This window comes from Streptomyces sp. NPDC006332 (assembly GCF_040612855.1).
Taxonomy (GTDB): Bacteria; Actinomycetota; Actinomycetes; order Streptomycetales; family Streptomycetaceae; genus Streptomyces.
Map to the genome: position 1 here is coordinate 1 of NZ_JBEXRA010000026.1, position 115,343 is coordinate 115,343.

Here is a 115,343-nt window from a genome sequence, read left to right on the forward strand (position 1 = left end):
GCGGGTGACGGTCGTCGTCTCGCGGCACGGCGCGATCGAGGTGCTCACGCCCGGCGGAGTGGTGCTGCGCCGGGATCTGCCACCGCGCTGGTGGGCCCGCCCACCGTGCTCAGTGGTTGCGTGGGAAGCCCAGGTCCACGCCCGACGGGGCGTCGGCCGGGTCCGGCCAGCGGGTGGTGACGACCTTGCCGCGGGTGTAGAAGTGCGTGCCGTCGTTGCCGTAGATGTGGTGGTCGCCGAAGAGCGAGTCCTTCCAGCCACCGAAGGAGTGGTAGCCGACCGGGACCGGGATCGGGACGTTCACGCCGACCATGCCGGCCTCGACCTCCAGCTGGAAGCGGCGGGCCGCGCCGCCGTCCCGGGTGAAGATCGCGGTGCCGTTGCCGAACGGCGAGGCGTTGATGAGGGCGATGCCCTCGTCGTAGGTGTCGACGCGCAGCACGGTCAGCACCGGACCGAAGATCTCGTCCTGGTAGGCCTTCGCGCTGGTCGGCACCTTGTCGAGCAGCGAGATGCCGATCCAGTGGCCGTCCTCGAAGCCGTCCACCGTGAAGCCGGTGCCGTCGAGCACGACCTCGGCGCCCTCGGCCGCCGCACCCTCGACGTACGACGCCACCTTGTCGCGGTGGACCTTCGTGATCAGCGGGCCCATCTCGGAGGTCGGGTCGTTGCCGGGACCGATCTTGATCTTCTCGGCGCGCTCGCGGATCTTCTCCACCAGTTCGTCGCCGATCGCGCCGACCGCGACCACGGCCGAGATCGCCATGCAGCGCTCGCCCGCGGAGCCGTAGGCCGCGCTCACCGCGGCGTCCGCGGCCGCGTCCAGGTCGGCGTCCGGCAGCACCAGCATGTGGTTCTTGGCGCCGCCCAGCGCCTGCACCCGCTTGTGGTTCGCGGAGGCGGTGGTGTGGATGTAGCGGGCGATCGGGGTCGAGCCGACGAAGGACACGGCCTTGACGTCGGGGTGCTCCAGAAGCCGGTCGACGGCCACCTTGTCACCGTGCACGACGTTGAAGACGCCGTCGGGCAGACCGGCCTCCGACAGCAGCTCGGCGATCTTCAGGCTCGCCGACGGGTCCTTCTCGCTCGGCTTCAGCACGAAGGTGTTGCCGCACGCGATGGCGATCGGGAACATCCACATCGGGACCATCGCCGGGAAGTTGAACGGCGTGATGCCGGCGACGACACCGAGCGGCTGGCGGATGGACGACACGTCCACCCTGCTGGCCACCTCGGTCGACAGCTCGCCCTTCAGCTGCACGGTGATCCCGCACGCCAGGTCCACGATCTCCAGACCGCGGGCCACCTCGCCCAGCGCGTCACTGTGCACCTTGCCGTGCTCGGCGGTGATCAGCTCGGCGATCGCGTCCCGGTTCGCGTCCAGCAGCGCGCGGAACTTGAACATGATCGTGGCCCGCTTGGCCAGCGAGGACTGGCCCCAGCTGACGTAGGCGTCCTTGGCGGCGGCCACGGCCGCGTCCACCTCGTCGACGGTCGCGAACGCGACCTTGGTGGTGACCGCGCCGGTCGCGGGGTCGGTGACCGGCCCGTAGGTTCCCGACGCGCCTTCGACGGTCTTGCCGCCGATCCAGTGGTTGACGATCTTCGTCATGGCTGAATCACTCCAGTAGTCCTTCACAGCGGGCGGCGTCGGGTAGAGACGTGCCGTTCGTACAGCTCACGGGCCTTCACCGCGGACGGTCGCGTCGCGGTCTCGGCCACAGGTACATCCCACCAGGCCTGCGCCGGGGGCGGGCCCGACACTGTGTCTGCGGTTTCCGTCTCGACGTAGACACAAGTGGGAGTGTCCGCGGACCGCGCCTCGGCGAGGGCGGCGCGGAGGTCTCGTACGGTCTTCGCGCGCAGCACGCGCATACCGAGGCTCGCCACGTTGGCGGCGAGGTCCACGGGCAGCGGCGCCCCCGTGTACGTGCCGTCGTCGGACCTGTACCGGTAGGCGGTGGCGAACCGCTCACCGCCGACCGACTCGGACAGGCCACCGATGGAGGCGTAGCCGTGGTTCTGCACCAGGAGGATCTTGATCGCGATTCCCTCCTGCACGGCCGTCACGATCTCCGTCGGCATCATCAGGTACGTGCCGTCGCCGACCAGTGCCCAGACGTTGCGCTCGGGTGCCGCCATCTTCACACCGATCGCGGCGGGGATTTCGTAGCCCATGCAGGAGTAGCCGTACTCCAGGTGGTACTGGTCCCGGGAGCGCGCCCGCCACATCTTGTGCAGGTCGCCGGGGAGCGATCCGGCCGCGTTGATGATCACGTCCGACTCGTCGACCAGGGCGTCCAGGGCGCCGAGGACCTGCGGCTGGGTGGGCCGTATGTCGGGCTCCTCGGCCTCGTAGCAGGCGTCGACGCGCTGCTCCCAGCGTTCCTTGTCGAGGGCGTACTCGCCGGTGTACGTCTCCGTGACGCGGTGGCCGTGCAGCTGGAGGGCCTCGGTGAGTTCCGTCAGGCCGCTGCGGGCGTCGGCGATCAGGGGCTGGCCGGCGAGCTTGTGGCCGTCGAAGGGGGCGATGTTGAGGTTGAGGAAACGGACCTCGTCGCCGGTGAACAGGGTGTTCGACGCGGTGGTGAAGTCGGTGTAGCGGGTGCCGACGCCGATCACCAGGTCGGCCTGGCGGGCGAGTTCGTTGGCGGTGGCGGTACCGGTGTGGCCGACGCCGCCGACGTCCTGGGGGTGGTCGTGGCGCAGGGAGCCCTTGCCGGCCTGGGTGGAGGCGACCGGGATGCCGGTGACCGAGGCGAACTCGGCGAGGGCCTCCTCGGCACGGCTGTGGTGGACCCCGCCGCCCGCGATGACCAGCGGCCTCTCGGATGCCCGGATCGCCCTTACGGCTTCGGCGAGTTCGGCCGGGTCGGCGCCCGGCCGTCGTACCGCCCAGGTGCGCTCCGCGAAGAACTCCTCGGGCCAGTCGTACGCCTCGGCCTGCACGTCCTGCGGGAGAGCGAGGGTCACCGCGCCCGTCTCCACCGGGTCGGTGAGCACCCGCACGGCCTGGAGTGCCGCCGGGATCAGGGCCTCCGGCCGGGTGACGCGGTCGAAGTACCTCGACACCGGACGCAGACAGTCGTTGACGGACACGTCGCCCGCGTACGGGACTTCGAGCTGCTGGAGGACCGGGTCGGCGACCCTGGTGGCGAAGGTGTCGCCGGGCAGCAGCAGGACCGGGAGGTGGTTGACGGTCGCCAGGGCCGCGCCGGTGACCAGGTTGGTGGCGCCCGGGCCGATGGAGGTCGTCACGGCGTGTGTGGACAGGCGGTTGGACTGGCGGGCGTAGCCGACCGCCGCGTGCACCATCGACTGCTCGTTGCGGCCCTGGTGGTACGGCATCTCGGCGGCGTACTCCACCAGTGCCTGCCCGAGTCCGGCGACGTTCCCGTGGCCGAAGATGCCCCAGGTCGCGCCAATCAGCCGCTGCCGTACGCCGTCCCGCTCCGTGTACTGGGCGGACAGGAAGCGGACGAGCGCCTGCGCGACCGTGAGCCTCGTCGTCGGGGTCTGCGCCGTCATCGGTAACCCTCCGTATGGTCCGGGTGGAAGCAGATCCGCCACTCCCGTGTCTCACCCGGGCCGGCCATGACGTTCAGGTAGTACATGTCGTGGCCGGGTTGCGCGATCGACGGGCCGTGCCATCCGTCGGGGACGAGGACGGCGTCGCCGGAGCGGACCTCCGCGAGGACGTCCGAACCGCCCTCACGTGAAGGGGATACGCGCTGATAGCCGAACCCGTTCGGGCCGTCGACCTCGAAGTAGTAGATCTCCTCCAGCTCCGCCTCCTCGCCGGGCCGGTGCTCGTCGTGCTTGTGCGGCGGGTACGAGGACCAGTTGCCGCCGGGCGTGACGACCTCGACGGCGATCAGCTTGTCGCAGTCGAAGGCGTCGGCGGAGGCGAAGTTGCGGACGTGGCGGGCGCAGTTGCCGCTGCCCCGCTCTTCTTCCGGGACCTCCGGCGCGGGGCCGTAGCGGGCGGGGAGTTGTCGCTCGCACTTCGCTCCTGCCAAAGCAAAGCGGCCGCCCGCGCCGGAGGCGATCAGTGCCTGGGCGTCACGGGGCACGTAGGCGAAGTCGGAGACTCCGGCGAACACGCTTTCCCGGCCCAGGAGTTGGAACTCTTCACCCTCTGTTTGCACGGTACATCCGCCTTGCAGCGGAAGGACGATCCATTCGCTGTCCCCGGCGGTGAAGGTGTGGGTGCCGCCCGGTTCCAGTTCGACGATCCGCAGGCTGCTGTGGGTCCAGCCGGCCCGCTTGGGGTCGATGTCGACCACGTACTGGGCGTTCGCGGCGGTGCCCTTGGCGATGTACAGCTCGTTGCTGGTCATCTCGTTGCTGGTCATACGGCCCTCACAGCAGTCCGACGGCGGTGTCCACGGCGGCGGCCACATCGCCGTCCGCCGGGTACAGCAGCGAACGGCCGACCACCAGGCCGCGCACGGTGGGCAGTTGCAGGGCGCCGCGCCACTTCTCGTACGCGCCGTCCTGGTCGCCCCCGACCTCGCCGCCCAGCAGCACCGCGGGCAGCGTGGAGGTCGCCATGACCTCGGCCATGTCGTCGGGGTTGTCGGTGACGGGGACCTTCAGCCAGGTGTAGGCCGAGGTGCCGCCCAGGCCCGAGGCGATCGCGATCGACTTGGTGACGGCCTCGGCGGACAGGTCGTTGCCGAGCCTGCCCTGCGGGGAGCGGCGGCTGATGAACGGCTCGACGAAGACCGGGAGCCGTCGTGCGGCCATGTCGTCGATGGCGCGGGCCGTGGACTCCAGGGTGGTGAGGGAGCCCGGGTCGTCGTAGTCGATCCGCAGGAGCAGCTTGCCGGCGTCGAAGCCGAGGCGTTCGATGTCCTCGGGGCGGTGGCCGGTGAAGCGGTCGTCGAGTTCGAAGCTGGCGCCCTGGAGACCGCCGCGGTTCATCGAGCCCATGACGACCTTGCCCTCGAGGGCGCCGAGCAGCAGCAGGTCGTCCAGGATGTCGGCGGTGGCGAGGACGCCGTCCACGCCGGGACGGGACAGTGCCAGGCAGAGGCGTTCGAGCAGGTCGGCACGGTTTGCCATGGCGTGCTTGCGGTCGCCGACGCCGAGGGCGCCGCGGGCCGGGTGGTCGGCGGCGACGATCATCAGCCGGCCGCTCGTGTTGAGCAGGGGGCGGCGGGTGCGGCGGGCGGCGGCCTCCGCTATGGCCTCGGGGCGCACGGAACGGGTGCGGACCAGGTCCGCGACGTCGACGGTCACTTGACGGCTCCCGCCGCGAGCGCCGCCGCGACCTCGTCCGGGGTGGGCATCGCCGAGGAGCACTCCAGGCGGGAGGCGACGATGGCTCCGGCCGCGTTGGCGTGCCGCATGATCTTCTCCAGATCCCAGCCTTCGAGCAGGCCGTTGCAGAGGGAGCCGCCGAAGGCGTCGCCGGCTCCGAGTCCGTTGAGGACGTTCACCGGGAGCGGGGGCACCTCGGCCGACTCTCCCTTGCTGTTGACGGCGAGGACGCCCTTGGGGCCCTGCTTCACCACGGCGAGTTCCACGCCTGCGTCCAGCAACGCACGGGCGGCGGCGTGCGGCTCACGCACTCCGGTGGCCACCTCCACCTCGTCGAGGTTTCCGACGGCGACGGTGGTGTGCTTCAGGGCCTCGGCGTAGAAGGGACGGGCCGCGTCCGGGTCGGACCAGAACATCGGGCGCCAGTCGAGGTCGAACACGGTGGCGCCGGCCTTGTTGCGGTGGGCGAGGGCGGCGAGCGTCGCCGTACGGCTGGGCTCCTCGCTCAGGCCGGTGCCCGTGACCCAGAAGATGCTCGCCTCGCGGATGGCGTCCAGGTCGAGCTCGTGGGCGTCGATCTCCAGGTCGGGCGCCTTGGGGCGGCGGTAGAAGTAGAGCGGGAAGTCGTCCGGCGGGAAGACCTCGCAGAAGGTGACCGGGGTGGGCAGGCCCGCGACCGGGGTGACCCAGCGGTCGTCGACGCCGAAGCCCCGCAGCTCCTCGTGCAGGTAGGTCCCGAACGGGTCGTCGCCGGTACGGGTGATCACCGCGGTCTGCCGTCCCAGGCGGGCCGCGGCTACGGCGACATTGGTGGCCGAGCCGCCGAGGAACTTGCCGAAGGTCTCCACCTGCGGCAACGGGACGCCCGTCTGCAGCGGATAGAGGTCCACTCCGATCCGCCCCATGGTGATCAGGTCGTACGCCATCGAGTTCCCTTCGTGCGCCGCGGCGGCTGGTGGCCGAGCGGGCTTCTGACCCGTCGGCTTCTGGCCGAGTGGCCTGTCGGCCGCGTCGGCTCGTATCGGCTCTCCACGGTTTCTAGCGCCGTGCACGTGACCCTGTCAATGTTTTGTCCAGACATTCGGACCAGGTCTTGACACCCCCGCTCGTGAACCGCACGCTGGCGGCCATGACGTCGTTGTCACCTCAGTCCTCACTCTCCCGCATCCGGATCGGATCGGCGCCCGACTCCTGGGGCGTCTGGTTCCCGGACGATCCGCAACAGGTCCCCTGGCAGCGCTTCCTCGACGAGGTCGCCGCGTCCGGCTACGAGTGGATCGAGCTGGGCCCGTACGGGTACCTGCCGACCGATCCGGCCGTCCTCACCGAGGAGACGGCCGGGCGTGGCCTGAAAGTGTCCGCCGGCACGGTCTTCACCGGCCTGCACCACGGCGAGGCCGTCTGGGAGAAGACCTGGGCGCATGTCGCGGACAACGCGGTGCTCGCCCAGGCGATGGGCGCCCGGCATCTGGTCGTCATCCCGTCCTTCTGGCGGGACGACAAGACCGGCGAGGTGCTGGAGCCCGACACCCTCACGCCCGAGCAGTGGCGCAACCTCACCTCCCTGACCGAGCGCCTCGGCAAGGAGGTGCGGGAGCGGTACGGCCTGCAGATCGTCGTCCACCCGCACGCCGACACCCACATCGACAGCGAGGAGAACGTCGTCCGCTTCCTGGACGGCACCGACTCCGACCTGGTGTCGCTGTGCCTGGACACCGGGCACTACGCGTACTGCGGCGGCGACAGCGTCAAGCTGATCGAGACCTACGGCGAACGCATCGGGTACCTGCACCTGAAGCAGGTGGACCCGGAGATCCTGGCGGACGTACGGGCGAACGAGGTTCCGTTCGGGCCGGCTGTCGCGCGCGGTGTGATGTGCGAGCCGCCCGCCGGGGTGCCCGCGCTGGGGCCCGTGCTGGAGGCCGCGCAGAAACTGGACGTCGATCTGTTCGCGATCGTCGAGCAGGACATGTACCCGTGCGAGCCGGACACTCCGCTGCCGATCGCTCAGCGGACGCGGGCGTTCCTGAGGTCCTGCGGGGCGTAGCCCTCCGGGGCGGGCGGGGCGTTTGTGGGGGTGCGCTCTGTGAGGGTGCGGGTGCGGGTGCGGGTTGTCTGTGGCTGGTCGCGCAGTTCCCCGCGCCCCTTGAGGCCCGTGATGCTCGCGCCCCTTGAGGCCCGGGCCTCTTGATGCACGTGATGCTCGCGTCCCTTGATGCCCGCGCCCCTTGATGCTCGCGTCCCTTGATGCCGTGATGCCCGCGCCCCTTGCAGTGGCCTTCCGTCCTCTCCCCTGACGTTGCACCATGGGTGCCTTCGCCGGAGGAGGGGCGGATGGTGGCGGCGTCTGCGGTGCTGGTGCGGTCCGGGGAGGGGCCCGTCGGTTCCTGGGAACTCGTTCTCGCGTCGCCGCACCCACGGCTGCGGCCCGGCGTGATGAGCTACCGCGGCGTCAGGCTCGCGATGCACCGGCCGCGGCGCCGACTGGAGGCACCGATCGGTGCGGCGACCCTGTTGCTGGGCTTCGACCAGCCGGTGCACATCTCGCGAGCGGGCCGCCCCACGTCCTCCTCGTGTCGGTCTACTGCGGCCCCACGACCACCCCGGCCGTCGGTGAGCACGGCGGTCGGGTGTCGGGCATCGAGGTCCTGCTCACGCCCTGGGCCGCGTTCACGCTCTTCGGCACGCCCCAGTACGAGCTCGCCGACCGCACCGTCGACCCCGACGAGTTGCCGCACGCCCTCGCCTCCCGCCGGGCCGGGGGCCGTCGGCGCAGCGTCGGCGAACTCTCCGCCGCGCTGGCCGCGTTACCGACCTGGGACGACCGGTTCGCACTCCTCGACGATGTGTTCGCCCGCTGGTGGGCGGCCGGGACTCCGAGTTCGGCGCGGGTGGTGCGGGCCTGGTCCGAGCTGGTGCGCACGGGCGGTGCGATGCCGGTGCGACGGCTCGCCGAGGAGGTCGGCTGGAGCGTGCGGCACCTGGAGAACCGTTTCCGGGAGCAGATCGGGCTGGGTCCCAAGGCGGCGGCCCGGGTGCTGCGGTTGCAGCGGGCCCGGCGGATGCTGGCGGACGGACGGGGACAGGCGGAGACGGCGGCGGTCTGCGGCTTCTACGACCAGGCGCATCTGAGCGGTGAGTTCAAGGCGATGACGGGGTGCACGCCACGGGAGTTCACAGCGGCTCGGACGGTGCCGGCCGGGCCCGGGGGGCCCGTGAACGACCGGATGACGGGCGAGGCGACGAGTCTCGTCCTCGCGTCGGAGCGACGACAGTGCGGTTTTCTCCAAGACCGGCAGTGCCCGCCGCAGGCAGGCTGAGCGTCCCGCCGGTTGCTCGGGGGGACGCACCGGGGGGGATGCGGAAACCGGGGGATGCGGGGAGCCGACGGGCCGGGCCCGACGCAGCGGGTCCGGCCCGTCTTGTGCACCGCGCGGGCAACACCATGCGGACCGGGAGAGATGGTCGCAGTCAACACGCCGCGCCCTTGACCCGGTGTGCGTCTTTGTGGCACTCGTGTCACAAACATCCCCTTCGCGTCACACATGTCACGTGTACGCGGCACATGCGTCACACCCGCGCACGGGCCCTGCCCTGCTTCAACGCTCCGTCGTTGAGCGGGCACAGGCTTTGAGATCGCCAGCGCAGTGCCCGGGTACCCCCGACGGCCGCCCCCGGCCGCCACCGCGGCACGCGCGGGGAGGTGCACCTCATGACCGACCGAAGGCTTTGGTCCTACAAGGAGATCGCGGCACACATCCGGGTGCAGCCGGACACCGTACGGTCCTACCGCAAGCACGGTCTGCTCCCCTCGCCCGATCACGTCGAGGGCGGCAAGCCCTACTGGTACGCGGACACCGTGCGCGCCTGGGCGGCCTCCCGTCCGGGCAACCGGGGCCGAAGAGAGGGCTGACCCGAGGAACCGAAACCCCGCCCCCCGGCATGTGGGGCGTCGTCAGCTCCATGGAGCGATGACCGTCACCCCCGCCCCGGGCGCGGTGCCCATCGCCGCCAGCGCGGCCGGTGTCGCGTCCAGGGTGATCGTGGACGTGACCAGCAGGTCCGGCCGCAACATTCCCGCCCGAACGAGTTCCAGCATCGGCGGGTAGGTGTGGGCGGCCATGCCGTGGCTGCCGAGGAGTTCGAGTTCGAGGGCGATCACGCGGGCCATCGGGACCGGTGTCGTGCCGCTCGCCGAGGGCAGCAGGCCGACCTGGACATGACGGCCCCGGCGACGCAGACCGTTGACCGAGGCGGCGCAGGTGGCGGGCGAGCCCAGGGCGTCGAGGGAGAGGTGGGCGCCGCCGCCGGTCAGGTCGAGGATCGCCTCCGCCGTGTTCTGCGTGCGGGACGCGTCCACGCACTGCGCCGCGCCGAACGTCCGTGCCAGGTCCAGGGCGTGCGGCGACACGTCCACCGCCACCACCCGCGCCCCCGACGCCGCCGCGATCATCACGGCGGACAGGCCGACGCCTCCGCAGCCGTGCACCGCGACCCACTCCCCCGCCGCCACCCGGCCCTGCCGCACCACCGCGCGGAACGCCGTGGCGAACCGGCAGCCGAGGGAGGCCGCGGTGGCGAAGGACAGGTCCTCGGGGACGGCGATCAGGTTCACGTCGGCGTGGTCCAACGCCACGTACTCGGCGAAGGAGCCCCAGTGGGTGAAGCCGGGCTGGGTCTGCCGCTCGCACACCTGCTGGTCGCCGGCCGCGCAGGACGGGCAGGTGCCGCAGGCGCAGATGAACGGGACGGTGACCCGGTCCCCCGCTCGCCATCCGGTCACCCGGGCTCCCACCGCCTCGACGACACCGGCGAGTTCGTGTCCCGGCACATGCGGCAACGCGATGTCCGGGTCGTGGCCCTGCCAGCCGTGCCAGTCGCTGCGGCACAGCCCCGTGGCCTCGACCCGCACCACCACGCCGTGCTCAGCGGGCTCCGGGTCCGCCACCTCGCGCACCTCGGCCGGCTCTCCGTACCGCTCGAACACCACGGCCCGCATACGCGCCCCCGCTTCCCGCTCTCGCGCCGATCACCCCTGACGCCGGCACGCTATCCGCGCGCCTCCGCCTTGTCGCGTTCGGCCCTGTCCCGTTCGGGCACGTCGGCTTTCAGCTCCTCCCGCTCCCCCTCGCTCAGTCCGAACCGTTCGTGGAAGCGCCGCAGCGGGCCCGGGGCCCACCAGGTCGCCCGGCCGGTGAGGCGCATCACCGCCGGGACCAGGAGGCTGCGGACGATCATCGCGTCCATCAGCACGGCCAGCGCGATTCCGAGTCCGAGCATCTTCGTGTTGGTCACGCGGGACGTACCGATGGCGACCATCACCACCGCGAGGATCACCGCCGCCGCCGTGATCAGCCCACCGGTGCGCTGAAGCCCGTGCCGGACCGCCTCGTTGTGGTCCCCCGTCCTGTCGTACTCCTCCTTGATACGGGAGAGCAGGAACACGCCGTAGTCCATGGAGAGCCCGAAGGCCACGCAGAACATCAGGACCGGGAGGGTCGTCTCTATCGAGCCGGGGCTGGTGAAGCCGAGCAGGCCGGACAGGTGGCCGTCCTGGAAGACCCAGACCACCGCTCCGAACATGGCGCTCAGGCTGAGCGCGTTGAGCACCACCGCCTGGATCGGTATCAGCACGCTGCCCGTCAGCAGGAACACCAGGAGCAGGGTGACGATGGCGATGAAGGCGAGCGCCCAGGGCAGTTGCTGCGCTATCGCGTGCTTGGAGTCGACCAGGACGGCGGCCGTGCCGGTCACCTCGGTGTCGAACGGGGCCCGGACCTCGCGCACTTCACCCACCAGGCGCTGGGCGGGGTCGCCGACGGCCTCGCCCTTCGGCAGCACCGTGAAGTACGCCGACTCGCCCTTGACGAGCGGGCCGTCGACCCGCCGCACTTCGGGCAGGTCCGCGATCCGCTCCTTGTACGCGGTGTACTGCGCCCGGGTGGCCGCTCCCTCGGCGAGGATTTCGAGGCCTCCGCCGGGGCTGCCGGGGAAGCCGTCCCGGATGTGTTGCTGCACGACGTGGTACTCGGCGGTGGAGGGCAGCTGGCGGTCGTCGGCGGTGCCGAACTTCACCCCCAGGAAAGGCAGTCCGAGGACGACGAGCACGGCCGCGGTGGCCGGGGCGAAGAAGGGGGCACGGCGCATCACGAGGGTCGCACTGCGGGCCCAGGCGCCGCCCCCGTCCACGGTCGGCCGCGGCTCCCGCCCTCGCCGGAACAGGCGGCGAAGGTCCAGGGAGTCGACCCGGTGGCCGAGCAGGACCAGCGCTGCCGGGAGCAGGATCAGGGCGGCCGCCGCGGCCAGCACGACGACGGCGATACCGGCGTACGCGAAGGACCGCAGGAAGTACTGCGGGAACAGCAGCATCGCGGCGAGCGACACGGCGACCGTGAGGGCCGAGAAGAGGACCGTACGGCCGGCCGTGCGCAGAGTGGTGCCCACGGCGGTCAAGGGTTCGGCGCCGGTGGACAGTTCCTCGCGGAAGCGGCGGACGATGAACAGGGCGTAGTCGATGGCGAGGCCGAGCCCCAGGGCCGTGGTGAGGTTGAGTGCGAAGACGGAGACGTCGGTGAACTCGGTGAGCACCCGCAGCACCGCGTTCGTCCCGAGGATGGCGACGATGCCGATGAGCAGGGGCAGCAGGGCGGCGACCGCGCTGCCGAAGACCATCACCAGCAGCACCAGCGTCACCGGCAGGGCGATCAGCTCGGCCCGGGTGAGGTCCTCCTCGATGATCGTCTGCATCTCGTGCCGTACCGCGACCGGTCCGCCGACCGTGACGTCCACCGGGCCGTGCGTGCCGCGGACCGTCGGCGCGAGGCGGTCCAGGGTTTCGCCCATCTGCGTCTCGTCACCGGTGACGCGGGCGGCGATCAACGCCTCATGGCCGTCCTTCGCGCGCAGGGCGGGAGCGCCGGACTGCCAGTAGGAGCCCACGCCCGTAACGCCCCGTTCGCCTTTCAGGCGCTCGGCGATTCGCTCGGCCTCGGCGACGACCGCCGGATCATCGACCGAGGCGCCTTTCGCGTCCACCAGGAGCAGGAGGTTGGGCTGGGAGTCGGGAAACTCGCGTTCCAGGGCCTTGGTCGCGTAGGTGGACTCGGCGTTCGGATCCTCCCAGCCGCCCGCACCGAGGCGGTCGGCGACACCGCTGCCGACCAGCACGGCGAGCGCCGTGAGCAGCAGGGCGGCGAGCAGCGACAGACGTGGCCGAGCGGTCACGAACCGGGTCCATCCCCCGACGCGGGGTGGGCTGTTGACTTCGCTCATCGTGCGGTGTCCCCTTCACCGTGCAGCCCGTAGACTGGAAAACGCGAGAGATCACTCGCGTTTCACCAGAATGCGAGCGACCGCTCGTGTTTGTCAACCGTGTCCCGAGAGTTTCGGAGAGTTGGGGATAAGTCGCGTGCCCGTCAGACCGGAGAAGCAGGAGAAGGAGCAGCCCCGCCGCCGCCAGGCCCGGGGCGAGCGTCGCATCGCCCAACTCCTCGAAGCCGCCGCCAACGTCTTCTGCACCACTGGCTACACGGCCGCCAGCACCAGCGCGATCGCCCGTGAGGCCGGCGTCTCACCGGGGACGCTGTACCAGTTCTTCCCCAACAAGGAAGCGATCGCGATCGAGCTGGGCGACCGGCTGATGCACGAGATGCGCGACACCTACGGCGAGGCACTCGCGCCGGTCGACCCCGCGACCCCGCTGGAGGAGGCCGTCGCCGCCACCGTCGACCGGTTCATCGACTTCAACTGCCAGCACCCCGTGTTCTTCGCGCTGATGCACGGCCCCGACATCCCGGGCCGGATCACCGAGGAGCACGACGCCCTGCACGCGACCCTCGTCGCCCGCATCGAGACCCTGCTCTCCTCTTTCCTGCCCGACGCGCCGCCGGCCGACGTCAACCGCACCGCCCACATGTGCCTGGGCCTCTACAAGGCGGGCCTGGAGCTGATCCTCGCCCACGAGGGCGCCGAGCGGGACGCCTACGTCCGGGAACTGAAGAACGTCCTGACCCGTTACCTGGACCCGCTGGTCGGCGAGAAGCTCGGCCACCACCCGGCCACGGCGACCCCGGCACACTGACCGACCTTCAGCGGCACCGATCCAGCGGCCGCACAACCCCGGCGGTCCCCGAGCACGCCTTGCCCACGACGGGGTACTCACCCCGACGGCCGCCGCACCCGCCACCCACCCCCACCCAGCCGCGCACCATTGACCGACCTCGACCACCGACCGACGCCGCCCCGCCCGTCGCTCGTGGCCCACAGCACACCGCCACCTCTTGGATTAATACCCCCTAGGGGTATAACATGGATGACCGCAAGGCCCCACCGTGGGCCACGACCGCCCCAGTCGCCCCGACGAGGAGAACGACATGACCACTGAGACCGACACCCCCGGCTCCGTAACCGCCGTCTACAAGGTGAGCGGGATGAGCTGCGGACACTGCGAGGGAGCGATCTCCGGCGAGCTCTCCGAGATCGCCGGTGTCAGCTCGGTGAAGGCCGTCGCCTCGACCGGCGAGGTGACCGTCGTGTCCGCGGCCCCGCTCGACGAGGAAGCCGTGCGCGCCGCCGTCGACGAGGCGGGCTACGAACTCGTCGGCAAGGCCTGAGGCAGACTGAGCCACGCACCTCCCACCCGGGCGTGCCGAGCCGGCCCACGTCGGCCACCGCCCGCCCGGTCCGCTCTCTGGAGTACGGACATGGCCACCACCACCGACCACGCCCCGGCAACCGGGACGTCGGACGTCGAACTGCTCATCGGCGGAATGACCTGCGCAGCCTGCGCCGCCCGCGTCGAGAAGAAGCTCAACCGCATGGACGGCGTGACCGCCACGGTGAACTACGCGACGGAGAAGGCCAAGGTCAGCTACCCGACGGGCGTCGACGTCGCGGATCTGATCGCGACGGTGGTGCGGACCGGGTACACCGCCGAGGAGCCGACGCCACCCCCGGACGAGACCTCCACGGAGACCGCCGGCGAAGCGGACGCCGGAGCAGACGCGGGAGAGGACCCGGAGTCGGCCGCACTGCGGCAGCGGCTGACCGTCTCGGCCGCGCTGGCCGTCCCGGTCGTCCTGCTCTCCATGATCCCCGCGCTGCAGTTCGACAACTGGCAGTGGCTGGCGCTCACCCTCGCCTCGCCGGTCGTGGTCTGGGGCGGCCTGCCCTTCCACCGGGCCGCCTGGACGAACGTCCGGCACGGCGCGGCCACCATGGACACCCTGGTCTCGCTCGGCACGCTGGCCGCGTACGGCTGGTCGCTGTGGGCGCTGTTCCTCGGCGACGCGGGCATGCCGGGCATGCGGGACAGCTTCGAGCTGACCGCCTCACGGATGCACTCCACCTCCACTATCTACCTCGAAGTCGCCGCAGGGGTCACCGCGTTCATCCTGCTGGGCCGCTACCTGGAGGCTCGCGCCAAGCGCCGCGCCGGGGCCGCGCTGCGGGCCCTGATGGAGCTCGGCGTGAAGGACGTGGCCGTCCTGCGGGAGGGGCGGGAGGTACGGATCCCGGTGGCCCGGCTGGCCGTCGGCGACCGGTTCGTCGTACGGCCCGGGGAGAAGGTCGCCACCGACGGCACCGTCGTCGAGGGGGCCTCCGCGGTGGACGCGTCCATGCTGACCGGCGAGTCCGTCCCGGTGGACGTCACCGTGGGCGACGCCGTCACCGGGGCCACGGTCAACGCCGGCGGGCGGCTGGTCGTCGAGGCCACCCGGGTCGGCGCCGAGACCCGGCTCGCGCGGATGGCGAAGCTGGTGGAGGACGCGCAGAACGGCAAGGCGGAGGTGCAGCGGCTGGCCGACCGGGTCTCCGGGACCTTCGTGCCGGTGGTGATCGCGATCGCGGTCGGCACCTTCGGGGTGTGGCTCGGCGCGACGGGTGGCACGGTCGCGGCGTTCACCGCGGCCGTCGCGGTCCTGATCATCGCCTGCCCGTGCGCGCTGGGCCTGGCCACCCCGACCGCCCTGATGGTCGGCACCGGGCGCGGCGCCCAGCTCGGCATCCTCATCAAGGGCCCCGAGGTACTGGAGTCCACCCGCCGCGTCGACACGGTCGTCCTGGACAAGACCGGCACGGTGACCACCGGCCGGATGACCCTCCAGGAGGTCCACGTCACCGAAGGCGCCGACGAGACCGAGCTGCTGCGGCTCGCGGGCGCCCTGGAGCACGCCTCCGAGCACCCCGTGGCCCGGGCCGTCGCCGCGGGCGCCGAGGAACGCGTGGGACCACTTCCGGCGGTCGAGCACTTCGAGAACGTGCCGGGGCGGGGCGTACGCGGACGGGTGAAGGGCCGCGAGGTGGCGGTGGGTCGCCTTTTCGACGTACTCCCGCTGGACGTGGCCCGCGCGAAGGAACAGGCCGAGCGGGACGGGCGTACGGCCGTCGTGGTCGGCTGGGACGGAGCGGCGCGCGGGGTCCTGGCCGTCGCGGACGCGGTCAAGGAGACCAGCGCGGAGGCGGTACGGGAGCTGCGGGCCCTCGGCCTGAGGCCGGTGCTGCTGACCGGGGACAACCGGACGGTCGCCGAGGCGGTCGGCCGGGCCGTCGGGATCGACGCCGAGCAGGTGGTCGCCGAGGTACTGCCCGAGGACAAGGTCGACGTCGTACGGCGGCTGCAGGGCGAGGGACGGGTCGTCGCCATGGTCGGTGACGGCGTCAACGACGCGGCCGCGCTCGCCGTCGCCGATCTGGGCCTGTCGATGGGGACCGGGACCGACGCGGCGATCGAGGCGGGCGACCTGACGCTGGTACGCGGGGACCTACGGGTGGCCGCGGACGCGATCCGGCTGTCCCGGCGCACACTGTCCACGATCAAGGGCAATCTGGTGTGGGCCTTCGGGTACAACGTGGCCGCGCTGCCCCTGGCCGCCGCCGGGTTGCTGAACCCGATGATCGCGGGCGCGGCGATGGCGTTCTCGTCGGTCTTCGTTGTGACGAACAGCCTGCGTTTGCGGGCATTCCGATGACGGACCCCTCTGGAGTCCGGCGCCGCACTCACATAAGCTCTTCACAAGGCTCGCGCATCATCCTTACGCTTGGGTCCCTTTCGCCATATCCCGGGCCCTTGCGCATCTAACGGACATATGCAAGAGACGCAGATCACAGTGATGTGAAGGTAACCATCGAAGGGATTCGAAGGTCTAAGTTGGCGATGTCAGGCAGCGTCTTGGGGGGCGCCCACTGGCATCTGGGGATGTCTTGGGGGACTTCTCCAGAGGTGCGTTGCCGGGGCACGTACACCGGGGAGCTTTGAGCGGCCCTCCCAGCGTGCGCTGTCCCGGCAGACCGCACACACAGGAGTAGTACGAGGATTTTTGCTCGTTCTGCTCAATGGCGGCACCAGCAGTACCGCAAGACAGCGATTCAGGCGCTGGTTCTCACAGACGCCCGGCCGGATCCCGTGGGGGGAATCCGCACCGGGACATGGGAAGGCGCCCTGGACGTCGGCCCGTGGGGGGACCGGCGCCGGGGCGCCTTCCGCATATCCAGCAGCACGCCAGGTCAACGGCGCTGGCTAGTCATCACCCATGCGTGCAGCCAGCTGTCATCACCCACGCCCACACGCCCGGACACACGAAGGCCCCGCACCCGGCCGAAGCCGCGTACGGGGCCCTGGTGGAGGACTCAGCGCTCCTCGACCGGCACGAAGTCGCGCTCGACCACGCCCGTGTAGATCTGGCGCGGACGGCCGATGCGGGAGCCGGGCTCCTTGATCATCTCGTGCCACTGGGCGATCCAGCCCGGGAGCCGGCCCAGGGCGAACAGGACCGTGAACATCTCGGTCGGGAAGCCCATGGCCCGGTAGATCAGGCCGGTGTAGAAGTCGACGTTCGGGTAGAGGTTGCGCGAGACGAAGTAGTCGTCGGAGAGCGCGTGCTCCTCCAGCTTCAGCGCGATGTCCAGCAGCTCGTCGGACTTGCCGAGGGCGGACAGCACATCGTGCGCGGCAGCCTTGATGATCTTCGCGCGCGGGTCGAAGGACTTGTACACCCGGTGGCCGAAGCCCATCAGGCGGACGCCCTCTTCCTTGTTCTTCACCTTGCGGATGAAGGAGTCCACGTCGCCGCCGTTGGCCTGGATGCCCTCGAGCATCTCCAGGACGGACTGGTTGGCGCCGCCGTGCAGCGGGCCCCACAGGGCGTTGATGCCGGCCGAGATCGACGCGAACATGTTGGCCTGCGAGGAGCCGACCAGGCGGACCGTGGACGTCGAACAGTTCTGCTCGTGGTCCGCGTGCAGGATCAGCAGCTTGTCGAGCGCGGAGACGACGACCGGGTCGAGGTCGTACTCCTGCGCCGGGACCGAGAAGGTCATACGCAGGAAGTTCTCGACGTAGCCGAGGTCGTTGCGCGGGTAGACGAACGGGTGGCCGATCGACTTCTTGTACGCGTACGCGGCGATCGTCGGAAGCTTGGCGAGCAGACGGATCGTCGAGAGGTTGCGCTGCTTCTCGTCGAACGGGTTGTGGCTGTCCTGGTAGAACGTGGACAGCGCCGAGACGACCGACGACAGCATGGCCATCGGGTGGGCGTCGCGCGGGAAGCCCTTGTAGAAGTTCTTGACGTCCTCGTGCAGCAGGGTGTGCTGCGTGATGTCGTTCCTGAAGACGGTGAGCTCGTCGACGGTCGGCAGCTCGCCGTTGATCAGCAGATAGGCCACGTCCAGGAAGGTGGAGCGCTCGGCCAGCTGCTCGATCGGGTAGCCGCGATACCGGAGGATGCCGGCCTCGCCGTCGAGGTACGTGACGGCGGATTTGTACGCGGCGGTGTTCCCGTAACCGCTGTCAAGAGTGACCAGACCGGTCTGGGCACGGAGCTTCCCGATGTCGAAGCCCTTGTCGCCGACGGTGCTGTCGATCACCGGGTAGGTGTACTCGCCGTCGCCGTACCGCAGTACTACAGCGTTGTTGGTGTGCTCGCTCACGTCATCCCTCACCGACGTTGTGCCTCTTCTTCGAGGTTGCCCTGACTGTCTCTACCATCCCCCATTTGGCGCAGGAGAGTGCACTCGGGGTCGGCCGTTGGGCGTATCGGCGGCACTGAGTGCCGCCAACTCGCCCATCCTGCCTCTCCTTCACCCGCTTCCGGAAGAGCTCTGTGACCGATGTGACTCATTTGATCGATCATTTTTGGGGATGCCTGCCCTCAGACCCCCGTAAAGGGGCTTCGGGACCGCAGGGTCACCGGCCCGAGAGCCGGAAGTCCAGTGCCGTGCAGCGCCGGCCCGCCGACACCGTGCGCACCGCCTGACCGATCGCCTTGCGTGAACCGACGAGGACGACCAGTTTCTTCGCCCGGGTGACCGCCGTGTACAGCAGGTTCCGCTGAAGCATCATCCAGGCGCTGGTGGTGACCGGGATCACCACGGCGGGATATTCACTTCCCTGCGAGCGGTGAATGGTCACCGCGTACGCGTGCGCCAGTTCGTCCAGTTCGTCGAACTCGTAACCGACCTCCTCGTCCTCGTCCGTCAGCACGGTGAGGCGCTGGTCGACCGGGTCGAGCGCGGTGACCACGCCCACGGTGCCGTTGAAGACACCGTTGGTGCCCTTCTCGTAATTGTTGCGAATCTGGGTGACCTTGTCGCCGACCCGGAAGACCCGGCCGCCGAACCGCTTCTCGGGGACCTCCGGGCGGCCGGGGGTGATGGCCTGCTGGAGCAGGCCGTTGAGGGTGCCCGCGCCCGCGGGGCCCCGGTGCATGGGGGCGAGTACCTGGACGTCCCGGCGCGGATCGAGGCCGAATTTGGCCGGGATCCGCCGGGCCGCCACGTCCACCGTCAGGCGGCCGACCTCCTCCGTGTCGTCCTCGACGAAGAGGAAGAAGTCGTTCATGCCGTCGGTGACGGGATGCTGCCCGGAGTTGATCCGGTGCGCGTTCGTCACCACGCCGGACTTCTGGGCCTGGCGGAACACGCGCGTCAGGCGCACGGCCGGGATCGGGCCGCCGTCCGCGAGCAGGTCGCGCAGCACCTCGCCGGCGCCGACGCTGGGGAGCTGGTCGACATCCCCCACGAAGAGAAGGTGCGCACCCGGGGGCACGGCCTTCACCAGCTTGTTCGCGAGCAGCAGGTCCAGCATCGACGCCTCGTCGACCACCACCAGGTCGGCGTCGAGGGGACGGTCCTTGTCGTAGGCCGCGTCGCCGCCCGGCTTCAGCTCCAGCAGCCGGTGGACGGTGGAGGCCTCGGCGCCGGTGAGCTCGGACAGACGCTTGGCCGCGCGGCCGGTGGGGGCGGCGAGGACGACCTTGGCCTTCTTGGCGCGGGCCAGCTCCACGATCGAGCGGACCGTGAAGGACTTTCCGCAGCCCGGGCCGCCGGTGAGGACGGCGACCTTCTCGCCGAGCGCCAGCTTGACGGCGGCCTCCTGCTCGGGTGCCAGCTCCACCCCGGTACGGGCCCTCAGCCAGCCCAGCGCCTTGTCCCACGCGACCTCGCGGAAGGCGGGCATCCGGTCCTGGTCGGTGCGCAGGATGCGCAACAGCTGGGCGGAGAGGGAGAGTTCGGCGCGATGGAAGGGCACGAGGTAGACGGCGGTGACCGGGACGCCGTCCGGTCCGGGCACCTTCTCCCGTACGACACCGGGGTCCTCCCCCTCCTCAGGGGGCGTCGCGAGGTCGGCGAGGCACTCGATGACCAGGCCGGTGTCGACCTGGAGCAGTTTCACCGCGTCCGCGATCAGCTGTTCCTCGGGGAGATAGCAGTGCCCCTGGTCGGCGGACTGCGACAGGGCGTACTGCAGGCCCGCCTTGACGCGCTCCGGGCTGTCGTGCGGGATGCCGACGGACTGGGCGATCTTGTCAGCGGTGAGGAAGCCGATGCCCCAGACGTCGGAGGCCAGGCGGTAGGGGTGGTTCTTCACCACGGAGATCGAGGCGTCGCCGTACTTCTTGTAGATGCGCACCGCGATCGACGTGGACACCTCGACGGTCTGGAGGAAGAGCATGACCTCCTTGATCGCCTTCTGCTCCTCCCAGGCGTCGGCGATCTTCTTCGTGCGTTTGGGGCCGAGCCCGGGGACCTCGATGAGCCGCTTGGGCTCCTCCTCGATGATCTTCAGGGTGTCCAGGCCGAAGTGCTGGGTGATGCGGTCGGCGAAGACCGGGCCGATCCCCTTGACCAGGCCCGAGCCGAGATAGCGGCGGATGCCCTGGACGGTGGCCGGCAGCAGGGTCGTGTAGTTCTCGACGGTGAACTGCTTGCCGTACTGGGGGTGCGAGCCCCAACGCCCCTCCATCCGCAGTGACTCGCCCACCTGGGCGCCGAGCAGCGCGCCGACGACCGTCAGCAGGTCACCGGCGCCGCGGCCGGTGTCGACGCGGGCGACCGTGTAGCCGTTGTCCTCGTTGGCGTAGGTGATGCGCTCCAGGACGCCTTCGAGCACGGCCAGGCGCCGCTCCCCGCTCCCCGTTTCTTGGGCCATGATCCGACGGTACCGCCCGGCACCGACAGCCCACCCGGTCCCGCCCACCCTGCCTCGCTCATCTGAGCGCCACTCATCACAATCCGGTCTCAGGCGGGCGCGGAGGGCTTGATTCCGCCCGTGTAATCGATTCCAATCCTCCGTGTCGCGGATGTAATCGATTCCACGCATGCGCCAGCACCCGACCGGTACAGCCGGCGCAGATTCACCAGCACAGATCCACAAGGAGGTGGACCGGCGATGGCGAGCATCAAGGACGTCGCCGCGGAGGCGGGGGTCTCCGTCGCCACGGTGTCGCGCGTCCTGAACGACCATCCGTCGGTCAGCGCGGACGCCCGTACGCGCGTGCTGACCGCCGTCGAGACGTTGGGCTACCGCCGAAACGCCGTCGCCCGGTCGCTCCGCACCGACCAGACCCACACCCTCGGCCTGGTCATCAGCGACGTGATGAACCCCTACTTCACCGAACTGGCCCGCTCCGTCGAGGAGGAGGCCCGCGCGCTCGGCTACAGCGTCATCTTCGGCAACGCCGACGAGCGGCCCGACCTCCAGGACCACCACGTACGCAATCTGCTGGACCGCCGTATCGACGGCCTGCTGGTCTCCCCGACCGACGGCGGATCGCCGCTGATGCTGGACGCCGCGCGCACCGGGACGCCGATGGTCTTCGTGGACCGGTGGATCCCGGGCATGGAGGTGCCCATCGTGCGGGCGGACGGGCGGGCGGCCGTCCGGGATCTCGTCGCCCATCTGTACGGGCTCGGGCACCGGCGGCTGGCGATCATCGCGGGCCCGGCGGCGACCACGACCGGCCAGGAGCGGGTGGACGCCTTCAGGGAGGCGCTGCACGCGCACGGGCTCGATCTCCCCGACGTCTACACCGGGCGGGGCGACTTCCAGGCCGAGAGCGGGCGGCGGGTCACCGAGGGCTTTCTCGACCTGCCCGAGCCGCCCGAGGCCGTCTTCGCCGCGGACAACCTGATGGCCCTGGGCGCGCTCGACGCGATCCGCGCACGCGGGCTGCGGGTGCCCGAGGACGTCGCGCTGGCCGCGTTCGACGACATCCCCTGGTTCGTGCACACCGATCCGCCGATCACCGCGATCGCCCAGCCCACGGGCGAGTTGGGGCGGGCCGCCGTGCGCGCGCTCGTCGACCGCATCGAGGGGCGGCCCCCCGAGTCCGTCACCCTCTCCGCCCGGGTCGTCGTACGCCGCTCGTGCGGCGAACCGGCTTCCCCCGAGCCACCGGCTCCCACCGAGCCACCCCCCGCGCAGTCCCCCGCTGTGCGGTCCCCCGTAAGAAGGAGCCAGACGTGAGCAACCCGGACGAGTTGCTGCGCATCGAGGGCATACGGAAGGCCTTCCCCGGCGTGGTCGCGCTCGACGGCGTCGACTTCGACCTGCGCCGGGGCGAGGTGCACGTCCTCCTCGGTGAGAACGGCGCGGGCAAGAGCACCCTCATCAAGATGCTCTCCGGCGCCTACACGCCCGACGGCGGGCGGATCCTGGCCGGTGGTGAGGAGGTGCGCATCCATGGTGCGCAGGACTCCGAGCGCCTCGGGATCGCCACCATCTACCAGGAGTTCAACCTCGTTCCCGACCTGACGGTGGCCGAGAACATCTTCCTCGGGCGGCAGCCGCGCCGCCTGGGCATGATCGACCGGAAGAGGATGGAGGCGGACGCCACCGTCCTCCTTGAGCGGGTCGGCGTGAACGTGTCGCCCCGCGCGCGGGTCCGTGAACTCGGTATCGCCCGCCTCCAGATGGTCGAGATCGCGAAGGCGCTCAGCCTGGACGCGCGGGTCCTGATCATGGACGAGCCGACCGCGGTGCTGACCTCCGAGGAGGTCGACAAGCTCTTCGCGATCGTGCGCACCCTGCGCGCCGACGGTGTGGGCGTCGTCTTCATCACGCACCACCTGGAGGAGATCGCCGCGCTGGGAGACCGGGTGACGGTCATCCGGGACGGCAGGAGTGTCGGGCAGGTCCCCGCCACCACGCCCGAGGACGAACTCGTACGTCTCATGGTGGGGCGGTCGATCGAGCAGCAGTACCCGCGCGAACGGGCCGACCGGGGCGCCGCGTTGCTCTCCGTCGAGGGCCTCACCCGCGACGGCGTCTTCCACGACGTCAGCTTCGAGGTGCACGCCGGCGAGGTCGTCGGTGTCGCGGGGCTGGTCGGGGCCGGTCGTACGGAGGTGGTGCGGGCGGTGTTCGGCGCCGACCAGTACGACAACGGGGCCGTGAAGGTCTCCGGCGCGACCGTCCCCCGGCACGACGTCAACGCGGCCATGACCGCGGGCATCGGTCTGATCCCCGAGGACCGCAAGGGCCAGGGGCTGCTCCTCGACGCCTCCGTCGAGGAGAACCTCGGTCTGGTCACCATGCGGTCCGCGACCCGTGCCGGCCTCGTCGACCTCGCCTCGCAGCGGGCGGCCGCCGCACGGATCGCCGAGCAGCTCGGGGTGCGGATGGCCGGACTGGGCCAGCACGTACGGACGTTGTCCGGTGGCAACCAGCAGAAGGTCGTCATCGGCAAGTGGCTGCTGGCCGACACGAAGGTGCTGATCCTCGACGAGCCGACGCGCGGGATCGACGTCGGCGCCAAGGTCGAGATCTACCAGCTGATCAACGAACTGACGGCCGCCGGGGCCGCCGTCCTGATGATCTCCAGTGATCTGCCCGAGGTGCTCGGCATGAGCGACCGGGTGCTGGTGATGGCGCAGGGCCGGATCGCGGGCGAACTCGCCGCCGACCAGGCCACGCAGGACGCCGTGATGGCGCTGGCCGTTAGCAACCCCACGCACGAGAAGACCGAAACGGAGGCCTCCGGTGGCCACTGACACGCTCAAGAGCACGACGGGCGCGGGTGGCGCCTCGGGCGGCCTGCGCCGTCTCCTGCTCGACAACGGCGCGCTGACCGCGCTGATCGTCCTCGTCATCGCGATGTCGGCGCTGTCCGGCGACTTCATGACGACCGACAACCTGCTCAACGTCGGCGTCCAGGCGGCCGTGACCGCCATCCTCGCCTTCGGTGTCACCTTCGTGATCGTCTCGGCGGGCATCGACCTGTCGGTGGGCTCGGTGGCGGCTCTGTCGGCCACTGTCCTCGCGTGGAGCGCCACCTCGCAGGGCGTCCCGGTCGCGATAGCGATCGTCCTCGCGATCGCGACCGGCATCGCGTGCGGTGTGGTCAACGGTTTCCTGATCTCGTACGGGAAACTGCCGCCGTTCATCGCGACGCTGGCCATGCTGTCGGTGGCCCGCGGTCTGTCCCTGGTCGTCTCGCAGGGCTCCCCCATCGCCCTGCCCGGCTCCGTCTCGCACCTCGGCGACACCCTCGGCGGCTGGCTGCCGGTGCCGGTGCTGGTGATGGTCGTGATGGGGCTCATCACGGCGTTCGTGCTGGGGCGGACGTACATCGGGCGTTCGATGTACGCGATCGGCGGCAACGAAGAAGCGGCCCGGCTGTCCGGTCTGCGGGTGAAGCGGCAGAAGCTCGCCATCTACGCGTTCTCCGGTCTGTTCGCCGCCGCCGCGGGCATCGTGCTCGCCGCCCGGCTGTCCTCCGCGCAGCCGCAGGCCGCGCAGGGCTACGAGCTGGACGCGATCGCCGCGGTCGTCATCGGCGGAGCCTCGCTCGCGGGCGGCACCGGCAAGGCGTCCGGCACGCTGATCGGCGCGCTGATCCTGGCGGTGCTGCGCAACGGGCTGAATCTGCTGTCCGTCTCCGCCTTCTGGCAGCAGGTCGTCATCGGTGTCGTGATCGCGCTGGCGGTGCTCCTTGACACGGTCCGGCGGAAGGCCGGCGCGACTCCGGCGGCATCTGGTGCGGCGGCTGGCGGCAAGGGCAGGCAGGCGGCGACGTACCTGCTCGCGGCCGTGGTGGCGGCGGCGATCGTCGGGGGCATGTCCTTCCTGCACGGCGGCACCTCGGAGGCGAAGAGCCAGAAGGTCGGGCTGTCGCTCTCCACGCTCAACAACCCGTTCTTCGTGCAGATCCGGTCCGGTGCGCAGGCGGAGGCGAAGAAGCTGGGCGTGGACCTGACGGTCACCGACGCCCAGAACGACGCCTCGCAGCAGGCCAACCAGCTGCAGAACTTCACCAGTGAGGGACTCGGCACGATCATCGTGAACCCGGTGGACTCGGACGCGGTGACCCCGGCGGCGAAGGCCGTCAACAAGTCGGACATCCCGCTGGTGGCGGTCGACCGGTCGGTCAACAACGCGGACACCGCCGCACTCGTCGCCTCCGACAACGTCACCGGCGGCAAGCTCGCCGCGAAGACGCTCGCCGAGAAGCTGGGCGGCAAGGGCACCATCGTGATCCTTCAGGGCCAGGCGGGCACCTCCGCCAGCCGGGAGCGCGGGTCCGGCTTCGCCGCGGGTCTGAAGGCCTACCCGGGCATCAAGGTGGTCGCCAAGCAGCCCGCCGACTGGGACCGCACCAAGGGCCTGGACGTCATGACCAACCTGCTCCAGGCCAACTCCGGCATCGACGGTGTCTTCGCGGAGAACGACGAGATGGCACTCGGCGCGATCAAGGCACTGGGTGCCAAGGCCGGAAAGTCCGTTCAGGTCATCGGCTTCGACGGCACGGCGGACGGGCTGAGCGCCGTCAAGGCGGGCACGCTGTACGCGTCGGTGGCGCAGCAGCCGACGGAACTCGGCAGGATCGCGGTACAGAACGCGGTCAAGGTCGCCGAGGGCGACAAGGTCGCCAAGTCGGTGATGGTGCCGGTGAAGGTGGTCACGAAGGAGAACGTGGCCGGGTTCACGGGCTGAGACCTGGGATCGCACTGGATGAGACGACGGGCGGACGGTCCTTGGGGACCGCCCGCCCCGAGTCGCCTACTAGGGGAGCAACCTCATGTACGACTACGACCTCCTGGTCGTAGGGTCGGCCAACGCCGACCTGGTGATCGGTGTCGAACGACGTCCCGGTGCCGGGGAGACCGTCCTCGGCTCCGACCTGGCCGTCCACCCGGGCGGCAAGGGCGCCAACCAGGCGGTCGCCGCCGCCCGCCTCGGAGCGCGTACGGCCCTGCTGGCCCGGGTCGGCGACGACGCGCACGGCCGGCTGCTGCTCGACTCGCAGCGCGCGGCCGGGGTCGACACGGCGGGCGTCCTGGTGGGCGGCGCGCCGACCGGGGTCGCACTGATCACGGTGGACCCGTCCGGGGACAACAGCATCGTGGTCTCACCGGGCGCGAACGGCCGTCTGACCCCGGCCGACGTGCGGGACGCCGCGAGTCTGCTGCACGCCTCCCGGGTGGTGTCGACGCAGCTGGAGATCCCGCTGGAGACGGTGGTGGAGGTCGTACGGGGTCTCGCGCCGGACAGCCGGTTCGTACTGAACCCGTCGCCGCCGCGGCCCCTCCCGTCCGAGGTACTGGCGGCCTGCGACCCGCTGATCGTCAACGAGCACGAGGCGAAGGTGCTCCTCGGCGGGGACGGTGCGGAGGGCTCTGTGGAGGGCTCTGTGAGCGATGCGCCGGAGGACTGGGCGCGGCTCCTGCTGGAGAGGGGACCGCGGTCGGTGGTCGTCACCCTGGGCGCGGAGGGCGCGCTGGTCGCGTCCGCGGAGGGGGTGACGCGGGTGCCGTCCGTGAAGGTGGCCGCCGTGGACACCACGGGCGCGGGCGACGCGTTCACCGCGGCGCTGGCCTGGCGGCTGGGAGCGGGCTCGTCGTTGGCGGATGCGGCGGCGTACGCGTCCCGGGTCGGGGCGGCGGCCGTCACCAGGCAGGGCGCGCAGGACTCCTTCCCCACGGCGGCGGAGGTCGAAGCCCTGTGAAGAAGGCCGGAATCCTGAACCGTCATCTCTCCGGGGCACTGGCCGAACTGGGCCACGGGGACGGGGTGTTGGTCTGCGACGCCGGTATGCCGATCCCGGACGGGCCGCGGGTCGTGGACCTGGCATTCACGGCCGGGGTTCCGTCCTTCGCGGAGGTGCTGGACGGTCTGCTGGCCGAGCTGGTGGTGGAGGGCGCGACGGCGGCGGCGGAGGTCCGGGACGCCAATCGGGCGGCCTCGTCGCTGCTGGCCGGGTACTTTCCCGAGCTGACCCTGGTCCCGCACGAGAGGCTCAAGCAGCTGTCGGGGGGTGCGCGGCTGGTCGTCCGCACGGGGGAGGCGCGGCCGTACGCGAACGTGCTGCTGCGGTGTGGGGTGTTCTTCTGAGCCGACCTCGAAGAACGTTCCTCGAAGAACGTTCAAGGGGGCCCGGTCCGTCGACCGGGCCCCCTCGGGTTTTCCCCTCCACATCAGAACCCCGTGATCCCCCCAGATCCCCCTCCAGAAGTCCTGATGCCAAGTACGACCGGCGGGGTGGGGGGAGGGTTGTACGGGATCCCGGAGTTTTTTTCGCTGGGGGGAGCCGTCCTCCGGGAGAGCGGGCGCACGCCCCGCGTGAGTGTCGGCGGCTGGCGACTACAGGCCGCCGCAGGACCGGAGTTGACCGAAGCGCGGCCACGATCGCGTTGCTTCACGCCCGAAGCGGGTGCGAATAAGCGGCTTCCATGACAGGCGACTACGGATTTGAGCGGAGAACTGACCTGTCGCGGGATGTGATTTACGCAACTCGCCGCGCAGGAACTGACACGCCGTCCCCTCGTCAACTTCAGCAAAGGCCCTGGCAGTTGACTTGATCGCCACACATGTGGCAAGCCGACCGCCCGGTCGGGTCACGCCGTGCCACTGACTGCGATTGCAGTAGCCCACAGGGGCGAGGTGTACGCACCGTTGTTGACGGTCGCTCCCGGTACTCTGTTGCGCTATCACCGCTCCCTGGAGGGTCCGAGAGCCGTTGTGAGCCCCCGCGGGGTTCACGAACGTGGACCAGAAAGGGGGCGGCCCAGTGGCTGCACAGCCATCGGGGCACCAGAACGGAAACGACAAGGCGGACCGGGTATACGCCAAGGTCCGCTGGCTCGGACCGATCTACACGATCTACAAGATCGTGCGTGAATTCCTGAGCCCGTAAGGAAGAAACCCCGACCTGACGGTCGGGGCTCCTACCCGTCCTGGTGGTGCCAGAGGGCCTCGTCTCTACAGCTAGCCGGCGTCGGAGACGGGGCTCTCTCTTTCTGTGCACCATGAACAACGTCGCCCGGATCAACTGCGGCGAGTGCAACAGCGGCGCATGGCGACGCACCCATCTTGCCTTGCACGCAAGGAGGATCGCGACACCTGGAGCCATGTTCCGGCGGAACCGGAGCCTCCAATTCCGGGTTGGGTTCACCCGTTCCACCAGCTCAGGAAATCGTGCCCTTGTGAATCGTGACGCAAATCACTTGGGAACCGGTGATGCGGCGCACACCTGACCGGACGCCAAGATGTCTCGATCATCCCGATCTACTGGAACGTAACCACAAAAGCCGACACGGCGGCGGGAATCGTACAGGATGCCACTGACAACACAGGCTCTCACTTGACTGTGATCATGGCGTGTGCTTCTCGGCGAGACGCGCTCCCCGGCTCTCCGCGACCCGGCTGACCTCTCGCAAGGACTCCGCGAGGCAACGGGCGAGATAGCGCAACTCGCCTTCGGAGACACCCCGCTCGGCCAGGAGTTCCGCGGCATGACCGAGGAGGTCACCGGCCATGCCGAGTTGCACGCGTTCGGTCTCGTCGGCGAGGCGTGAGACGTACCCCATGCCATCCCCCACCACGTAACAGGGCTTGCCCTCCGGACCCAGCCAGGGCAGCAGGCGTACGGCCGGCCCCACGCATCCGGCGTCGCTCACCTGCCGCCCCCTGCGGGAGGGAAGAACGCCGAACCGAGCCCGATCCCGAGAACGGGGGGCGCCGCGGCGGGCGATGCGGGCCTCGGACGGCGGCGCCCGCGCGCCAGGGAGAGGAACCTCGACGCCTGCTTGAAGAGTTGGGCGATGACGGTACCCATGTCGACCTGCTTTCTCTCGACCGCGTTGGGTGATGAACCAGTCACAGAGTGGCGTCGCTTCTGGCTACGCTTCCAGTACCTGGGAGTTGACAAAGCGCACGTCAAGTTGGGAGTTGGCAGGATGGCGAAGCCTCGAACGCCGCGGACGCAACGGGAGAAGTACGGGGAGGAACTGAGGCTGCGCCGGTCAGCGGCCGACCTCACCCAGGAGGAACTGGGCAACCAGGTCGTGTGCTCGCCGACGCTGATCAGCCACTTCGAGGCGGGAAGGCGGCTCCCGAAGCCGGATGACGCACAGCGGATCGACCGGGCGCTGGGGACGGACGGGTTCTTCGCGCGATGGCTGGAGGACTTGGACAGCAAGTACGACGACTGTTTCGCTGCCGCCGCTGAATTGGAACAACAGGCCACGCTGATCCAGCAGTTCGCCCTGACCCTGGTGCCCGGCCTTTTGCAGACCCCCGACTACGCACGGGCCGTGTTCCGCGCGTACCGGCCGAACCACACCGCCGGGGAACTTGACAGAGAGGTTGTCATTCGAACAGACCGTGCCCGGATTCTGGACGGACCTTCGAACCCCGTGCTGTGGACGGTTCTCGACGAGGCCGTGCTGCGACGCCGGGTGGGTAGCCGACAGGTCATGGCCGAACAGCTGCACAAGATCGCGGATATGGCGGAGGCGGGACGGTTGCGGCTGCACGTACTGCCGTACGGTGTCGGCGCTCACCCGCTCCTGCAGAGCCTGCTCACCCTCATGAGCTTCGCTGATTCAGCTCCGGTGGCCTACGTCGAGGCCTTTCTCACGGGCTACTTGATGGATGATCCGGCACTGGTGGCCGCCAGCCAGACCGCTTACGCTCTAGCGCTGAGCGACGCGTTGTCGCACCAGGAGTCACTGGCCCTCGTCAGGACGGCAGCGGAGGAGCATGCCCATGGTCAGCAGTGAGCACGCCCTCTCCGACTCGTCGGCGCTCACCGGGTGGTACAAGTCCAGCTACAGCGGCGGCAACCAGGGCGAGTGCCTCGAAGTCGCCCGCGGCTACGCCGACGTGCCCGTGCGGGACAGCAAGGAGGTCGGCGGTCCGGCGCTGGTGTTCTCGGCGCGACGGTGGGCGTCGTTCGTGACGGCCGTCAAGGACGGCGGCATCGGCACCCGAGTGTCATGAACGCATTACCCACGCTCTCCGCCGCGGAGATCACCACGGACCGTCTCCGGCTGCGGAAGGCGCACGCCGCCGACATCGACGGCCTCATCGAGCTCCAGACCGATCCGCAGGTCCGTGCCCACCTCGGCGGGCCGCGGCCGCGTAGCGCCGTCGAGCAGTACTTCGAGGCGAACGGCATCAGCTCCGTTGCCGACAAGCCCGGTACCTACGTCATCGCCGACAAGGAATCCGACCGGTGCGTCGGGACACTCGTGCTCGACCGCCGTTCCGCCGACCTTCCCGGACATGTCACCGAGGAGGGCGGGGAACTGGAGCTGGGGTACCTGCTCCGGCGCGGCAGTTGGGGTGCGGGGCTGGCCTTCGAGGCCGCCTCGGCGGTGTTGCGCGCCGCCGCCGGCGAGCTGCCCGACCAGCCGGTCCTGCTGGTGACCCAGACGGCCAACGAGCGCTCACTCAAGCTCGCCACCCGCCTCGGCTTCCAGCGCGTGGGGACTTTCGTGGCGTACGACGCGGAGCAAACCCTGGCTGTGGCCGACCTGCACTCCCACGGGTGAGGAGGCGCTGGAGCGGGCATGGGTAGGGGCGTGACGGAAGTGCGGGTGGGGATCAGCGTCGACGGCACGGCCGGGAGCGTCACGGCCGTGGACACCTCTGTGCACGATCTGCGGCGACGTCTGTCCGGCGAGCCGCAACTGCGGGGCCGACTCCGGCCCGTTGACTCGGCGCCGCCACCGGGCGCCATGGGTCTGCCCGGCGAGGCGCTGCTCGCTCTGCTCGAACCGGGCGGGGTCGTCACGACGTTCGCCGCCGGCCTGATCACATGGCTGGCCACCCGTCGGACCGCGTGCACGGTGAGCGTCACCCGCCCCGACGGGACGGAGATCACCCTCACCTCCACCAGCGTCAAGAACCTCTCGCCCCAGAAACGGGCCGAGTTCATCCGCGAGATCACGGCCGCGCTGGACGAGGGGGCCACCGAAGCCCCCGTTCCGAACCGCGCCGCCCGCACCACGACCCGGCCGGACGAGGGCACGTCACGGCAGGAGTAGCGCATGTCTGGGCCGGACATCGTGCACGACGGCGACCTGGGTGACTTCGCGGCGCCGGGAGCGTGCGCGATCCTCATCGGTACGCCCAGCCATGTCCCGGGCTCCGAGCTGCCCGACCTCCCGGCTGTCGCCACCACCCTCGACGACCTGGAAGCGGCGCTGAACGACGCGTGCGGGATGCGTGGCCGGGTGCACCGCGTGCCCTCGGACGCCGGGCCGAGTGAGGTCGTCGCGGCGGTGGAACGGGCGGTGCGGGAGGCGGTGGGGCCGATCCTGCTGTGCTACGTCGGCCACGGCATCCTCGGCCCCGGCGACGAGCTGTACCTCGCCACCCGGGCCAGCCGGTCACCCGGCCGGATCGCCGACGCGGTGCCCTACGGCACGCTCAGGAACCTGCTCACCGAAGCGCCCGGCGGCAGTGTCGTCGTACTGGACTGCTGCTACTCGGGCCGCGCCAAGGCGCCCAGTGGCCCGGCGCAGGGCTCGCCGCCCTTCCTGGTCACCCGCCCCGACGGCAGCTTCCTGCTCAGTTCGGCCTCCTGGTACGACCTGTCGTACGCGCCCCCCGGCCACCGGCACACGCTGTTCGGCGGGCGGCTGATCGGCCTGCTCACGGACGGCGACCCGGCCGGCTCCCCGTGGCTCACGCTGGACGGGCTGTACGAGGCCGTCGACCGCGCCTTCCACGGTGAGACGATCCGCCCCTGGCGGCAGAGCGAGGGCACCCTCGGCTCCCTGCGGCTCACCCGCAACCGCGCGTACCGGGACCCGCACACTCCCGACACCGAACCGCCCGCCGACGTGCCGTGCCCGTACCCCGGGATGGAGCCATTCGGCACCACGCAGGCCCGGCACTTCTTCGGCCGCGAGGATCTCACCCGACGGCTGGTGGACGCCGTGTGCGACGACTCGCGGGCACCGCGGCGGGGTGACACCGCACCCGTCGTACTCGTCGGCGGATCCGGTGTGGGCAAGACGTCGCTGCTCACGGCCGGGCTGTTAGCCGGCCTGGAGCGGCGCCGCGCCGAAGAGTCGGCACACGGCGACCTGCCGTGGCCGCCGGTGCTGCTGCCCGCCCCCGGCCCGCATCCCTTGCGGGCGCTGGCCGAGGTGTGGGCCAGGGCCACCGGTCGGCCGGCGGACGAGGTCCGTCGGGCCCTGGCGGGGGGACGGCTGCCGGAGCCGCTACCCGGCCGGGAGGCTCACCGCATCCTCGTCGTCGACCAGTTCGAGGAGGTCTTCACCCGCTGCACGGTGGCGAAGGAGCGGGCCCGGTTCATCGACGTCCTGACCCGCCCCGAGGGAAGCACCCAACCGCCGCGCGTGGTGCTGGGCCTGCGCGCCGACCACTACGGAGACTGCCTCACGCATCCCGGTCTCGCCCGTGCGCTCGACCACGGCCAGTTCACCGTGCGACCGATGGACGACGAGGCCCTGCGCGCCGCCGTGGAGCGTCCCGCCCGGGCCGCCGGCCTGACCCTCGAACCCGGCCTGACCGACCGTCTGCTGCACGACCTCCGGCACGGCGACGCCGGCCGAGACCGCGACGCCGCGCTCCCTTTCCTCGCCCATGCCCTGCGCGAGACCTGGCTGCGGCGCAGCGGCGCCACGCTGACCCTTGCCGGGTACGAGGCGACCGGAGGGATCTGGCGTGCGGTCACGACGACCACCGACCACCTGTACGACGGTCTCGCCCCGGCCGAACGTGGAGCGTTGCGTGAACTCCTCTTCCGTTTGGTCCACTTGACCGACGACGGGGTGGTGGTACGGCGGCGCGTGCCCGTACACGACCTGCTCGATGGCCTGTCCGCCCCGCAGAAGGTCGCGTCCCGCTCCGTGTGCGAACGGCTCGCCGCCGCCCGTCTGATCACCGTGGACCAGGAGTACGCGCAGATCGCCCACGAGGCACTGCTGCACGCCTGGCCGCGGCTGCGGGCGTGGATCGAGGAGGACAGGGACCTGCTCGTCCAGCGGCAGAAGCTGGCGGACAGCGCCCGGGAGTGGGACACGGGCGGGCAGCACGGGGACCTGCTGCTGCAGGGCATCAGGCTGGATGCCGCCGTGGACCTGCTCCGGGCGGAACGGCTGCGCCATCGCCGACTGCCGCGCACGGAGGAGGCCCTCGTCCATGCCAGCCTGGCGGCGGACCGGAAGCGACGGGAAGGCCTCAGGAGGCGGGTGCGGGTCCTCGTGTCCCTGCTCTGTGCGTTGGCCGTCGTCGCGGGACTCGCCGTGTGGCAGACCGTCGAGGCGGACCGGCAACGCGGCGAAGCCCAGGACCAACGGCGGTTGACGACGCTGCGCGCCCTCATCGCCGAGTCGCGCAACCTGCGTGACGAGAACCCGCGACTGTCCCTGCGACTCGCCCTGGCCGCCCACCGGATCGAGCCCTCTGCGGAGTCGCGAGCCGCCGTGTTCGGCACGCTGGCGGAGAGCCGGTACGCGGGCCGCTCCGCCGAAGAGCGAATGGTCACGGCCGACCCAGCCGTCCTCAGCCGCGACGGCCGAACGAAGGCCGCCGTGCAAGGGGACCGCATCGTGCTGTGGGACGTCTCGGAAGCCACCCGGCGCAGACAGCTCGCGACGCTCAAGAACTGCGGCAAGTACCCCAGCGACCTCGCGTTCAGCGCCAACGGCCGCACCCTGGCCGGTGCCTGCGACAACGGTTCCGTCGTCCTGTGGTCACTGGCTGACCGCAAACATCCGCAGCGCACGGCCGTTCTGAGGGTCGGCGGCCTGAGTGGCGATCCGTCGGGGGTCGCCTTCAGTCCTGACGGCGAGCTGCTGGCCGCCGCCGGATGGGGTGGCGACAAAGGGTCCCCCGCGTCGCACCGGTCCGTGGTCCTGTGGGACCTCTCCGGCGACGAGCCACGCCGAGTGGCCGTGGAGCGTGACGTCTACGACAACAGCGCCGTGCTTTTCAGCCCGGACGGCCGGACCCTGGTGAGTTCGACGGGGCGGGTCGAGTTCAAGGAGGAACCCGTCGACCGGAACTCCGTCACACACACCTCGGGCGCCACCCTGTGGGACGTCTCCAGGCCGGATCGACCGCGACGGCTGACCCGCTTGGACCGAGTTGACGAGGAGATGGCCTTCAGCCGCGACGGCCGGATACTCGCCACGACCAACTACACCGAGGTCACGCTGTGGGACATCACCAGCCCCGCGCAGCCGAAGACGCGAACGAGCTGGCCCGCCCACAAAGACGACGTAACCGCTCTGACATTCGACCGTTCGGGAAAGCAGCTGGCCACGGGCTCGTTGGACAACTCGGTGACGGTGTGGGACGTCGAGGACAGCACGACACCCAAGCGGAAGATGAGCCTGCCGGGCCACGTGAGCGAGCCGCTGGACATGGTCTTCGGCGAGGACTCTTTGACGTCCGTGAGCCCGAAGGACGTCGTCCGCTGGAGTCTCTACGCCCTCGGACGGCCCGAGGTCCTGGCGACCATCGGCGACCTGCGCGGTGACACTGCGGCGGCCACCGTCACCCCGGACGGGAAGACCATGGCCCTCGCCGGTTACGGACAGACGGTCACCCTGTGGAGCATGGCGGACCTGAGCCGCCCGAAGCGCACAGGGTCCGTGGATGTGGGGGCGTTCGTCCAGGACCTCGCCGTCAGTGCCGACGGACACATTCTCGCGGGAGCCGATCGCAAGGACAGGATCATCCTCTGGGACATCACCCAGCCCGACCGTCCTCGTCGGCTGTCGGTCATCAACCCCGTCAGGAAGCACGGCGACGCCTACGTCATGCACCTCAACTTCTCGCCGCGCGGCGCGACCCTGGTCGCCAACGGCGCGGCGTCGCTGTTTTCCGACGGATGGGCCGCCCTGTGGGACGTGACAGACCCCGAACACCCCAAGGGACTGAGCGCGTTCAGGGAGGGGGTGGCTCCCCTGACGTCGGCCGAGTTCAGCCCCGACAACGAGTTGCTGTCGGTGCCCTCCGGTACCGAAACGTACCTCGTCCGCTACCGCTCACCCTCGGCTGAACCGATCCGGCTCCGTGACTCGTACGCCGATTCCGCCTTCTCTTCCGACGGCAAGCTGCTCGCCACCGCGGGCAGCGGGCTGCTCCTCCTGGACATCAGCTCCCCGAAGAACCCCCGCAAGGTCGCCGAGGCACCGGAGGGGGAAGGGGACTTCAAGGAACCTGTCTTCCACCCCGCCGGGAACCTCCTCGCCACCACCACCGAGTCCGGAGACATCCGTCTCACCGACGTCGGAGACCTGCCCCGCCTGCATACGGCCGCCACCCTTTCCGCCACCAGGCAGCTGACCCTGCTCGCCTTCAGTCCCGACGGCCGTCTCGCCGTGACCTCCCGCGCCGACGGCTTGGTCCAGGTCTGGGACCTGCACGCCCTCCCCGCCATCAGCGCCGATCCCATCCGCCGGGCCTGCGAGCTGGCAGGGGGAGGGCTCCGCGAGGACGACTGGGAGACGCCGAAGGAGGACAAGTGGTCGACGTACGTGTCAGGACTCCCGTACCAGGACAGCTGTCCGGAGCACGGGAAGCCCTGACGACGCTGTCCGCTAGGCCGTGTGCGTCACAAAGCGTTCCGCCGTCTCCGCCAGCACCTCCCGCCCGTCCCGCGCCCACAGCCCGTCGTTGAACAGCTCGACCTCGATCGGGCCGGTGTAACCGGCCGCCGTCACGTAGCCGAGCCACTCGCGCATGTCGATCGCGCCGTCGCCGATCTGGCCGCGGCCGTTGAGGACGCCCTCGGGCAGGGGCGTGGTCCAGTCGGCGAGCTGGAAGGTGTGGATGCGGCCGGAGGCGCCCGCGCGGGCGATCTGCTCGGGGGCCGTGTCGTCCCACCAGATGTGGTACGTGTCCACGGTGACGCCGACCTGGTGGGCCGGGAAGCGTTCCGCGAGGTCCAGGGCCTGGGCGAGGGTGGAGACCACGCAGCGGTCGGAGGCGAACATGGGGTGCAGCGGCTCGATGGCCAGCTTCACTCCGTGGTCCTCGGCGTACGGGCCCAGTTCGGCCAGGGCGTCGGCGATCCGCTCCCGGGCCGCGCGCAGGTCCTTCGAGCCGGCGGGAAGGCCGCCGGAGACCAGGACGAGGACGTCGGTGCCGAGGGTGGCCGCCTCGTCGACGGCGCGGCGGTTGTCGTCCAGGGCGCGGGCGCGCTCGTCCGGGTCGATGGCCGTGAGGAAGCCGCCCCGGCACAGGGTGGTGACGGCCAGGCCCGCGTCGCGGACCAGCTTGGCGGTGGCGTCCACGCCGTACGTCTGGACGGGTTCACGCCACAGGCCGACGCCCGGCACGCCCAACTCCAGGCAGGTGTCGACCAGTTCCGGGATCGACAGCTGCTTGACGGTCATCTGGTTGATGCTGAAGCGCGCGAGGTCGGTCACTGGTCAACTCCGTACACGGACAGCAGGGTCTTCATCCGCTCCTCGGCCAGCTTCGGGTCCGGGAACAGGCCGAGGCCGTCGGCGAGTTCGTAGGCGCGGGCGAAGTGCGGCAGGGAACGTGCCGACTGGAGGCCGCCGACCATGGTGAAGTGGCTCTGGTGACCGGCCAGCCAGGCCAGGAACACCACGCCCGTCTTGTAGAAACGGGTCGGCGTCTGGAAGAGGTGGCGGGACAACTCGACGGTGGGGTCGAGGAGTTCACGGAAGCCGGCGGTGTTGCCGGTGTCGAGGGCGCGGACCGCCTCGGCCGCCAGCGGGCCCAGCGGGTCGAAGATGCCGAGCAGGGCGTGGCTGAAGCCCTGCTCGTCGCCCGCGATCAGCTCGGGGTAGTTGAAGTCGTCGCCGGTGTAGCAGCGGACGCCCTGCGGGAGGCGGCGGCGCAGGTCGACCTCGCGCTGCGCGTCCAGCAGGGAGACCTTGATGCCGTCCACCTTGTCCGGGTGGGCGGCGATGACCTCCAGGAAGGTGTCGGTGGCCGCGTCCAGGTCGGAGGAGCCCCAGTAGCCGTCCAGCGCCGGGTCGAACATCGGGCCGAGCCAGTGCAGGATCACCGGCTCGGTGGCCTGGCGCAGCAGGTGGCCGTAGACGTCGAGGTAGTCCTCGGGGCCCTTCGCCGCCGCCACGAGCGCCCGGGAGGCCATCAGGATGGCCTGCGCTCCGGACTCCTCGACGAGGGCGAGCTGCTCCTCGTAGGCCGCGCGGACCTCGGTGAGGGACGCCGGGCCGGTGAGCTGGTCGGTGCCGACACCGCAGGCGATGAGACCGCCGACCGCCTTGGCCTCGGCGGCGCTGCGGCGGATCAGCTCGGCGGCGCCCGCCCAGTCCAGGCCCATGCCGCGCTGGGCGGTGTCCATCGCCTCGGCGACCCCGAGCCCGTGCGACCACAGGTGGCGGCGGAAGGCGAGGGTGGCGTCCCAGTCGACGGCGGCCGGGGAGTCGGGGGTGGTGTCGGCGTACGGGTCGGCGACCACGTGGGCCGCGGAGAAGACCGTACGGGAGGTGAAGGGCGTGCCGGGCGCCACCACGAGCGGTGCGGTGCGGGGTTCGTAGGCCCGCAGCGTGCCTTCGCTGCCCGGGAGTCGGATGGTCACCGGATCTCCTTTGAGGATGCGCCGAGCGGGCGACTACAAAATGTTGTAAGCGGCATACCGTGCGTAGCGAGAACCAAGCGCGCACAGCGCGCTGAGCGAGAGCCAAGCCGGCGCACATCAACGCTTTCAGGCAACCGGGCAGGTTCCGTCCCGGCTGGCGCTGAGGGAGTAAGACCTTGCTGGTCGCTGATCGGTGGGGCTTCCTGAGTCAGGAATCCCCCGGCTTCAACGGGGGGAGGGTTCAAAGCGAGATCTCCGGTACGTCGAGACGGCGGCCCTCGGCGGACGACCTCAGGCCCAGCTCGGCGAGCTGGACGCCGCGGGCACCGGCCAGCAGGTCCCAGTGGTAGGGGGCGTCGGCGTAGACGTGCTTGAGGAACAGTTCCCACTGGGCCTTGAAGCCGTTGTCGAACTCGGCGTTGTCCGGGACCTCCTGCCACTGGTCGCGGAAGGCCTCGGTGGCGGGGATGTCGGGGTTCCAGACCGGCTTGGGGGTGGAACTGCGGTGCTGGACGCGGCAGTTGCGCAGACCGGCGACGGCGGAGCCCTCGGTGCCGTCGACCTGGAACTCGACCAGTTCGTCGCGGTTGACGCGCACGGCCCAGGAGGAGTTGATCTGGGCGATGGCGCCGCCGTCGAGCTCGAAGACGCCGTAGGCGGCGTCGTCGGCGGTGGCGTCGTAGGGCTTGTCGTTCTCGTCCCAGCGCTGCGGGATGTGGGTGGCGGTGAGGGCCTGGACGGTCTTCACCCGGCCGAACAGCTCGTGCAGGACGTACTCCCAGTGCGGGAACATGTCGACAACGATGCCACCGCCGTCCTCGGCGCGGTAGTTCCAGGACGGGCGCTGGGCGGTCTGCCAGTCGCCCTCGAAGACCCAGTAGCCGAACTCGCCGCGGATGGAGAGGATGCGGCCGAAGAACCCGCCGTCGATGAGGCGCTTGAGCTTGAGCAGGCCCGGGAGGAAGAGCTTGTCCTGGACGACGCCGTGCTTGATGCCGGCGCTGTCGGCGAGGCGCGCGAGCTCCAGGGCGCCGTCGAGTCCGGTGGCGGTGGGCTTCTCGGTGTAGATGTGCTTGCCCGCGGCGATCGCCTTCTTGAGCGCCTCCTCGCGGGCGGAGGTGACCTGGGCGTCGAAGTAGATGTCGACCGTCGGGTCGGCGAGAACCGCGTCCACGTCCGTCGAGACGTGTTCCAGGCCGTGCTGTTCCGCCATCGCCCGCAGGGCGTGCTCACGGCGGCCGACCAGGATCGGCTCCGGCCACAGCACGGTGCCGTCGCCGAGGTCGAGGCCGCCCTGTTCGCGGAGGGCCAGGATGGAGCGGACCAGGTGCTGGCGGTAACCCATGCGCCCGGTCACGCCGTTCATGGCGATGCGCACCGTCTTGCGTGTCACGTCGTTCCCTTCGTAGGTGTCGTACGCAGCGTTCGTTCGCGTTTCGTACGCGGTTGTGCGCGCCGCGTACGCCTCTACTGATGAGCGGCACAGCAAGCGCTTTCTATCTATGAAGAAGCTAGCCTCTGTGCAGCGGTCCAGACAAGACCGTGACGGGGTTGAGTTGTTCGAGGGGGCGAACAACTGGGGGTCGGGGCTTTATGGTCTGCTCGACACGATCGGAACCGTGCCCGTGGGGGCGTGTCTACCCAGCGAGACGGCCCGGCCGCGTGACGGCTCGGCCGAGGGACGGCTCGGCCCTGTGGGGGTCGGGCCGCGGGGCGGCTCGGCCACGAGGACGTACGACGAGATGCGCGACCGGAGGACGACGAGATGACGGTGACCCTGGCGGACGTGGCGGCCCGCGCACAGGTCTCGCCCGCGACGGTGTCGCGCGTGCTGAACGGGAACTATCCCGTGGCGGCCACCACCCGGGAGCGGGTACTGCGGGCGGTGGACGAGCTGGACTACGTGCTCAACGGTCCCGCGAGCGCACTCGCCGCGGCCACGTCCGACCTGGTCGGGATCCTGGTGAACGACATCGCCGACCCGTTCTTCGGGATCATGGCGAGCGCCATCCAGGCCGAGATCGGGGGGCCCGGCGGGCGGGCCGGCGGGGAACGGCTCGCGGTGGTCTGCAACACGGGGGGCTCCGCGGAACGCGAGCTGACCTACATCACCCTGCTGCAGCGGCAGCGGGCGGCGGCCGTGGTACTGACCGGCGGCGCCATGGAGGACGTACCGCACGCCAGGGCCATGGACGCGAAGCTGCGGAAGCTCGCGGAGGCGGGGACACGGGTGGTGCTGTGCGGGCGCCCACCGGCGCCTGAGACCGGGGCGATCGCACTGACCTTCGACAACCGCGGGGGCGGACGGGAACTCACCGAGCACCTGATCGGGCTCGGACACCGAAGGCTCGGCTACATCGCGGGTCCCGAGGAACGCACGACGACCCGGCACCGACTGGAGGGGCACCGGGCTGCCCTGGCGGAGCACGGGATCGCGGAGGATCCACGGTGGACGGTCTGGGGGCGCTACGACCGGCGGTCCGGGTACGAGGCGACGCTGGAGCTGCTGCGCCGGGACCCTTCCCTGACGGCGGTCGTGGCGGCGAACGACTCCGTCGCGCTCGGGGCGTGCGCGGCGCTGCGCGACTCGGGGCGGCGGATTCCGGACGACGTCTCGGTGGCGGGGTTCGACGATCTGCCGTTCAGTATCGACGCGGTGCCCTCTCTGACGACCGTGCGGTTGCCGCTGGCCGAGGCGGGGGCGCGCGCCGGGCGGATCGCGATGGGGCGCGAGGAGCCGCCGCCCGGGGGGATCGCGGTGATCCGGGGGGAGTTGATGGTGCGGGGGTCCTCCGGGGTGCCGCGGGGGTAGGACGGCGCCCGCCACGGCCGGGTCGGTGGCGGCCCACCCGCCTCCGACCCAGGGCTGACGCTGCTGCGGTCACGGGGCCGTGCGGCTCCCCCCGTGGTCGAGTGCGGCGACCTCACGTACGGCCTCGGCGACGGCCGGGAAGTCCTTCTTGAGGATCGCACCGTGGTTGCTGGGGACCTTCGCGCTGATCTTGATGTTCGAGTTGCGGGCGGTCACCGCGTCGAGGCCGGCGCGTATCCGTTCCTGCTCGTCATCACGGCTCCCGAAGGACGTTCCCGAGGCGACCACGTACCGCACCGGGGCGGTGGTGTCGTCCAGCACGGGGCCCAGCTCACGCTCGCGGGAGAGTTTGCCGAGTTCGATGTTGCTGTTCGCCTGCTGTTCGGCGGTCATCCGCGGGGTCAGGCCCGTCGGGCGCAGCAGCGGCATGAACCAGCCCAATCGCCGGAACAGTTTCCGGATCCGCTGCTCCATGGCCTCGTCGAGCCAGTCGTACGGGAACGCGCCGTCGACCAAAACCGCGCCGATGGCACGCTCCGGGTTCCGGGCCGCCCAGTGCGCCCCGACGACCGCCCCGTAGGACCAGCCCACCAGAAGCGCCCGGTCCACACCCCTGGCCGCGAGAACGGCGTCCACATCCCGGACCGCGGCCTCGAAGGAGTAGTCCGCCGAACGCTTCGATTTGCCGCGGGCCCGCTCGTCGTAGGTGATGTGCCGCCAGTCCGGCCCCAGTTCGGCGATGACCCGCCGCCAGTAACCCTGGGTGGCGAACTGGCCGTTGAGGTAGACCACCGGGATCCCGGGGCCGCCGGTGTCGGTGACGGCCAGGGCCGTGTCGTCGACCGGCACCATGCCGGTCCACTTCGAACTGGTCGTGAAATTGCCGTTGTTGGTCATGTGGTCCCCCTGGTCCGGTGTTCCTGCTGGCCGAGTGAGAGTTTCTGGTGGGGCTACTACTTCTCGAGGCCGCGCACGTGGAGGCTGCGCGCGGCGATGTCGCCGTGGGCGGTGGTGGCGCGGATGTCGAGTTCGGCGGTGCCGTCGTTCTTGAGTGCGTTGCTGACGCGGCCGTAGCCGGTGTCGGCGTCCAGGGCGGCCGATACGCCGGCGGCCGCGACGACCGAGATGTCGCCGGACTGGGTGCGGAGCACGACCGTGCCGCGCCCGGCCTCGGCGATCCGGATGTCGCCCCGTGCGGTGCTGATCTCCGCGGAGCCACCCAGCCGTCCGACCTCGACGTCGCCGTCGGTCGCGGTGAGGCGGACGCTCGCGGCCTCGTCGATCTTGATACGGCGGTACGCGCCGTCGAAGGCGACGTCGCCGAGGCGTCCGACGCCACGGAGCTCGGCGCTGCCGGTCTTGGCCTCGACGTGGGAGCCGGCCGGCAGCTTGACGGTGACCTCCACGGACCCGGAGGGGCCGAAGAGCTGCCTGTCGGAGGTCGACGCCGTGATCCGCAGGACGCCATCCGTGTAGGCGACGGTGGTCTGCTCGGCCGCCTCGGTGTCGCGGCCCTTGGAGGGGTTGGCGGGCAGGACCTCGACGGTGGTGTCGGCGCGGTCGGCGGCGATGAACTGGACCCGTCCGGCGGGGATGTCCAGGACCGCGGAGATCGGGGCGGGGGTGTCGAACTTCTGCATCATGCTCTCCGGTGCTCGTTTCTTGTTTCTGACATCGGAAACGCTACGTTGCTTTCCAATGTGCGGCAACAAGCTCGTTGCGCTGAAGATGCATTTACACAGGTAACGGCCAGAAAATCATTGCAATGAACCTGAAAATAACGCAACGGTCGTTGACATGCCGTTGCAATGGTTGAGAAGTGAACGCTATGGTGAGGGAGCCACGAACCGCCACGAAAAACCACCGAGGAGATCGCGATGCCGGGAGGCAGGCTCACCCAGCAGGAACGCCGGCAGATCGCGCTGGGGCTCGCCGACAGCCTCCCCTACGCCGAGATCGCGCGACGCCTCGACCGTCCGACCTCGACGATCACGCGTGAGGTGATGCGCAACGGTGGCCCCGCCACGTACCGGGCCGACCTGGCCCACCGTGCCACCGAACGCCGCGCCCACCGGCGCAGGCAGGCCACGCCCCGGGGACCCCAGGCGCTCCCGCAGGCACACGGGCGCGACGCCGAGGCCGTGCGCGAGTACGAGGAGGTGTTCACCACCGTCATCATGGCCTCGGGCATGCCCACGATGCCGGCCCGGGTGATGGCCTGCCTCACCATCACCGACACGGGCAGCCTCACCGCGTCCGAACTCGTCCAGCGCCTCCAGGTCAGCCCCGCGTCCGTCTCCAAGGCGATCTCGTTCCTCGACAGCCAGGGCATGGTCCGCCGGGAACGCGACGAACGCCGCCGCGAGCGTTACGTCGTCGACGACGACGTCTATTACCAGTCGATGATGGCCAGCGCCCGCTCCACCGCCCAGCTCGTCGGGGTCGCGCAGCAGGGCGTGGGCGTCCTCGGCTCCGGCACCCCGGCCGGAGCCCGCCTCGAGAACATCGCCCGCTTCCTCGACTTCGTCTCCGAGAGCATCGCCCGCGCCGCGGAACAGGCCCGCGAGATCCTCCACACCAAACCCGAGACCGTCCCGGACGGCACCGCCCGGCCCAACCCGGACCGGGGGTAGGCGGTCTTCGCTACGAGCGACCCGAACAGCGGGGAAGTCGTGCACCGCAAAGCCATGGACGTACGGCGCCGGCTCGGCCTACCCTCAACTCCGAGATATCTCTGACTGAGTCAACTATCGCAGCCAATCACTCGGGCCACCTGGGGTCGCCGATCATGACTGTTCAGGACATCCGTGCCTTCAACCGCTTCTACACGAACGTCATCGGGGCGCTCGACTACAGCCGCCACCTGTACGCCCCCTACACCCTCACCGAGTCCCGCGTCCTGTACGAGCTCGCGCACTCCCCGCGGACGGACGCGGTCGATCTGCGGACCGAACTCTCGCTGGACGCGGGCTACTTGAGCAGGATCCTGAACAAATTCGAGCAGGACGGGCTGATCGAGCGAACGACCTCGGACCTCGACCCCCGCCGACGGCACATCACGCTCACGAAGAGCGGACGGAAGACCGCCACGCTGCTCGCGGAGCGCGCGAACGAATCCGTGGGCGCGCTGCTCGCCACCGTGCCCTCCCCGGACCGGCCCCGCCTGTCGGAGGCGATGCGGACCGTCCGCGAGATCCTCTCCGACGGTCGCCCGCCGCGCCGCGAGGACGTCGTGCTGCGCGGACCCGGCCCCGGCGACCTGGGTTGGATCATCCAGCGCAACGCGGCGTTGTACGCGGCCGAGTACGGCTTCGACGCCGACTACGAGGGGCTGGTGGCGAGGATCGTCGCCGACTACACGGAGGATCACGACCCGGCTCTGGAACGGACGTGGATCGCCGAGCTGGACGGGCGTCCGGTGGGGTGCGTGATGTGCGTACGGGACGACGTGCCCGGCTCCGCCCGGCTGCGGCTGCTGCTGGTCGAGCCGGACGCGCGCGGCCTCGGCATCGGCGACCGGCTCGTGGGGGCTCTGGTGGACTTCGCGCGCGACGTCGGCTACCGCGACATCGTCCTGTGGACCAACGACATCCTCGGCGCGGCCCGCCGCATCTACCAGCGCCACGGCTTCGTGCTCACCGCCGAGAAACAGCACCGGTCCTTCGGCCAGGACCTCACGGGGCAGGACTGGCGGCTGGACCTGCGGGGCACGGGTCAGTGACGTCGGCGGTGGATCGACCGGCCGTTGGGGGATGACGGCGACGGCGGATCGCCGGGCCATGGGTGAATGACGCGACGGCGGATCGCCGGGCCGTGCGGGGATGACGGCGACGTCGAAACCACAGGCCCGGCGGGAGTGACAACCGGTCCACCGGGCACAGGTGAGGGACAGGCGGGGCCGACACGGACCGGCCCCCGTCTGGACCAGAGCAGATCCGCGAGTGACAGTAGGAATATGAAACTGGCGTTCTCCACCCTCGGCGTTCCCGGCCTCCCGCTCCCCGACGTCCTGCGCCTTGCGACGAAGCACGGCTATCACGGCGTCGAACTGCGCGCCCATCCGGAGGAGCCGGTGCACCCCGGCCTCGACCTCACCCAACGCGCCGACGCGGCAGCCCAGTTCAAGGCCGCGGGGGTGTCGGTGCTGGGCCTCGCCGGATACGCGCGGGTGGCCGCGCCGGGCGACGACGAGCCCGTGATCGAGGAGATCCGCCGGCTCCTCGACCTCGCCCGTGACCTCGGCGCGCCCTACGTCCGGGTGTTCCCCGGCGGCGGCACCGAGCAGAGCCGGGAGGAGGCCGACGCGACCGCCGCCCGGCGGCTCGGCACGGCCGCGGAGTACGCCGCCGACCTCGACGTACGCATCCTCCTCGAAACCCATGACTCGCACCGCACCGGCGCCGACGCGATCCGCGTCCTCGGCCCGGTCGGCCACCGCCAGGTCGGCTCGCTGTGGGACGTCATGCACACCTGGCTGGGCGGCGAACAGCCCTCGGAGACGTACGCGGCCCTCGCCCCGCACCTCGGATACGTCCAGGTCAAGGACATCGCGTCGGCGGAGGACACGACCCCGCTGGCGCTCGGTAAAGGCGTGCTCCCGCTCGCCGAGTGCGTGGAGGTCCTCTCCCGGCACGGCTGGGACGGCTGGCTGTGCTGGGAGTACGAGAAGCGGTGGTACGAGGCCGCGGCGCCGCTGCCCGACCTGCTGGACGCCGGTCGGGAGCACCTGGCCCGACTGCTCAACGACTCGGCCTGACCTTCGCCCGTCTGCTACGCGCGCGCCGGATACCTCGCCACACGCTCCTCCAGCCGGGTCCGGCAGTGCGGCCATTCCTCCGCCGTTATCGAGAACATCGCGGAGTCACGCAGCCGGCCGTCCTCCCCCGGTGCCCGGGAGCTGGACCAGTTGCGCAGCACGCCCTCGAAGCGTGCACCGACACTCTGGATCGCCGCCCGGGAGCGCGCGTTGCGGGCGTCGGTCTTCAGGTCGACCCGGGACACGCCCCACTGCTCGAAGGCGTGCCGGAACAGGAGGAGCTTGGCCTCGGCGTTCAGGCCGGTGCCCTGGGCGGAGGCGGCGAGCCAGGTGGAGCCGACCTCCACGGCGTCGAGGTGGTCGTCGGACAGCCAGCAGCGCGGTTCCAAGTAGGCGGTGGCGCCGACCGCCCGGCCCGTGGCCGTCGAGATCTGCGCGTAGGGGGCCATCCACCCGGTTGCCGCTCGGGCGAGCTGAGCGTCGACGTACTCCCCGACCTCGTCGGCCGTCGGCACCGAGGTGTACGCGTAGCTGCTCCTGTCCTCCTCGGCCGCCACCGCCAGCTCGGCCGCGTGCCGCCGCTCCAACGGCTCCAGACGCACCGACGTGCCCTCCAGGACCGGTCCCTCCAGCTTGAAGGTCACTTCCCGCCACCTCTCACCATCGCGCGCGCAGCGCCCCGAACTCCTCGTGGAAACCCGGGAAAGTCTCGCGTACACATCCGGGGGCGTCGAACGAGATTCCCGAGCAAGTGACCCGAAGACCCGAAGCGGTCTGCGCACGCGCCTCTTCGAACCCATCGGCCCCTGGCGCACCGACTTCCGGGGAATCCGGCCCCAGCCGGGAACCCCGCCCCATTCCCGCTCGTCCAATCCGCAAGCTGTCGGAGAGTCACCGTGGTGCGGTGTCGGCCTCGCTGCTGGCTGCGAACGCTGACTTACCCTCTCCGCCGTACCTCGGCCGACAGCACACCGCCATCGGCGCGCCCCCTCCAACAGCGCCGGTGGCGGCCCTTCGCCGAGTCCCGCGCGCTCCCTTGACTGGCAGAAACTTCCCGGATATTCGTGACTCCTCGGCAGTTTCCTTCACGAGGGAAGGAGTGCACGTGCGCGACTCCGGCACAGCAAGCACAGGAACCTCAGGAAGCCCGGACAGTACAAGAGGCACGGCAAGCACCGCACAACCGTCCAGACGCAGCACCCTCCTCGGCGCCACCGCAGCCGTCACCGTCACCTTGACCGCCGGCGCCACCGCCGCCACCGCGGCCACCCCCGACGACAAGAAACTCCGCGCCCTCGTCTCCCGCATGACGCTGGAGGAGAAGGTCGGGCAGCTCTTCGTGACGCGGGTCTACGGCCACTCGGCCACCGCCCCGGACCAGGCGGACATCGACGCCAACCTCAAGGAACTCGGCGTCCGCACGGCCGCCGAGCTGATCGCGAAGTACCGGGTCGGCGGCATCATCTACTTCACCTGGGCGCACAACACCCGGGATCCGCGCCAGATCGCCGCCCTGTCCAACGGGATCCAGCAGGTCTCCCTGAAGCAGCCGCGCGGCCTGCCCATGCTCATCTCCACCGACCAGGAACACGGCATCGTCTGCCGGGTCGGCAAGCCCGCCACCCTCTTCCCCGGCGCCATGGCCCTCGGTGCCGGCCGGTCGAGGTCGGACGCCCGTACCCTCGGCCGGATCGCCGGACAGGAGCTGCGCGCGCTCGGCATCCGGCAGAACTACTCCCCCGTCGCCGACGTGAACGTGAACCCGGCCAACCCGGTCATCGGCGTACGGTCCTTCGGTGCCGAGCCGGACGCGGTGGCCGCTCTGGTGGCCGCCGAGGTCGCCGGTTACCAGGGCGCGAAGGTCGCCGCGACCGCCAAGCACTTCCCCGGACACGGCGACACCGCCGTCGACAGCCACTACGGATTCCCGGTCATCACCCACAGCCGGGAACTGTGGCAGAAGCTGGACGCCGTCCCCTTCCGGGCCGCCGTCCGCGCCGGCATCGACTCGATCATGACCGCGCACATCCAGTTCCCGGCCCTCGACGACTCCGGCGACCCGGCCACTCTCTCCCGCCCGATCCTCACCGGCATCCTGCGCGGTGAACTCGGCTACGACGGGGTCGTGGTGACCGACTCGCTCGGCATGGAGGGCGTGCGGACCAAGTACGGCGACGACCGGGTGCCGGTGCTCGCGCTCAAGGCCGGCGTGGACCAGCTCCTCAACCCGCCCTCCCTGGACGTCGCGTGGAACGCCGTCCTGAAAGCCGTACGGGACGGAGAGCTCACCGAGGAGCGGCTGGACGCGTCGGTCCTGCGGGTGCTGCGGCTCAAGGCGAGGCTGCGGCTCTTCGAGGAGCCGTACGTCAGTCAGGCGGGGGTCGCCCGCACGGTCGGCACCCGGACGCACCTCGCGGCGGCCGACCGGATCGCCGAGCGGACGACCACACTGCTGGTCAACAAGGGCGCCCTGCTGCCGCTCTCCCGGCGCCGCCACCCCAGGCTGCTCGTCGTCGGCGCGGACCCCGCCTCGCCGTCGGGGACGACGGGGCCGCCCACCGGCGTGCTGGCCGCCGCCCTCACCGAACTGGGCTTCACCGCCACCGCCCTGCCGACGGGCACGGCCCCCTCCTCCGCCACCATCGCCGGTGCCGTCGCGGCGGCGCGGGAGGTGGACGCGATGGTGGTCGGGACGTACAACGTCTCGGCGAGCAGTAGCCAGAAGACGCTGGTCGAGCAGTTGGTGGCGACCGGGAAGCCGGTGGTGGCGGTCGCGATCCGCAATCCGTACGACGTGGCCCACCTGCCGTCCGCACCGGCCTTCCTGGCCGCGTACTCCTGGACCGACGTCGAACTGCGGGCGGCGGCCCGGGTGATCGCGGGACGGGTCCGACCACGCGGAAAGCTGCCGGTAGCGGTACAGCGGGCGGACGATCCGGCGCGGGTCCTGTATCCGGTCGGGTACGGGTTGTCGTACCAGACGTAGTCCGCATACGCCACGCAATCACCGCACGACCCCCGAAAGACGCAAAGCACCCCGCACATCTGGCGTGGCCCCGCCGCGACGGGTCACGCTGGGCGGGGTGTGGGGGATGGCGATGCGCGAACGATGTTCCGCGGTGGCGGTGTGCGCGCTACTGGCGCTGCTCACCGCCCTGCTGACGGGATGCCAAGTATCCGGTACGGGAGGCGGCGGCGGCCAGGACGGCCTGCTGGTGGGCGAGGCGTCGGCGGCGCCGACCCGGGCCGTCGGATACGGCGCGGTGTTCCTCGCGGTCGACGAGTGCAGCTCCTTCGGCACGACCAGTTTCAGCGAGGTCCCCTGCACCAGTGAGCGGGCGGCGGCCCGGGTGGTGGCGCGGCACGACGGCACGGTGCGCGACGGTCCGGCGTGCCCGGCGACCACCGACTTCGTGCTGCACATCAGCGAGCGGCGCCCGGCCTCGGACGAGGACGGCGACGGGACCGTGCCGCGGGGCTACGCCTGCATGCGCAACCTGGAACCGCCGCACCCCGGCGACCCGGGCGGCGGGGGCGGTCCCCGCACCGTCGTCGGCGACTGCGTCTACGCCGTGGGCGAGGGGCGGGTCCGCGAGACGGCGTGCGACGGGCGGGGCGAGAGGAAACCCCAGTACCGGGTGACGAAGGCCGTCGACCTCCGGGCGAAGTGCCCGCTGTCGACGGCCCTGTACGTCCACCTCGGCGGTGACGACCCGGTGGGGTGCGCGCGGCCGGTCTGAGCGGCGGGGCGGGCCGGGGCGCTGGGCGGCCGACGGCCGACCGGCACGTGGGCTGGTCGGCCGTCGCTGTCCTGGCGAGCGGAGCGGTTACGGACGCAGCGTCGGCTCGCGCTCCACGTCCCGCTTGTCCAGCTTCGCGTCGAACCTCGCCAGCGGTCTGGCCACCGACGGGTCCGCCTGGACGGACGCGGAGGCCACGCCGGCCCACTGAAGGATCCTGGCCGTGGCCAGCTCCTTCTGGTCGGGGACCAGACCGGCCACGTTCGCGCCGTGGTTGAGGCCGGGGGCGGTGAAGACGTACGAGTCCTTCGCGCCCTTGCCGAGGCGGAACGGCTCCGCGCCCCACGGGTCGTTCTGCCCGTAGACGAAGAGCATGTGGCGGGCGTTGTGCCGTACCCAGGTGTCCACGTCACGCATCGCGAGAGGCTGGAACCTCATCGGGATCGAGCGCGGGACGAAGTTGCGGGGCGGCTGGTAGCCGTAGCGGATGTACTTCTTCTCGATGTACGGGAAGTTGATCGTCGGCGCGCCCAGCTGGGTGCCCGCCTGGTAGTAGTACGGCGTGTACGTCTCCAGGCCCTGGTCGGCGTAGGCGGAGAACCCGGAGATCGTGTCGACGGAGTTCCAGATCTCGTCGTCGGTCGCCCTCGCCGCGTCGGCCGGGATCGAGTCGCAGTCCGACAGCAGGCTGTACTGCCAGAAGCCCCAGACGTAGTCGAGGACGACCGCCTCGTACGCCCGGTCCAGGCTGCCGATGGTGCCGAAGGTGAGGCCGTTGTCGGCCGCGTACGCCTGGTACTTCTTCTCCAGGGGCTCGCGGCGTACCAGTGCCTCGCGCTGGACCGCGTTCAGCCGGTCGCGGCACTCCTTGGTGCCGACGGTGGTGAAGAAGCGGTCGTAGGCCGAGTCCTCGTCGTTGACGACGTCGTTGGGGGCGACGTAGGCGACGACGCCGTCCATGTCACGGGGGTAGAAGCGCTCGTAGTAGGTGGCGGTCATGCCGCCCTTGGAGCCGCCCGTGGAGACCCACTTCTTGGTGTAGACGGACTTCAGCGCCTTGAAGATGCGGTGCTGGTCGCTGGCTGCCTGCCAGATGTCCAGCTTGCTCCAGTCGGCCGGGGCGGGCCGGGACGGCGTGAAGAAGCGGTACTCCATGGAGACCTGGTTGCCGTCCACGATCTGGGTCGGCTCGCGGCGGCTCGGGGTCGTGGAGACGTTGTAGCCGCCGGTGTAGAACACCGTCGGGCGGGAGACGTCCTTGTGCAGCACGGTGATTCGCTGCTGGAACGTGCCCTTGGACGGGTGCCGGTGGTCGACCGGCTGGGTGTAGTTGAGGACGAAGAAGCGGTACCCGGTGTACGGCTTCTCCTCGATCAGGCTCATCCCCGGTATGGACAGCAGCCGGTCCTTGATGTCCGTGACCGTGCCGGCCCCGGTGGTGCCGGTGGTCCCGGTGGCCTCCGGCTCGGCGGCGGTGGCCGCGCTCGCCGTGCTCAGCGTGCCTATGAGCACCCCGAGCGCCAGCAGCCATCTGAGCGCCTTGCGCATGCACCCTCCCCTGTGAAACAGATGTCCGCCGGAAGCTAGCGGAGCAAGTGCCTTGCGCACCAGGGGAGATGGCGGGTCGGTGGGGAAAACCCTGTAGGAAACCTGTGGTTCAGCACAGAATCCAGCCGGAACTGACCGAGCTTCGGCCCACCGCGCCCTTCACGCGGACGCACCGTTGGCCGGCGTGTGTCTTCCTGGGGCCGGCGTGGCGGGTGTACTGCCCCTCGTCCACGACCGGGCGCAGGCCGCGCGCCTGCACGCTGACCATCATGTACCGCTTACGGCCTGGGTTCTTGGCCACGGTGATCACGCAGACCCAGCCGCGCCGCTCGTAGACCCGCACCGAGCCGGTGGCGAAGGTGAGCGTTTTGACCTTGCGTCCGGCGCAGGACGACTCGGCGGCCTGGGCGGCCCCGGGCGCCGCGAGCGCGAGCACCGCGGAGGTGGTCAGCACGGCCATGCCGAGCGCGAGGCGGCGCCGTATCGCAGCCCAGTCCACTGTCGTCCCTCCCGTACCGCGACGATGTACGTACTGGTGTACGGACGCAGGACGTGTGTCGGATGGTTGCGCGAATGTCACCTCTTCGGGCGCGATCCGGCCATTACTGCGAGGCGCCGACCGGCTCCTCCGGCTCCGGTGCCCCCACGAAGATCCGCCACAGCTCGGCGTACCGCCCGTCCCTGGCCAGCAGTTCCTCGTGGGTGCCGTCCTCGGCGACCCGTCCGTGTTCCATGACCACCACGCGGTCCGCGCGGGCCGCGGTGGTCAGGCGGTGGGCGACGACGAGGGTGGTCCGGCGGCCCGCGATCCGGTCGGTGGCCTGGTTGACCTGGGCTTCGGTGGCCAGATCCAGGGCGGCCGTGGCCTCGTCGAGGAGCAGGATGTCCGGGTCGACGAGTTCGGCGCGGGCCAGCGCGATCAGCTGGCGCTGGCCGGCCGAGAGGTTGCGGCCGCGTTCGGCGACCTCGTGCAGGTAGCCGCCCGCGAGCTGGGCGATCATCTCGTGGGCGCCGACCGCGCGGGCCGCCGTCTCCACCTCGGCGTCGGTGGCGTCCGGGCGGCCGTAGGCGATGGCGTCGCGGACGGTGCCCTGGAAGAGGTACGCCTCCTGCGGGACGACGCCGAGGCGGTGCCGGTAGGAGGTGAGGTCCAGCGAGCGCAGGTCCGTGCCGTCGACGGTCACCCGGCCGCCGGTCGGGTCGTAGAAGCGGGCGACCAGCTTGACCAGGGTCGACTTGCCTGCGCCGGTCTCCCCGACGAACGCGACCGTCTGCCCGGCCGGGATGCGCAGGTCGACACCGCCGAGGGCCTCTTCCTCCTCGCCGTAGGCGAAGTGCACGTCCTCGAAGGCGATCTCGCCCCGCAGGGACAGCACGTCGAGCGGCTCCTCGGCGTTCTTGGTGGACGTGGGCTCCCGGAGCAGCTCCTGGATGCGGCCCAGCGACACCGTCGCCTGCTGGTATCCGTCGAAGACCTGGGAGAGCTGCTGGACGGGGGCGAAGAACAGGTCGATGTAGAGGAGGTAGGCGACCAGCGCGCCCGTGGTGAGGGTCGCCGCGTCGACCCGTCCCGCGCCCGCGATCAGTACGGCCGCCGCCGCCACCGACGACAGCAGCTGCACGAACGGGAAGTAGATGGAGATCAGCCACTGGCCCCGGATCCGCGCCTGGCGGTAGCTGTCGCTGCGCTCCGCGAAGCGTCGGCTGCCGTCGTGCTCGCGGCGGAAGGCCTGCACGATCCTGAGCCCCGACACCGACTCCTGGAGGTCGGCGTTGACCACCGACACCCGCTCCCGGGCCAGTTCGTACGCCTTCACGCTGGCCCGGCGGAAGAAGAACGTGGCGACGATCAGCGGCGGCAGGGTCGCGAACACCACGAGGGCGAGCTGGACGTCGATCACCAGCAGGGCGACCATGATGCCGAAGAAGGTGACGACCGAGACGAACGCGGTGACCAGTCCGGTCTGCAGGAAGGTCGAGAGCGCGTCGACGTCCGTCGTCATCCGCGTCATGATCCGGCCGGTCAACTCACGCTCGTAGTAGTCGAGTCCGAGCCGCTGGAGCTGGGCGAAGATCTTCAGCCGCAGCGAGTACAGGACGCGTTCGCCGGTCCGCCCGGTCATCCGGGTCTCGCCGATCTGCGCCGCCCACTGGACGGACACGGCGAGCAGGGCGAAGAGGGAGGCGGCCCAGACCGCGTTCAGGGCCAGCTGGTTGACGCCGTCGTCGATGCCGTTACGGATCATCACCGGGAGCAGCAGGCCCATGCCGGCGTCCACGGCGACCAGCACCAGGCTGATCAGCAGGGGCAGGCCGAAGCCGCTCAGCAGCCTGCGCAGGCCGTACGACTCCTCGGCGGCGACCGCCCGTGCCTCGTCGACGCCCGGGGTGTCCGTCGCCGGGGGCAACGCGTCGACCTGGGCGAGCAGTTCGGGAGTGGCCGGAGTACCCGCCATCGCCGCGTCCCTGGGCTCACGCTCCCCCGCCCAGAGCCGGGGCGTGATACCGCGCTCGGCGTCGAACTCGGCGTCCAGTTCGTCTCGTACGGAGGTGTCCTCGGCGGGTGCGGCCGGCCGGGCGTGACCGGGTGAGACTCCGCCGAGTTCGTCGGGGTCGGTGAGCAGGCGGCGGTAGAGCTCGGACCGCTCCTGGAGCTCCTCGTGGGTGCCGACGTCGGCGAGCCGCCCGCCGTCGAGGACGGCGATGCGGTCGGCGAGGTTGAGGGTGGAGCGGCGGTGCGCGATCAGCAGCGTCGTGCGGCCCCGCATGACCTCCTGGAGTGCCTCGTGGATCTCGTGCTCGACCCGGGCGTCCACGGCGGAGGTGGCGTCGTCGAGGACCAGCAGACGCGGGTCGGTGAGGATCGCGCGGGCCAGTGCGACGCGCTGTCGCTGGCCGCCGGAGAGGGTGAGGCCGTGCTCGCCGACCTTGGTGTCGTAGCCGCCGGGGAGCTCGGCGATGAAGCGGTGGGCCTGGGCGGCGCGGGCGGCCTTCTCGATCTCCTCCTGGGTCGCCTCCGGGCGGCCGTACGCGATGTTGCCCCGGACCGTGTCCGAGAAGAGGAACGAGTCCTCGGGGACCAGACCGATCGCGGCCCGCAGCGAGTCCAGGGTGAGCTCGCGGACGTCGTGGCCGCCGATCAGGACCGCGCCGCGGGTCACGTCGTAGAAGCGCGGCAGCAGCAGGGAGACCGTGGACTTGCCGGAGCCCGAGGAGCCGACGACGGCGAGGGTCTCGCCGGCCCGGATCTCGAAGGAGAGGCCTTGCAGGACCGCGGCGGTTTCGCCGGGGGCGTCGGCGTAGCCGAAGGAGACGTCGTCGAACTCGACGGTCGCCGGCGCGTCGGCGGGGAGTTCCTTGGTGCCGTCGGTCAGCGAGGGCTCGGTGTCGATCAGCTCCAGGACACGCTCGGTGCCCGCCCGGGCCTGCTGGCCGACGGTGAGCACCACGGCGAGCATCCGGACCGGGCCGACGAGCTGGGCGAGGTAGGTGGAGAAGGCGACGAACGTGCCGAGCGTGATGTGCCCGCGGACCGCCAGCCAGCCGCCGACCGCGAGCATCGCGACCTGGCCGAGGGCGGGAACGGCCTGGAGGGCCGGGGTGTATGTGGAATTGAAGCGGATGGTGCGCAGTCGGCCCGCGAAGAGCCGCCGGCCGACCTCGCGAAGCTTCCCGGTCTCCTGGTCCTCCTGCCCGAAGCCCTTCACCACCCGTACGCCGCTCACCGCGCCGTCGACCACGCCGGCCACGGCGGCGGCCTGGGCCTGGGCGTACCAGGTGGCGGGGTGCAGCTTGCTGCGGCTGCGCCGGGCGATCCACCACAGGGCGGGGGCCACGGCCAGCGCGACCAGGGTGAGCGGCAGGGACAGCCAGGCCATGATCACCAGGGAGATCACGAAGAGCACCAGGTTCCCGATGGTCATCGGGAGCATGAAGAGCAGGCCCTGGATCAGCTGGAGGTCGCTGGTGGCCCGGCCGACGACCTGCCCGGTGGACAGCTCGTCCTGCCGGCGTCCGTCGAGCCGGGTGATCGTCCCGAACATGTCGGTGCGCAGGTCGTGCTGGACGTCGAGGGCGAGACGGCCGCCGTAGTAGCGGCGGATGTAGGTGAGGACGTACACCAGGACGGCCGCGGCGATCAGGGCGCCCGCCCACGGAGCCATGTCCCGGGTGTGGTCGCCGATGACGTCGTCGATGATCACCTTGGTGGCCAGCGGGACCAGCGCCATGACGGCCATGCCGGCGAGCGAGGAGCCGAGGGCGAGGACGACGTCCCTGGGGTGCCGCCAGGCGTATCCGGCTAGCCTGCGGGCCCAGCCCTGCGTCTCGCCCTGTCGCGCTCCCTGTTGCGCTGCCACGCGGGTGCCCTCCGTTCGACCTGATGTTCCGGAAGGAACCAACGCGAGACGAGGCGGATTTCATCCCACCGCAACAAAACGCACCGCTTGGTTCGGCCATTTTCGTGCGGGTGCGCTTTTCGTGTGCGGGGGCGCTGTGGCTGCTCGCGCAGTTCCCCGCGCCCCTAGTGGGTTACCTGCACCTGCAAGTAATAGAACCGCGTCGTCTGCGCGGCGTTCTGGTTGTCGTCGCTGACCAGGACCACCTTCAGGCGGCCCCTGCCGTCACCGCCTGTGACCGCCATGCCCTCGATGTTGTCCAGCAGCGGATTGGGCTGGGGCTGCTTGGCCGTGGCGCCCAGGGTCGGGCAGGCGGCGAGGTCCGTGAGCAGGGTCTTCTTGATCGGGCGTACGCCCGCCTGACCCGTCAGGTTCTCGACGCCGCTGGTGTCGGTGGCGCGGCGCGGGTCGGCCAGGTAGAGGCGGACGGTGTTGCCGACGCCGGAGGTGAAGCCGCGTTCCAGGACGAGGAGGCGGCCGTCGGGGGTGGCCCGCACCTCGGGCACGCCGAGGCCGGCGTCGACCGGGTAGGCGTACTGGGCGGCGGGCACGAAGCTCCCGCGGTGCCGCTCCCAGGTCTGGAAACGGACGGCGCCGGAGCTGTCGCCGGAGAGGGCGTACTCCATGGAGGCCAGCAGGGTGTGCCCGCCCGGGAGCAGCGTCAGCCCTTCGAAGGTGCCGTTGGAGACGGCCCGGCCGGCCGGGGCGACCCGGAGAGAGGCCGGGACCGGGAGACGGTCGAGGATGTGGCCGGTGCGGGAGTAGCGGCGTACGGACGGCTCGGTCTCCGAGGTGACCAGCCGGGTGCCGTCGGAGTCGATCACCAGGCCCTCGGAGTCGAGGGCGGTGCCGTTCTCGTCGGCGAGCGGGACCACGGAGCGGGGCTGGAGGGTCTTCGCGTCGAGGCGGAACAGGGCGGAGCGGTCGGAGAGAGCGGCGAGCGAGCCGTCCTGGTCCACGGCGAGCGCGGAGAGGTTGCCGACGAAGGTGCCGTCGTAGGTCGTCTTGTCGAGCGCGTCGGAGAAGCGGTCGATGGAGACTTTGGACGAACAGGCGTGATTGTCCTGGGCGTTCGCGGGACCGGCGGCGGTCAGGCAGGTGGCCGCCGCCAGGGCCGCGGAGGTGCTGGCGAGTACGGTTCTCAGGCGCATGGAGGTCACCGTAGGACCGGCCGGTGACCGACGGGAGTCCGGCAGGCGTCAGGACGCCGCCAGGTCCTTGTGGACGACCTTCGCGACGCCCTGGATGGTCGAGATGCCGTAGTTCATGGTGCTGTTGCCCTGACTGAGCACCGTGATCATGTAGTCGTGGCCGCCACCCTTGAAGGCACCGATGCTGTGCACCCGCCAGCCGTTGCTGGCCCGCTGCAGCCAGCCGTTCTTGACGGCGACCGAGACCCCGGACGGCACTCCGTACGGTGTCCCCCAGCGCTGCGACGAGATGACCTGGCTCATCAACTTGATGATGTAGGCACGGGAGTTGTCGCTCAGGACCGTGTTCTTCGCGGTGAGGAGCTTCAGCAGCTTCTGCTCGTCGGTGACGGTGATCTGGGTCAGGCCCCAGTAGCCGTTCGCGCCCGGCTTGGTCTGGGTCATCCCGGCCGCGGCGAGGAACCCCTTGATCTTCGTCAGCCCCAACTGCTTCCAGAGCTTGCTGGTCGCGGTGTTGTCCGACTTGGTGATCATGGCCTTGGCGAGCGAGGCCTCGGTGTCGGTGAGGTACCGGTTGTGCTTCTTCGCGTCCCACAGCAGCGTGGCGAGCACGGTGACCTTCACGACACTGGCCGAGTCGAAGGCGGTGGAGGCGCGCAGGGTGCAGGTGGTCTTCGTCGAGCGGTCGTAGACACCGACCGCGATCGTGCCCTTGCGGTTCGCGAGGGCCGTGGTGATGTCCTTCTTCAACTTGTCGGCGAGGCCCGCCTTGGCGGACGTACAGCTGACGGCCGGTGTGACAGCGGCGGCGGGCGCGGCGGCGGCCACGAGGGGGATGAGGACCCCGGCGCCGACACCGGCGGCCAGCGCTCTCGTGCGAATGGATATCCCGTGAGTCATGCCCAGTTGACGCACGAGTTCGAGGGAATGGTTGTACGCATTGGCGAACGGTTGCACGAAGGTCGCACAAGCGTTACCGCGTCCTCCGCGTATTCACAGGAGGGCACAAGGTTCGGCACAGCGGGCACCCACCCCCGCTTCAGATCATGCCGGGGTGACCTCAGCCACCGATCCCCGCCCCCACCCGACCGTCTCCCCCGACCTGCCGCCACCGGCGCCGCCCGCGGTGCCCCCGCAGGCGCCTCGCTGGTCGTTGCCCGCCCTGATCGCGATCCTGATCCTGGCCGCGGCGCTCTACTCCCGGAACCTGTCCGGTTCGAGCCTGAACAGCTTCTACAGCGCGGCCGTGCTGAGCGGCACGCAGAGCTGGAAGGCGTGGTTCTTCGGCTCGTTGGACGCCGGCAACTTCCTCACCGTCGACAAGCCTCCCTTCGCGCTGATGGTCATGGGCCTGTCGTGCCGGGTCTTCGGGTACGGCACCTGGCAGATGATGGCGCCCATGGTCGCGGCCGCGCTCGGCACGATCTGGATCCTGCACGCGTCGGTGAAACGGGTGTTCGGGCACGCGGCGGCGGCCGTCGCCGCGCTCGTCCTCGCGCTGACCCCGATCACGGTCGCCATCAACCGTGACAACAACCCCGACACGCTGCTGGTGCTGCTGATGGTCGGTGGCGCGGCGCTCGCGCTGCGGGCCGTGCGCGCCGACAGGCTGCTGCCGCTGATCGGCTCCGCGGTGTGCTTCGGGCTCGCCTTCAACACCAAGATGCTCCAGGGATACATCGCGCTGCCCGCCGTCTTCGCCGTGTACGTGTTCGCCTCGCGGCTCGGCTGGCGGAAGAAGGCGGTGAACCTGCTCCTGGCCGCCGTGGCCCTGGCCGTCTCCAGTTTCTGGTGGGCGGCGGCGGTGTCCTTGGTGCCCGCCTCCTCGCGGCCGTACATCGGCGGCTCGACGGACGGCACCGCCTGGAACCTGATCATGGGCTACAACGGTCTGGGCCGGATCTTCGGCGGCGAGGGCAACGGCGGGGGCGGTGGCGGCGGAGGCGGCGGCTTCTCCGGTACAGCGGGCCTCGGACGTCTCTTCAACGACATCCTCGGCGGCCAGATCTCCTGGCTGATCCCCTTCGCCGCGATCGCCTGCGCCGGTGGCCTGGTCCTGTGCGGCCGCGCGCCGCGCACCGACCCGACCCGGGCCGCGCTGGTCATGTGGGGCGGCTGGACCGCGCTGCACTACCTGACGTTCGCGATGGCCGAGGGCACCATGCACCCGTACTACACGACCGCGCTGGCGCCCGGTATCGCGGCGCTGTGCGGCGGCGGAGGCGCGCTGCTGCTGCGTGCCTTCCGTGCCGACCGGCGCTGGGCGTGGGTCCTGCCGGCCGCCCTGGCGGTCACGGCGGTCTGGGCCGCGGTGCTGCTGCGCCGGTCCTCCGGCTGGAACACCTGGCTGTGGCCGACGATGGCGGTGGTCATGGCGCTGGCGATCGCGGGCCTGCTGGTCTTCCGCTCCGGTGACCGGGTACGGCTGCTGGCGGCCTCGGTGGTCGCGGCGGTCGTCGCCGCGGTGGCGGGCCCGGCCGCGTACGCCTGGTCGGTGCCGTCCGGTTCGGGCGGCGGAGGCGGCATGGGCGGGGGCACCAACCCGACAGCCGGGCCTTCTACGGGGAGCGGCTTCGGCGGTGGTCCCGGCGGGGGCGGCGCAGGCGGCGGCCGGGCCGGCTTCGGCGGCAGTGAGATGCCGGACGGCACGCGGCAGGGCGGGCAGGCCGGTGGACAGTCCGGCCAGGAGGGCGGTGCGCCTGGCGGCGGTCAGATGATGCCCGGCGGCGGCAACGGCGAACTGCCGGGCGCGCCGAGCGGCGCGGGCCAGGCTCCCGGCGGTACCGGTGAGATGGGCGCTACGCCGCCGGGCGCCACCGGCGAGAACGGCGGTACGGCAGCCGAGGGCGGCACCGGCGGTCAGCCGGGCGGCATGGGCGCCATGGGCGGTGGAGGCATGGGTGGCGGCGCGAGCAGCGAGCTCGTCTCGTACCTGAAGAAGCACCAGGACGGCGCCAAGTGGCTGCTGGCGGTGTCGAGTTCGCAGAGCGCCGCGCAGCTCATCCTCAGCAGCGGCGAACCCGTCATCTCCATGTGGGGCTGGTCCGGCAGCGACAACGCGATGACCCTCGCCAAGCTCAAGGAACTCGTGAGGAAAGGCGAGTTGCACTACATCCAGGTCGGCGGCAGCGGCATGGGCGGCGGTCCCGGCGGCGGCAGCGGCGTCAGCTCCGAGGTCACCCAGTGGGTGCAGAAGAACGGGACGGCGGTGAAGGAGAGCGAGTACAGCAGCGGCTCGGCATCGCAGTCGCAGTCGCAGTCGCAGTCGCAGTCGCAGTTGCAGTCGGACTCGAAGTCCAGCTCCTCGTCCCAGTCCGACTCCTCGTCCCAGTCGAGCCAGTCGACGGTCTACCGCCTGGACGCGTCGGACGTCAGCTGACCAGAACCGCCCCAACTCCCTCTGGCCTTCGGGTCAGAGGGAGTTTTGGTGCGCCAACTCGCGTAGACAAAGACCACATTGCCGGACCCCGTCATCTGTTGGACACGTCCGCTTCATGGACAACAGCTCATGTCCATGTCACGCTCCCGATTGCCCGCTCAATCAACCCGCGTAGAACGGACACTCGCGATGCCCGTCACCCCCATACGCACGCGCCGCTGGAAGCCCCTGGCGCTCGCCGTCTCCACCGTCATGATCGGCCTCACCGCCCCCGCGCTGACCGCGACCCCCGCCGCGGCCACCACGACCGCGTACGACACGACGTACTACAAGAACGCGATCGGCAAGACGGGGACGAGCCTCAAGTCCTCCCTGCACACCATCATCAGCAGCCAGACGAAGATCTCGTACTCCGCGGTCTGGAACGCCCTCAAGGCCACCGACCAGGACCCGAACAACAGCAACAACGTGATCCTGCTGTACAGCGGCGTCTCGCGAAGCAAGTCCCTCAACGGCGGCGACGTCGGCGACTGGAACCGCGAGCACACCTGGGCCAAGTCGCACGGCGACTTCGGCGAGGTCACCGGCCCCGGCACCGACCTGCACCACCTGCGCCCGGCGGACGTCCAGGTCAACAGCATCCGTGGCAACAAGGACTTCGACAACGGCGGCAGCGCGGTCAGCGGCGGGGGCGGCAGCCTCACCGACTCCGACTCCTTCGAGCCGCGCGACGCGGACAAGGGCGACGTGGCCCGCATGATCCTCTACATGGCCGTGCGCTACGAGGGCGACGACAGCTTCGCCGATCTCGAACCCAACGAGAAGGTGAACAACGGCAGCGCCCCCTACATGGGCAAGCTCTCGGTGCTCAAGCAGTGGAACGACGAGGACCCGCCGAGCGCCTTCGAGGAGAAGCGCAACCAGGTCATCTACGACACGTACCAGCACAACCGCAACCCGTTCATCGACCACCCGGAGTGGGTCGAGGCGATCTGGTAGGACCCGGCGCCGACAGCGCCTGCCGGATCAGCCGAGCCGCAGGACAGTCTCCGTGAGCCGGGAGACGGCGGCCGGATCCGGCAGGCCGCGCAGGGTGGCGACGACCTGCTCACTCGCGAACTCACGCTGCGCGGCGGTCGCGGTCGGGTCGAGGGCGCACTCGGCCTGTACGCGGACGTAGTTCAGGTCCGTCGCGAAGAGCATCGAGAACGAGTCCAGGCCCTTGATGACCCCCGGGCCGCCGGCGTCCCGGTACGCCCGCATCAGCCGCCGTGCGGAATCGGCACGGAAGTCGTTGCCGCCGGCCCATACGTACACGGCACGCGCGAGCTCGCGTTCCGCCGAGACGGGTCCGGCGTTGTCCCAGTCGAGGAGCACCGGACCGGCCGCACCGACCAGAACGTTCTGGGGCCGCATGTCGAGATGTGAGGTCACCAGGGAGTGCGGGTCGGACGGGGTGACGTGGCAGGCCAGCTCCGCCGCCCGGATCGCGGCGAACCGGGCCAGCGCGTCCGACCAGGGCATACCGGCCCGGCTGGTCTCCTGGCGCAGTTTCTCCCAGTCGGCTTCCCGGGGGCACTCCTCGTACCAGGCGTCCGGTGTCTCGGTGGCGCCCTCTCCGACCCGGTGGAGCAGGGCCAGGGTCCGGCCGCACCAGCTCAGGATCTCCGGATCGGCGGCGTCCGCCTTGCCGCCGTCGACCCAGTCGTACAGCTTCACGCAGGACCCGCCCGACTCGGGGCCGAGCCGGGATACGTGCGCGCCGTCGCGATTCGGCAGCAGTCGCGGCGAGGAGATACCCATCCGCTCCGCGGCGTCGCGCAAGGCCGCCTCCCGGGCGACCTGCCCCTCGTCACAACCGAACAGCAACTCCTTCGCCGCGAAGGAGGAGCCGTTCCCGGCCAGCTTCCAGATCTGCCCGAGCGCACCCCGGGCGACGGGTGTCACCGTCCATGGTCCCGCGCCCAGCGCGTAGGTGTCCGCTATGAAGTCGGCTGCGCTCCGCATACGAAGGCCTCTCTGGCTGCGACGTCAGTGTGCCCCGGCCACCGCGTGGTCGGACACCGGATTACACCTCAGCCGAGATGCGTCGGCGCGAACATCCGCAGCACCGCCGGGAGTACGACCACCGCGGGGCCCGGTGACACGAGCGCCCGCGACAGGTCGTCCGACAGAGTCGCCGGGGTCGTACGGACCCCCGGCACCCCGAAGGACTCCGCCAGGGCCACATAGTCCGGGCGGGCCAGCTCGGTCGCCGTCGCCTCGCCGAAGGCGTCCGTCATGTACTCGCGGAGGATGCCGTAGCCGCCGTCGTCGACGATCAGCCAGGTGACGTTCAGGTCGTACTGGCGGGCGGTGGCCAGTTCGGCGATGGAGTACAGGGCGCCGCCGTCGCCGGAGACCGCGAGTACGGGGCGGGTGGGGTCGGCCGCCGCCGCGCCCAGCGCCGCCGGGAAGGCGTAGCCGAGGCCGCCGGCGCCCTGGGCGGAGTGCATGTGGTTGGGGCCCTTGGCGTCGAAGGCCGACCAGGCCCAGTAGGCGAGGATCGTCATGTCCCAGAAGGACGGGGAGTCGGCGGGGAGTGCCCGGCGTACCGACGCCAACACGTCCTGTTCCAGGGTGAGTTCCTGGGCGGCGATGCGTTCCGAGACCCGGGACAGGACCGCGCTCACCCGCTCCGGGGCCGACGCGTCCGCCCGCTCCGGCACCGTCTCCAGCAGCGCCTGCAACGCGAGTCGGGCGTCCGCGTGGATACCCAGCGCCGGGTGGTTGGACTCCAGTTTGCCGAGGTCCGCCTCGATCTGGATGACCCGGCCGCGCGGCTTGTACGTGTGGTAGTTGGAGGAGAGTTCGCCCAGCCCCGAGCCGACCACCAGGACGACGTCCGCGTCCTCCAGGAAGTCCGTGGTGTGCCGGTCCTCGATCCAGGACTGGAGGGACAGGGGATGCGTCCAGGGGAACGCGCCCTTGCCGCCGGGGGTGGTCACCACCGGGGCCTGGATCCTCTCCGCCAGCTGCCTCAGCTTGCCCGACGCGTCCGCCCGTACCACTCCCCCACCCGCGATGATCGCCGGGCGCGCGGCGCGGGACAGCAAGTCGGCTGCCACCGCCGTCAGTTCGGGGCGCGGGGGCAGTTCCTCGGGGAAGGCGTCGCCGCCCGTCACCACCGGGATCAGTGTCGGGGCCAGCAGGACGTCCTGCGGGATCTCCACCCAGACCGGGCCGTGCGGGGCGGTGAGCGCCGACTTCCACGCCTCGGCGATCGCGGACGGGATCTGCGACTGGGCGCGGACCGTGTGGACCGATTTCACCACGCCCCGGAACGAGGCCGACTGGTCCGGGAGTTCGTGCAGATAGCCGCGCCGGCCACCACCGAGGCCCGCCGTCGGGATCTGGCTGCTGATCGCCAGCACGGGCGCCGAGGCCGCCGCCGCCTCCTGGAGGGCGGCGAGGGACGTCAGGGCTCCCGGCCCGGTCGACAGGAGCAGGGGGGCCGCCTCGCCCGTGATCCGGCCGTACGCGTCCGCCGCGAACCCCGCGTTGTTCTCCACCCGCAGGCCTATGTACCGCAGGTCGGAGCGGCGCAGCGCGTCGAACATCCCGAGCGCGTGCTGGCCGGGCAGGCCGAAGACGGTGGTCGCGCCGAGCCCGGCCAGCGTCTCCACGACCAGGTCTCCGCCCTTGCGCCCCGGGGGCGGGTTCAGCGCGGCTGATGTCTGGGCGGCCGTGGGACGCAGCACCAGGTCGTGGTCGTGAGTCACTTCGCTGCCTTCTCCTGAGCCCTCGCCTCTGCGATCTGGCGGGTCATGATCGTGGTCAGTTCGTACGCCGTGTGGGATGCCGCCACCGACGTGATCTCCGCGTGATCGTACGCGGGGGCCACCTCGACGACGTCCGCCGAGACCAGGTGGCACCCGGCCAGGCCCCGCAGGATCTCCAGCAGCTCACGGGAGGTCATGCCGCCCGCCTCCGGGGTGCCGGTGCCGGGGGCGTGCGCCGGGTCGAGGCAGTCGATGTCGATGGAGATGTAGACGGGGCGGTCGCCGATGCGCTGGCGGAGCTGGTCGGCGATCTCGTCCACACCGCGCCTCATGACGTCGGCGGACGTCACGATGCCGAAGCCCATCTTCTCGTCGTCGGTGAGGTCCTGCTTGCCGTAGAGCGGGCCGCGGGTGCCGACGTGGGAGAGGGCGGAGGTGTCGAGGATGCCCTCCTCGACCGCCCGCCGGAACGGCGTCCCGTGCGTGTACTCCGCGCCGAAGTACGTGTCCCAGGTGTCGAGGTGGGCGTCGAAGTGGAGCAGGGCGACGGGGCCGTGCCGCTTCGCCACCGACCGCAGCAGCGGCAGCGCGATGGTGTGGTCGCCGCCCAGGGTCATCAGGCGGGCGCCGGTACCGAGCAGGTCGTCCGCCGCCGCCTCGATCGCGTCGACGGCCTCGTTGATGTTGAAGGGGTTCGCGGCGATGTCGCCCGCGTCCGCCACCTGCGCCAGCGCGAACGGGGAGGCGTCCTGCGCCGGGTTGTACGGCCGCAGCAGCCGGGACGCCTCGCGGATCGCGTTGCCGCCGAAGCGGGCGCCCGGCCGGTAGGAGACGCCCGAGTCGAACGGCACCCCGACCACGGCGACATCGGCGTGGCCGACCTCGTCGAGGCGCGGCAGCCGCGCGAAGGTCGCGGGGCCGGCGTACCGCGGGATCCGGGAGGAGTCGACGGGGCCGCGGGGCGTCTCGTTGCTGCTCATGGGGTACTGCCTTCTTTCCTGCGCTTCATCGCACATGTACATCTATGTGAATCTATGTACAGCCATACATTTCTATGTACGCCTATGCACTCCTGGTGACGACCCTACTGGGGCGCCGGGACCGACTCGGTCACGGGTTCGGGTGAGCGTCCCGCGAGGCGCTCGCGCCAGGTGGCGAGGACGGTGGCGTCGGTCGCGGGGGTCGCCAGGGAGACGACGAGGTAGGCGGCCAGGGAGGACAACAGGCCGTAGTAGACGGGCTCGTTGGCGAGGATGCCGTAGGACGCCATCAGGCCGACGACCGCGAGACCGCCGACGATCACGGAGGCGAGGGCGCCCTGGGCCGTGCCGCGCTTCCACAGCAGCCCGCCGAGGATCGGCACGAGGAGGCCGCCGACCAGGAGGTTGTAGGCGACGGTGAGCGCCTCGACGACGTTGTTCAGCGCGATGGCGGTGCCGATCACCACCACGCCCATGACGAGGATGAAGACGCGGTTGCCCCTGACCTCGTCCCGCTCTCCCTCCACCCCCCGCACCGTTCCTCGCAGTCGCGACCAGATGTCGTTGTTGGCCACGGTGGCGCAGGCGATCAGCGCGCCGGAGGACGTCGACATCACGGCGGCGAGCGCGGCCGCCAGCACCAACCCCCGTACGCCGACCGGGAGTTCGTCCTTCACGATGGTCGCGAAGGCGTCGTCCGCGTTGGCCAGGTTCGGGTAGAGGACCTTGGCCGCGGTGCCGATGACGGCGCCGGCCAGGGCGTACGCGAGACAGTAGGTGCCGGCGACCGTGCCGCCCCACCGCGCCGTGGTGTCGCTGCGGGCGGTGAAGACGCGCTGCCAGATGTCCTGCCCGATGAGCATGCCAAAGGTGTAGATCAGCACGTAGGTGAAGATCGTCTCGCCGCCGATGCCCAGCGGATCGAAGTACTCGGTGGGGAGCTTCGCCCTCATCTCGCCGAAGCCGCCCGCCTTCACCACGGCGATGGGCAGAAGCAGCAGCAGGACGCCGACGGTCTTCACCACGAACTGCACCATGTCCGTCAGCGTGATCGACCACATGCCGCCGAGGGTGGAGTACGCGACGACGATCGAGCCCCCGAGGACGATCGCGAGGGTCCGGTTCATGTCGAAGAGGACGTCGAAGATCGTCGCGTACGCGATGGTCGACGTCACCGCGAGCATCAACGTGTACGCCCACATGACCACGCCGGAGATCACACCGGCCCGGCCGCCGTAGCGCAGGTCGAGCATCTCGGAGACGGTGTAGACCTTGAGGCGGGCGATGCGGGCGGAGAAGAACACCGACAGCGCGAGCAGGCCGAGACCGATGGTGAAGACCATCCAGGCTCCGGACAGCCCGTACTGGTAGCCCAACCCCACGCCGCCGATGGTGGACGCGCCGCCCAGGACGATCGCCGCCATGGTGCCGGAGTACATGGCGGGCCCCAGGCGACGCCCCGCCACCAGGAACTCGCTCTTGGACCGGGCGCGGCGCATGCCCCACCAGCCCATCGCCAGCATGCCGACCAGATAGACGACGATCACGGTGTAGTCGACGGCCATGGGGCTCTCCTTCGCGCACGCTCGGTGGCGGGTGACGAGGACTGACACTAGGTGGCCGGAAAGCGGCTGCGAAGTGTACGTTTCATCCATTCGAGCCTCGCTGGACAGAGGAAACGTCCACCATGCCGGACCCCGCCGTTCCGCCCACGCCGCCCGTGCCGCTCACGGCGCTGCTGGCCCGCGAGGACCTGGCCCTGCGCCAGATCGCGGGGCCGTCCGAGCCGGACATCGTCATCCACTGGGCGCACACCTCGGAGATGGCGGACCCGTATCCGTACCTGCTGGGCGGCGAGCTGCTGCTGACGGCCGGCGTGCACGTTCCGGAGGCGGCGGGGCCCGACGGGGGCGCCCCCGGTCGGGCGACGTCGGGACTGGAGGAGTACTTCGACGACTACGTCTCCCGGATCGTCGCGGCGGGCGGCGCGGTCCTCGGCTTCGGGCTGGCGCCGGTGCACGACACGGTGCCGCGGGCGCTGGTCGCGGCCTGCGAGGCGCACGGGCTGCCGCTGGTCGAGGTCCCGCCGCAGACCACCTTCTCGGGCGTGGCCCGCGCGGTCTGGCAGCTGATGGCGCAGGCCCGGCACACCGAACTGCGCCGGGTCACGGAGGCCCAGCAGAGCCTCGCCGCCGCGACCTCCCGCCCCGACCCCGTCCCCTCGGTCCTGCGGCAGCTGGCCCGGCGGACGGCAGGCCGGGCGGTGCTGTACGGGCCGGACGGCACGCGGATCGCGGCGGCGGGCAGCGATCCAGGGGACGCCGTGCGGGAGGCGCTGGCCGGGCTCGCGCGGATCGTCACCGGCCGCTCCTCCACGACCGCCACCGACACCGTCGCCGGCACCCATCTCGCCGCCTACGCCCTCGGCGCCGACGAGGGTTTCGTGCTCGGGGTCGCGGCGCCGCGGCGCGAACCGGGCGACCACACCATCGCCTCCGTCGCCGCGGTGCTGCTCTCCCTGCTCACCGGCGAGCACCACAGCGGCACGGGGGCGGCACGCTCCTCGGCGCTGGTACGGCTGCTGCTGGGGGCCGCGCCCGAGGAGGTGGCCCCCCTGCTGGGCGAGGAGCGGTGGGTCGTGGTGCACGCGCGACCCCACGCGGAGGGTGCGGACGCCGTCGCCGCCGCCGCGCTCGGTGCCGCGCTGGGCTCCTCGCTGGTCGACCTGGACCGGGACGTCGTACGGATCCTCGTGCCGGCCGGTCGTGAAGTCGCCGCGCAACCCGGCTGGACGCTCGGTGTCAGCGCCGCCGTCACTCCGCGGGAGTGGGCCGACGCCGACGCCCAGGCGGGCCGAGCGCTGGCGCGGGCCCGAGCCACCCGCGTCCCGCTGGCCCACCACGGGGCCCGCCCCGCCCTCGCCGACCTGGTCCCCGGCGACGAGGCCGAGGCGTACGCCCGTACGCTGCTCGCGCCCCTCACCGCCGTCCCGGCGCTCCCGGAGACGCTGCGGGCCTGGCTGTCCCTGCACGGCAGTTGGGACCGTACGGCGGTGGCGCTGGACGTGCACCGCAACACCGTGCGGCAGCGGATCGCCCGGTGCGCGGCCCTGCTGGGCGCGGACCTGGACGACCCTGACGTACGAATGGAGCTGTGGTTCGCGCTACGGCGGCTGTGAGCACCGCGTATCCCGCGCCCCAGGCCGCGGGATACCAGGTGGCGCCTAGCTAGGGTCTTTCGTTTGGATCAGGCCGGGCTCGCGGGCCCCGGCACCGCTCCCCCACGCTCGGCTTCGCTCGCGCGGGAGGGGCCCCCGGACCCCGCTCCCTGATCCGGCCTGATCCAAACGAAAGACCCCGTCGCCTGCCTCACAATGGAGGCATGCCGATACCCGGGACACCCAGCCGCGCCGAGCTTGTCGACCACCTTGTGAGGATGCGTATCGCGGGCGAGGTCGCCACCCCGCGCGAGAACAACCTCTCCCATTACCGCCAGCTGGCGAACGGCGTTCGCAACTACTGGCTCGGCCTGGAGCTCGGCGACCGGTGGACCGACGAGCAGGACGTGCTCGCGGTGATGGCGGAACGGGTCGGGGTGAACGACGACCCCGGGTACCGGTACGGGCAGGACACCATCGATCCCGGTCTGACGGTGGCCGGCCTGGAGCGGATGGCGGCCCGGCTGCGCAAGGCCGCCGACGGAGGGCAGCGGGTCCTGTTCGCCACCGGCCACCCGGGCGGACTGCTCGACGTGCACCGTGCCACCGCCGCCGCGCTGCGCGCTGCCGGGTGCGAGATCGTCGTCATCCCGGAGGGGCTGCGCACGGACGAGGGGTACGTCGTGCAGTTCGCGGACGTGGCGGTGCTGGAGCACGGCGCCTCGCTGTGGCACACCCACTCCGGTGAGCCGATGCGTGCCATCCTCACCGCGCTGGAGCACGAGGGCAGCCCGCTGCCCGACCTGGTCGTCGCGGACCACGGCTGGGCGGGCTACGCGGGCCAGCACGGCGTGGACTCCGTCGGGTACGCCGACTGCAACGACCCGGCGCTCTTCCTCGCCGAGGCGGAGGGCACCGTGCAGGTGACGGTCCCGCTCGACGACAACGTGGTCAGCCCGCGTCACTACGACCCGATGACGGCGTACCTGCTGGCGGAGGCGGGACTGGCGTAGGCGCCGGGCTGGGGGAGCCGCCGCCTACGCCCGAGCGGCCCTCAGCGTTCCCGAGGGGCGCGGACCACGCCCTCCTGGATCACGGAGATGGCGAGCCGGCCGTCCTGCGTGTAGATGCGGGCCTGGCCGAGACCCCGGCCGCCGTGCGCGGTCGGCGACTCCTGGTCGTACAGGAGCCATTCGTCGGCGCGGAACGGGCGGTGGAACCACATCGCGTGGTCCAGTGACGCGCCCACCACGTCCCCGACGGCCCATCCCCCGCGCCCGTGCGCGAGCAGGACCGAGTCGAGCAGGGTCATGTCGGAGACGTACGTGGCAAGGACGACGTGCAGCAGCGGGTCGTCCGCCAGCTTGCCGTTGGTGCGGAACCAGACCTGGGAGTGCGGCTCGCGCGGCTCGCCGAAGCGTCCGTACGGCGGCTCGTCGACGTAGCGCAGGTCGATCGCCTCGCGTGCCTCCAGGAACCTCTCGACGACCTCGGGAGCGATGTGGCCGTAGCCGCGCAGCCGCTCCTCGGAGGTGGGCAGCGTGGCGGGGTCCGGGGCGTCGGGCTTCGCGGTCTGGTGCTCGAAGCCCTCCTCGTAACGCTGGAAGGAGGCGGACAGGGCGAAGATCGGCTGTCCGTGCTGCACCGCGAGGACCCGGCGGGCGGTGAAGGAACGACCGTCGTTCATCCGCTCGACCGTGTAGACGATGGGCGCGCCGGGGTCACCCGGTCGCAGGAAGTACGCGTGCAGGGAGTGGGCGAGACGGTCCTCGGAGACCGTCCGTCCGGCGGCGACCAGCGCCTGGGCCGCGACCTGGCCGCCGAAGACCCGGGGGATCACGGCGAAGCGGGACTGGCCGCGGAAGATGTTCTCCTCGATCTGCTCGAGGTCGAGCAGATCGAGGAGATCTTGTAGTGCCTGACTCATGGGGTCAGTTCTACCGGCAGGTAATTTCGCGGACCTTACAGACCCATGTCCTTCGCGATGATCGACTTCATGATCTCGCTGGTCCCGCCGTAGATGCGGTTGACGCGGTTGTCCGCGTACAGACGGGCGATCGGGTACTCGTTCATGAAGCCGTAGCCGCCGTGCAGCTGGAGGCAGCGGTCGATCACGCGGTGGGCGACCTCGGTGCAGAACAGCTTGGCGCTGGCGGCCTCGGCGGGGGTCAGCTCGCCGGCGTCCAGGGCCTCCAGGGCGCGGTCGGCGACGGCCTCGGCGGCGTCCACCTCGGCCTGGCAGGCGGCCAGTTCGAACTTGGTGTTCTGGAAGGAGGCGACGGGCTTGCCGAAGACCGTGCGGTCCTGCACGTACTCCTTGGCGAACCGGACGGCGGCCTTGGCCTGGGCGTAGGCCCCGAAGGCGATGCCCCAGCGCTCGGAGGCCAGGTTGTGACCGAGGTAGTAGAAGCCCTTGTTCTCCTCGCCGAGGAGGTCCTCGACGGGGACCTTGACGTCGACGAACGCCAGCTCGGCGGTGTCGGAGGTCTTCAGGCCGAGCTTGTCGAGCTTGCGGCCTATGGAGTAGCCCTCGGACTTGGTGTCCACGGCGAACAGCGAGATGCCGTGCCGGCGGTCCTCGGCGGTGGGCGCGGAGGTACGGGCGCAGACGATCACGCGGTCGGCGTGCACGCCGCCGGTGATGAAGGTCTTGGAGCCGTTGAGGACGTAGTGCGTGCCGTCCTCGGAGAGCTTCGCGGTGGTCTTCATGCCCGCGAGGTCGGAGCCGGTGCCCGGCTCGGTCATCGCGAGGGCCCACATCTCCTCACCGGAGACGAACTTCGGCAGGAAGCGCTTCTTCTGCTCGTCGGTGGCGAGCATCTTGATGTACGGCAGGCCCAGCAGCACGTGCACACCGGAGCCGCCGAACTGGACGCCCGCGCGGGCGGTCTCCTCGTACATCACGGCTTCGAACTTGTACGAGTCGATGCCGGCGCCGCCGAACTCCTCGTCCACGCGAATGCCGAAGACGCCGAGCTCGGCGAGCTTGTAGTAGAAGTCGCGCGGTGCCTGGCCCGCGGCGAACCACTCGTCGTAGACGGGGACGACCTCGGCCTCGATGAAGGCCCGGAGGGTCTCCCGGAACGCCTCGTGATCCTCGTTGAACACCGTACGGCGCACGACCGCCACCCTTCCTTGCGCCTAAACCGGCGCCGCTCTCGCGTACCTGGTTGCTCGCCGTGAGGGTTCCTCAATCGATGAGTGCGGTTCCAGACGGCTAAGCGCTTGCTCACCTAACGGTACCGGCGAGTAGGGGTGAGTTGGAAGGCGCGTTCAGGTAATGCTCGTCACGTGTGAGCGGGGTCGGGGGTGGCCGAAGAGCGGGGCGCTACTCGGCCGCCGCGAACGCGCCCCGCGCCATCCGGTGCAGCAGCTCCGCCGTGGCCCCCCGGCCCGGCAGTGAGCCCGCCCGCCCCAGGTGCGGGGTCGAGTTCAGCAGGCCGAACACCGAGTGCACGGCGGAGCGCGCCGCCGGCTCGTCCAGTCCCGGGTACACCTCGCGCACCACGCCGACCCACAGCTCCACGTACTGCCGCTGCAACTGCCGCACCAGTTTGCGGTCGCTGTCCCTCAGGCGGTCCAGCTCGCGGTCGTGGAGGGTGATCAGCGGCCGGTCGTCCAGGGCGAAGTCGATATGGCCCTCGATGAGGGAGTCGAGGACCGCCCCGGGGGCGACGCCGTCGGCCTCCTGCAGACGCCGTTTCGCGCCCGTCAGCAGTCGGCCGCTGATCCCCACCAGCAACTCGGCGAGCATCGCGTCCTTGCCCGTGAAGTGCCGGTAGAGACCGGGACCGCTGATCCCGACCGCGGCGCCTATCTCGTCCACGCCCACGCCGTGGAAGCCACGTTCGGCGAACAGCCGCGCGGCCTGCTTGAGGATCTGCTCACGGCGGGTGGGGGCGTCGGTTCTGGTGGCCATGGAAGCAATTCTAGACAGCGAGGTTAGCGGTCGTTAACCTGAAGGGGTTGGTTAACGCTCATTAACAGTCCGGTCGCTGGGTGAGGGGATCGCAGGATGCACGAGGCAGCGGAGCTGACCAGCGATGGGGGTCCCCCCGCGCGAGTCCTTTCGAGCGTGGGGGAAGACCCCGCGTCGGAGGCCTGGCGGGCCAACGAGGAAGCCCACCTCGGGCTCGTCGAGGAGCTGCGCGGCAAGCTCGCCGCAGCCCGGCTGGGCGGCGGCGAGCAGGCGCGGGCCCGGCACACCGCGCGCGGGAAGCTGCTCCCCCGCGACCGGGTCGACACCCTCCTCGACCCGGGCTCGCCCTTCCTGGAACTGGCGCCCCTCGCCGCCGACGGGATGTACGAGGGGCAGGCGCCGGCCGCCGGTGTCATCGCCGGGATCGGGCGGGTCAGCGGGCGTGAGTGCGTGATCGTCGCCAATGACGCCACCGTCAAGGGCGGCACGTACTACCCGATGACGGTGAAGAAGCACCTGCGGGCCCAGGAGGTGGCCCTGGAGAACCGCCTCCCCTGCGTCTACCTGGTCGACTCCGGCGGGGCCTTCCTGCCCATGCAGGACGAGGTCTTCCCGGACCGCGAGCACTTCGGGCGGATCTTCTACAACCAGGCCCGGATGTCGGGGGCGGGGATCCCGCAGATCGCGGCGGTGCTCGGTTCCTGCACGGCGGGTGGCGCGTACGTCCCGGCGATGAGCGACGAGGCCGTCATCGTCCGCAATCAGGGGACCATCTTCCTCGGCGGTCCTCCGCTGGTGAAGGCGGCCACCGGCGAGGTCGTCACCGCCGAGGAACTGGGCGGCGGCGAGGTCCACTCGCGGGTGTCCGGCGTCACCGACCACCTCGCGGAGGACGACGCGCACGCCCTGCGGATCGTGCGGAACATCGCCGCCACCCTCCCGGCGCGCGGCGCCCTCCCCTGGGAGGTCCGGCCCTCGGTCGAGCCGAAGGTGGACCCGTACGGGCTGTACGGCGCCGTACCGGTCGACTCACGCACCCCCTACGACGTACGCGAGATCATCGCGCGCGTGGTCGACGGCTCCCGTTTCGCCGAGTTCAAGGCAGAGTTCGGGCAGACACTGGTCACCGGCTTCGCCCGCATCCACGGCCACCCCGTCGGCATCGTCGCGAACAACGGCATCCTGTTCTCCGAGTCCGCGCAGAAGGGCGCCCACTTCATCGAGCTGTGCGACCAGCGCGGCATCCCGCTGCTGTTCCTGCAGAACGTCTCGGGCTTCATGGTCGGCAAGGACTACGAGGCCGGCGGCATCGCCAAGCACGGCGCCAAGATGGTCACGGCCGTCGCGTGCACCCGCGTCCCCAAGCTGACCGTCGTCGTCGGCGGGTCGTACGGCGCCGGCAACTATTCCATGTGCGGTCGGGCCTACTCCCCGCGCTTCCTGTGGATGTGGCCCAACGCCAAGATCTCGGTCATGGGCGGCGAGCAGGCCGCCTCCGTCCTCGCAACCGTCAAACGGGACCAGTCCGAGGCGCGCGGGGAGACCTGGCCCGCCGAGGAGGAAGAGGCCTTCAAGGCGCCGATCCGCGCGCAGTACGAGCGCCAGGGGAACGCCTACTACGCCACCGCCCGGCTGTGGGACGACGGGGTCGTGGACCCGCTGGACACCCGGCAGGTGCTGGGTCTCGCCCTGACCGCCTGTGCCAACGCGCCACTGGGCGAGCCCCAGTTCGGCGTCTTCCGGATGTGAGGGACTTGTCGACGATGTACCGCCAGACGACGCACCGCCAGACGATGTTCGACACGGTCCTCGTGGCCAACCGCGGCGAGATCGCCGTCCGCGTGATCCGCACCCTGCGCTCGCTCGGTGTCCGCTCGGTGGCCGTCTACTCCGACGCGGACGCCGACGCACGGCACGTCCTGGAGGCCGACACGGCCGTCCGGCTCGGTCCGGCGCCCGCCGCCGAGAGCTATCTGTCGATCGAGCGGCTCCTGGCGGCGGCCGAGCGCACCGGCGCCCAGGCAGTCCACCCCGGATACGGCTTCCTGGCGGAGAACGCCGGGTTCGCGCGGGCATGCGCCGACGCCGGACTGGTGTTCATCGGGCCGCCGGCCGAGGCGATCGCCCTCATGGGCGACAAGATCCGCGCCAAGGAGACGGTGCGGGCGGCCGGGGTGCCGGTGGTGCCCGGGTCGAGCGGCAGCGGGCTGACGGATGCCGAACTCGCCGACGCCGCCCGGGAGGTCGGCGTCCCGGTCCTGCTGAAGCCCTCCGCCGGTGGGGGCGGCAAGGGCATGCGGCTGGTGCGCGACCCCTCGCTGCTGGCCGACGAGATCGCCGCCGCCCGCCGCGAGGCCCGCGCCTCCTTCGGGGACGACACGCTGCTCGTGGAGCGGTGGGTGGACCGGCCCCGGCACATCGAGATCCAGGTCCTGGCCGACGGCCACGGCCAGGTGATCCACCTGGGCGAACGCGAGTGCTCCCTGCAGCGCCGCCACCAGAAGCTCATCGAGGAGGCGCCGTCCGTCCTGCTGGACGAACGGACCCGGGCCGCGATGGGCGAGGCGGCGGTCCAGGCGGCCCGTTCGTGCGGGTACGCGGGCGCGGGCACGGTCGAGTTCATCGTCCCCGGGGGCGACCCGACGTCGTACTACTTCATGGAGATGAACACCCGCCTCCAGGTGGAACACCCGGTCACGGAACTGGTCACCGGCCTCGATCTGGTGGAGTGGCAGCTGCGGGTCGCGGCGGGCGAGCCGCTGCCGTACCGGCAGGAGGACATCAGCCTCACCGGGCACGCGATCGAGGCCCGCCTCTGCGCCGAGACGGTGTCCGTCAAGGAGGGCGCGCGTGGCTTCCTCCCCTCCGGCGGCACGGTGCTCCAGCTCCACGAACCCCAGGGCGACGGCGTACGCACCGACTCCGGCCTCAGCGAGGGCACCGAGGTCGGCAGCCTGTACGACCCGATGCTGTCCAAGGTGATCGCATACGGGCCGGACCGGGAGACCGCGCTCAGGAAGCTCCGGGCGGCACTCGCGGGGACGGTCACGCTGGGCGTGCAGACGAACGCCGGGTTCCTGCGGCGGCTGCTGGCGCATCCGGCGGTCGTGGCGGGCGAGTTGGACACGGGGCTGGTGGAGCGGGAGGTGGACGGGCTCGTACCGGCCGACGTGCCGCCGGAGGTCTACACGGCGGCGGCGCTGCTGCGTCACGCCGCCCTCGCCCCCGCGCCGACCGTCGGGCCCGGCTCGGGATCCGGCTGGGTCGATCCGTTCTCCGTACCGGACGGCTGGCGTCTGGGCGGTACCCGGGCGTGGACGGAGCACCACCTGCGGATCGCGGGCCACGACCCGGTCACCGTCCGGGTCCGCACCGCGCCGGACGGCGGCGTCGAGCTACTCCCCGACGGCACCGAGACCCCCCTGCGGGCAGCCGCGAGCCGGCTCCCGGGCGCCGGACGGGAAGCCCCGTTCGTCCTCCGCCTCGACGGCACCGTCCACACCTTCGCCGCCCTGCCGGACGGCACCTGGCTGGGCCGCGACGGCGACTCCTGGCAGGTGCGCGACCACGACCCGGTCGCCGCGTCCCTCAACCGCGGGGCCCACGAGGGCGCCGACTCGCTCACCGCGCCCATGCCCGGCACGGTCACCGTCGTGAAGGTCGCCGTCGGCGACGAGGTGACGGCGGGCCAGAGCCTGCTGGTCGTCGAGGCGATGAAGATGGAGCACGTCATCTCCGCCCCGCACGCCGGCACGGTCGCCGAACTGGACGTCGTACCGGGCACGACGGTCGCCATGGACCAGGTGCTCGCCGTGATCGCGCCGCACGAGGAGGCGGAATGACCACCCAGCAGCTCCCCATGGCCGTACCGGCACCGAACCTGCCCGCGCGGGTACGCATCCACGAGGTCGGCGCCCGCGACGGACTGCAGAACGAGAAGGCGACCGTCCCCACGGAGGTCAAGTCCGAGTTTATCCGCCGACTGGCCGGCGCGGGACTGACCACGATCGAGGCCACCAGCTTCGTACACCCGAAGTGGGTGCCCCAACTGGCCGACGCGGAGCAACTGTTCCCCCTGGTCAGCGAGCTGCCCGTGGATCTCCCGGTGCTGGTGCCGAACGACCGTGGCCTGGAACGGGCGCTCGCCCTCGGCGCGACCCGGGTGGCCGTGTTCGCCAGCGCGACGGAGTCCTTCGCCAAGGCCAACCTCAACCGGACGCTCGACGAGTCGCTGGCCGTGTTCGAGCCGGTCGTGGCCCGCGCCAAGGACGAGGGCGCCCATGTGCGCGGCTATGTCTCCATGTGCTTCGGCGACCCCTGGGAGGGGCCGGTCCCCGTCCACCAGGTGGTCCGCGTGTGCACGGCGCTGCGGGACATGGGCTGCGACGAACTGAGCCTCGGCGACACGATCGGGGTCGCCACCCCCGGCCATGTCCTCGCGCTCCTCTCCGCGCTCAACGAGCAGGGCGTGCCGACCGACGTCATCGGCGTGCACTTCCACGACACCTACGGCCAGGCGCTGGCCAACACCTATGCGGCCCTGCAGCACGGGGTCAGCACGGTCGACGCCTCCGCCGGAGGTCTCGGCGGCTGCCCGTTCGCCAAGTCCGCCACCGGCAACCTCGCCACCGAAGACCTCGTGTGGATGCTGCGGGGGCTCGGCATCGACACCGGAGTCGACCTCGACCGTCTCATCGCCACAAGCCTGTGGATGGCCGACCGACTGGGCCGACCCAGCCCGTCCCGCACCGTCCGAGCCCTGTCCCACGAGGACCCCGAAAGCCGCAAGGAGCAGTGACCGTCATGGACCACCGTCTCTCCCCCGAACTGGAAGAACTCCGCCGTACCGTCGAGGAGTTCGCGCACGACGTGGTGGCGCCGAAGATCGGCGACTTCTATGAGCGGCACGAGTTCCCGTACGAGATCGTCCGCGAGATGGGCCGCATGGGGCTGTTCGGGCTGCCGTTCCCGGAGGAGTACGGCGGCATGGGCGGCGACTACCTGGCTCTGGGTATCGCGCTGGAGGAGCTGGCGCGGGTGGACTCGTCGGTGGCGATCACCCTGGAGGCGGGCGTCTCGCTGGGCGCGATGCCCATCCATCTCTTCGGCACCGAGGCCCAGAAGCGGGAGTGGTTGCCGCGTCTGTGCTCCGGCGAGACGCTGGGCGCGTTCGGCCTGACCGAGCCGGACGGCGGTTCGGACGCGGGTGCCACCCGGACGACGGCCCGGCTCGACCCGGACACCGACGAATGGGTGATCAACGGCACCAAGTGCTTCATCACCAACTCGGGCACGGACATCACGGGCCTGGTCACGGTCACCGCGGTGACCGGCCGCAAGCCGGACGGCAGCCCGCGGATCTCCGCGATCATCGTTCCGTCGGGCACCCCCGGCTTCACGGTCGCCGCGCCCTACTCGAAGGTCGGCTGGAACGCCTCCGACACCCGCGAGTTGTCCTTCTCCGACGTACGGGTCCCCGCGGCGAACCTGCTCGGCGAGGAGGGCCGCGGCTACGCCCAGTTCCTGCGCATCCTGGACGAGGGCCGGATCGCCATCGCGGCACTCGCCACCGGCCTGGCCCAGGGCTGTGTGGACGAGTCACTGAAGTACGCGCGGGAACGGGAGGCCTTCGGCCGTCCGATCGGCGCCAACCAGGCCATCCAGTTCAAGCTCGCCGACATGGAGATGCGGGCGCACACCGCCCGACTCGCCTGGCGTGACGCGGCCTCCCGCCTGGTGAGCGGCGACCCCTTCAAGAAGGAGGCCGCCCTCGCCAAGCTGTACTCCTCGACCATCGCCGTGGACAACGCCCGCGACGCCACCCAGATCCACGGCGGCTACGGCTTCATGAACGAGTACCCGGTCGCCCGCATGTGGCGCGACTCCAAGATCCTGGAGATCGGCGAGGGCACGAGCGAGGTCCAGCGGATGCTGATCGCGCGGGAGTTGGGGCTGGTGGGCTGAATCCGGTCGTCGGCCCGTGCCGCCCGCCGGAGGGCAGGCGCGGGCCGGTAACTGCCGTAAGTCGGCCGCCGAGCACGGTCTCCCGCACGGCCCTACCGGCCCAATCGCCGCCGTAGACGCCGGACCCGCCGGTTGTCCGCGACCGCGTCCCGGAGCCGACGCCCGGCGCCGGCCTCGTACGCCGGGCCTTCCAGCCGCAGCGGGGAGCCGTCCCGGACGACGGCGTACGCGACCGGGGTCTCCGCCTTCGGGAAGGTGACCGGGTGGCGTCCGGCCGGGAGCTCGAGGCGGGCGGGGAGGCGTAATCGTGCCGTCCCGTCGGCTCCGGAGGCCAGTTCGGCCTCGACCGTCAGGGTGGACACGGTGACCTGGACGGGAAGCGGGGCGCCCCCCGCGGCGGCCATGTACGGCAGCCCGAGCGACCGCCGGGCACGCGCGGTGTTCGCGGAGACGACACCCTCCGTGTCGGGCCCGAGTCTTCGCAGGCGCTGGTCCAGATCGAGGGCGAGCTGGCCCTTGCCCTTGGTCCAGTACGGCAGGGCGAGCCGCCCGCCGGTCAGCGCCGGGCCCGCGGCCGGGTCGCCCGGAGTGCCGTCGCCCGTCACCCGGACCATCCGGTCGACGCCCAGCAGCTGGACGTGCGCCCACACGTCGTGGACCCCGCGCTCCAGCGGCCGACCGCCTGCCAGCCGCTCCGGGTCGAGGCGCAGCCGCCCCGACACGACGAGCCGAGACCGCCCCTCCGCGAGCGGCTCCAGCCGCACCTCCGGGTCGCCCTCCGGGTACCACCAGTCCTCCCGGTCCCGGTCCTTCACCACCAGCTCCGCGCAAGCCCGCCGGAACGGATCGGGAACCTCCCAGCCGTCCTCCGTCCCCGGCACCCCGTCCAGCAGCTCCGGGTCCAGCCACCACGTCCCGTCCCGCTCGACGAGGACCAGCGGTTCGCCGTCCCCGCGCAGCAGGTCCAGGGTGACATCGGCGACCAGACAGCCGTCCTCCCACCGCGGTTCGCCTACCTTGCCGCGTGCCGTCACGTCGCGGACGCGCTCCGCGAGCGCCACCGCCCCGTCGAAGTCGCCGCGCTCCAGCAGCGCGGCCCGCAGCCGGGACACCGCGGGCAGTGCCTCCCGCACGGCGGCCGGGAACTCCTCCCGCGCCACCTCCCGGGCCGCCTCGAAGCGCAGCCGCTGCTCGGCCGGGTCCTCGCGCAGGATCTCGGGCTCACGGGTCCTCGAGAGGATCTCCACGTGGTAGAGGCGGTGCAGCAGCCGGTTCTGCAGCGCGTCGATGTCGTCGGAAGGGGTGGTGCCGTCCTTGATCTGGCGGACGATGGAGCGAAGGTTGGGCCAGAACCCGTGCCGAGGGTTGAAGCGGTGCCGGGTGTTGTTGCCGCCGTCGTCCCTCTTCATCCAGTAGTAACAGGGGTAGTCGGCGAGGATCGAGATCCGTTCGGCCTTCAGGTAGGCGGCGCTGACGAAGGCCAGATCCTCCATGATCCACGGCCCCTCCGGGAACCGCAGCCCGTGTAACTCCACGAACGCCCGCCGGAACATCTTGTGCGGCGACAGGCTCTGCATCAACTCGTCGTTCTCGATCGTGCAGTTGTCCACCGTGTGCCGGAACAGCCGCCTGGGCCGCGCCATGTTGGTGGACATCTTGCCGATCACCACGTCGGCGTCGTTGCGCGTCGCGTGCTCGTACAGCCGCTCCAGGGCCTCGGGCCCGAGCGTGTCGTCGTGGTCGACGAACTGGATGTACTCCCCCTGGGCGTGCCGCATACCGAGGTTGCGCGGCGCACCGGGCCACCCCGAGTTCGCCATGGTGTGCACCTGGACGTTCGGATGCGCGACCGCGATCTTCTCCAGCCGGCCCGGTGTGTCGTCCGTCGACCCGTCGTCGACGTAGATCACCTCGTACTCGTCGGCGGGCAGACTCTGCCCCAGCAGCGACGGCGCGCAATCGTCAACGTACTTGCCGGTGTTGTGGACAGGGACGATCACGCTGACCTTGATTCTCGGCATTGCACGGACTTTACCGGTATGCCGGGCATCGCTCCCCGTGATTCGGGAACAGGAGGCCGGGTGCCCTCTGGACAAAATGGAAGGTTAGGCTAACCTAAGCCTCATTCCGCCACCCATCGTTGGCGTGTACCCAGTCGCCCCCATACGCACGAAAGCAGACCCATCCATGCCGAACGCCAGAACCGCCAACTTCTCCCGCCGCGGCCTGCTCGCCACCGGCGGCGCGCTCGGGCTCGGCGCCTTCCTGGCCGCCTGTGGTGACGGCGACTCGGAGAGCGGCGGCTCGGGCTCGACGACGCCCGCCAAGGCCTCCGGTCCCTGGACCTTCAAGGACGACCGCGGCACCGCCGTGAAGCTGGACGAGGTCCCGACGAAGATCGTCGCTTTCACCGGCGTCGCCGCCGCCCTCTTCGACTACGGCATCGAGGTCAAGGGTGTGTTCGGCCCGACCACGACGAAGAGCGGCAAGGCCGACGTCCAGGCCGGCGACATGGACGTCAGCAAGCTGACGGTCTTCGGGAACGTGTGGGACCAGTTCAACATCGAGAAGTACGCGGCCTTCGCGCCGCAGGTCCTGATCACCACCACCTTCGACGCCGCCGGCACCCTCTGGTACGTGCCCGAGAAGTCGAAGGACAAGATCGCCAAGCTGGCCCCGAGCGTCGCCGTCTCGGTGTTCGACCGTCAGCTGACCAAGCCGCTCGCGCGCATGTGGGAGCTGGCCGAGTCGCTCGGCGCGGACATGACGGCCACCAAGGTCACCGACGCCAAGAAGCGTTTCGAGGCCGCCTCCGCGCGGCTGCGCAAGGCCGCCAAGGCCCGTCCGGAGATCAAGGTGATGGCGGGTTCCGCCGCGGACACCTCGTTCTACGTCTCCGGCACCAACCTCTCCATCGACCTGGAGTACTTCAAGGCCCTCGGCGTGAACTTCGTCGAGCCCCCGGAGTCCGCCAAGAAGGCGACCGGCGGCTGGTACGAGACGCTGAGCTGGGAGAACGTCGACAAGTACCCCGCCGACATCATCATGATGGACGACCGCACCGCGACCATCCAGCCGGCCGACATCACCGAGGCCACCTGGAAGAAGCTGCCCGCGGTCAAGGCCGGCCAGGTCATCGCGCGCTCGCCCGAGCCGATCCTGTCGTACGACAAGTGTGTGCCGATGGTCGAGAACCTCGCGAAGGCCATCGAGGACGCGAAGAAGGTCAGTTGATCAGGGGTGGTTGAGCTTCGCGGGGCGAGTGTCGACCGGTTCAGGCTGGTCGCGCCCCGCGGCGAAACCGCGTGTCACCCCCGCTCCACGCCCCTAGGTACGTGCACCTGACGTCGATTCAGGAGTTGCCCCATGACGACCGCCGTAGCCGCCCCGTTCCGTTTCTTCTCCCTCCAGGTCGTACGGACGAGGCGGCTCGGTCCGTCTCTGGTCCGGGTGACCTTCGGCGGGGAGGATCTGCACGCCTTCTCCTCCGACGGTCGGGACCAGTCCCTGTCGCTGTTCCTCCCGCACCCGGGCCAGGCCGAGCCCGCCGTCCCGATCGAACTCGGTGACGGCTGGTGGCAGGGCTGGCGTGAACTCCCGGACGACGTACGGGCCGTGATGCGCTCGTACACGCTGCGGGCACTGCGTCGCGCTCCCGACGAGATCGACATCGACTTCGTGCTGCACACTCCGGCCGGCCCGGCCTCCGGGTGGGCGGCGCGGGCCGCCGCCGGGGACCGGATCCTGCTGCTGGGTCCGGCGATCGCGGACAACCGGGCCATCCGTTTCCGGCCACCCGTGGACACCGACCTGGTGGTCGTCTGGGGCGACGAGAGCGCCGTCCCGGCCGTCTGCGGCATCGTCGAGTCGCTGCCGGCCGGCACCCGCGCCCGGGTCTGGCTGGAGGTGCCGCACGCCGCCGATGTGCAGGACCTGGTGACCGAGGCGGACGCGGAGATCACCTGGCTGGTGCGGAACGAGGCAGGCTCCGAGGGATCCCCCATGGCCCTCGACGCGCTGCGGGACGCCCAACTTCCGCTCGCCGAGCGCCCGTACGTCTGGATCGCGGGCGAGTCGGGGTGCGTGAAGGAGCTGCGTCGGCACTTCGTGCGCGAGCGGGGGGTCGACCGGCGCAGGGTGACCTTCGTCGGCTACTGGCGCCGGGGACTGACGGAGGAGCAGCTGCGCGAGCGGGAGTGATTCATCCCCCGACCGATCCCCTATGCCCGGCACACGACGGCTCCCGGCGCCCGACCGCGACGACCCCCGGCCCCCGGCCCCCGGCCCCCGGCCCCCGGCCCCGACGATCCCCGACGCCGTACCGCGACCGACCCCCGACGCCGGGCCGGTGCCGGGCCGCCTCCGACGCCGGGCCGGGCCGGGCCGGGCCAGCCAGGACCCGAAGTGACCCCGGTCACGGCAGCCGTGGCGTTTCACCCGATCAACTTTGGTTAGGCTAACCTAAGTTGAAGCCGAGGCCCCGCCCTGCTCCCCCGCCCCACGGACCGTCCCCACCGGAGGACCCGCAATGCGCTCGCACCTGCTCAACGACACGACCGCGGAGCACTACCGTCGCTCCGCGACCGAAGGAATCGAGCGGGTGGCGGCCAAACTCGCCACCACCTCCCGTCCGTTCACCGGCGTCACGGTCGACGCCCTCTCCTCCCGCATCGACGGGATCGACCTCGACCGGCCGCTGCACGACACCACCGCGGTGCTCGACGAACTGGAGGACGTCTACCTCCGGGACGCGGTCTACTTCCACCACCCCCGCTACCTCGCCCACCTCAACTGCCCGGTCGTCATCCCGGCCGTGCTCGGCGAGGCGATCCTCTCCGCCGTCAACTCCTCCCTGGACACCTGGGACCAGTCGGCCGGCGGCACCCTCATCGAGCGCAAGCTCATCGACTGGACGACCGGACGCATCGGGCTCGGACCGAACGCCGACGGCGTGTTCACCTCCGGCGGCACCCAGTCCAACCTCCAGGCGCTGCTGCTCGCCCGTGAGGAGGCCAAGCCCGGACGGGAAGGGCGGGAAGCCGCGGACTCCTTCTCGAAACTGCGCGTCTTCGCCTCCGAGGTCAGCCACTTCAGCGTGAAGAAGTCCGCGAAACTGCTCGGCCTGAGCCAGGACGCCGTGGTGTCGATCCCGGTCGGCGACGACAAGCGCATGCAGACCGTCGCGCTCGCCCGCGAACTGGAGCGCTGCGAGCAGGACGGCCTCGTCCCGATGGCCGTCGTCGCCACCGCCGGCACCACCGACTTCGGCTCCATCGACCCGCTTCCGGAGATCGCCGAACTGTGTGAGCAGTACGGCGTGTGGATGCACGTCGACGCCGCCTACGGCTGCGGGCTGCTCGCCTCGGTGAGGCACCGGGACCGTATCGACGGCATCGAACACGCCGACTCAGTCACCGTCGACTACCACAAGTCCTTCTTCCAGCCGGTGAGTTCGTCGGCGGTCCTGGTCAGGGACGCGAGCACCCTGCGGCACGCCACCTATCACGCGGAGTACCTCAACCCGCAGCGCATGGTGCGCGAACGCATCCCCAACCAGGTGGACAAGTCCCTGCAGACCACCCGTCGCTTCGACGCGCTCAAGCTGTGGATGACCCTGCGGGTGATGGGCGCCGACGGCATCGGGCAGCTCTTCGACGAGGTCTGCGACCTGGCAGTGGAGGGCTGGAAACTGCTCGCCGCCGACCCGCGCTTCGACGTCGTGGTCGAGCCGACCCTCTCCACCCTCGTCTTCCGCTACATCCCGGCCGCCGTCACCGACCCGTCCGAGATCGACCGCGCCAACCTGTACGCCCGCAAGGCCCTGTTCGCCTCCGGTGACGCGGTGGTCGCCGGCACCAAGGTGGGCGCCCGCCACTACCTGAAGTTCACCCTGCTCAACCCCGAGACGACGGTCGACGACATGGCCGCCGTACTCGACCTGATCGCCGGCCACGCCGAGCAGTACCTGGGAGAGTCCCTTGACCGCGCGTCCTGACAACCCGACCAGAACCCATGACGTCGTGGGGATCGGGCTCGGCCCGTTCAATCTCGGCCTGGCCTGCCTGACCGAGCCCATCGACGAACTCGACGCTGTCTTCCTCGAGTCGAAGCCCGGTTTCGAGTGGCACTCCGGCATGTTCCTGGAGGGCGCCCACCTCCAGACCCCGTTCATGTCGGACCTGGTCACCCTCGCCGATCCGACCTCGCCGTACTCCTTCCTCAACTACCTGAAGGAGAAGGGCCGGCTGTACTCGTTCTACATCCGCGAGAACTTCTACCCGCTGCGGGTCGAGTACGACGACTACTGCCGCTGGGCCGCGAACAAACTGAGCAACGTCCGCTTCGGTACGACGGTCACCGAGGTGACCTACGACGAGGGCGCCGAACTGTACGAGGTGCGGACCACGGCCGGTGAGGTGTTCCGCGCCCGCCACCTGGTCCTCGGCACCGGCACCCCGCCCCACGTGCCGGAGGCCTGCCAGGGCCTGGGCGGCGACTTCGTCCACAACTCCCGCTATCGGGAGCACCGGGCGGAGCTGAAGCGCAAGGAGTCGATCACGCTGGTGGGCTCCGGTCAGTCCGCCGCCGAGATCTACTACGACCTCCTCAGCGAGATCGACGTCCACGGCTACCGGCTGAACTGGGTCACCCGTTCCCCGCGCTTCTTCCCGCTGGAGTACACGAAACTCACGCTGGAGATGACCTCCCCGGAGTACGTCGACTACTTCCACGCGCTGCCGGAACAGACCCGCTACCGCCTCACCAGCGAGCAGAAGGGCCTGTTCAAGGGCATCGACGGTGACCTCATCAACGAGATCTTCGACCTGCTCTACCAGAAGAACCTCGGCGGTCCGGTGCCCACCCGGCTGCTCACCAACTCCTCGCTGAACGGCGCCCGGTACGAGAACGGCACGTACACCCTCTCCCTGCGCCACGAGGAGCAGGACAAGGACTACGAACTCGCCTCCGAGGGCCTGGTCCTGGCCACCGGCTACAAATACACCGAGCCCGAGTTCCTCAAGCCCGTCCGCGACCGGCTGCGCTACGACACCCACGGCAACCACGACATCGCCCGCAACTACGCGATTGACGTCACCGGCCGGGGCGTGTTCCTGCAGAACGCCGGCGTTCACACCCACAGCATCACCAGCCCCGACCTGGGCATGGGCGCGTACCGCAACAGCTACATCATCCGTGAGCTGCTCGGCCGCGAGTACTACCCGGTCGAGAAGTCCATCGCGTTCCAGGAGTTCGCCGTTTGACATCTTCCTGCCCCTCTGGGGCGGGAACTCTCACGGCTCGCACCATGAGACTTCCTGCTTCATCGCCCGCTGCCTGTCCGGAGGATTTCCGTTGAGGACTGACGCGGCCTCCACAGGCCGACACCGCCTGCCCGGCGGCCAGGATGTTCTGTGCAGCGTTGTGGTCCCGGTCGTGCTGGGCACCGCAGCCCTCGCATGTCCATGCGCGGACTCCGAGCGGCAGCGGACCACGGATCAGGCCACATGCCGAGCACGTCTTGCTGGACGGAAAGAACCGATCAACAACGACCACTTCACGTCCATACCATGCACACTTGTACTCCAGCATGACGCGCAACTCCGACCACGACACGTCCGAAATCGCCCGAGCCAGATTTCGATTGCCCATCAGATTCCGAACCGCCAGATCTTCGATCGCGACCAGTTGGTTTTCCTGGACGATTCGCGTAGAGAGCTTGTGCAGAAAGTCGCGGCGCCTATCGGTGATGGTGGCGTGAATTCGGGCGACCTTCTCCCGAGCCTTCGCCTTGTTCCTCGACCCCTTCTCCTTGCGAGCGAGCTCTTTCTGGGCCCTCGCCAGACGGGTGCGTTCCCGCTTCTCGAAGCCAGGGGCGGAGACTTTCTCCCCTGTAGAAAACGTCACGAGACTGTTGAGTCCGAGATCGATCCCGACGGCCGGTCCGCCGACTCGAGGCTTCTGCATCTGACGGACCTCGACGACAAGGGCAACGAACCAACGCCCCGCAGCATCACGGGACACTGTCACGGTGGAAGGGTCCGCCCCTTCCGGCGGCGGTCGCGACCAACGGATGTCAAGCGCCCCGGTCATTTTCGCCAGCGTCAGCTCACCGTTTCTCCAAGTGAACGCCGACCGCGTGTACTCGGCAGCAGCACGGGACCGCTTTCTGGACTTGAAGCGCGGGTATGCGGAGCGCTTGGCGAAGAAGCTCACGAATGCAGACTGCAGATGTCTCAGGGCTTGCTGGAGGGGAACCGAGGACACCTCCGCAAGGTAAGACAACTCCTCAGTTCGCTTCCACTCGGTCAACATGGCCGATGTTTGTCCGTAGGAGACTCTGAGACCTTGTTCAGTCCAGGCTCGGCTCCGAGCTTCCAGGGCCAGGTTGTAGACCTTACGGACACAACCAAAGGTCCGCAGCAGTCGTTCAGCCTGTTCGACCGTCGGATAGAAACGGTACTTGTAAGCCCGCTTCACGCAATGTTCCCCCATGCGCTCAACGCTAGTAGTCACTGGAGAATCGCGGTGCGGTATTCGTGAAACTCGCACCGAAAGACATCGACGCCTCCATCACTCGCCCTCGACGACCGAACCATGCGCTCAAGGAGTCACCCATGACCCCCGCCCCACAGGTGGGCACCTTCGCCTTCCGCCCCCTCGACCCCCTGAAGGACGCCGAGCTCCTGCATTCCTGGCTCACCCACCCCAAGGCGGCCTACTGGATGATGCAGGACGCGACACTGGTGGACGTCGAGCGGGCCTATATGGAGATCGCGGCCGACGAGCACCAGCACGCGCTGCTCGGGCTGAGGGACGGCGAGCCGGCCTTCCTGATGGAGTACTACGACCCCCGCCACCGCGAACTGGTCGGCCTGTACGAGCCGTTGCCCGGTGACGTGGGGATGCACTTCCTGACTCCGGCCACCGACCGGCCCGTGCACGGGTTCACCCGGTCGGTCATCACCGCCGTGATGGCCCGCCTCTTCGAGGACCCGGCGACCCGGCGCGTCGTCGTCGAGCCGGACGTGACCAACAAGGCCGTCCACGCCCTGAACGAAGCCGTCGGATTCGTGCCCGCGTACGAGATCCAGAAGCCGGAGAAGAAGGCCTTGCTGAGCTTCTGCACCCGAGAGCAGTTCCTCGAGAAAAGGGACAGTCTCATCGCGACGGGGGTGGCCATATGACCCTCGCCGACGCCGTGGCCCACCTCTCCCCCGAGCACTGGGAGAAGGCCAACCGCCTGCTCATCCGCAAGGCCCTCGCCGAGTTCGCCCACGAGCGGCTCATCACGCCCGAGGCCACCGCCGACGGTGGCTTCGAGGTCCGCAGCGACGACGGTCTGACCCGCTACCGCTTCACCGCCGCCCGCCACGCCCTCGACCACTGGCAGGTGGACGCCGGATCCCTCACCCGCACCCGCGACGGCGCCGAACTCCCCCTCGCCGCACTGGACTTCTTCATCGAGCTGAGGCAGGCGCTGGGCCTGAGCGACGAGATCCTCCCGGTCTACCTGGAGGAGATCTCCTCCACCCTCTCCGGCACCTGCTTCAAACTCAGCAAGCCGCAGACCCCGGTCGCCGAGCTGGTGAACGGCGGCTTCCAGGAGATCGAGACGGGGATGACCGAGGGCCACCCCTGCTTCGTCGCCAACAACGGGCGGCTCGGTTTCGGGATCCACGAGTACCTGTCGTACGCGCCCGAGACCGCGAGCCCCGTCCGCCTGGTGTGGCTGGCCGCGCACCGCTCGCGGGCGGCGTTCACGGCCGGGGTCGGGATCGAGTACGAGTCCTTCGTACGGAGCGAGCTGGGCGAGGAGACCGTAGAGCGGTTCGACTCCGTCCTGCGCGACCGCGGCCTCGACCCGGCCGACTACCTCCTTATCCCGGTCCACCCCTGGCAGTGGTGGAACAAGCTCACCGTCACCTTCGCCGCCGAGGTCGCCCGCGGCCACCTCGTGTGCCTGGGCGAGGGCGACGACGAGTACCTGGCCCAGCAGTCCATCCGGACCTTCTTCAACAGCTCCCACCCCGAGAAGCACTACGTGAAGACGGCCCTGTCCGTCCTCAACATGGGCTTCATGCGCGGGCTGTCGGCCGCCTACATGGAGGCGACCCCGGCGATCAACGACTGGCTGGCCCAACTCATCGACAGCGACCCGGTGTTGAAGGACACCGGCCTGACGGTCATCCGGGAGCGGGCGGCCGTGGGCTACCGGCACCTGGAGTACGAGGCGGCCACCGACCGCTACTCGCCGTACCGCAAGATGCTCGCCGCGCTGTGGCGGGAGAGCCCGGTCGCCTCCCTCCAGGACGGCGAGTCCCTGGCCACCATGGCCTCCCTCCTCCATGTGGACCACGCGGGCGCGACCTTCGCGGGCGCCCTGATCGAGCGGTCGGGGCTGGCGCCGGCCGAATGGCTGCGCCGCTACCTGCGGGCCTACTACACCCCGCTGCTGCACAGCTTCTACGCCTACGACCTGGTCTACATGCCGCACGGCGAGAACGTCATCCTGGTCCTGAAGGACGGCGCCGTCCAGCGCGCGATCTACAAGGACATCGCCGAGGAGATCGCGGTCATGGACCCGGACGCGGTACTGCCGCCGACAGTCGAGCGACTGCGCGTGGAGGTCCCCGACGACAAGAAGCTCCTGTCGATCTTCACGGACGTCTTCGACTGCTTCTTCCGCTTCCTCGCGGCGAACCTCGCCACCGAGGGGATCCTGGAGGAGGAGGACTTCTGGCGAACGGTCGCCGAGGTGACCCGCGACTACCAGCGCTCGGTGCCCGAGCTCGCCGACAAGTTCGAGCGGTACGACATGTTCGCCCCCGAGTTCGCGCTGTCCTGCCTCAACCGGCTCCAGCTGCGCGACAACAAGCAGATGGTGGACCTGGCGGACCCCTCGGGCGCGCTCCAACTGGTCGGCAACCTGGAGAACCCCCTCGCCGGGCTGTGACCGGCGCCCACGCCCGAGCGCGGTGAAACAATTCCCCCATGGCGGAAATCATCCAGAAGGACGGTACGTGGGTCTTCGACGGCGACACCCTGCGGCTGACTCCGGGAACGGACAAGAACGTCAGTCTCCTGCGCAGGACGCTGGGTGAACTCGTCGTCCCGTTACCGGCGTTGGCGGGCGTGTCGTTCGAACAGGGGAAGCGGACCGGCCGGTTGCGGCTGCGGCTGCGGGACGGCTCCGATCCGCTGCTGCTCGCGACCGGCGGCCGGCTCGGCGAACCGCACGACCCGTACCAGCTGACCGTCGAGTCCGACCGCTACGGCGTCGCCGAGTACTTCGTGGACGAGGTGCGGGGCGCGCTGCTCCTTGACCAGGTGCCCGCGGACCCGGTGGACAGGTACCTGCTGCCGGGTCCGGCCGTCCCCATCTCTGTGTCCGCCGGGGACGGCACGGCGAGCTTCGACGGCGAGCAGGTCCGCCTGGAGTGGAACTGGAAGACGGAGGACGCCAAGGCCGCGGGCGGGCCCCGGGTCCTCGCCCTCACCGACGTGGAGGCCGTGGAGTGGCATCCGGCGGCCGGCCTGGAGAACGGCTGCCTCCGCTTCACCGTGCGGAACTCCCCCGGCAAGGTCCCGCCGAAGTACGACCCGAACGCCGTGGAGCTGTGGAACTTCCGCAAGGACCCGCTGATGGCCCTGGTCGCGGCGGCCGTCCAGGCCCGGCTGCCGCATCCGGCGACCCGGGGGGAGGACGGCCGGCCGCCGCGGCCCGGTGCGCTCGCCGTACCCGCCCCCGCCACCGAACACGACCATGACGCGGTGCTGCGGCGGCTGCGTGAGCTCGGTGAGCTGCACCGCGCGGGCGTGCTGACGGACGAGGAGTTCGGGACGGCGAAGCAGGCGATCCTCAAGCGGATGTAGCTCTCCACGCCGAGGACCGCCTGCCGTGGGCCCGTGCCCGCCTCGCAGGTACACAAGCGGCGTCCGTTGCCCTACTTCGCCTTGCGCGCCACCGTGAAGTGGTCGACCTGGTCACCGCTCTCGGCGATGCCCCGCACCGTCAGCGTGGTCGTGCGGCCCTTGGCGGCCGGGGTGACGTCCACGCGCAGGAAGGAGTAGTCGAGGTAGCGCACCCGGGACCAGGCCACGGTCTCGTTCTGCTTGCCGCCCTTGACGTTGATGAACGAGGACACGGACTCGACCTCGTTCTCGTGCCCCTCGTACGACAGCGGGGCGCTGAACGCGTAGAGGCTGCGGCCCGCCGCACCCGCCGTCACGTACACCACGCCGTCGGTCTCGGTGTACGCCGTGCCGCCGATCGGGAGCTTCTTGGTGACCGCGCCCGCCTTGATGACGTCGGTGCGCTCGTACTGGTGGTTGTGGCCGTTGATCACCAGGTCGACGGTGTACTTCTCGAACAGCGGTACCCACTCCTGGCGCACGCCCCCCTCCGAGGCGTGCGAGGTGGAGGTGCAGTAGGCGCAGTGGTGGAAGAAGACGACGACGAAGTCGATGTCGTCGGACGCGCGGTACTTCTTGAGCTGAGTCTCCAGCCAGGTGGTCTGGGTGCCGCCCGAGATGCCGAGGTTGGCCGGGATCTCGAAGGAGATGTCGTTGGCGTCGAGCGAGATGATCGCGGTGTTGCCGTAGACGAAGGTGTAGACGCCCGGGAGGTTCTTGGCGTCGGGGCCGTTGTCCGGGAGGGTCCAGCGGGCCTCCTCACCGCCGTAGCCGTTGGGCGAGTACCAGGCCTCCATGTCGTGGTTGCCGTAGGCCGGCATCCACGGGACGGACTTGGCGACCGACTCGGTCTGGGCGAGGAACTGGTCCCAGATCCGCGAGTCGAACCCGGTGTCGGAGGTCTGCCCGGAGCCGGACGGGTCGGCGTAGGCGATGTCTCCGGCGTGCAGGTGGAAGGCGGGGTTCTGGCCAAGGAGCAGGCTGTTGTTGGCCAGCCCGTGATAGCTGACGCCCTCGTCGCCGAAGGCGGTGAAGGTGAACGGCTCCTGGCCGGCGGGGGCCGTGGTGAAGGTGCCGAGGGTGCCGAGCAGGTGCGGCTCGGCCGGGTCGAAGCCCTGGTGGCCGGCGCCGTAGTAGTAGGTCCTGCCGGGCTTGAGGTGGGTCAGCTTGGCGTGCACGTAGTACTGGGTGTGGTTGCCGCTGGCACCGACACCGGCCGGGGTGTACAGGGTGCGCACCTCGGCCTCGATCTTGCGGGAGAGGTCCCAGGGCTGGGCGCCGATCCGGATGAAGGGCTTCTTGACGGCGACCGGGACCTGCCAGGAGACGGTGATCTCCGTGCGCGGGTCGCTGCCGAAGGCGAGGTGGCGGCCGAAGGGGGCGACCAGGGAGCCGTCGACGGTCGCGGCGGCCGGGCTGTCGGCCGGGGTCGCGGCGGCGGCCACCGCGGTGGCACCCGGTACGAACGCGCCACCCGCGACGGCGCCCAGCGTGACGGCGCCGCCCCTGATCATCGTGCGTCGGGAGAATCTGTTGCGCAGGTACTCGTGCTGCTCGGCCATGCTCATGCGCTCGGCGAGCTTCTCGGGTACGCCCATGCGAGGTATGTCCATGACGTCTGAAACTCGTCCCCTCAGGCGACGAGTCGCAGGACTCCGGATGGACGATTCACGAACAGGTCCTCATGACAGATTCAACGTTCACCCAAAGATCCGCTAGGGACACGTGCCCGATATCGGGCAGAATTCTTGCGAAACGGTCGGCGGTACCTCAGGATCTACCGAGTGCACGACGAACTCGTTGATCATCTGGCGCGGTCCACGCCCCTCAACCGGGGCGAGGCACTGCGCGTGATCCTGGACGTGCTCGCCTATTTCGACGAGACGACCGAGGAACACGTCCGTCGCCGCCACCGCGAGTTGCAGGCCCAGGGCCTGGTGAACGCGGAGATCTTCGTACGGATCGAGGCGGATCTCAAATACCGCGCGGTCGCGCCGCCGGAGCTCACGCTCAGGCAGCTGCGCCGCATCGTCTACGGCTGAGGGACACACCTGTATGTGCGGCATCGTGGGATACATCGGGAAGCGTGACGTGGCTCCGCTGCTCCTGGAGGGCCTGCAGCGCCTGGAGTACCGCGGCTACGACTCGGCGGGCATCGTCGTCACCTCCCCGAAGACGTCCGGCCTGAAGATGGTCAAGGCCAAGGGCCGGGTCCGGGATCTGGAGGCCAAGGTCCCGGCGCGCTTCAAGGGCACGACCGGCATCGCGCACACCCGGTGGGCCACCCACGGTGCCCCCTCCGACGTGAACGCCCACCCGCACCTGGACGCCGAGGGCAAGGTCGCGGTCGTCCACAACGGCATCATCGACAACGCCGCCGACCTGCGCCGCAAGCTGGAGGCGGACGGCGTCGAGTTCCTCTCCGAGACCGACACGGAGGTCCTGGTCCACCTCATCGCCCGCGCCCAGGGCGCGAAGCTGGAGGACAGGGTCCGTGAGACCCTGCGGGTCATCGAGGGCACCTACGGCATCGCCGTCCTGCACGCCGACTTCCCCGACCGGATCGTGGTCGCCCGCAACGGCTCCCCGGTCGTCCTCGGCATCGGCGAGAAGGAGATGTTCGTCGCCTCCGACATCGCCGCCCTGGTCGCCCACACGCGCCAGATCGTGACGCTGGACGACGGCGAGATGGCCACCCTGAAGGCCGACGACTTCCGCACCTACACCACCGAGGGCACCCGGACCACCGCCGAGCCGACCACCGTGGAGTGGGAGGCCGCCTCCTACGACATGGGCGGCCACGACACCTACATGCACAAGGAGATCCACGAGCAGGCGGAAGCCGTGGACCGGGTGCTGCGCGGCCGCATCGACGACCGCTTCTCCACCGTGCGCCTCGGCGGCCTGAACCTGGACGCCCGCGAGGCGCGCCAGATCCGCCGGGTGAAGATCCTGGGCTGCGGCACCTCCTACCACGCGGGCATGATCGGCGCCCAGATGATCGAGGAGCTGGCCCGTATCCCCGCCGACGCCGAGCCGGCGTCCGAGTTCCGCTACCGCAACGCGGTCGTCGACCCGAACACGCTGTACGTGGCCGTCTCCCAGTCCGGTGAGACCTACGACGTCCTGGCAGCCGTCCAGGAGCTGAAGCGCAAGGGCGCGCGGGTGCTGGGCGTCGTCAACGTGGTCGGCTCGGCGATCGCCCGCGAGGCGGACGGCGGCGTCTACGTGCACGCCGGCCCCGAGGTCTGCGTGGTGTCGACGAAGTGCTTCACGAACACCACCGTCGCCTTCGCCCTGCTCGCGCTGCACCTGGGCCGCACCCGCGACCTCTCGGTCCGGGACGGCAAGCGGATCATCGAGGGGCTGCGGAAGCTGCCCGGGCAGATCACCGAGATCCTGGAGCAGGAGGAGGAGATCAGGAAGCTGGCCGAGGAGTACGCCGCGGCCCGCTCGATGCTCTTCATCGGCCGGGTCCGGGGCTACCCGGTGGCACGTGAGGCCTCCCTGAAGCTCAAGGAGGTCTCGTACATCCACGCCGAGGCCTACCCGGCCTCCGAGCTCAAGCACGGCCCGCTGGCCCTGATCGAGCCCGCCCTGCCGACGGTCGCGATCGTCCCGGACGACGACCTGCTGGAGAAGAACCGTGCCGCCCTGGAGGAGATCAAGGCCCGCAGCGGCCGGATCCTCGCGGTGGCCCACGAGTGCCAGGAGAAGGCCGACCAGACCATCGTGGTCCCGAAGAACGAGGCCGAACTGGACCCGATCCTGCTGGGCATCCCGCTCCAGCTCCTCGCGTACCACACGGCGTTGTCCCTGGGCCGGGACATCGACAAGCCGAGGAACCTCGCGAAGTCCGTGACGGTGGAGTAGCAGCCGCCCCGCAGCCGACCACATGCGACGGACCCCCACGTGACGCCACAGTCACGGGGGGTCCGTTCTCAATGCCGGGGGCCGCCCAACCCCCGGCCTACGCGGCTAACCGGCGACCGTCACTCCCCGGGCCGCGCGTCGCGGGAGGGCGGTCGGCCACTGGGCCAGGGCCGCCGTGGCGGCGTACCAGGCCACCGCGCCCGCCGCCACGGCGAACCAGCCGGCGACCTTGGCGAGCCCGTCGTTGCCGGCGAACTGGGCGATGGCCAGCAGCACCAGGGAGACCAGGAACAGCCCGTACGTGCCCTTGGCGAGCGGATCGCCGACGGCCACGGTGAGGGACAGCACGACCAGCGCGAACAGCAGCAGGAACAGTCCGGCCGCGTTGTCGGAGACCTGGCCACCGGCCGAGACGGCCCAGGTGAACCACAGCGCGCCGATGGCGGAGAAGGCCGTACCGGTGACGGTGTCACGGTCACGGAACGCGAACAGGCCGGCGACGAAGAGCGCGACGCCGCCTACGTAGTGGGCCACTGATACGGCGTCAGTCGCCGTCACGCCGTCGATCAGGTCGGTGTACCCGAGGCCGAAGGCCAACAGGGTGATGCCGAGCGCGAGTCGGCCGACGATCGTGGTGTTGCTTCCCGCAGAGACGTCGTTGTCCACGGCGGGCTCCCTTCATGCATATGCGGTGGTGCGGTGACCCGTATATGCCCTTCACAAGGGCACAAACACATCTACCCGCGAGTAGATTCGGGCGGCGCACAAAGGGAGTTGGCAATACCCAGGGCACATCTCACCTGGGAGAACGACGAGTGCCGGATTGACAACGACAGCAGCGCGGTCGCTGGGCGTGGGCTCCTACGGGATGACCATCACGGGCCGCTTCGCCCGCTTGGCGAGCCGCCCCGCGACGGACCCGAAGAGGCGCCCGACGAGGCCGTGGGTGGAGCCGACGACGATCGCGTCCGCCTCGTACTCCCGGCCCACCTCTTCGAGCTCGTGACAGATGTCGCCGCCACGCTCGACGAGGATCCAGGGCACCTCGGCGAGGTACTCCGCACAGGCCAGCTCCAGCCCGAGGACCTCGGTGCGGTGGTCCGGTACGTCGACGAAGACCGGGGGCTCGCAACCCGCCCACACGGTGGTGGGCAGCCGGTTGGCGACGTGCACGATGATCAGGCCCGACCCGGAGCGGTGGGCCATGCCGATGGCGTACGCGAGGGCGCGCTCGCTGGAGGTGGACCCGTCGAAGCCCACGACGACGCCGTGCTTGAACGCTGGGTCGCAGGAATGACGTGACTCTTCCGCCGCCAGGGGCTCGGCCGCCGTGTGATCGGCGACGGGCCGCTTGCGGTCCGCGGGTTCGAAGAATTCGTGACCGGCCATGGCTGTCTCGGCGTTGTGATCCTTTATGGATGGGACATCAGTGTGCGGCGGAGCTGTGTCCGGGAATCATCTTCCCCACCTCGTACCCTCAAGGGTACGGCGGCACGCCTCCTTAGCCCAGTTCCCGTCCGCTCCCCCACCCTCGGCTTCGCTCCGGGCGGGAGGACCCCCGTCGCGGGGGTTCCAGGGAGCATGCACGAGGGGCGCCCGTAACGCAATGGTTGCTGCGCTGTACAGCCGGTTCGCACAGGATTCACTTAGCGACGTTCCATTTCGGACGCACAGTGACCGATCGATCGAACACGCGTTGAACCCCGTGAGCCACGCCCCAGGGAGCACGCATGTCCGGTCCCAGACCCCGTACCGAAGCCCCCCGCGCGACCTCACCCGGCCAGGACTCCGCCACCGACGTCGTCCGCTGGGCGGCCTTCAGCTGCGTCCTGGTCCCCGTCGTCCTCCTCTGGTACGGCAGCTCGCCGGCCGGGGCCGTCGGCACCGCCCTGGGTCTGGCCGCGGTGACCACGGTCTGCCGTATTCTCCTGCGCCAGTCGGAGCGCGGCGCGGCGCGGATGCGGGCCGAGGAGCGGTCCCGCCGTCGCGGCGCCCACCACGGCCGCCCGCACGGCCGTCACCACCGGGCCGGAGCCGGGGCTCATAGAGGCGGACGTCACAGTGGGGGAAATACACCGGTCGGTTGACCGGTTTCCGCGCACGTACACGACTCTTTTCAGCCAACTTCTGGCCCCCGCCCACCCCTTGGCCGAAGTACCCCCCAACCCCCGTTCCACCTGCACGGAAAGGGTCTTTCGGGGTCTGCGCACCCTACGTGGATTAGCCACTGCGACAAGGCGCACTTCCCTGCACGCCCCACGAGTGCAACGCTTCGTGATCGAATGCTTCACGCCAAGTTGCCAAGTCGACAATGTGCCGGATGACCAACTGGTCACGCCGGCGCACGGGACGCAGTAGATTCGATCTTGACTGTCTTACGGCGGGGGACTCGTGCAGGACCGAGGGGAAACGTGTTGGAGCGACAGACCCGAAAGGTTAAGGGTGCCGCGACCACCGAGGGGGGCTTAGCAGTATGAGCCACGACTCCGCTGCCGCGCCGGAAGCCGCAGCCCGGAAACTCTCCGGGCGTCGCCGCAAGGAGATCGTCGCGGTGCTGCTGTTCAGCGGCGGCCCCATCTTCGAGAGTTCCATACCACTGTCGGTCTTCGGGATCGACCGTCAGGACGCCGGCGTGCCGCGCTACCGCTTGCTGGTGTGCGGCGGCGAGGAAGGCCCTCTGCGGACCACAGGGGGCCTGGAACTCACCGCGCCGCATGGCCTGGAAGCGATCTCCCGGGCGGGCACCGTCGTCGTGCCGGCCTGGCGTTCGATCACTTCTCCGCCACCCGAGGAGGCGCTCGACGCACTGCGCCGCGCCCACGAGGAGGGCGCCCGCATCGTCGGGCTGTGCACCGGCGCCTTCGTCCTCGCGGCGGCGGGACTGCTGGACGGCCGGCCCGCCACCACACACTGGATGTACGCGCCGACCCTGGCCAAGCGCTATCCGTCGGTGCACGTCGACCCGCGCGAACTGTTCGTGGACGACGGCGACGTGCTGACGTCCGCGGGTACCGCGGCCGGAATCGATCTCTGTCTCCACATCGTTCGCACGGACCACGGCAACGAGGCGGCGGGCGCGCTGGCCCGGCGTCTGGTGGTACCGCCGCGCCGGTCGGGCGGCCAGGAGCGCTATCTCGATCGGTCTTTACCAGAGGAGATCGGCGCCGACCCGCTCGCCGAGGTGGTCGCGTGGGCGCTGGAGCACCTGCACGAGCAGTTCGACGTGGAGACGCTCGCGGCGCGCGCGTACATGAGCCGCCGTACGTTCGACCGCCGCTTCCGGTCGCTGACCGGCAGCGCACCGCTGCAGTGGCTGATCACTCAGCGGGTGCTGCAGGCGCAGCGACTGCTTGAGACGTCGGACTACTCGGTGGACGAGGTCGCGGGCCGCTGCGGCTTCCGCTCACCGGTGGCGCTGCGTGGGCACTTCCGCCGTCAGCTGGGTTCGTCCCCGGCCGCCTACCGGGCCGCGTACCGCGCCCGTAGGCCGCAGGGGGAGCGGCCGCCGGTGGACAGCGACGGCATGGCGCTGTCGGCCGGGCAGGCGGGTCCGGCGAGCCCGCAGACGCCGCTGCACCCGGACAGCGGCGGGTCGCTTCCGCTCCAGACCCGGCGCACGGCACCGAGCCCGGTCGGGACGTCAGCGTCACTGTCGTCATCGACCTCGCCGTCGGCCTCCTCGTCGTCCTCGGACAACGGGCGCGAGGCGTACGCGGGCAGCCGGGCGAGTCTGCCGGGGCAGCGCGGCGGGATGTGAGCGTGAGGTGTGGCGGCGGGGGTGGGTGCCGACTGGCGCCCGCCCCCGCCGCCTGTCCCCTCCCCCGGCGAGGTCCGCGGGCGCACCGGGCGCCCACATCGGCGCACGCCAGCCTTAGGGTGGTCGCATGAACGATCGCATGGTGTGGATCGACTGCGAGATGACCGGCCTCTCGCTGTCCGACGACGCGCTCATCGAGGTGGCCGCCCTGGTGACCGACTCCGAGCTGAACATCCTCGGCGAGGGTGTGGACATCGTCATCCGTCCGCCGGACCAGGCACTGGAGACGATGCCGGAGGTGGTGCGTCAGATGCACACCGCGTCCGGGCTGCTCACGGAACTGTCCGGGGGCACCACGCTCGCGGATGCCGAGGAGCAGGTCCTGACGTACGTACGGGAGCATGTGAAGGAACCCGGCAAGGCCCCGCTGTGCGGCAACTCGGTCGGGACGGACCGTGGTTTCCTGCTCCGGGACATGCCGACGCTGGAGGGCTACCTCCACTACCGGATCGTCGACGTGTCCAGCATCAAGGAACTCGCCCGGCGCTGGTACCCGCGGGCGTACTTCAACAGCCCGAAGAAGAACGGCAACCATCGCGCGCTCGCCGACATCCGCGAGTCCATCGCGGAACTCCGCTACTACCGCGAGGCCGTCTTCGTACCGCAGCCGGGCCCCGACTCCGACACCGCGAAGGCGATAGCCACCAAGCACGTCCTGCCTGGACGACAGGACTGAACAGCGGCCCTCGAAGGGGCACCGCGAAAGCCGGGCGCGAGCACCCCTTCGGACCCTGTACACTTTTTCTCGGCCGGTCGGGGAAACCCGAACCGCCGACATGGTGGGTGTAGCTCAGCTGGTAGAGCACCTGGTTGTGGTCCAGGATGCCGCGGGTTCAAGTCCCGTCACTCACCCTGAAAGATCAAGGGCTGATCTGCGAAAGCAGGTCAGCCCTTGACGTTTCCCGGCACCATGGGAACAGCACGGGAACCGATCATGGACGGCCCTCGTGGAGTCAGCCGAGGATGAGGCGCTCGATCTCGCTGAGCGGGTCGTGCGCGGCGTACACCTGTGCGAGCTTGCGCACGTTGTCGCGTATCTGGTCGTCCTTGAGGACCAGCTGGGCCGCTGTCGCCACTGCTTCCGGCGTGGGTGTGGCGGTCTGCAGGTCGACACCGAGGCCGTGATGGGCGACCCGTGCGGCGACGGCGGGCTTGTCCTCGGTGAGACCGGCCGCGATGACCGGCACACCGGCGGCGATCGCCTGCTGGGTGCCGCCGTTGCCACCGTTCGTGATGTACAGGTCGGCCTTCGGCAGCAGCACGTCGAACGGGATGAACTCGGCGACCCGCGCGTTGGCCGGCACCGGGATGGACAGTGCGTCGACCTCGCGGCCGAGCGCCGCCACCACGGTGACGTCCAGGTCGGCCAGGCCGGTCAGGGTGGGTTCGACGAGCTCGGAGAGGTCGCGGTTGGCGACCGTTCCCTGGGTCACGACCACGACCGGGCGGGAACCGTCCAGCTCCGCCCACCAGGCCGGGGGGTTCCAGTCGGGGGCGCTACCGCTGGGCAGGATGCCGACCAGGTGCACCGAGTCCGGTGCGTCGCCGCGCTCGAACTCGAAGCCGGGCACGGTCAGCACGGCGGCCGCGTCGGGGACGGTGATGATGCCGTCCGAGAACGTGGGGAAGGTCTTCGTGGTGCCGAGGGACCGCAGGACTTCGCCAAGATGGTCCTGGGCCGGCTGCATCATCGTGGCGAACTGGGCGTTGGCGGCCCGGTTGGCGGCCTTCTGATCGTCGCCGGGCCCGACCGGTACCGGTCCGAAGAAGGTCGTGTCGTCGCTGCTGAGGGTGAGCGGGACGGCGCTCACCGCGACCCAGCGGCGGGGCCGGAGGCCGGGTGCGCCCATCGCGGTGGGGAGCGCGCCGAGCCACACCACGTTGGAGATCAGGTACTGGTCGGGATCCTGCTCCAGCAGGTGCTGAAGGACGGCGTGCTGGTCGGGGATTGGGTCGACGAAGGCGTGCTTCCAGTCGTAGTTGAGCATGTCCGGCCCGGGGGTGAGCTTCATGCGTTCCGGGTCCTCGCCGACGAGGCGGTCGTCGAAGTCGGCCAGGCCGGTGACCGGCGTGAAAGCGAGCCCGGCGTTCTCGACGTCCGCGCGGAAGCGGCTGCCGGTCACCACCGTGATCTGGTGGCCTCGCCCGGCCAGCCCCCGGGCGAGTCGCAGCAGCGGTAACAGCTCGCCGGTGATGGGCGGGGCCGCGATGATGATCTTTGCCATGATGGCCTTTCCTGGGTTCCACGGACGACTCACAGGACGAAGGAAGCCACCTGCTGGTTCCTCAACCTCCGTGGTTTTCCCGCGAGTTCGTCGGGCCGGTCGGCGTGTCGGCCCGGGCTCCTCGCCGGTTTCGAAGAGGGGCCATTACCCCGACGTACTGCGTACTGCCGCCCGACCCGGCCCGTGCTGCTCGTAGGGTGGGCCGATGTCCAAGCCTTTCGTGTCCGCCGAGCCCCTCTCCACATCCCGCCTCGACCTCCTTCCTCTGCGAGTCGAGGACGCCGAGGAGATGGCCGCCGTCCTGTCCGACGCGGCCCTGCACACCTTCATCGGCGGCACCCCTTACTCCCCCGAGGCGCTGCGGGCCCGCTACGAGCGGCTGGTCGCCGGGTCGCCGGACCCGGACGTGACGTGGTGCAACTGGATACTGCGGCCCCTCACGGAGAACTGCCTGGTGGGCACGGTCCAGGCGACGATCACGCGGGGACGCACGGGGCCCGGACGGGGCACCGCGGACCCGGGGCACACCGCCGAGATCGCCTGGGTGGTCGGGACGCGCTGGCAGGGGCGCGGGTTCGCCTCCGAGGCGGCGCGGGCGCTCGTCGAGTGGCTCGCAAAGCGGTCCGTGCGGACCGTGGTCGCCCACATCCACCCCGAGCACCTCGCGTCGGCCTCGGTCGCCGCGGCGGCGGGCCTCGCGCCGACCGAGGAGGAGCAGGACGGCGAGCGACGGTGGCGGCTGGACCTGGGCGGCGACGCCCCCTAGGCAGGGCCTGGAGGACCGCGGCGGGCGCGGCGACCAGGACTCGTCCGGATCCTCGGCCCTCATGCGGCCGCCCGCCACGCCGTCACCAACTCCCGCACGCTCTGGAATCGTTCACCCGGATCCGGGCGGGTGGCCCGTTCGACGACCGCCGCCTGTGCCGCCGCGCCCCGGAAGGCGCCCTCGTCGTCGTCGGCGTCCAGGAGGATGCGGGCGGCACGGCCGAGGACGTACACCGTCGTGCGAGGGTCGATGACGGCGCCGCGTCTCGATTCCTCCGGGGCCATGAAGCGGCTGGAGCCGGGGAGGCGGTCCGCGGTGAGGACGAACGGGCCCGGGCGGTACTCGTCGAGGTCGATCAGGTGGAGCTCGGCGGCCTGGAAGTCGTAGAGGAAGGAGCCGTCGTAGAGGTCGACGGCGACCTGGCCCGCCGCCTCCACCGCGAGATGGGCGTCGAGGACACGGTCCAGAGCGGCCAGGACCCGGGGGATCGGGAGCGCGCGGAAGCGGGACCGGGGGCTGTCGGGGCGGGAGCGGCCGGAACCGGAAGGAGTGTAGAGGGACTCGCCCTCGCGCCAGGGCATCACCGTCGCCGTACGGCCGTTCCGTAGCGTGATCCGGTGCAGTTGCGGGACGATCGCCGGGTGTCGGACCGATCGATGGAAGGTCCAGGCGCGGTCGAGCGAGCGGTGGGCGGCGTCGGTGGTGGCCTCCTTGACGAAACAGCGTGTGCCGTCGGGGAGTTGGACGCCGTACGAGACGCAGCCCGAGTCCTGGGTGCGGAAGGCGCGGAACACCTCGCCCACGTCGCGGAGGTGGGGCTCCAGCTCGGGGACCTCGTCGATGTCCAGCAGGGGATGGGAAGTCGGCGGATGCGCGGTCATGGGCCCAGCATGCGGCTCGGAGCGGGACGGACGGCGCCGGTTTTCCACACGGACTCGCGTGAATCGTACAGGAGTATTGTCAGATTATGAGCCATTCATGACGTTGGGAGGCGCGTCGTGCGGGCTCCGCACCATCCTCGGTGGAGGCTGCTGACCTGGGTGTTCCTCGCGTTCAACCTGGCCATGCTGCTGTGGCTGGTGGTGGCCCTCGACGCGGCGGGTGAGGGGTGTGCCGGGGAGCTGTGCCGGGACGCCGAGGACCCGGAGTCGCTCACCGGGGCCTGGCTCGTGATCTTCTGCTGGGTGGCCGGGGCCGTACTCCTGGGCATCGCCTGGTTCGTCACACACCGCACCGAGCAGCAGCGACGGCGACCGCGCCGCGGGTGGCACCGGCAGTGACCCGGTCAGGACGACGCCCGCGCCACCAGCTCCGTCGCCAGCACCACCTGGCGCCGCTCCAGCTCCCGGGTGACCGCCGGACGGCGGTCGGCGATCTCGGTCAGCAGCAGGTCGATCATCCTGCGGCCCATCTCCTCGATGGGCTGGCGCACACTGGTCAGCGGCGGATCCATGTGGCGGGCGATGGCCGAGTCGTCGTAACCGACGAGCGCCACGTCGTCGGGGATACGGCGGCCCTCCTCGCGCAGGACCTGACGGGCGCCGGCCGCCATCACGTCCGAGCCCGCGAAGACCGCGTCCAGGTCGGGTCGGCGGGCCAGCAGGTTCGTCATCGCGCGCCGACCGCCCTCCTCGGTGAAGTCGCCGGGCTCGATCAGCCGCTCGTCCGCCTCGTGCCCCGCGTCCCGCAGGGCGTCGCGGTAGCCGTCGACGCGTCGCTGGGCGCCGTACACGTCGAGCCGGCCGGTGATGTGGGCTACCGCCCGGGAACCGCGGGCCAGCAGGTGCTCGACCGCCGACCGGGCGCCGCCGTAGTTGTCCGAGTCGACCGACGGGAGCGTTTCCGCGGCGGACCTCGGGCCACTGATCACCGCCGGGATCTCCAGCTGGGACAGCAGGTCGGGCAGCGGGTCGTCGGCGTGCACGGAGACCAGCAGGACACCGTCGACGCGGTGCGCCGCCAGGTACTGGGCCAGGCGGGCCCGTTCCCGGTCGTTGCCCGCGAAGATCAGCAGCAACTGCATCTCGGTGTCCGAGATCTCGGCTCCGACACCCTTGAGCATGTCCGAGAAGTACGGTTCCGCGAAGAAGCGGGTCTCCGGCTCGGGGACGACGAGGGCGATCGCGTCGGTGCGGTTGGCGGCCAGGGCGCGCGCCGCGGTGTTGGGCACGTAGCCAAGTTCGGCCACCGCCGCCTCCACCGCCGCCCGGGTGGCGTCGCTCACCCGGGGCGAGCCGTTGATCACTCGGGAGACCGTGCCGCGACCGACGCCCGCCCGCGCCGCCACCTCTTCGAGGGTGGGCCGGCCACCGCTTCGGCCACGCGCTCCGTGGCTTGCCATGGGCTCCGCCTTCCCGCCGTCATCATCACGCTGGCCTGGAATCTAACAGTCTGCCGACGGCCCGGCCGCCCCCAGTGGGCCCCCGCGTCCGCGCGGGAGTGCCCCGGACCACTGGCCGGATCACTGTCCCCCGGAGTTAGTTAACAGGCTGATAACTGAAGACATATCTCCTTGCCGACTCCCTTGACACCCCCGTCCGTACCGACGAACCTTCAACACATCACGAGTGGGAGCGCTCCCACGGTACCTGACACATACACAACCCGCACGTTCCCCACCCGAGCCGCAGCAAGAACCAACGGGCCCGACAAGGCAGTTGGCCGGGGGGTCGGCACGTCAGGGCAACAGGAGGACGCAATGCGAGCACGTACCCGATCCGCCCGCAACAGGGCGGTTGTTCTCGCGGCTGTCGCGTCGCTGGGCGCCGGGCTGCTGGCCGGCTGTGCCGACGACGGAGGCGACGGCAAGGGCTCGTCCACGGACGGAGACGGCAGCGGCAAGACCACGATCACCCTGGGCCTGTTCGGCACCATGGGCTTCAAGGAAGCCGGCCTCTACGCCGAGTACGAGAAGCTCAACCCCAAGATCAAGATCGCCGACAACGTCATCCAGAAGAACGAGAACTACTACCCGCCGCTGCTGAACCACCTCACCACCAACAGCGGTCTGCTGGACGTCCAGGCCGTCGAGGTCGCCAACATCGCCGAGATCGTGAACACCCAGGCCGCCAAGCTCTCGGACTTCTCCAAGGTCTCGGGCGTGGACAAGAGCAACTGGCTCGACTGGAAGTGGGAGCAGGCCACGACCAAGGACGGCCAGACGATCGGCCTCGGCACCGACGTCGGCCCGACGGCGATCTGCTACCGCAAGGACCTCTACGAGCAGGCCGGTCTGCCCACCGACCCCGGGGAGGTCGGCAAGCTGTGGGCGGGTGACTGGGCCAAGCTCATCTCGGTCGGCGAGCGGTACAAGAAGAAGGCGCCCAGCGGCACCGTCTTCATGGACTCCCCCGGAGGCCTGCTCAACGGGATCCTCGGCAGCGAGAAGGAGCGGTTCTACGACTCCTCCGGCAAGATCATCTACAAGTCGAACCCGGCCGTCAGGACCGCTTTCAACCTGACCGCGGAGGCCGCCGAGAAGGGACTCGTCCAGGCGCAGACGCAGTTCCAGCCCGCCTGGAACTCGACGATCGCCAACAGCAAGTTCGCCACCGTCTCCTGCCCGCCGTGGATGCTCGGCACGCTGAAGGACAACTCGAAGCCGGAGGCGAAGGGCAAGTGGGCCGTCGCCGCGGCGCCCAAGGGCGGCAACTGGGGCGGCTCCTTCCTGACCGTGCCCAAGAGCGGCAAGAACGTGGCGGAGGCCCAGAAGTTCGTGGCCTGGCTGACCGCGCCCAAGCAGCAGGCGAAGCTGTTCAAGGTGCAGGCCAGCTTCCCGAGCGCCCCGGCCGCCTACACCATGCCCGAAGTCACCGGCGCGGTGAACGAGATGACCGGTGACCAGCCGATCGGCACGGTCTTCGCCGACGCCGCCAAGGGCGCCCCGGTCCAGGTGATCGGCCCGAAGGACCAGATCATCCAGCAGGGCCTGTCGGACAACGGCGTCATCCTGGTGACGAAGGGCAAGTCGGCTCAGGAGGCCTGGGACTCCGCGGTCAAGTCCATCGACAACAAGCTGGACCAGTGACCCGTATGACCACCCGTCCCGACACCGCCGCGCCCCCCGTGAAGGAGGGGGGCGCGGCCCCGGGCCGCCCGCCCGGGAACGACTCCGCCGCGGCGCTGCAGAAGCGCGCCCGGCTGTCCCGGCGCTGGCAGCGGGACATCCGCTGGAGCCCGTACGCCTTCGTCTCCCCGTTCTTCCTGCTGTTCGTCGCGTTCGGCCTGTTCCCGCTGCTCTACACGGGCTGGGCCTCGCTGCACCAGGTGGAGCTGACCGCGCCGACCGACATGAACTGGGTGGGGCTGCGCAACTACACCCGGATCTTCGACGACGAGTTCTTCTGGAACGCGGCGAAGAACACCCTGACGATCGGCGTCATCTCCACCGTTCCGCAGCTGTTGATGGCGATGGGCATCGCCCACATCCTCAACTACAAGCTGCGGGCCTCGACCTTCTTCCGGGTCGCGATGCTCGCGCCGTACGCGACCTCGATCGCCGCCGCCTCGCTGGTGTTCGTGATGCTCTTCGGCCGCGACTACGGCATGATCAACTGGGCGCTCGACGCCTTCGGCATCGATCCAGTCGACTGGCAGAACGACAAGTGGCCCTCGCAGATCGCCGTGTCGTCGATCATCATCTGGCGCTGGACCGGCTACAACGCGCTGATCTACCTCGCCGCGATGCAGGCGATCCCGCACGACCTGTACGAGTCGGCGGCCCTCGACGGAGCCAGCCGCTGGCAGCAGTTCATCCATGTGACGGTGCCCGCGCTGCGTCCGACGATCCTGTTCACATGCGTGGTGTCGACGATCGGGGCGAGCCAGGTCTTCGGCGAGCCGCTGCTGTTCGACGCCAACAAGGGCACGTCCGGCGGCGCGGAACACCAGTTCCAGACCCTCGGCCTGTACCTGTACGAGCAGGGCTGGGTCGCCCAGCACCTGGGCCGCGCCTCGGCGATCGCCTGGACGATGTTCCTGATGCTGATCGTCATCGGCGTCATCAACTACGTCATCTCGCGCCGGCTGCGCGCCAGTAGTTAAGGAGTTCCGGCCGTGACGACTACGTTGACTCCCGCCGACCCGAAGCCCGTGGACAAACCTCCCCGGCGCCCGCGCCTGCCCAAGGCCGCGCGGGCCGGCGGGCAGCTGCACGGTGGCCCGATCGCGTACGCGATCCTCATCCTGTTCACGATCGTCTCGCTGTTCCCCCTGGTGTGGTCGGCGATCGCCGCCTCGCGCGACAACAACCGGCTGGCGCAGACCCCGCCGCCGTTCTGGTTCGGCGGCAACCTCTTCGACAACATCGAAGTGGCGTGGACCGACGCCAATCTGGGCGAGGCGTTCTTCAACACCACGGTGGTCGCGGGGGTTTCGGCGGCGACCGTCGTCTTCCTGTCGACGATCGCCGGGTTCGCCTTCGCCAAACTGCGGTTCCGGGGCCGTGGCGCGATGATGCTGATCGTGATCGGCACGATGATGGTGCCGCCGCAGCTGAGCGTGATCCCGCTGTACATGATGGTCGCCAAGCTGGACTGGACCGACCAGTTGCAGGCGGTCATCTTCCCGTCGCTGGTGAGCGCCTTCGGGGTGTTCTTCATGCGGCAGTACCTGATCCAGGCGTTGCCGGACGAGATCATCGAGGCCGCCCGGGTCGACGGCGCGAGCAGCTGGCGGGTGGTGTGGCACGTGGTGTTCCCGGCGGCCCGGCCGGCCATGGCCGTGCTCGGCATGCTGGTGTTCGTGCAGACCTGGAACGACTTCCTGTGGCCGTTCCTGGTCCTGACCCAGACCGGCAACCCGACCGTCCAGGTCGCGGTGGCGGCCCTGGGCCGTGGCTACACGCCCGACCAGTCCCTGATCATGGCGGGCGCGCTGCTGGGCACGCTGCCGCTGCTGCTGGTCTTCGCGATCTTCGGCAAGCAGATCGTGGGCGGCATCATGCAGGGCGCCGTGAAGGGCTAGGCCAACTTTCCCAGGGGCTGGGCCACCGTCGTCCCAGCCCCTTCTTCCTTCCCTTCTTCTTCCTCTTCCTCTCCCCTCCCCCCATCCACTCGTCGGTCTCCTCGACCTCCAATGGGAGCGCTTCCATGACTGAGTCCGAAACGCCGGGCACACCGGTGACCTTTCCGCCCGCCTTCCTCTGGGGCGCCGCGACCTCCGCGTACCAGATCGAGGGAGCGGTGCGGGAGGACGGCCGTACGCCCTCCATCTGGGACACCTTCAGTCATACGCCGGGCAAGACGGCCGACGGCGACCACGGTGACATCGCTGTCGACCACTACCACCGCTACCGCGACGACGTGGCGTTGATGGCGGAGCTCGGCCTGGGCGCGTACCGTTTCTCGGTCTCCTGGCCGCGGGTGCAGCCGACGGGCCGCGGTCCGGCGGTCCAGCGGGGCCTGGACTTCTACCGGCGGCTGGTCGACGAGCTGCTCGCGCACGGCATCAAGCCGGCCGTCACTCTCTACCACTGGGACCTGCCGCAGGAGTTGGAGGACGCGGGCGGCTGGCCGGAGCGCGACACGGCGTACCGCTTCGCGGAGTACGCGCAGATCGTCGGTGAGGCGCTCGGGGACCGGGTGGAGCACTGGATGACGCTCAACGAGCCGTGGTGCAGCGCGTTCCTCGGTTACGGCTCCGGTGTGCACGCGCCCGGCCGCACGGACCCGGCGGCCTCCCTCAGGGCGGCACACCACCTGAACCTGGCTCACGGGCTGGGCACCACGGCCCTGCGCTCGGTGATGCCGGCCCGCAACTCGGTGGCGGTGAGCCTCAACTCCTCGGTGGTACGGCCGTTCTCGCCGGACCCGTCGGACCTGGCGGCGGTGCGGAAGATCGACGACCTGGCCAACGGCGTCTTCCACGGTCCCATGCTGCACGGCGCGTACCCGGAGACCCTGTACGCCGCGACGGAGCTGATCACGGACTGGTCCCACGTCCAGGACGGCGACCTGGCGGCCATCAGGCAGCCCCTGGACGCGCTGGGCCTCAACTACTACACCCCGGCGCTGGTCTCGGCGGCGGACCCGCACGCGAGCGGCCCGCGCGCCGACGGCCACGGCTCCAGCTCCTTCTCGCCCTGGCCCGGCGCGGACGACGTCGCCTTCCACCAGACGCCGGGCGAGCGCACGGAGATGGGCTGGACGGTCGACCCGACCGGCCTGCACGACCTGATCATGCGTTACACCCGCGAGGCCCCGGGCCTGCCGATCTACATCACCGAGAACGGCGCGGCCTACGACGACAAGCCCGACTCGGACGGCCGCGTCCACGACCCCGAGCGGATCGCCTACCTCCACGGCCACCTGTCCGCGATCCGCCGCGCCATCACCGACGGCGCCGACGTCCGCGGGTACTACCTCTGGTCCCTCATGGACAACTTCGAGTGGGCCTACGGCTACGGCAAGCGCTTCGGCGCGATCCACGTCGACTACGCCACCCTGGCCCGCACCCCCAAGTCGAGCGCCCACTGGTACGCCCGGGCCGCCCGCTCGGGCACGCTGCCGCCGGTGAACCTGGCGGAGCTGCCGCCCCTGGCGGCGACGGACTGACCACATCCCAGGGGGAAGCGGGGGAAGGGGCGCGGCATCCGACGGGGGGTGCCGCGCCCCGGTTGCTCCCGGCTGCTCCGGGTTGTTCTCGGTTGCTCCGGGTTACTCTCGGTTGTTCCCGGATGTCAGCCCTTGTTGGCGCCCAGGGTCAGACCGCTGACGAACTGCCGCTGGAGCGCGAAGTAGACGATCAGGGTGGGGATCGCGGTGAGCAGGGCGCCCGCGGCGACCAGGTTGGGGTCGGTGAAGTACTGGCCGGAGAGGTTGTTGAGGGCGGAGGTGATCGGCATGTTCTCGCCGGTGGAGATCAGGACGATGGCCCAGAAGAAGTCGTTGTAGATCCAGATGGAGAGCAGGGTGGCCAGGGCGGCCATCGCGGGCTTGCACAGCGGCAGCACGATCTGCCAGTACATCCGCCACACGGAGGCGCCGTCGACGAGCGCGGCCTCGGTCAGCTCGTGCGGGAGCATGCGCATGTAGTTGCTCAGCACGAATGCGCAGAAGCCGGACTGGAACGCTATGTGGATGAGCACCAGGCCGAGCGCGGAGTCGTACAGCTTGCCGCTCATGGTGATGCCGGGCAGGTCGATGAGCAGGTACATGCGGTACAGCGGGGTGATGATGACCTGCTGGGGCAGCAGGTTGCCGGCCGTGAACACCAGCAGCAGGAAGATGTTGAGCCGGAAGTCGAAGCGGCTGACGTAGAACGCGACCATCGACGACAGGAACAGCGTCAGCAGCACCGCGGGGACGGCGATGATCAGCGTGTTGCCGAAGTAGTGCAGCATGTCGGACTGCGTGAAGGCGTTCGTGAAGTTGTCGAAGTTCAGCTTGTCCGGCCAGGAGACATAGCCCTTGTTGCTGGTCTCCGAGTACGGCCGCAGGGCCGCGTAGACCGACCACAGCAGCGGGGCGAGCCAGGCCAGCGAGGTGCCGACGAGGAAGGTGTGCAGCAGTACCCGGGCCGGGCGCACGGGGGTGCGCTGCTTGGTCACGACAGCTGTGCTCATGCGCGCCGCTCCTTGCGGAAGGTCGCGATCAGGTAGGGGATGATCACGGCCAGGGAGATCACCAGCAGGACGACCGCGATCGCCGAGCCGTATCCGATCCGGCTGGACTCGCCGATGATGTTGTTGGTGATCAGGATCGACAGCAGCTCGGTGCCCTGGGCGCCCTTGTTGAAGACGAAGACGAGGTCGAAGGCGCGCAGGGCCTCGATGATGGTGACCACCAGGACGACCGTGTTGGTGGGGCGCAGGGTGGGGAAGATGACGTTCTTGAACGTCTGCCACTCATTCGCGCCGTCCAGCGAGGAGGCCTCGCGCAGGGAAGGGTCGACGCCCTTCAGACCGGCCAGGTAAAGGATCATCATGTAGCCGGCGTGCCGCCAGGACGCGGCGATCAGCACGGCCCACAGGTTGAGGTGCGGGTTGCCGATCCAGTCGATGTAGTGGCCGGGTTTGTTGGCGCCGATGAGGCTGTTGATCAGGCCCGTGTCGGGGTTGTAGACGAGCTGCCAGACGAACCCGGTGACGGCCAGCGACACCACGACCGGCAGGAAGTAGGCGGTCTGGTAGACGCGGCTGAAGCGGATCTTCTTGTCCAGCTGCACGGCCAGGAACAGGCCGAAGGGCGTCGGGATCAGGATGAGGGCGACGAACCAGATGATGTTGTGCTGGACGGCGGGCCAGAACTGCGGGTTGTCGGTGAACAACTGACGGAAGTTGTCCAGGCCGACCCACTTGATCGAGCTGAAGCCGATGCCGTCCCAGGAGGTGAAGGCCAGGGCGATGGAGGCGAGGGCGGTGACCCAGACCAGGGCCACGTGCAGGACCGTCGGCACGCCCGCCATGACGGCGAGGGTGACGCGGTCACGGCGGGTCAGCAGACGCTTGTGTCCCTGCGGGACCCGCTTCTTGGCAAGCGCGGGACCCGGAGGCGGCACGGCGGCCGCCTCCGGGTTCCTCGGGGAGGTGTCGATGGTCATGCGGAGGCGAAGATCGTCTTCTTCTGGCGCTCGATCGACGCCAACAGGCCGTCGACGCCCTTGGGGTTCTGGAGGAACTTCTGCAGACCGGGCTGCATCACGGTGGAGGTGAAGTCCGGCCGGGAGTCACGGTCCATGAACTGGGTGAGGCTCTTGGCGCCGCCGATCATCTCGAACGCCTTCTTCTGCAGCGGCGAGTACGCGGAGGTGTCGGCCTTGTTGGAGGCGGCGACCACGCTCGGGTCGGCCTTGAGGTAGGTCTGCTCGGCCGCGGGGCTGCCCAGGTACTCCATCAGCTTCACGACACCGTCGTGGTTCTTCGGGGCCTTGCTGACCATGAAGCCGTCGGTGGGCGCCTCGACGGTGTCCTGGCCGTACGCCGGGTTGATCTCCGGGAAGGCGAAGAAGTCGAGGTCGTCCAGGTCGGCCTTGACGGTGAACTGCTGCGCCACGAAGGAGCCCAGCAGGTACATGCCGGCCTTCTTCGACACCAGGGTCTGCGCGGCGTCCTGCCAGGTGCGGCCCATGAAGCCGTCCTGGTGGTAGGGCAGCAGCTCGGCCCAGTGGTCGAAGACGGCCTTGACCTTGGGGTCCGTCCAGGCGGCCTTGCCGGCCATCAGGTCGACGTGGAAGTCGTAGCCGTTGGTGCGGAAGTTGATCTGGTCGAAGGTGCCCATCGCCGGCCAGGCGTCCTTGTCGCCGAAGGCGATCGGGACCAGGCCGTCCTTCTTCATCTGCTTGCACAGGGCGACCAGCTGGTCCCAGGTGGTGGGGACGGTGTAGCCGTGCTGCTGGAAGACGCTCTTGCGGTAGAAGATCGCCCACGGGTACGTGGTCAGCGGCACGAAGTAGTACTTGCCGTCCTCGCCCTTGCTGAGCTTCTTCATCGCGTCGGGGAAGTTGTCCCCGATCTTCGCCCACACGTCGTCGATCGGGGTGGCGAGCTTCTTGGCCGCGAAGAACTGCATGCGGTAGCCGGCGAACCAGTTGAAGACGTCGTCCGGGGTGCCCTGGAGGTACGAGTTGATCTGCTCCTGGAAGGTGTTGTGGTCCTTGGTGTTCACGTCGACCGTGATCCCGGACTGCTTCTTGAAGGCGGCGTAGATGTCGGCGAAGGCCTTCTTCGGCACCGCGTCGGACGCGTTGGAGCCGACGGTGACCGTCTTCGAGTCGGAAGCCGTGCTGCTGCCGCCGCACGCGCTCAGCAGGGGTATCCCGGCGCCGAGGACGGCGGCACCGCCGATGCCGCGCAGCAGGGCGCGACGGCTCGGGGCGGAGGATGAGAGTCCGGAGGGAGAGAGGTCGTGCATGAACGGCTCCTGAGGGCAGGGTTCGGCCACGGGGTGAGACTGGCTGAAAGCTGATCTCAATCGACCAGAAATCAACTTGACCGAACACGATGGCGCCATAACAGCCCCTGTTCACTCAGGCGTCAAGAGCCGCTGCGTTCATTTGTCGAAACGTAATCGACATGATTGCCCACCTTTAGGTGGACAGTGATCATCTGCGGGTGGCGAACGCCTTCGTGACCGTGGATCGACGACCCGGCCGGGCCCTTGACCTGGGCGAAGGCGACCGGTCGGCGGCGACGCCGATCAACGGTGTGCGGCCGACGGCTGTACTGCGTTGGTCGGCACAGACGAGAGTTGACGAGTCACCGGAAGGCGGACGGCGGTGGCGCGGGCGACGCCACCGCGACCGCGTCCGTCACCGGTAGCGCTCCGCCCGTGAAGTCGGTGAGCGACCTGCCGTGTTCGACCCGACCGGGGTGCGGGTCGGAGGCGGCGCGACGGGTGAGTTCGGCGAGCGGGAGCGGCCGGTCGCAGGCGACCAGGACCGCGTTGCCGAAGCGCTTGCCGCGCAGCACCGTCGGGTCGGCGACCAGCGCGAGTTCCGGGAAACAGGCCGCCGCGGTGGCGATCTGCCCGCGCAGGTGGGCCAGCGGCGGCCCGTCGGCGAGATTCGCGGCGTAAAGACCGTCCGGCTTCAGCGCCCGGCGGACCTCACCGAGGAACTCGGTCGAGGTGAGGTGGGCCGGGGTACGGGCGCCGCTGAACACATCGGCGATGACCAGGTCGGCCCAGCCGTCGGGCACCTTGGCGAGGCCTTCGCGGGCGTCCGTCGACCTGACCCGGATGCGCGCGGCGGGGGCCACCGGCAACCGGCGGCGGACCAGTTGGACCAGGGCCGCGTCGCGCTCGACGACCTGCTGGGTGGAGCGGGGGCGGGTGGCGGCGACATACCGGGCCAGGGTCAGCGCGCCGCCGCCGAGGTGCACGGCGTGCACGGGGCGGCCGGGCGGGGCGACCAGGTCGATCACATGTCCGAGCCGTCGCTGGTACTCGAAGGACAGATACGCCGGATCGTCCAGGTCGACGTGCGACTGCGGGGCGCCGTCGATGAGCAGGGTCCAGGCCCGCGCCCGATCCCGGTCGGGGATCAGTTCGGCGAGCCCACCGTCGACGGCCTCGACGAGCGCCTCGTCGGCGGCGCCGGTGCGCCTGGGCTTCCTGGACTTTCCCATTGCGCCATTATCAGGGCCCGATCGACGGGGCGGCTCAACGAGCTCATGACAACACCGGGTGCGACTCGTGGCGACGGCTCGTCGGATAACCAGCTCGCCTCGAGGTCAGCTGCAGTTGTCCACCGCTTCGATCAACCGCGCGGCCTCCCCCAGCGCCGCCCGCAGCACCGCCGGGTCCGTCGCAAGGTCGGCCTCTCCGGAGGGCAGCAACGGTCTCAGTCGCAGCCCCCCGTCCGTCTGCGTACAGGTGCTGCCCGGCACGTCCCAGGCCTCGGCGGTCCCCGACGGCACCAGGAATCCCAGCGTGTCGCAGCCGTCGTCGTGCAGTACCGGCCCCACCGCGTCGCCCACCCCCCGGCGCAGGATGTCGACCGCCTCCAGCCCCTGCCGCGCCGGCACCGTGACGAGATCGCACGCGCTGTCCGGGCAGGAAGGGGGCTCACCGGCCACGGTCGACGTACGCGGATCGACGCTCTGACTGATCTCCATGCCGGCCTCCACCACGAAACCCTCCTCCAACGAACGGGTCGGGAGTCGGGCGGCTCCCGGTCCACGGGGTTCAACGCGGCGAGACGTCAACGGCTACGGCCGAAGTCCGCCGCAAAGGATGGCAGTTCATGGCAGATCAAGTAGGAGATATCCGGTTTGCAACCAAACTCTGCGTGGCGGGACGCACACAGCAGGTACGTTCTTGCCCGCTGGAAACAGGGTGTCACGCGGACAACTCACCCCGGCCCACCTCGCTTCCGGCATGGTTCGACGGTTCGCACGAGAGGACCCGGCCATGACGTCGTCAACGGTGACCTCGTCCCAGCCCCCCGGCCCGCCACGGCCGAACCTCGCGTTCCGGCGGTTGCGCGGCCAGCGCTCGCCGGCCGAGTTCGCCGCGGCGGTACGGCGGGCAGCCCGTGAGATCGGCGAGCAGGTGAGCTGCGACGCGCGCTATGTCGGCCGGGTCGAGGCGGGCGAGATCCGCTGCCCCAACTACGCGTACGAACGGGTGTTCCTGCACATGTTCCCGGGCCGCACGCTCACCGACCTCGGGTTCGCGACCCGCTCGTCCGTACGCGGACGCCGGCCACGCACGTCCGAGGACGCGACCCCTTCGGGCCCCACGAATACGGCATATGCCACAGGTGAGACGCGAGGGGCGGATGAGCCGTATGACACGCAGGACACACCGGACCCGTACGGCGCACACAGCCCGTACGAGACGCACGACAACGAGGAGAGCGACGTGCTGCGTCGCGCATTCATGACCAGCTCAGGCGCCACGGTGGCCGCCGCCTCGCTGAGCCCCCTGGGGCTCGCCTTCGACGCCGCGGCCGCGGGCCGTCCGGTCCGCAGGGTCGGCGGGAGCCACGCGAACGCGCTCGAGGAGGCGGTCCGCAGAATCCGGCTGCTGGACGACCGGCACGGCGCGGACGGCCTCTACCGGCGCGCGGCCGCCCCACTGCGCGCCGCGTACGCGCTGCTGGACGCCGGAGTGACCCGGCAGCGGACCGCCGAACGGCTCCACTCGGGCGCCGGTGAACTGGCCATCTCGGTGGGCTGGCTGGCCCACGACTCGGGACGCTTCGACGACGCGCGCTCGCACTACGCGGAGGCCCTGGCGACCGCCCGGGTGAGCGGCGACGACGCCCTGGAGGCGCACGCCTTCTGCAACACCGCGTTCCTCGCCAGAGACGCCGGCCGGCCACGCGAGGCGGTGCGCGCAGCCCAGGCCGCGCAACGCGTCGGGCGCCCCCTGGGTTCCGCCCGGCTGATGTCGCTGCTCGCGCTGCGCGAGGCGGGCGGCTGGGCCGGACTCGCCGACCGCACCGGCTGCGAACAGGCCCTGGCCCGGGCCCAGGCCCTCTACGAGCGAGGCCCCTCGGACGCCGACCCCGAGTGGATGAGCTTCTACGGCGAGGCCGAACTGGAGGGCCTGGAGGCCCAGTGCTGGTCGACCCTGGGCGACTGGCGCCGCGCGGCCCGGCACGCGCGTCGGGCGGCACAGCTCCAGGACCCGCACTTCACCAGGAACATCGCCCTGTACACGGCGGAACTGGCGGACGACCTCGCGCGCGGAGGCAGCCCCGACGAGGCCGCGGCGGCCGGCATGAAGGTGCTGGACCTGCTGCAGGAGGTGCAGTCGTCACGCATCCAGACGATGCTGGCGGGCACCGCGAGGGTGCTGCGGCCGCACCGACGGGCGTCGGGAGTGTCGACGTTCCTGGAGCGGCACGGCTCGTTGCCGCGTACCGCATGAGCGGGCGACCGGCGTCAGAAAAGGTGCCCCAGGTCGTTCCAGCTCTCGATCGCCGGTTCGCCGTACGCCCAGCCCAGTACCGACAGCGACGTCGGGTTCAGCCGGAGCCGCGCCGCGAAGTCCAGCGGCAGACCGAGCCAGCGCGCGCCGATGGACCGCAGGATGTGCCCGTGCGCGAACACCAGCACGTCCCGGTCCGTCTGGCGCGCCCACGCGACCACCTCGTCCGCCCGGGCCGTCACCTCGGCGAGCGGCTCGCCGTCCGGTACGCCGTCGCGCCAGATGAGCCAGCCGGGCCGCAGGGCCTGGATCTCCTGCGGGGTCAGGCCCTCGTAGGCGCCGTAGTCCCACTCCATGAGCGTGTCCCAGCCGCTCGCCCGGTCACCGAAGCCGGCGAGTTCGCAGGTCTCCCGCGCGCGTGCCAGCGGGCTGGTGCGCACCTCGACCCCGTCGAGCCCGTCGAACGGTGCCCGGCGCAGGCGCTCCCCGAGCAGCTTGGCGCCGCGCCGGCCCTCCTCCAGGAGCGGCACATCGGTCCTGCCGGTGTGCTTGCCGGACAGCGACCACTGCGTCTGTCCGTGCCGGGCCAGCAGGATGCGCGGTGCCATGGGGGGACCTTTCCGGGGGAACTGGCAGTGGAGTCCCCCCATCATCGCGCACCCCCCGCGGTGGCAACCCGGCGGGCGATCTCTGCGTCTTTCAGGGCCGGGGCCGCTCCACACGGGCGCGGGCATACGCCGTAAAGTGACACGACCGGAACGACACGACCGGGCGGGCGAGACGAAGGGGGAGGGCGATCGGATGCCGCAGACCGTGACACCAGGCATCGAGGCGGCCCCGGACACCCGGTTGCGCTGGTGGACCGAGCTGCCGTTGATCCTCCTGGTGTACGCCTGCTACACGGCGGGGCGGCTGCTGGCGCGCGGCGACGTCAGCGGTGCCGTCGACCATGGTCTGACGATCCTGCGGGTCGAGAAGGTCCTGCGCATCAACGCCGAACACCCCCTCAACCGGCTGTTCACCAACGAGGCCTGGCTGGGCGTACCGGCCGACTTCTGGTACGCCTCACTGCACTACGTGGTCACGCCCGCCGTCCTGGTCTGGCTGTTCAGGTCGCACGCCGTGCGCTACCGCGCGGCCCGCACCTGGCTGATGACGTCCACCTTCATCGGCCTGATCGGCTTCACCCTGCTGCCGACCTGCCCGCCCCGACTGCTCTCCGAGAGCCACGGGTTCGTGGACACCATGGCCCAGTACAGCTCGTACGGCTGGTGGGGCGGCGAGGCGAGCGCCCCGCGCGGCCTCGGCGGTATGACCAACCAGTACGCGGCCATGCCGAGTCTGCACGTGGGCTGGGCGCTGTGGTGCGGAGTGATGCTGTGGCGCCACGGCAGGACGCGGGCCGCGAAGACCGCCGGTGTCGTCTATCCGCTGGTGACGACGATCGTGGTGATGGGCACCGCGAACCACTACTTCCTGGACGCGGTCGCGGGCGCGGTGGTGATGGGCGCCGGGCTGCTTCTCGCGCCCCATGTCACG

Annotated in this window: 93 protein-coding genes and 1 tRNA gene (1 of these 94 running past the window's edge); 52 read left to right on the forward strand and 42 right to left on the reverse strand. The window is 70.3% G+C overall.

The window, feature by feature from the left end; all coding sequences use genetic code 11:
- Window positions 1–109 precede the first annotated feature (109 nt).
- The 5 genes from mmsA to iolC are packed head-to-tail and all read right to left on the reverse strand — an operon-like array spanning window position 110 to window position 6,191.
- Window positions 110–1,612, reverse strand: coding sequence for a CoA-acylating methylmalonate-semialdehyde dehydrogenase (mmsA, locus tag ABZ027_RS23170; protein WP_356771265.1), 1,503 nt, complete (start codon window positions 1,610–1,612; stop codon window positions 110–112).
- A 23-nt stretch (window positions 1,613–1,635) separates the two neighbouring features.
- The gene (gene iolD, locus ABZ027_RS23175) at window positions 1,636–3,528 is read right to left on the reverse strand and encodes a 3D-(3,5/4)-trihydroxycyclohexane-1,2-dione acylhydrolase (decyclizing) (protein WP_356771267.1); all 1,893 of its coding nucleotides are present in this window, start codon (window positions 3,526–3,528) and stop codon (window positions 1,636–1,638) included.
- A complete protein-coding gene (gene iolB, locus ABZ027_RS23180; RefSeq protein ID WP_356771456.1) occupies window positions 3,525–4,340 on the reverse strand; it encodes a 5-deoxy-glucuronate isomerase in 816 nt (271 codons plus the stop codon). The genes iolD and iolB overlap by 4 nt, the downstream gene beginning before the upstream one ends.
- A 22-nt stretch (window positions 4,341–4,362) precedes the next feature.
- On the reverse strand, window positions 4,363–5,244 hold the full coding sequence (locus ABZ027_RS23185; RefSeq protein WP_356771269.1) for a deoxyribose-phosphate aldolase: 882 nt from the start codon (window positions 5,242–5,244) through the stop codon (window positions 4,363–4,365).
- Window positions 5,241–6,191: a 5-dehydro-2-deoxygluconokinase gene (iolC, locus tag ABZ027_RS23190; RefSeq protein WP_356771271.1), complete on the reverse strand. Its 951-nt coding sequence runs from the start codon at window positions 6,189–6,191 to the stop codon at window positions 5,241–5,243. The genes ABZ027_RS23185 and iolC overlap by 4 nt, the downstream gene beginning before the upstream one ends.
- Window positions 6,192–6,394: 203 nt before the next feature.
- Between iolC and ABZ027_RS23195 the strand changes: the two genes are divergently transcribed.
- From ABZ027_RS23195 to ABZ027_RS23205, 3 genes are all read left to right on the forward strand, one after another.
- A complete protein-coding gene (locus ABZ027_RS23195) occupies window positions 6,395–7,312 on the forward strand; it encodes a sugar phosphate isomerase/epimerase (RefSeq protein WP_356771273.1) in 918 nt (305 codons plus the stop codon).
- Window positions 7,313–7,838: 526 nt separating this feature from the next.
- The gene (locus ABZ027_RS23200; protein ID WP_356771275.1) at window positions 7,839–8,585 is read left to right on the forward strand and encodes a helix-turn-helix domain-containing protein; all 747 of its coding nucleotides are present in this window, start codon (window positions 7,839–7,841) and stop codon (window positions 8,583–8,585) included.
- 392 nt (window positions 8,586–8,977) lie between these two features.
- Window positions 8,978–9,178, forward strand: coding sequence for a MerR family transcriptional regulator (locus tag ABZ027_RS23205; protein ID WP_356771277.1), 201 nt, complete (start codon window positions 8,978–8,980; stop codon window positions 9,176–9,178).
- A gap of 42 nt (window positions 9,179–9,220) precedes the next feature.
- Here ABZ027_RS23205 and ABZ027_RS23210 read toward each other — a convergent pair whose 3' ends face one another.
- Both ABZ027_RS23210 and ABZ027_RS23215 read right to left on the reverse strand, forming a co-directional pair.
- A complete protein-coding gene (locus ABZ027_RS23210) occupies window positions 9,221–10,264 on the reverse strand; it encodes a zinc-dependent alcohol dehydrogenase family protein (RefSeq protein ID WP_356771279.1) in 1,044 nt (347 codons plus the stop codon).
- A 50-nt stretch (window positions 10,265–10,314) separates the two neighbouring features.
- Window positions 10,315–12,537 carry an MMPL family transporter gene (locus ABZ027_RS23215; protein ID WP_356771281.1) on the reverse strand — a complete coding sequence of 741 codons (2,223 nt, stop codon included), beginning with the start codon at window positions 12,535–12,537 and terminating at the stop codon, window positions 10,315–10,317.
- A 136-nt stretch (window positions 12,538–12,673) separates the two neighbouring features.
- Between ABZ027_RS23215 and ABZ027_RS23220 the strand changes: the two genes are divergently transcribed.
- From ABZ027_RS23220 to ABZ027_RS23230, 3 genes are all read left to right on the forward strand, one after another.
- A complete protein-coding gene (locus ABZ027_RS23220; protein ID WP_356771283.1) occupies window positions 12,674–13,345 on the forward strand; it encodes a TetR family transcriptional regulator in 672 nt (223 codons plus the stop codon).
- A 292-nt stretch (window positions 13,346–13,637) separates the two neighbouring features.
- The gene (locus ABZ027_RS23225) at window positions 13,638–13,877 is read left to right on the forward strand and encodes a cation transporter (RefSeq protein ID WP_356771285.1); all 240 of its coding nucleotides are present in this window, start codon (window positions 13,638–13,640) and stop codon (window positions 13,875–13,877) included.
- A gap of 90 nt (window positions 13,878–13,967) precedes the next feature.
- Complete coding sequence (locus ABZ027_RS23230; protein WP_356771287.1) at window positions 13,968–16,235, forward strand: heavy metal translocating P-type ATPase; 2,268 nt, start codon at window positions 13,968–13,970, stop codon at window positions 16,233–16,235.
- Between the two features lie 658 nt (window positions 16,236–16,893).
- Here the strand turns inward: ABZ027_RS23230 and ABZ027_RS23235 are convergent.
- Together ABZ027_RS23235 and ABZ027_RS23240 are read right to left on the reverse strand one after the other, a co-directional pair.
- Window positions 16,894–18,192 (reverse strand): citrate synthase, encoded by a 1,299-nt coding sequence (locus ABZ027_RS23235; RefSeq protein ID WP_356771289.1) that lies wholly within the window; start codon window positions 18,190–18,192, stop codon window positions 16,894–16,896.
- A gap of 256 nt (window positions 18,193–18,448) precedes the next feature.
- The gene (locus tag ABZ027_RS23240) at window positions 18,449–20,692 is read right to left on the reverse strand and encodes an ATP-dependent RecD-like DNA helicase (RefSeq protein WP_356771291.1); all 2,244 of its coding nucleotides are present in this window, start codon (window positions 20,690–20,692) and stop codon (window positions 18,449–18,451) included.
- Window positions 20,693–20,932: 240 nt separating this feature from the next.
- On the opposite strand from ABZ027_RS23240, the gene ABZ027_RS23245 reads away from it, so the two are divergent.
- From ABZ027_RS23245 to ABZ027_RS23270, 6 genes are all read left to right on the forward strand, one after another.
- On the forward strand, window positions 20,933–22,009 hold the full coding sequence (locus tag ABZ027_RS23245; protein ID WP_356771293.1) for a LacI family DNA-binding transcriptional regulator: 1,077 nt from the start codon (window positions 20,933–20,935) through the stop codon (window positions 22,007–22,009).
- Entirely contained in the window at window positions 22,006–23,535 is a 1,530-nt protein-coding gene (locus tag ABZ027_RS23250) for a sugar ABC transporter ATP-binding protein (RefSeq protein WP_356771295.1), read from the forward strand. Before ABZ027_RS23245 ends, ABZ027_RS23250 begins: the two co-directional genes overlap by 4 nt.
- Window positions 23,525–25,477 (forward strand): substrate-binding domain-containing protein, encoded by a 1,953-nt coding sequence (locus ABZ027_RS23255; RefSeq protein ID WP_356771297.1) that lies wholly within the window; start codon window positions 23,525–23,527, stop codon window positions 25,475–25,477. Before ABZ027_RS23250 ends, ABZ027_RS23255 begins: the two co-directional genes overlap by 11 nt.
- Window positions 25,478–25,562: 85 nt before the next feature.
- Window positions 25,563–26,489: a ribokinase gene (locus ABZ027_RS23260; RefSeq protein WP_356771298.1), complete on the forward strand. Its 927-nt coding sequence runs from the start codon at window positions 25,563–25,565 to the stop codon at window positions 26,487–26,489.
- Complete coding sequence (gene rbsD / locus ABZ027_RS23265) at window positions 26,486–26,875, forward strand: D-ribose pyranase (protein ID WP_356771300.1); 390 nt, start codon at window positions 26,486–26,488, stop codon at window positions 26,873–26,875. Before ABZ027_RS23260 ends, rbsD begins: the two co-directional genes overlap by 4 nt.
- 676 nt (window positions 26,876–27,551) lie before the next feature.
- A complete protein-coding gene (locus ABZ027_RS23270; protein WP_356771302.1) occupies window positions 27,552–27,677 on the forward strand; it encodes a hypothetical protein in 126 nt (41 codons plus the stop codon).
- Window positions 27,678–28,134: 457 nt separating this feature from the next.
- On the opposite strand, the gene ABZ027_RS23275 is transcribed toward ABZ027_RS23270, so the two are convergent.
- Window positions 28,135–28,440 carry a hypothetical protein gene (locus ABZ027_RS23275; RefSeq protein WP_356771304.1) on the reverse strand — a complete coding sequence of 102 codons (306 nt, stop codon included), beginning with the start codon at window positions 28,438–28,440 and terminating at the stop codon, window positions 28,135–28,137.
- A gap of 279 nt (window positions 28,441–28,719) precedes the next feature.
- Here ABZ027_RS23275 and ABZ027_RS23280 point away from each other — a divergent pair, with 279 nt between their 5' ends.
- Genes ABZ027_RS23280 through ABZ027_RS23300 form a run of 5 tightly spaced genes read left to right on the forward strand, consistent with a single transcriptional unit; the run spans window position 28,720 to window position 35,337 of the window.
- Entirely contained in the window at window positions 28,720–29,544 is an 825-nt protein-coding gene (locus tag ABZ027_RS23280) for a helix-turn-helix transcriptional regulator (RefSeq protein ID WP_356771458.1), read from the forward strand.
- On the forward strand, window positions 29,531–29,764 hold the full coding sequence (locus ABZ027_RS23285) for a DUF397 domain-containing protein (protein WP_356771306.1): 234 nt from the start codon (window positions 29,531–29,533) through the stop codon (window positions 29,762–29,764). The genes ABZ027_RS23280 and ABZ027_RS23285 overlap by 14 nt, the downstream gene beginning before the upstream one ends.
- The gene (locus ABZ027_RS23290) at window positions 29,761–30,318 is read left to right on the forward strand and encodes a GNAT family N-acetyltransferase (protein WP_356771308.1); all 558 of its coding nucleotides are present in this window, start codon (window positions 29,761–29,763) and stop codon (window positions 30,316–30,318) included. Before ABZ027_RS23285 ends, ABZ027_RS23290 begins: the two co-directional genes overlap by 4 nt.
- Before the next feature lie 18 nt (window positions 30,319–30,336).
- A complete protein-coding gene (locus tag ABZ027_RS23295; protein ID WP_356771310.1) occupies window positions 30,337–30,813 on the forward strand; it encodes a hypothetical protein in 477 nt (158 codons plus the stop codon).
- 3 nt (window positions 30,814–30,816) lie between these two features.
- Window positions 30,817–35,337, forward strand: a complete 4,521-nt coding sequence (locus tag ABZ027_RS23300; protein WP_356771312.1) for a WD40 repeat domain-containing protein — start codon at window positions 30,817–30,819, stop codon at window positions 35,335–35,337.
- Window positions 35,338–35,349: 12 nt separating this feature from the next.
- Here the strand turns inward: ABZ027_RS23300 and ABZ027_RS23305 are convergent, their stop codons facing one another.
- The 3 genes from ABZ027_RS23305 to ABZ027_RS23315 form a co-directional block, all read right to left on the reverse strand.
- Window positions 35,350–36,180 (reverse strand): sugar phosphate isomerase/epimerase family protein, encoded by an 831-nt coding sequence (locus tag ABZ027_RS23305; protein WP_356771314.1) that lies wholly within the window; start codon window positions 36,178–36,180, stop codon window positions 35,350–35,352.
- The gene (locus ABZ027_RS23310) at window positions 36,177–37,331 is read right to left on the reverse strand and encodes a dihydrodipicolinate synthase family protein (protein WP_356771316.1); all 1,155 of its coding nucleotides are present in this window, start codon (window positions 37,329–37,331) and stop codon (window positions 36,177–36,179) included. The genes ABZ027_RS23305 and ABZ027_RS23310 overlap by 4 nt, the downstream gene beginning before the upstream one ends.
- A gap of 241 nt (window positions 37,332–37,572) precedes the next feature.
- Window positions 37,573–38,724, reverse strand: coding sequence for a Gfo/Idh/MocA family oxidoreductase (locus ABZ027_RS23315; protein ID WP_356771318.1), 1,152 nt, complete (start codon window positions 38,722–38,724; stop codon window positions 37,573–37,575).
- Between the two features lie 372 nt (window positions 38,725–39,096).
- On the opposite strand from ABZ027_RS23315, the gene ABZ027_RS23320 reads away from it, so the two are divergent.
- Window positions 39,097–40,143: a LacI family DNA-binding transcriptional regulator gene (locus ABZ027_RS23320; protein WP_356771320.1), complete on the forward strand. Its 1,047-nt coding sequence runs from the start codon at window positions 39,097–39,099 to the stop codon at window positions 40,141–40,143.
- A 69-nt stretch (window positions 40,144–40,212) separates the two neighbouring features.
- On the opposite strand, the gene ABZ027_RS23325 is transcribed toward ABZ027_RS23320, so the two are convergent.
- Both ABZ027_RS23325 and ABZ027_RS23330 read right to left on the reverse strand, forming a co-directional pair.
- The gene (locus ABZ027_RS23325; protein WP_356771322.1) at window positions 40,213–41,040 is read right to left on the reverse strand and encodes an alpha/beta hydrolase; all 828 of its coding nucleotides are present in this window, start codon (window positions 41,038–41,040) and stop codon (window positions 40,213–40,215) included.
- A gap of 56 nt (window positions 41,041–41,096) precedes the next feature.
- On the reverse strand, window positions 41,097–41,783 hold the full coding sequence (locus ABZ027_RS23330) for a DUF4097 family beta strand repeat-containing protein (protein ID WP_356771460.1): 687 nt from the start codon (window positions 41,781–41,783) through the stop codon (window positions 41,097–41,099).
- A gap of 237 nt (window positions 41,784–42,020) precedes the next feature.
- On the opposite strand from ABZ027_RS23330, the gene ABZ027_RS23335 reads away from it, so the two are divergent.
- The 3 genes from ABZ027_RS23335 (at window position 42,021) to ABZ027_RS23345 (ending at window position 44,899) form a co-directional block, all read left to right on the forward strand.
- Window positions 42,021–42,776 (forward strand): helix-turn-helix domain-containing protein, encoded by a 756-nt coding sequence (locus ABZ027_RS23335; RefSeq protein WP_356771324.1) that lies wholly within the window; start codon window positions 42,021–42,023, stop codon window positions 42,774–42,776.
- 155 nt (window positions 42,777–42,931) lie between these two features.
- Window positions 42,932–43,864, forward strand: coding sequence for a bifunctional helix-turn-helix transcriptional regulator/GNAT family N-acetyltransferase (locus ABZ027_RS23340; RefSeq protein ID WP_356771326.1), 933 nt, complete (start codon window positions 42,932–42,934; stop codon window positions 43,862–43,864).
- 234 nt (window positions 43,865–44,098) lie between these two features.
- A complete protein-coding gene (locus tag ABZ027_RS23345) occupies window positions 44,099–44,899 on the forward strand; it encodes a sugar phosphate isomerase/epimerase family protein (protein ID WP_356771328.1) in 801 nt (266 codons plus the stop codon).
- A gap of 14 nt (window positions 44,900–44,913) precedes the next feature.
- On the opposite strand, the gene ABZ027_RS23350 is transcribed toward ABZ027_RS23345, so the two are convergent.
- Window positions 44,914–45,543, reverse strand: a complete 630-nt coding sequence (locus ABZ027_RS23350) for a GNAT family protein (RefSeq protein ID WP_356771330.1) — start codon at window positions 45,541–45,543, stop codon at window positions 44,914–44,916.
- Window positions 45,544–46,133: 590 nt separating this feature from the next.
- Between ABZ027_RS23350 and ABZ027_RS23355 the strand changes: the two genes are divergently transcribed.
- A complete protein-coding gene (locus ABZ027_RS23355) occupies window positions 46,134–47,885 on the forward strand; it encodes a glycoside hydrolase family 3 protein (RefSeq protein ID WP_356771332.1) in 1,752 nt (583 codons plus the stop codon).
- A gap of 112 nt (window positions 47,886–47,997) precedes the next feature.
- Window positions 47,998–48,639: a hypothetical protein gene (locus ABZ027_RS23360; protein ID WP_356771334.1), complete on the forward strand. Its 642-nt coding sequence runs from the start codon at window positions 47,998–48,000 to the stop codon at window positions 48,637–48,639.
- A gap of 87 nt (window positions 48,640–48,726) precedes the next feature.
- On the opposite strand, the gene ABZ027_RS23365 is transcribed toward ABZ027_RS23360, so the two are convergent.
- The 5 genes from ABZ027_RS23365 to ABZ027_RS23385 all read right to left on the reverse strand — a co-directional run bounded on the left by ABZ027_RS23365 (window position 48,727) and on the right by ABZ027_RS23385 (window position 56,635).
- Window positions 48,727–50,187: a S28 family serine protease gene (locus ABZ027_RS23365; protein ID WP_356771336.1), complete on the reverse strand. Its 1,461-nt coding sequence runs from the start codon at window positions 50,185–50,187 to the stop codon at window positions 48,727–48,729.
- 109 nt (window positions 50,188–50,296) lie between these two features.
- A complete protein-coding gene (locus tag ABZ027_RS23370) occupies window positions 50,297–50,686 on the reverse strand; it encodes a hypothetical protein (RefSeq protein WP_356771338.1) in 390 nt (129 codons plus the stop codon).
- Window positions 50,687–50,789: 103 nt separating this feature from the next.
- Window positions 50,790–54,545, reverse strand: coding sequence for an ABC transporter ATP-binding protein (locus ABZ027_RS23375; protein WP_356771340.1), 3,756 nt, complete (start codon window positions 54,543–54,545; stop codon window positions 50,790–50,792).
- 164 nt (window positions 54,546–54,709) lie between these two features.
- Complete coding sequence (locus ABZ027_RS23380) at window positions 54,710–55,735, reverse strand: esterase-like activity of phytase family protein (RefSeq protein WP_356771342.1); 1,026 nt, start codon at window positions 55,733–55,735, stop codon at window positions 54,710–54,712.
- Window positions 55,736–55,783: 48 nt separating this feature from the next.
- The gene (locus ABZ027_RS23385; protein ID WP_356771344.1) at window positions 55,784–56,635 is read right to left on the reverse strand and encodes a serine hydrolase; all 852 of its coding nucleotides are present in this window, start codon (window positions 56,633–56,635) and stop codon (window positions 55,784–55,786) included.
- 154 nt (window positions 56,636–56,789) lie between these two features.
- Here ABZ027_RS23385 and ABZ027_RS23390 point away from each other — a divergent pair, with 154 nt between their 5' ends.
- Both ABZ027_RS23390 and ABZ027_RS23395 read left to right on the forward strand, forming a co-directional pair.
- On the forward strand, window positions 56,790–59,114 hold the full coding sequence (locus ABZ027_RS23390; RefSeq protein ID WP_356771346.1) for a glycosyltransferase family 39 protein: 2,325 nt from the start codon (window positions 56,790–56,792) through the stop codon (window positions 59,112–59,114).
- A 189-nt stretch (window positions 59,115–59,303) separates the two neighbouring features.
- Window positions 59,304–60,113, forward strand: coding sequence for an endonuclease (locus tag ABZ027_RS23395; RefSeq protein WP_356771347.1), 810 nt, complete (start codon window positions 59,304–59,306; stop codon window positions 60,111–60,113).
- Window positions 60,114–60,140: 27 nt separating this feature from the next.
- Here ABZ027_RS23395 and ABZ027_RS23400 read toward each other — a convergent pair whose 3' ends face one another.
- The 4 genes from ABZ027_RS23400 to ABZ027_RS23415 all read right to left on the reverse strand — a co-directional run bounded on the left by ABZ027_RS23400 (window position 60,141) and on the right by ABZ027_RS23415 (window position 65,420).
- On the reverse strand, window positions 60,141–61,121 hold the full coding sequence (locus ABZ027_RS23400; RefSeq protein ID WP_356771349.1) for a phosphotransferase: 981 nt from the start codon (window positions 61,119–61,121) through the stop codon (window positions 60,141–60,143).
- A 68-nt stretch (window positions 61,122–61,189) separates the two neighbouring features.
- Window positions 61,190–62,875, reverse strand: a complete 1,686-nt coding sequence (locus tag ABZ027_RS23405; protein WP_356771351.1) for a thiamine pyrophosphate-binding protein — start codon at window positions 62,873–62,875, stop codon at window positions 61,190–61,192.
- A complete protein-coding gene (gene speB, locus ABZ027_RS23410) occupies window positions 62,872–63,855 on the reverse strand; it encodes an agmatinase (protein WP_356771353.1) in 984 nt (327 codons plus the stop codon). Before speB ends, ABZ027_RS23405 begins: the two co-directional genes overlap by 4 nt.
- Window positions 63,856–63,959: 104 nt before the next feature.
- On the reverse strand, window positions 63,960–65,420 hold the full coding sequence (locus ABZ027_RS23415) for a sodium:solute symporter (RefSeq protein ID WP_356771355.1): 1,461 nt from the start codon (window positions 65,418–65,420) through the stop codon (window positions 63,960–63,962).
- 122 nt (window positions 65,421–65,542) lie between these two features.
- Between ABZ027_RS23415 and ABZ027_RS23420 the strand changes: the two genes are divergently transcribed.
- Together ABZ027_RS23420 and ABZ027_RS23425 are read left to right on the forward strand one after the other, a co-directional pair.
- The gene (locus ABZ027_RS23420; protein ID WP_356771357.1) at window positions 65,543–67,033 is read left to right on the forward strand and encodes a PucR family transcriptional regulator; all 1,491 of its coding nucleotides are present in this window, start codon (window positions 65,543–65,545) and stop codon (window positions 67,031–67,033) included.
- Between the two features lie 203 nt (window positions 67,034–67,236).
- Entirely contained in the window at window positions 67,237–68,025 is a 789-nt protein-coding gene (locus ABZ027_RS23425) for a phosphatase (protein WP_356771359.1), read from the forward strand.
- Between the two features lie 41 nt (window positions 68,026–68,066).
- Here the strand turns inward: ABZ027_RS23425 and ABZ027_RS23430 are convergent, their stop codons facing one another.
- The 3 genes from ABZ027_RS23430 to ABZ027_RS23440 all read right to left on the reverse strand — a co-directional run bounded on the left by ABZ027_RS23430 (window position 68,067) and on the right by ABZ027_RS23440 (window position 70,931).
- Window positions 68,067–68,939: an acyl-CoA thioesterase II gene (locus tag ABZ027_RS23430; RefSeq protein WP_356771361.1), complete on the reverse strand. Its 873-nt coding sequence runs from the start codon at window positions 68,937–68,939 to the stop codon at window positions 68,067–68,069.
- 35 nt (window positions 68,940–68,974) lie between these two features.
- Window positions 68,975–70,132, reverse strand: coding sequence for an acyl-CoA dehydrogenase family protein (locus tag ABZ027_RS23435; RefSeq protein ID WP_356771363.1), 1,158 nt, complete (start codon window positions 70,130–70,132; stop codon window positions 68,975–68,977).
- 208 nt (window positions 70,133–70,340) lie between these two features.
- Window positions 70,341–70,931: a TetR/AcrR family transcriptional regulator gene (locus ABZ027_RS23440; RefSeq protein ID WP_356771365.1), complete on the reverse strand. Its 591-nt coding sequence runs from the start codon at window positions 70,929–70,931 to the stop codon at window positions 70,341–70,343.
- A gap of 96 nt (window positions 70,932–71,027) precedes the next feature.
- On the opposite strand from ABZ027_RS23440, the gene ABZ027_RS23445 reads away from it, so the two are divergent.
- Genes ABZ027_RS23445 through ABZ027_RS23460 form a run of 4 tightly spaced genes read left to right on the forward strand, consistent with a single transcriptional unit; the run spans window position 71,028 to window position 76,895 of the window.
- The gene (locus tag ABZ027_RS23445) at window positions 71,028–72,680 is read left to right on the forward strand and encodes a carboxyl transferase domain-containing protein (protein WP_356771367.1); all 1,653 of its coding nucleotides are present in this window, start codon (window positions 71,028–71,030) and stop codon (window positions 72,678–72,680) included.
- Window positions 72,681–72,724: 44 nt separating this feature from the next.
- Window positions 72,725–74,773: an acetyl/propionyl/methylcrotonyl-CoA carboxylase subunit alpha gene (locus ABZ027_RS23450; RefSeq protein WP_356771462.1), complete on the forward strand. Its 2,049-nt coding sequence runs from the start codon at window positions 72,725–72,727 to the stop codon at window positions 74,771–74,773.
- Complete coding sequence (locus ABZ027_RS23455; protein WP_356771369.1) at window positions 74,770–75,729, forward strand: hydroxymethylglutaryl-CoA lyase; 960 nt, start codon at window positions 74,770–74,772, stop codon at window positions 75,727–75,729. Before ABZ027_RS23450 ends, ABZ027_RS23455 begins: the two co-directional genes overlap by 4 nt.
- A gap of 5 nt (window positions 75,730–75,734) precedes the next feature.
- Window positions 75,735–76,895 (forward strand): acyl-CoA dehydrogenase family protein, encoded by a 1,161-nt coding sequence (locus ABZ027_RS23460; protein WP_356771371.1) that lies wholly within the window; start codon window positions 75,735–75,737, stop codon window positions 76,893–76,895.
- 92 nt (window positions 76,896–76,987) lie between these two features.
- Here ABZ027_RS23460 and ABZ027_RS23465 read toward each other — a convergent pair whose 3' ends face one another.
- A complete protein-coding gene (locus tag ABZ027_RS23465; protein WP_356771373.1) occupies window positions 76,988–78,916 on the reverse strand; it encodes a glycosyltransferase family 2 protein in 1,929 nt (642 codons plus the stop codon).
- A gap of 166 nt (window positions 78,917–79,082) precedes the next feature.
- On the opposite strand from ABZ027_RS23465, the gene ABZ027_RS23470 reads away from it, so the two are divergent.
- The 4 genes from ABZ027_RS23470 (at window position 79,083) to ABZ027_RS23485 (ending at window position 84,157) form a co-directional block, all read left to right on the forward strand.
- Window positions 79,083–80,129, forward strand: coding sequence for an ABC transporter substrate-binding protein (locus ABZ027_RS23470; RefSeq protein ID WP_356771375.1), 1,047 nt, complete (start codon window positions 79,083–79,085; stop codon window positions 80,127–80,129).
- Window positions 80,130–80,261: 132 nt separating this feature from the next.
- Complete coding sequence (locus ABZ027_RS23475; RefSeq protein WP_356771377.1) at window positions 80,262–81,095, forward strand: siderophore-interacting protein; 834 nt, start codon at window positions 80,262–80,264, stop codon at window positions 81,093–81,095.
- 328 nt (window positions 81,096–81,423) lie between these two features.
- Window positions 81,424–82,890: a lysine decarboxylase DesA gene (gene desA / locus ABZ027_RS23480; protein ID WP_356771379.1), complete on the forward strand. Its 1,467-nt coding sequence runs from the start codon at window positions 81,424–81,426 to the stop codon at window positions 82,888–82,890.
- On the forward strand, window positions 82,874–84,157 hold the full coding sequence (locus ABZ027_RS23485; RefSeq protein WP_356771381.1) for a lysine N(6)-hydroxylase/L-ornithine N(5)-oxygenase family protein: 1,284 nt from the start codon (window positions 82,874–82,876) through the stop codon (window positions 84,155–84,157). Before desA ends, ABZ027_RS23485 begins: the two co-directional genes overlap by 17 nt.
- Here the strand turns inward: ABZ027_RS23485 and ABZ027_RS23490 are convergent.
- Entirely contained in the window at window positions 84,084–85,388 is a 1,305-nt protein-coding gene (locus ABZ027_RS23490) for an RNA-guided endonuclease TnpB family protein (protein WP_356771383.1), read from the reverse strand. The two genes, ABZ027_RS23485 and ABZ027_RS23490, sit on opposite strands and share 74 nt — an antisense overlap.
- A 122-nt stretch (window positions 85,389–85,510) precedes the next feature.
- On the opposite strand from ABZ027_RS23490, the gene ABZ027_RS23495 reads away from it, so the two are divergent.
- The 3 genes from ABZ027_RS23495 to ABZ027_RS23505 are packed head-to-tail and all read left to right on the forward strand — an operon-like array spanning window position 85,511 to window position 88,769.
- Entirely contained in the window at window positions 85,511–86,080 is a 570-nt protein-coding gene (locus ABZ027_RS23495) for a GNAT family N-acetyltransferase (RefSeq protein ID WP_356771385.1), read from the forward strand.
- Window positions 86,077–87,849, forward strand: coding sequence for an IucA/IucC family siderophore biosynthesis protein (locus tag ABZ027_RS23500; protein WP_356771387.1), 1,773 nt, complete (start codon window positions 86,077–86,079; stop codon window positions 87,847–87,849). Before ABZ027_RS23495 ends, ABZ027_RS23500 begins: the two co-directional genes overlap by 4 nt.
- 38 nt (window positions 87,850–87,887) lie before the next feature.
- A complete protein-coding gene (locus ABZ027_RS23505; RefSeq protein ID WP_356771389.1) occupies window positions 87,888–88,769 on the forward strand; it encodes a DUF4429 domain-containing protein in 882 nt (293 codons plus the stop codon).
- 71 nt (window positions 88,770–88,840) lie between these two features.
- Here the strand turns inward: ABZ027_RS23505 and ABZ027_RS23510 are convergent, their stop codons facing one another.
- Window positions 88,841–90,421 carry a metallophosphoesterase family protein gene (locus ABZ027_RS23510; RefSeq protein ID WP_356771391.1) on the reverse strand — a complete coding sequence of 527 codons (1,581 nt, stop codon included), beginning with the start codon at window positions 90,419–90,421 and terminating at the stop codon, window positions 88,841–88,843.
- A gap of 171 nt (window positions 90,422–90,592) precedes the next feature.
- Between ABZ027_RS23510 and ABZ027_RS23515 the strand changes: the two genes are divergently transcribed.
- On the forward strand, window positions 90,593–90,850 hold the full coding sequence (locus tag ABZ027_RS23515; RefSeq protein WP_356771393.1) for a hypothetical protein: 258 nt from the start codon (window positions 90,593–90,595) through the stop codon (window positions 90,848–90,850).
- Window positions 90,851–90,863: 13 nt separating this feature from the next.
- On the forward strand, window positions 90,864–92,681 hold the full coding sequence (gene glmS, locus ABZ027_RS23520) for a glutamine--fructose-6-phosphate transaminase (isomerizing) (RefSeq protein WP_356771395.1): 1,818 nt from the start codon (window positions 90,864–90,866) through the stop codon (window positions 92,679–92,681).
- A 105-nt stretch (window positions 92,682–92,786) separates the two neighbouring features.
- On the opposite strand, the gene ABZ027_RS23525 is transcribed toward glmS, so the two are convergent.
- Together ABZ027_RS23525 and ABZ027_RS23530 are read right to left on the reverse strand one after the other, a co-directional pair.
- Window positions 92,787–93,347: a GPR1/FUN34/YaaH family transporter gene (locus tag ABZ027_RS23525; RefSeq protein WP_356771397.1), complete on the reverse strand. Its 561-nt coding sequence runs from the start codon at window positions 93,345–93,347 to the stop codon at window positions 92,787–92,789.
- 195 nt (window positions 93,348–93,542) lie between these two features.
- Window positions 93,543–94,070, reverse strand: a complete 528-nt coding sequence (locus ABZ027_RS23530) for a universal stress protein (RefSeq protein ID WP_356771399.1) — start codon at window positions 94,068–94,070, stop codon at window positions 93,543–93,545.
- Window positions 94,071–94,411: 341 nt separating this feature from the next.
- On the opposite strand from ABZ027_RS23530, the gene ABZ027_RS23535 reads away from it, so the two are divergent.
- The 4 genes from ABZ027_RS23535 to ABZ027_RS23550 all read left to right on the forward strand — a co-directional run bounded on the left by ABZ027_RS23535 (window position 94,412) and on the right by ABZ027_RS23550 (window position 97,350).
- Entirely contained in the window at window positions 94,412–94,768 is a 357-nt protein-coding gene (locus ABZ027_RS23535; RefSeq protein ID WP_356771400.1) for a hypothetical protein, read from the forward strand.
- Between the two features lie 386 nt (window positions 94,769–95,154).
- Entirely contained in the window at window positions 95,155–96,438 is a 1,284-nt protein-coding gene (locus ABZ027_RS23540; protein ID WP_356771402.1) for a helix-turn-helix domain-containing protein, read from the forward strand.
- A 127-nt stretch (window positions 96,439–96,565) separates the two neighbouring features.
- Entirely contained in the window at window positions 96,566–97,174 is a 609-nt protein-coding gene (gene orn, locus ABZ027_RS23545) for an oligoribonuclease (RefSeq protein ID WP_356771404.1), read from the forward strand.
- 103 nt (window positions 97,175–97,277) lie between these two features.
- Window positions 97,278–97,350: transfer RNA gene (locus ABZ027_RS23550), tRNA-His, on the forward strand.
- Window positions 97,351–97,451: 101 nt separating this feature from the next.
- Here ABZ027_RS23550 and ABZ027_RS23555 read toward each other — a convergent pair.
- Entirely contained in the window at window positions 97,452–98,723 is a 1,272-nt protein-coding gene (locus ABZ027_RS23555; protein WP_356771406.1) for a nucleotide disphospho-sugar-binding domain-containing protein, read from the reverse strand.
- Between the two features lie 205 nt (window positions 98,724–98,928).
- Here ABZ027_RS23555 and ABZ027_RS23560 point away from each other — a divergent pair, with 205 nt between their 5' ends.
- Window positions 98,929–99,489 carry a GNAT family N-acetyltransferase gene (locus tag ABZ027_RS23560; RefSeq protein ID WP_356771408.1) on the forward strand — a complete coding sequence of 187 codons (561 nt, stop codon included), beginning with the start codon at window positions 98,929–98,931 and terminating at the stop codon, window positions 99,487–99,489.
- A 59-nt stretch (window positions 99,490–99,548) separates the two neighbouring features.
- Here the strand turns inward: ABZ027_RS23560 and ABZ027_RS23565 are convergent, their stop codons facing one another.
- Complete coding sequence (locus ABZ027_RS23565) at window positions 99,549–100,370, reverse strand: serine/threonine protein kinase (RefSeq protein ID WP_356771410.1); 822 nt, start codon at window positions 100,368–100,370, stop codon at window positions 99,549–99,551.
- A gap of 117 nt (window positions 100,371–100,487) precedes the next feature.
- Here ABZ027_RS23565 and ABZ027_RS23570 point away from each other — a divergent pair, with 117 nt between their 5' ends.
- Window positions 100,488–100,769 carry a hypothetical protein gene (locus tag ABZ027_RS23570; protein ID WP_356771412.1) on the forward strand — a complete coding sequence of 94 codons (282 nt, stop codon included), beginning with the start codon at window positions 100,488–100,490 and terminating at the stop codon, window positions 100,767–100,769.
- A 5-nt stretch (window positions 100,770–100,774) separates the two neighbouring features.
- Here the strand turns inward: ABZ027_RS23570 and ABZ027_RS23575 are convergent, their stop codons facing one another.
- Entirely contained in the window at window positions 100,775–101,830 is a 1,056-nt protein-coding gene (locus ABZ027_RS23575) for a LacI family DNA-binding transcriptional regulator (RefSeq protein ID WP_356771414.1), read from the reverse strand.
- Window positions 101,831–102,187: 357 nt separating this feature from the next.
- On the opposite strand from ABZ027_RS23575, the gene ABZ027_RS23580 reads away from it, so the two are divergent.
- The 4 genes from ABZ027_RS23580 (at window position 102,188) to ABZ027_RS23595 (ending at window position 107,042) form a co-directional block, all read left to right on the forward strand.
- On the forward strand, window positions 102,188–103,516 hold the full coding sequence (locus ABZ027_RS23580; protein WP_356771416.1) for an extracellular solute-binding protein: 1,329 nt from the start codon (window positions 102,188–102,190) through the stop codon (window positions 103,514–103,516).
- Between the two features lie 5 nt (window positions 103,517–103,521).
- Window positions 103,522–104,532, forward strand: coding sequence for a sugar ABC transporter permease (locus ABZ027_RS23585; RefSeq protein ID WP_356771418.1), 1,011 nt, complete (start codon window positions 103,522–103,524; stop codon window positions 104,530–104,532).
- Window positions 104,533–104,544: 12 nt separating this feature from the next.
- Complete coding sequence (locus ABZ027_RS23590; protein ID WP_356771420.1) at window positions 104,545–105,453, forward strand: carbohydrate ABC transporter permease; 909 nt, start codon at window positions 104,545–104,547, stop codon at window positions 105,451–105,453.
- A gap of 125 nt (window positions 105,454–105,578) precedes the next feature.
- On the forward strand, window positions 105,579–107,042 hold the full coding sequence (locus ABZ027_RS23595; RefSeq protein ID WP_356771422.1) for a GH1 family beta-glucosidase: 1,464 nt from the start codon (window positions 105,579–105,581) through the stop codon (window positions 107,040–107,042).
- 125 nt (window positions 107,043–107,167) lie between these two features.
- Here ABZ027_RS23595 and ABZ027_RS23600 read toward each other — a convergent pair whose 3' ends face one another.
- The 5 genes from ABZ027_RS23600 to ABZ027_RS23620 form a co-directional block, all read right to left on the reverse strand.
- Window positions 107,168–108,052, reverse strand: coding sequence for a carbohydrate ABC transporter permease (locus ABZ027_RS23600; protein ID WP_356771424.1), 885 nt, complete (start codon window positions 108,050–108,052; stop codon window positions 107,168–107,170).
- Window positions 108,049–109,029 (reverse strand): sugar ABC transporter permease, encoded by a 981-nt coding sequence (locus tag ABZ027_RS23605; protein WP_356771426.1) that lies wholly within the window; start codon window positions 109,027–109,029, stop codon window positions 108,049–108,051. The genes ABZ027_RS23600 and ABZ027_RS23605 overlap by 4 nt, the downstream gene beginning before the upstream one ends.
- Entirely contained in the window at window positions 109,026–110,339 is a 1,314-nt protein-coding gene (locus ABZ027_RS23610) for an ABC transporter substrate-binding protein (RefSeq protein ID WP_356771428.1), read from the reverse strand. The genes ABZ027_RS23605 and ABZ027_RS23610 overlap by 4 nt, the downstream gene beginning before the upstream one ends.
- Before the next feature lie 344 nt (window positions 110,340–110,683).
- The gene (locus tag ABZ027_RS23615; RefSeq protein WP_356771430.1) at window positions 110,684–111,553 is read right to left on the reverse strand and encodes a fused MFS/spermidine synthase; all 870 of its coding nucleotides are present in this window, start codon (window positions 111,551–111,553) and stop codon (window positions 110,684–110,686) included.
- Between the two features lie 105 nt (window positions 111,554–111,658).
- Window positions 111,659–112,042: a hypothetical protein gene (locus tag ABZ027_RS23620; protein ID WP_356771432.1), complete on the reverse strand. Its 384-nt coding sequence runs from the start codon at window positions 112,040–112,042 to the stop codon at window positions 111,659–111,661.
- Window positions 112,043–112,337: 295 nt separating this feature from the next.
- Here ABZ027_RS23620 and ABZ027_RS23625 point away from each other — a divergent pair, with 295 nt between their 5' ends.
- Window positions 112,338–113,804, forward strand: a complete 1,467-nt coding sequence (locus tag ABZ027_RS23625) for a tetratricopeptide repeat protein (RefSeq protein ID WP_356771434.1) — start codon at window positions 112,338–112,340, stop codon at window positions 113,802–113,804.
- A gap of 14 nt (window positions 113,805–113,818) precedes the next feature.
- Here ABZ027_RS23625 and ABZ027_RS23630 read toward each other — a convergent pair whose 3' ends face one another.
- Entirely contained in the window at window positions 113,819–114,412 is a 594-nt protein-coding gene (locus ABZ027_RS23630; protein ID WP_356771436.1) for a histidine phosphatase family protein, read from the reverse strand.
- A gap of 193 nt (window positions 114,413–114,605) precedes the next feature.
- Between ABZ027_RS23630 and ABZ027_RS23635 the strand changes: the two genes are divergently transcribed.
- On the forward strand, window positions 114,606–115,343 hold the 5' portion of the coding sequence (locus ABZ027_RS23635; protein ID WP_356771438.1) for a phosphatase PAP2 family protein. It continues 216 nt past the right edge of the window; only the first 738 of its 954 coding nucleotides appear in the window; it begins with the start codon at window positions 114,606–114,608; its stop codon lies beyond the right edge, outside the window.

Bases quoted from the DNA above. Each gene is read 5' to 3' on its own strand.
- ABZ027_RS23395 (WP_356771347.1), top strand. From the start codon at position 59,304: ATGCCCGTCACCCCCATACGCACGCGCCGCTGGAAGCCCCTGGCGCTC.
- ABZ027_RS23230 (WP_356771287.1), top strand. From the start codon at position 13,968: ATGGCCACCACCACCGACCACGCCCCGGCAACCGGGACGTCGGACGTC.
- ABZ027_RS23210 (WP_356771279.1), bottom strand. From the start codon at position 10,264: ATGCGGGCCGTGGTGTTCGAGCGGTACGGAGAGCCGGCCGAGGTGCGC.
- ABZ027_RS23340 (WP_356771326.1), top strand. From the start codon at position 42,932: ATGACTGTTCAGGACATCCGTGCCTTCAACCGCTTCTACACGAACGTC.
- ABZ027_RS23215 (WP_356771281.1), bottom strand. From the start codon at position 12,537: ATGAGCGAAGTCAACAGCCCACCCCGCGTCGGGGGATGGACCCGGTTC.
- ABZ027_RS23475 (WP_356771377.1), top strand. From the start codon at position 80,262: ATGACGACCGCCGTAGCCGCCCCGTTCCGTTTCTTCTCCCTCCAGGTC.
- ABZ027_RS23505 (WP_356771389.1), top strand. From the start codon at position 87,888: ATGGCGGAAATCATCCAGAAGGACGGTACGTGGGTCTTCGACGGCGAC.
- ABZ027_RS23575 (WP_356771414.1), bottom strand. From the start codon at position 101,830: ATGGCAAGCCACGGAGCGCGTGGCCGAAGCGGTGGCCGGCCCACCCTC.
- ABZ027_RS23240 (WP_356771291.1), bottom strand. From the start codon at position 20,692: ATGGCCCAAGAAACGGGGAGCGGGGAGCGGCGCCTGGCCGTGCTCGAA.
- ABZ027_RS23555 (WP_356771406.1), bottom strand. From the start codon at position 98,723: ATGGCAAAGATCATCATCGCGGCCCCGCCCATCACCGGCGAGCTGTTA.
- ABZ027_RS23335 (WP_356771324.1), top strand. From the start codon at position 42,021: ATGCCGGGAGGCAGGCTCACCCAGCAGGAACGCCGGCAGATCGCGCTG.
- ABZ027_RS23260 (WP_356771298.1), top strand. From the start codon at position 25,563: ATGTACGACTACGACCTCCTGGTCGTAGGGTCGGCCAACGCCGACCTG.
- ABZ027_RS23400 (WP_356771349.1), bottom strand. From the start codon at position 61,121: ATGCGGAGCGCAGCCGACTTCATAGCGGACACCTACGCGCTGGGCGCG.
- ABZ027_RS23630 (WP_356771436.1), bottom strand. From the start codon at position 114,412: ATGGCACCGCGCATCCTGCTGGCCCGGCACGGACAGACGCAGTGGTCG.
- ABZ027_RS23295 (WP_356771310.1), top strand. From the start codon at position 30,337: ATGGGTAGGGGCGTGACGGAAGTGCGGGTGGGGATCAGCGTCGACGGC.
- ABZ027_RS23595 (WP_356771422.1), top strand. From the start codon at position 105,579: ATGACTGAGTCCGAAACGCCGGGCACACCGGTGACCTTTCCGCCCGCC.
- ABZ027_RS23625 (WP_356771434.1), top strand. From the start codon at position 112,338: ATGACGTCGTCAACGGTGACCTCGTCCCAGCCCCCCGGCCCGCCACGG.
- ABZ027_RS23290 (WP_356771308.1), top strand. From the start codon at position 29,761: ATGAACGCATTACCCACGCTCTCCGCCGCGGAGATCACCACGGACCGT.
- ABZ027_RS23285 (WP_356771306.1), top strand. From the start codon at position 29,531: ATGGTCAGCAGTGAGCACGCCCTCTCCGACTCGTCGGCGCTCACCGGG.
- mmsA (WP_356771265.1), bottom strand. From the start codon at position 1,612: ATGACGAAGATCGTCAACCACTGGATCGGCGGCAAGACCGTCGAAGGC.
- ABZ027_RS23415 (WP_356771355.1), bottom strand. From the start codon at position 65,420: ATGGCCGTCGACTACACCGTGATCGTCGTCTATCTGGTCGGCATGCTG.
- ABZ027_RS23600 (WP_356771424.1), bottom strand. From the start codon at position 108,052: ATGAGCACAGCTGTCGTGACCAAGCAGCGCACCCCCGTGCGCCCGGCC.
- iolD (WP_356771267.1), bottom strand. From the start codon at position 3,528: ATGACGGCGCAGACCCCGACGACGAGGCTCACGGTCGCGCAGGCGCTC.
- ABZ027_RS23420 (WP_356771357.1), top strand. From the start codon at position 65,543: ATGCCGGACCCCGCCGTTCCGCCCACGCCGCCCGTGCCGCTCACGGCG.
- ABZ027_RS23360 (WP_356771334.1), top strand. From the start codon at position 47,998: ATGCGCGAACGATGTTCCGCGGTGGCGGTGTGCGCGCTACTGGCGCTG.
- ABZ027_RS23620 (WP_356771432.1), bottom strand. From the start codon at position 112,042: ATGGAGATCAGTCAGAGCGTCGATCCGCGTACGTCGACCGTGGCCGGT.
- ABZ027_RS23580 (WP_356771416.1), top strand. From the start codon at position 102,188: ATGCGAGCACGTACCCGATCCGCCCGCAACAGGGCGGTTGTTCTCGCG.
- speB (WP_356771353.1), bottom strand. From the start codon at position 63,855: ATGAGCAGCAACGAGACGCCCCGCGGCCCCGTCGACTCCTCCCGGATC.
- ABZ027_RS23615 (WP_356771430.1), bottom strand. From the start codon at position 111,553: ATGGGAAAGTCCAGGAAGCCCAGGCGCACCGGCGCCGCCGACGAGGCG.
- ABZ027_RS23560 (WP_356771408.1), top strand. From the start codon at position 98,929: ATGTCCAAGCCTTTCGTGTCCGCCGAGCCCCTCTCCACATCCCGCCTC.
- ABZ027_RS23430 (WP_356771361.1), bottom strand. From the start codon at position 68,939: ATGAGTCAGGCACTACAAGATCTCCTCGATCTGCTCGACCTCGAGCAG.
- ABZ027_RS23195 (WP_356771273.1), top strand. From the start codon at position 6,395: ATGACGTCGTTGTCACCTCAGTCCTCACTCTCCCGCATCCGGATCGGA.
- ABZ027_RS23280 (WP_356771458.1), top strand. From the start codon at position 28,720: ATGGCGAAGCCTCGAACGCCGCGGACGCAACGGGAGAAGTACGGGGAG.
- ABZ027_RS23565 (WP_356771410.1), bottom strand. From the start codon at position 100,370: ATGACCGCGCATCCGCCGACTTCCCATCCCCTGCTGGACATCGACGAG.
- ABZ027_RS23605 (WP_356771426.1), bottom strand. From the start codon at position 109,029: ATGACCATCGACACCTCCCCGAGGAACCCGGAGGCGGCCGCCGTGCCG.
- ABZ027_RS23330 (WP_356771460.1), bottom strand. From the start codon at position 41,783: ATGCAGAAGTTCGACACCCCCGCCCCGATCTCCGCGGTCCTGGACATC.
- ABZ027_RS23530 (WP_356771399.1), bottom strand. From the start codon at position 94,070: ATGGCCGGTCACGAATTCTTCGAACCCGCGGACCGCAAGCGGCCCGTC.
- ABZ027_RS23510 (WP_356771391.1), bottom strand. From the start codon at position 90,421: ATGGACATACCTCGCATGGGCGTACCCGAGAAGCTCGCCGAGCGCATG.
- ABZ027_RS23495 (WP_356771385.1), top strand. From the start codon at position 85,511: ATGACCCCCGCCCCACAGGTGGGCACCTTCGCCTTCCGCCCCCTCGAC.
- ABZ027_RS23205 (WP_356771277.1), top strand. From the start codon at position 8,978: ATGACCGACCGAAGGCTTTGGTCCTACAAGGAGATCGCGGCACACATC.
- ABZ027_RS23345 (WP_356771328.1), top strand. From the start codon at position 44,099: ATGAAACTGGCGTTCTCCACCCTCGGCGTTCCCGGCCTCCCGCTCCCC.
- ABZ027_RS23225 (WP_356771285.1), top strand. From the start codon at position 13,638: ATGACCACTGAGACCGACACCCCCGGCTCCGTAACCGCCGTCTACAAG.
- iolB (WP_356771456.1), bottom strand. From the start codon at position 4,340: ATGACCAGCAACGAGCTGTACATCGCCAAGGGCACCGCCGCGAACGCC.
- glmS (WP_356771395.1), top strand. From the start codon at position 90,864: ATGTGCGGCATCGTGGGATACATCGGGAAGCGTGACGTGGCTCCGCTG.
- ABZ027_RS23535 (WP_356771400.1), top strand. From the start codon at position 94,412: ATGTCCGGTCCCAGACCCCGTACCGAAGCCCCCCGCGCGACCTCACCC.
- ABZ027_RS23450 (WP_356771462.1), top strand. From the start codon at position 72,725: ATGTTCGACACGGTCCTCGTGGCCAACCGCGGCGAGATCGCCGTCCGC.
- ABZ027_RS23465 (WP_356771373.1), bottom strand. From the start codon at position 78,916: ATGCCGAGAATCAAGGTCAGCGTGATCGTCCCTGTCCACAACACCGGC.
- ABZ027_RS23385 (WP_356771344.1), bottom strand. From the start codon at position 56,635: ATGACTCACGGGATATCCATTCGCACGAGAGCGCTGGCCGCCGGTGTC.
- ABZ027_RS23440 (WP_356771365.1), bottom strand. From the start codon at position 70,931: ATGGCCACCAGAACCGACGCCCCCACCCGCCGTGAGCAGATCCTCAAG.
- ABZ027_RS23610 (WP_356771428.1), bottom strand. From the start codon at position 110,339: ATGCACGACCTCTCTCCCTCCGGACTCTCATCCTCCGCCCCGAGCCGT.
- orn (WP_356771404.1), top strand. From the start codon at position 96,566: ATGAACGATCGCATGGTGTGGATCGACTGCGAGATGACCGGCCTCTCG.
- ABZ027_RS23300 (WP_356771312.1), top strand. From the start codon at position 30,817: ATGTCTGGGCCGGACATCGTGCACGACGGCGACCTGGGTGACTTCGCG.
- ABZ027_RS23320 (WP_356771320.1), top strand. From the start codon at position 39,097: ATGACGGTGACCCTGGCGGACGTGGCGGCCCGCGCACAGGTCTCGCCC.
- ABZ027_RS23455 (WP_356771369.1), top strand. From the start codon at position 74,770: ATGACCACCCAGCAGCTCCCCATGGCCGTACCGGCACCGAACCTGCCC.
- ABZ027_RS23585 (WP_356771418.1), top strand. From the start codon at position 103,522: ATGACCACCCGTCCCGACACCGCCGCGCCCCCCGTGAAGGAGGGGGGC.
- ABZ027_RS23445 (WP_356771367.1), top strand. From the start codon at position 71,028: ATGCACGAGGCAGCGGAGCTGACCAGCGATGGGGGTCCCCCCGCGCGA.
- ABZ027_RS23380 (WP_356771342.1), bottom strand. From the start codon at position 55,735: ATGCGCCTGAGAACCGTACTCGCCAGCACCTCCGCGGCCCTGGCGGCG.
- ABZ027_RS23245 (WP_356771293.1), top strand. From the start codon at position 20,933: ATGGCGAGCATCAAGGACGTCGCCGCGGAGGCGGGGGTCTCCGTCGCC.
- ABZ027_RS23490 (WP_356771383.1), bottom strand. From the start codon at position 85,388: ATGGGGGAACATTGCGTGAAGCGGGCTTACAAGTACCGTTTCTATCCG.
- ABZ027_RS23325 (WP_356771322.1), bottom strand. From the start codon at position 41,040: ATGACCAACAACGGCAATTTCACGACCAGTTCGAAGTGGACCGGCATG.
- ABZ027_RS23500 (WP_356771387.1), top strand. From the start codon at position 86,077: ATGACCCTCGCCGACGCCGTGGCCCACCTCTCCCCCGAGCACTGGGAG.
- desA (WP_356771379.1), top strand. From the start codon at position 81,424: ATGCGCTCGCACCTGCTCAACGACACGACCGCGGAGCACTACCGTCGC.
- ABZ027_RS23425 (WP_356771359.1), top strand. From the start codon at position 67,237: ATGCCGATACCCGGGACACCCAGCCGCGCCGAGCTTGTCGACCACCTT.
- ABZ027_RS23460 (WP_356771371.1), top strand. From the start codon at position 75,735: ATGGACCACCGTCTCTCCCCCGAACTGGAAGAACTCCGCCGTACCGTC.
- ABZ027_RS23470 (WP_356771375.1), top strand. From the start codon at position 79,083: ATGCCGAACGCCAGAACCGCCAACTTCTCCCGCCGCGGCCTGCTCGCC.
- ABZ027_RS23540 (WP_356771402.1), top strand. From the start codon at position 95,155: ATGAGCCACGACTCCGCTGCCGCGCCGGAAGCCGCAGCCCGGAAACTC.
- iolC (WP_356771271.1), bottom strand. From the start codon at position 6,191: ATGGCGTACGACCTGATCACCATGGGGCGGATCGGAGTGGACCTCTAT.
- ABZ027_RS23365 (WP_356771336.1), bottom strand. From the start codon at position 50,187: ATGCGCAAGGCGCTCAGATGGCTGCTGGCGCTCGGGGTGCTCATAGGC.